Here is a 114586-nt window from a genome sequence, read left to right as displayed (position 1 = left end):
CTTGAGGCGGGCCTTGGGGCGGACCTCCTTGGGGAGGGCCTTGGGGCGGACCTCCTTGGGGCGGTCTCGGTGGTGGACCTCCTTGAGGAGGACGTGGGGGTGGCTGTCTTTCTCCTTGGCTTTGTTGTCCAAATTGATTAGGGTCTATCGGAAAATCTTCGCCTACATAGTGGGTAAATGGATTAGGATATAACTGATTATCAAAATAACTTTGAGAATTCAATGGATCGTATGGATTCATCCCTATTTCACCTCGTAATTAAACTTCCCTTTATTCATATGTAGACTGATGACCATATGTGAAAAATGGATACGCCTAATCGGATAAATTCTGAAACATCAGTTGGTACCTGGGAATAATAATCCTTACTATTTTAAAAAAACTATATTATTTTTTCGCTTTATCTATCTTGAATCTGGTATAGTGTTCTTACAGAATTTATAATGTTTTATAAACAGTAACATCCTTATCCAATACAAAAACGAGGGATTCCTATGTGGGAGTTATTATTAGAGTTTGATTATCAAACGATCCGCCATGCACTATGGGCAGGCTACTTGTTGACCTTTGTCTTCCCCTTTGCGACATTTTACTTTATCAATAAAAACCAGACACTCTTAAATGATAAATATCAAGCTTCACTTCATTCAAACCCTGGTAAATCTCTTGTTTATCCAGGTAGCGTTTTCCATTCGCAAGGCATAAGACGCTTTTTCACTTTTATTCGCCAAAAAGACTCTCCAGATGATTCCGAAGAGCCAAGCCTCCTTTTCATTGTCTAACGATTAACAATTTGAGGAGGAATATATTTTGAAGAAGAAGAATGCACTACTAATTGGAACGTTATTTTTGATGATTACTGTCCTATCTGGCTGTTCAGCCGCAACTAGCGGACCTTTCCACACCGTAATAGTCAATCCAATGAATACTTTTCTTGAGTTTAATGCGGAATTTTTAAACGGGAACTACGGGTTAAGTATCATTATGATGACAGTCATTATTCGTCTCATCCTGTTACCACTGAATATTAAGCAATATAAAACACAGCGCAATATGAAAACGAAAATGAATGGATTAAAACCAGAAATGACTGCCATTCAACAGAAATTGAAAGAGACGAAAGATCCAGCCAAGCAAAAGGAACTTCAGCAGGAAATGATGAAGCTTTATCAGAAGCATGGTGTGAACCCTTTAAATATGGGTTGCCTCCCACTTCTGATTCAAATGCCGATTTTAATGGGCGTCTACTATGCGATTCAAGGGTCTCATGAAATCGCGACCCATAACTTCCTTTGGTTCAGCCTTGGGGAGCCTAATATCGCCATGGCAGTCATTGCCGGCGTCATCTATTATTTCCAATCTGTCATTTCTATGAGGCAAATGCCAGAAGACCAGCAAAAACAAATGAAATTGATGAGCTTCATATCACCTGCGATGATATTGTTCATCTCATTCTCGGCCCCTGCTGCTTTGCCACTATATTGGTCAGTAGGCGGATTGTTTATGGTCGTTCAGACCATTGTTCTTCAACGTTTATTTAACAATGACAAAAAGAATGTCCCTGCAGTAAATGAAAGTACACTCAAAAAAAGCTAAACCAATATAAAGGACACCCCGCAGTATCGAATCTAAAAGGTCGATACTGTGGGGTGTTTTTTTAGAAACGGTAAGTTAGTAAACATAAAATTCATTGTATTTGGATATAAAGCAGTGTTTGTGAAAAAGCAACATAATGGAACGCAACCCTATAGCTTAAGACGGGTTTATTTTTTTCTTCTGTTTCCTCCTGTAAAGAAAACGCCATGTATAAAAGATAACCCATGCTACTACTATCATTATCCATAGAGCATAATTATAGGTGAGGCCTCCAATGAACGTAAATAAGATTCCTATCATAAAAGCTGGCACTATGATATAAAACCACATTCTAACTTCCTTATTTTTAAAACTTAGTTCGAATCGTTCACTGATCTTACCCACCCCTTTCGATGACCATTAATTTCATATCTACAATTGAAATACAGCGTTGGTTTACGTGAATTCCTTCATGAATTTATTTATATTTTAACATAAATACCTTTTTTTAGGATTATTGTTTTATTTGCTTTAGGTGCATTTATCGAAAAACCAACCTTCCTTTTTAATGCATAAATGAACAATATAGTATCTTGTCCAGAAATCCATTCATGACATTCGTAAAACTGTACAAATTTGTTTAAGTTGTCGCAAGAAGTGGAAGAGTAAGAATGAGAAAAATAAAAGGAGTGGTGAAGATGAGTCAAGATCAATTAAAAGAAAAAATATTGAATGTGATCAAGGAAAGCAAAATCGGTGTTCTATCAACAGTGGAAAATAACAAACCCTATTCCCGCTATATGACATTCTTCAACGAGGAATTAACCTTTTATACACCAACTAGCGTAGAGACAGAAAAAATAGATGAAATTGAAAAGAACCCACATGTTCATATTTTGTTAGGTTATGAAAATGAAGGCCTTGGAGATTCTTACATCGAAATTTCCGGTACTTCCAAAATCAATGATTCTGCAGATTTAAAGAAAAAATTATGGAATAAATCCTTTGAACAATGGTTTAAAGGACCAGAGGATCCAAACTATGTATTATTACAAATCAAGCCTGAAAATATCCGCCTAATGAACAATAATGGTGAGCCACCAGAAGAAATGGATTTATAATTTTCTAATTGGCCGATATATGCCTCAGTTGGACCATATATTGGCTGATTTGACTGATAAAGCAGCAGATTTGACCATTATATTGTTCTGTTTGACCGATAAATATCAAAACCCTCGTTCACTTAACGTGAGCGAGGGTTTCCATTTAATTATACAAGCTCGGATTGTAAATAATGAGCAATCAGATTCGCTGTATGCTTTAAAGATGAGAGATGCGTTCTCTCAAATGCGTGTGAGGCGTCAATGCCTGGTCCGATTAAGCCGTGAACCACATCGAATCCTGCACGAATTGCTGCAGAGGCATCAGAACCATAATACGGATAAATATCGACCCGATAATCGACATCATTGGCCTTTGCGAGTGAAACTAAGTGCTGACGTAATTTATAATTATACGGACCGGATGAGTCTTTAGCACATATGGATACACTGTATTCATCCGTCGTTTGACCTTCCCCGATTGCGCCCATATCGACCGCTAGGTATTCAACCGTTTTATCTGGAATATTGGAATTTCCACCATAACCGATTTCTTCATTGTTTGAAATCAAGAAATGCGTCGTATATGCCAACTCGATTTTCCCGGCTTGAATCAGTTCAATGATATGAAGCAAAATGCCAACACTTGCTTTGTCATCCAAATGCCTTGATTTCAAGAAGCCTGTTTTTGTTTCCTCTACCCTTGGTTCAAATGAAACAAAATCGCCAACAGAAATGCCAACGTCTTCAGTTTCCGCTTTTGAGTTGACTACTGCATCGATTCTGACTTCAATTGTCTCTTCATCACGTTTAGCATCCCCAGCATTTTTATACACGTGTACGGACGTTTGGTTAATCAAAATCGTCCCTGTGATGACGTCTCCACCTGCTGTATGGATTTTACAATATTCGCCTTCCACTGAATTCCATCGGAAACCACCGATCATCGTCAACTTCAGACGGCCATTCGGCTTAATTTCCTTAACCATCGCTCCCAAGGTATCCACATGGGCTGTTAGCAAACGATGACAGCTATCATCCTTCCCTTTTAACGTGGCAAGCAACGCTCCCTTATTCGTAATTTGATAAGGCACTTGTTTGCTCTCCATGAATGCTGCTGTGTACTTAATGGCCTGTTCCGTATAACCGGAAGGACTCGGAATGGAGACTAACTCTTTTATGTATGAAACGATTTCTTTTTCATTAATGTGATTCATATGGAACGCTCCCTTCTTCTTCTATATAAAATTATATCTCTTTCTGCTTTCATTGAACACACTAAAGAACCGTCTGCAGACGGTTCTTTAACAATAATCAGAAAAATCATTTTAACTGTCTTCGTTTATTGGACATTTCCTTCATATATTCCAAGAAAGCAATTCTCTTTTCATCGGGATAGGCTACGATGTCTGCAATGATTTCTTCTTCCAGCGGCTTTAATAAACGACCCACCGATTCCGTAAACAATATTTCAAGTTCCCTCTTTGTTTCATTAGGATTTCTCACTTCCATCATTATCACCCTTCCAATTACTTACTATTCATATATAACCTTTATTCACCATCTTGAAACCAAAGAATCGGCTGCCATTGGAGGCAGCCGATTTTATACATTATTTTTTAGCTGATTCTTCTGTCACACCTACATCAAACCATTGATATTCGCGGCCTGCAGTATAATCATAACCGGTCACCCGTTTATTGACTCCAGTCATTGTATATCGGAATAGAGTTGGGATAAGAGGCACTTCATCATGAATCAACTGTTGCCACTCATTATACGTATCAACACGGTATTTATCATCGAACGCTTCCTCAGAAATTCCTTTTGCCAGTAGTTCATCATTTTTGTCATTCACCCAGCGAGTATAATTGAATTGTGCTTGTCTTGACCAGAGTCCAGATGGATCTGGATCGGAAGCCACGCCCCATGCAGCTTGGTAAATATCTACCTTATCGCTGTCTTTTTTCAACATATCGTAGAAAGAGTTGAACTCATGAAGACGACCATCAAGCATTTGAACATCCAGTCCAACTTCCTGCCATTGTTGGATGTAATATTTCGTAAGTGGTTCCGCAATATCTCCTCCACTCATGGATGCAAAATTGATTTTGAACTCCTTGCCATCCGGATCTTCACGAAGACCATCGTCATTCGTATCTTTATATCCTGCTTCATCCAATAGTTTTTTCGCTTTTTCTGGATCATATTCATATGGTTTTATGTCTTTATTGTTATATTTAAACGTTGGCGTGATAACCGAGTTGGCAGGGAAACGAAGCCCTTTATACATCTTCTCGCCGACTTGTTCGTTATTGATGGAATAGGCCATCGCTTGGCGAAGTCGTTTATCTTGGAATTTCGGGTTATCCATCACGTTTTCGCCCTTTTCCTTATCATAATGCCCTAAGTTAAAACCGATGTACGAATAAGCCAAGTCTACTTTTCCTAAAATCTCGATGTTTTTCAATGCATTAGCTTGATCATAATAATCAGCCGAAACTGCTGCTACATCAACATCACCATTTTCCAAGGACTTCGCAACGACTGATGGATTGATAACTTTCAATGTAACGCTGTCCAACTTGGGAGCTCCACGGTAATAATCTTTATTCGCTTCGAATTCCACCGCTTCCCCTTGAACGATTTTCTTCACTTTGAATGGTCCGAATCCAATAGGATTCTTACGAATTTTATCGGAAGACTCCAAATCACCAATCGCAACATCTTTTAAGTATTCCTTGTGAAGCGGATATGTCCATAGTCCTGTCTTAACCGAAGGGTTCGCTTTCTTAAAGGTGAAGCTTATTTTCTTTCCGTCTACCTTGATCCCGGAAATACTGTCTGCCTTTCCTTCATGATACTCTTCCATTCCTTCAATCAATGCCATTTGTTCATCATAACGGACTCCCTTGTACTCTTTGCTTCCCATTACTAGATAAGCATATTCCAAGTCAGCCCCTGTTACAGGTTTTCCATCATGCCAATTAACATTGTCTTTGATGGTAAGTGAGACCGTTTTATTATCATCTGATATTTCATAGGTAGCTGCGCCTTCATTAGTAAATACCCAATCTTCATCCGTATCCAATAAATCTTCATCAAAGAACGTAATAACTTGATTATCCGGATCACCTTGGTAGAACACCTTATTTAAGATTCCTTCAAATGGCGTATCAGATACCAAACCATAAGTAAGGTGACCGCCTTCAATCGGCTTCCCTTTATTTGATGTAACTGACGGGAATTTCGATGCATCTACCTGCTCAACAGCTTTTCCCTTTTTCTCTTTTGTAGACGTATCATCTGAACATGCAGCAAGCAATAAAGATGAAACCGCCAATGCACTTAATACCTTGCTATATTTTTTAATCTTCATGACATTACACTCCCCTTTTTTATCCTCTTCTTTGTCTTGCGTCAGCAGCACGTTTTAGTGCTTGACCAACAAAATTTATACTCAGCATCAACACTAAAATCATGAGTGATGCGGGTATCCATATCCACCATTTGTTTTCTAAAACATCTGGGTTTCGAGCATAACTAATGAGCGTACCTAAACTCGGTGAGCTCTCTGGAAGACCGAATCCCAAAAAGGTCAAACTGGATTCTAGGCCTATATTGCCTGCAAGATTCAAAATGAAATTAACGATGATCAATGAACTGATATTGGGAAGCACTTGAAAAATGATAATTTTCCAATGCGGCGTACCCAGTGTTTGTGAAGCATGAACATAATCCAATTCACGCTCAGATAATACCTTTGAACGAATGAGCCTTGCTTTACCTGTCCATAAAAATAGCGTCATGATCAAAATGAAAACCGTGACATTAAATGTAGGTACAATCGTAACAAAAACAATGATGAACATTAACTGTGGCAGGGCAATGACAAAATCTATTACACGCATGATTACATTATCGGTAACACCGCCAAAGTAACCAGCAAGAAGCCCAAAAGTCAATCCGATTATAGCCGTGAATAAAGTAATAAATAAACTAATCGTAAATGAATTCCTAGTACCGATGATTAATTGCCCAAATACATCTCGTCCGCCATAGTCAGTTCCAAGCCAATAGTCCGAAGATGGCTCCATGTAGATAGACAGGAAATCGACTTTAGCAATCTCCTTGGCATCCATGAAGAAAGACGCACCATAAACGAAAAGCAAAACGGCTGCGAGTATAATCAAGGAGCCCATTGCCAGTTTATCTTTCTTAATTTCTTGCCATATGATTTTCATTCCCGAAGGACTCACATCTTGTACTTGAACGTTCTTTCCAGTTTCCACTTTCATTTCCATTTGACTCACCCCGCCCCTATTCTATCCGTATACGCGGATCCACCGCGCTAAGTATGATGTCAGAAAGAAGAGTGCCAAGCAAAGTGGCGAATCCCGTCATCATGACAATGGCCGTCACAACACTGAAATCCCGCAGACTGACAGAGCTAAGGAAAAGCTGGCCTAATCCTGGATAACTAAAAATGGTCTCTATTATGACAGAGCCTCCGATTAATCCAGTGATTTCATATCCTAAAAAAGCTGCAATCGGTAGAAATGAATTTCTCAAGATATGTCGTGAGTATACTTTCGATTCCGGAACACCCTTCGAGCGTGCGGTTCTTACGAAATCCTTAATTTTATTATCTATGATTTCATTTCGTAAATATTGAATGGTACTTGTCGTTGCTATTATAGCCGTACTTAAAGCTGGTAATATTACATGATTAAGCTTACTAATGAAAAATGCGAATGTTCCTTCATCCACTTTGGAATCAACGCTTCCGCCAGATGGGAACCAATTTAGACCGAAACCGAAAACAAATAGCATAATTAAAGCAAAAATGAAAATTGGTGTGCCAAAACCTAGGTAACTGTAACCGGTAATTCCCTTATCCAACCACGTATCATTATACCTACCGCTTACAATGCCGAGTGGGATAGCTAGCAGATAGGTAAAGATAAGGGTCACGAATGCAAGGAAAACCGTATTCCAAAGCCTATTCTCAATAACATCCATAACAGGTGTCTTATGTGTATACGAAATGCCAAAGTCACCATGGATAGCATTGGAAGCCCATCTAATATATTGTTGGTACCAAGGGTCATTCAAGCCCATATCTTCCCTGATTCTTTCGAGTTCGGCCGGATTAGCCCTTGGATTGAGTTCCTGACCTGACAAGGCATCACCTGGCATGGCTTTTGCCATCATGAAAACGATGATGCTCAAGAGAAAGAGCTGAGGAATCATGACTAAAAAACGCCTAAGGATAAATTTCCACATGTACAATCCACCTCCTTATTGTATTGCGACTCTATGCGTTGAAGTAATAGGCTTCAAATCATACGCCCGTCCATTTTCATCAAAGTATTGTGAATAAGATGCTTCATATTCCGTTGCCAATTCTTTCCTTAGCCGTATTTTTTGCTCACGGACTTCAGGTTCTAGATCCGGTATGGCAGCTATAAGACGTTTCGTGTAGATGTGCTGGGGATTTTCATAGATTTCCTGACTTGTCCCCTCTTCTACTATTCTACCTCGGTACATTACGCCCATCCGGTCGCACATATGCCTGATTACCCCAAGGTCATGGCCCACAAATAAATAGGTTAGATTAAACTCCTCCTGTAAATCTTGAAGGAAGTTCAATACCTGTGCTTGAACCGACACATCTAGCGCCGAAACCGGTTCATCGGCAATGATTAGTTTAGGTTTTAACGTCAATGACCTAGCGATTCCTATACGCTGACGTTGTCCACCGGAAAATTCATGCGGATATTTGTAAATCGATTCCGGGCTTAGACCGACTTTATCCAGGAAGTCCTGGACAATTTTCTTTTCTTCTCCAGGGGACAGCCTCTCAAAATTCCTTAGCGGCTCAGCGATGATATCGAGCACCCGCTTTTTAGGATTTAACGAGGAATACGGGTCCTGAAAAATCATTTGGATATCTCTTCGGAAAGGTTTGATTTCTCTTCTGCTCAACGAAGCTAAATCCCTTCCTTCGAACATGATTTTTCCTGATGTTACTTCATTCAGTTTGACCACAGCCTTACCCGTCGTGGACTTTCCACTTCCGGATTCTCCAACCAAACCGTAGGTCTCACCTTGCTGTAATTCGAATGACACACCATCGACGGCTCTTACATGATCTACCACTCTACGAAAAAAGCCGCCTCTTATCGGAAAATGCACTTTTAAATTATCTATTTTGAGTAATGTCATAAGGCAACGCATCTCCTTCAGATTGAAAATAAAAATCCTTATAACATGTGCACCTTACGAAATGATCCTGCCCTACCTCATGTAGGGTAGGTGACTCCTCATGGGCCTGTTTAGGAATCCAAGGAATTCGCTCTTGGAACCGGCAGCCATTCCTGTCCATTTTCGCAATGGATGGTACGATGCCTTCTATAACATGCAAACGTTTTTTATCGGTAAGTGCTGATGGGATGGAATTCATTAATGATCGGGTATAAGGATGAAGTGGTTTCTTGAAAATTTCTTTGACGCTTCCCGTCTCAACCACTTGTCCGGCATACATCACGACGATGCGGTCGGCAACCTCTGCCACTACGCTCAAATCATGAGTAATCAAGATGATGCCCATTTTTGTCTTACTTTGTATTTCCTTCAACAAATCCAGGATTTGAGCTTGAATCGTCACATCGAGAGCCGTCGTTGGCTCATCGGCGATGATTAAAGCAGGATTGCAAGCAATCGCAATCGATATCATGGCCCTTTGACGCATACCACCCGAAAGTTCATGGGGATATTGTTTATAGGTCCTATCCGGATAAGGGATGCCGACCTGTGTTAAAAGTTCTATCGTCCTTTTCTTTTTTTCATCAGTTGATAGATTCGTATGATAATCCAAATTTTCCTCAATCTGTTTTCCGACAGTCATCAAGGGATTCAATGCCGTCAATGGTTCTTGGAATATCATTCCTAATTCCTTACCTCTAACTTTATTCATTTGTGAATCATTAAGATCGAGTAAATTCTGGCCTTTATAGTTTATGACACCTTCAGATTTCGTTCTTTGCATATTATGTAATTGAATGATAGAGAGGGCTAGTGCACTCTTACCACAACCTGACTCACCAACCACTGCTACAATTTCATTTTCATTCACCGTAAATGAGACATCATCCACTGCTGCATGATATTTATCTTGGATTCGAAATGAGGTAGTGAGGTTCTCAACTTGCAATATTGCTTTTTTCATCCTGATCCCCCTAAACTGTTTTACCGGTAAAATAAAAATTTTCTGATAATTAAATAAAATTGTAATCAATTTTTAATATTTATTCAACATATTTCTATCAAATTATAACATTTTTTTAATTAATTATAACTTCAGGAATAATTTTTCCCTATAATTTTATTTTTATAAATTAATTTTTTTCATTTTTTATTACTATAATAACGGGATAATTATCAATAAATGAAATAGATTGATAAAATTTTATATATAAAAATAATAAATTCAGGCTATTCCTAAACAATTTAGCCTTTCATTAAGTTACGATTTCACTCAATAGTTTTCTTAATATTTTGATATTTCGGAAAATTATTATCCACAATATATTAACCCAAGAGGGCCTTATTCTTTATAAATGCCTCCAATTAAAAGTGAAACCTTTCAAACTTAATTGCGTAAGTGATGGTATAAATAATTATATGGAGGCAAACCCAATGTATTCACATACCGTAGATTCTTATATACCCTCTGTCATGCGCACATTTGCTATATCCCTAGCCATTTCCGTTATAGGAATGACTGCAGGAACCCTTATCCCCCCTTCTTTATTTCTACCTTTAGCGATTTTGGAAATCGCCATGCTAATCGGGGCATTTATCATGCGAAGAAAAAAAGCAATCGGATACACATTTCTTTATGCTTTTACATTTATATCGGGAATAACCACCTATCCCATCATCGCTCACTACCTAGCTTTAGCCGGAGCAAATGTCGTTATTTTAGCAGGCGTGACGACAACCGTCGTCTTTGGTGGATTAGCGTTATATGCAACAACAACCAAGAAGGATTTGTCATTTTTAAGTGGAATGCTTATGGCTTCCTTGCTAGCTTTAGTTGCCATTAGTATATTTAATCTATTCTCACCGTTAAGTTCCACAGCGATGCTCGTCTTTTCCTTTATTGGAATTCTTGTATTCAGTGGATATGTCCTTTATGATTTCAATCGTATGAAGCATTACGGGGTAACTGCAGAAGAAGTACCACTTATGGCCTTGAATCTGTACCTAGATTTCATCAATTTATTCATTACTATCCTTCGATTCTTTGGAATTCTATCAAGCGATGATTAATAAATGAAAAAACGGGCATTAGCTGCCCGTTTTTCAGTATTAATTATATAACCCTGGATCTGATCTTTCAGTCGTCCAAGGTAATTTCACACCAAAGGTACTCGCGATGTATTGGGTATCATCTCTTCTTTTTTTCCGTACGTCTGCCCGGTGTTTAGCCGATTCGTTTAAATTTTTCTCCATTTCAGTCTCCGGAACCAACCGTGGAACAGGTATTGGTTTACCATTGTCATCAATGGCGACAAAAGTTAAAAAGGAAATAACACATAGATTTCTTTCTCCAGTAAGTAAATCCTCGGCAACAACTTTTACGATGATTTCCATAGAGGTCCTGCCTGTAAATGTTACAAAGCTTTCAAGACAAACTGCATTTCCTTCATGAATCGGATGTAGGAAATCGACAGAATCCGTCGAAGCTGTTACAACATTACTCCTTGAATGACGCATTGCAGATATAGCGGCTACGTCATCGATATAAGCCATCAATTTTCCTCCAAACATCGTACCGATATTATTAGTATCCGGCGGGAGGACCAAGCTCGTTTTTATGACTAAAGAGTCTTGGCAATGTTTAATTTCTTCCATGGTGACTGCACTCCTTTATGTTGTCTTTCTCACTAGTTCACTTTAACGAATTTTGCGCGTTAAAGCAATAATCATGATTATAGCCCTCACTTTTTACATAAAACAACAGATGACTACCTCCTACATAGTCTCTCCTAAATGAATGCATATATAAAAAAAACTCAACCTACTAGGCTGAGTTTTTTTTATAATTTGGATTTCAACTCTTCTATTTGCAATAAATGTCGTTTTTCATGAAGCCCGATAAACGGAATCCACTGCTTCAAACTTAGATTTTTAAACATGGGGTGTGGGAACGACTTTTCATTCAAAGCACTCTCATTTGCTTTGGAGACTACCGCTTCCAATGCCTCTCGGGAAGTTGAGAGCTTCGTTTTCACTTCATCTAATGTCAGAAACTCCTCTGTTGGTATTACGAAGGATGGTGCTTCCACCTTAATGTCACGATTTAACGTATACTGTATCGGTTTATCGTCTGCGGGTTTAATCTCATCGCTAGCCAATGTATCGGCAATGCCTTTCGTAACGGCTCTCTCCATTAAAAACAAATGATCTAACACCTGAATGATGCTCCAGCGACCGTCTTCGGGGTGGGCATTTAACTGTTCATCGGATAATCCATTCACCGCTTGTAAAAGTTCTTCCCTGATTTTTTTGTTCTCTTCCACTTTCACCATCTCCCTTCTCTAACCCCTATAATTATTCCATCATAAGGGTAAATTGTAAAATATGAAGGCGTTTTCTTTATAGTAAACCCATCAAATGTTGTCTATTTTTTAAAAACCTCTATGATAGTCATAAAAGGTCTATAAATCAACTTTCAATTCATCATAGGAGTGATTAAAATGAGCGGGGGACATATCCCATTCAGTCATAAAGGACGTAGTGCAACGAATGCCACACCATCTAAGGGAAGCATTTGGATGATGCTCAAACAAATATTCAATCGTATTCCATCTCGATGGAAATTTTCAAGTATGATTATATCCATCATGATCTTCATTTCTTTGCTCGAGTTTTCCATACCTCAACTTACGCAATATACCATTGATGAGGTTATTCCAGGCAAAGAATATGGCTCATTGATTTGGGTAGGATCAGGTATCCTTGTTGCCGCCATTTTATTGGCTTTACTAAACTTCTCAAATAGCTATATCGTCTCTAAAGTGGGGCAAAAAGCAATCATGGATATACGGAATGGCTTATATGATCATATCCAAAAGTTAGATATGAAATTCTTTGATAAAAACCGAACCGGTGATTTAATGTCTCGACTTACGAATGATGTGAATCTACTTCAACAGCTCATTTCATCAAGCATGCTCCAGGTCATAACAGATACGGTTACTTTTTTTGCGGTTGCAGTTTATATGCTCTTCATCAATTGGAAGCTGACCGTGGTTCTTCTTTTTACATTTCCGATCATGTTCTATATGACACGTGTGTTTGGTAAACGGATTCGCCTCTCTTTTAGAAGCGTGCAAAGTTCTGCCGGCGAAGTCAGTAATCAATTGCAGGATTCACTCTCAGGTATGCGGCTCATACAATCCTTCACCAATGAAGAATTCGAATCGAAACGATTTGCAGACCGGAATCATGAAAATATGGTAGCGAACATCAAATCGGTTCGCTTGCGCTCCATGTTCGGCCCGCTCATAGACTTGATGAACAATCTAGGTCTTGTCGCAGTGATTGTATTTGGCGCCTGGCAAGTCATGCAAGGAGAATTTACGATTGGATTAATTGTGGCTTTTCTCGCTTATCTAAGACTTCTTCAAAGTCCCGTACGTAATTTCAGTCGGGTTATCAGTATCGTGCAGCAATCGGCTGCAGCATTTGAACGTATTACAGAAATAATGGAGACACAACCTGGTATCAAAGACAAGGAAACAACCATCGATCTTTTAGAGGTCACGAAACAAATCGAGTTTCAAGCTGTTAATTTCGCTTATGATGAAGGAGTTCCGGTACTCCGCAATTTTAATCTCACAATAGAAGCAGGAAAGGTAACGGCCCTTGTCGGCTCGTCCGGGGCTGGAAAATCAACGGTTACCAGCCTTTTGATCCGTTTCTATGATCCCCAACAAGGAACCATCAAAGTGGATGGCCATGATATTCGTGATCTCTCCCTCAAGTCTTTACGAAGTCAAATGGGGATAGTTTCCCAGGATATCATTTTATTTAATGGTTCCATTCGCGATAATATTATCTATGGTAAACTCGATGCAACGGATGAGGAAATCATTGAAGCAACTAAAGCGGCGAATGCCCATGAATTTATCAGTGACTTTCCGAAAGGCTATGACTCACAAATCGGAGAACGTGGGGTCAAGCTTTCCGGTGGCCAAAAGCAGCGCATTGCCATTGCCAGGGCCCTTTTGAAGAATCCTCAAATCATCATCCTGGATGAGGCGACAGCATCACTCGACACGGAGTCCGAACATCTAATACAGGAAGCATTATCCAACTTATTAGCAAACCGTACATCCATCGTCATTGCCCATCGATTATCAACCATACAAAAGGCAGATCAAATTGTCGTTCTTGAAAAAGGCATCATCCAGGAAAAAGGAACGCATGAACACCTATTGCTACATAATGGACGATATAGACAGCTCCATGACTTACAGTTTCCCAAGGCTACTCCTCATCAAAAATATATGGCCACTGAGCAAAAAACAATCCGCTCATAAGGCTTCAACATAAAAGGGGCATGGAAATAGTCTTCCATGCCCCTTTTTTTTGGTTCTTATTTAAAATTGTACCTATCCAATATTCGATTCGTGATAAGCTGGTAGCCTTTTTCATTCGGATGTATCTCGTCACTGAAGTACTCTGCTTTCTCTTTATTTTTGAATAAATCATTTGTAGGAATATATTTTAATCGATTATCCTTATCCACTCTTTCTTTGATGGAGGAGTTATAGCTATTAATATGATTTTCCAATTTCACATCCTCTTTATTAGGGTTATACAATCCTATCACCAGGATATCTGCTTTCTTATTTTTCTCTAAAAGTAAAGAAAGAATCTTATCTAAATGCTCGACGTACTCTTTTTTTTCATCATTTATCTTGTGATCATGTATTTTTTTCAGATTTCCACCATTACTATTAATCAAATCGTTTATTCCGATATAAACGATAAAAGTATCAGCCTTATCCAGTTTCGTGTTAATTTCTGTATCTTCAAGCTGTTTAATGACCCCGTCCGTTTCCTGACCTTTTATCCCATAATTCCAGAATTGCACTTTCTTTTCCGAATCTGCATCATTCGTTTCCTGTTTCAGGTCATCTATATACCCTTCCCCATCTTTATCTCCCTTACCATAAGTCAGTGAATCTCCAAAAGCCATGACTCTTTGATCGTTTTTTGCATCCGTTGCCTGAAACGCGTAGGCAACTATACATATAACAAGTACAATAAATAATAAGCCAACTATCTTTTTCATGTAAGATCTTTCTCCTTTTGTATTCGCTAGGAAGTATTTAATTTAATTTATACCCAAAAAGAGGACTAGCCTAACCTTCAAATCAATTGTAAGAAAAACTCGTGAAAGTGTATGATAAGAGAAATCTTTCCTAATTGCACCTTGGTGAATGGGGAATAAAGCTTAAAAAATATGGATGGGAGCAAAATGATGAATGAGGATATAGAGTTTAGGGAAGCAGTAATAGAGGATTTGCCTAAAATCGTGGATATTTACAATTCCACAATCGCTTCGAGGATGGTTACGGCAGATACAGAACCAATTACAGTAGAATCACGTTTGAAATGGTTTGATGAACATTCTATCCATAAACGTCCATTGTATATAATTACTTATGAAGGGAAAACAGCTGGATGGATGAGCTTTCAATCTTTCTATGGTAGACCTGCATATGATTCTACGGCTGAAATCAGCATTTATCTTGATGATGATTTTCGTGGAAAGGGAATCGGACAGACTTCGATTCAAAAAGCTATAGAGGTGAGTCCAAATGTAGGAGTAAAGACACTTCTTGGATTCATTTTCGCTCACAATAAACCAAGCATTAACCTTTTTTCTAAATTCGGTTTTGAAAAGTGGGCCCATTTACCAAAAGTGGCAGAACTCGATGGAGTGGAACGCGATTTGGTCATCCTTGGTAAACGTGTCACTACATGACTCATTTAGAGGCAATGGACTAGATTTGTTTTTAGAAGAACTTTATTCAATTTAATTTTTTGGAAGTGCATGATCTAAGTATTTTACAGATGTCACAGCGTTTAGCAACGAATCCAACTCTTGGCTTGCTTGAACGGCAAGTCTGCTTGTAAAACCATAATTCGTTGCTAACTTGATCATTTCTTTTCGCTTTTCTTCTATTTTATCCACTGTTATATGAGAATACTGCAATATTATCACTTCCCATTTTTTCAAGTATTTTACACTTTTCATCATAATCAAAATACTAGTTAAAATCAATCATATTCTATGATTTAAATATGTTTTTTCAAGGTATATGTGTGAAAATTTACCCATACACATACCAATTTATGTACTAATTATGTCAGTTTATAAAAAGAAGAAGCACTTGCTCTATCATGCAGCAAATGCTTCTTCTTTTCTTTTAGCTATTAATTTAATGATAGTAACATATTAGCTATGTCATACATTCTGGAGGTGACTCATTACCTGTTCTATCTATAATAATTCTATATTCATCCTCAAGAGCTTTTAATGGAGCATCATATAAATGCTTTTCATCAGAGGTTTTATATACACCATTAGATAGTAGTTCTTCTATCAATAATGCTCTCCTCTGTTCTTTTTTCTCGAAAAACTCTGCCATATAAATGGCTCCTTTCCTTAGGTTCATACTTCTGAATAAGCTTAATCTTATAGGCTTCGCTTAAGCCAAAATATATATACCTTTTTTGCAGTTTCCTTAAACATCATTTAACAAAAATAAAAACCCCTTCTAATCCAAGAAGAGGTTGACAGAGGTCCGTTCGTCTCTTCTTATCTCCCAAGCATACGCTTGTTGGAAGAAGCACAGTACCACGATGGGCCTGTTGCCGAGGTTTCTTAGGGCCAAGTCCCTCCACCTCTCTGGATAAGAATATGATATATAAATGATTTCGACATGATTTTATATCAATAACAACCAAAAGTCAATTGCATTCAATATTTTTTATACTTTTCACCTATTAAACTCTTTTAGAAAACGGGCTTTTCGGTTGCATTTTCCTTTTTATCTGTTATGATGACACTAATCACATACGAATTACCACTAGGGGAGTCTTTATAAAGACTGAGATGGAATGTTGTTCCGGACCCTTTGAACCTGACCCGGCTCATACCGGCGGAGGAAAGTGGATGATATCGTCTTCGTACGTTTGACTTTATCCATCTACCCCGTTCCGTTTTCAGGAACGGGTTTTTTATGTAATTTAATAGCAGACTGCTAGGGGAGCCATTAGGCTGAGAATCAAACCCTTTGTACCTGATCTGGGTCATACCAGCGGAGGAAAGCAGGTTGTAAAGGGATCCGTCCATTCCTAGAACAGCCGCTTTCTAATTGAAAGCGGCTGTTCTTCATTTATAAGCACTAAGCCTTCCTAAGTATGTGAATGAAATCAAGGAGGAAAAAACCATGACGAATACCCAATTAGAATCTTTCAGCGAGAGACTTCACAATCGTGCAAAAGAAATCTGGAAAAGGAATCATACACATCCCTTTGTTCAGGCAATTGGAGATGGAACGCTTTCAGAAAGTAAATTTGCCTATTACTTGAAGCAGGATTATATCTATCTTATCGAGTATTCCAAACTTTTCGCTTTAGGTGCTATCAAGGCTAACGATATGGAAACCATGGCCAAGTTTGCAGGTATTTTAAATGAGACTCTCCATGTAGAAATGAATTTGCATCGGAACTACTGCAAAGAGTTCGGAATCAGCTCGGAAGAATTAGAAAAAACCGAACCCACGCCCATTACCCTTGCCTATACAGGCTATATGCTAAATGCCGCACATCACGGGACACTGGCTGACATTGTCGCCTGTTTGCTTCCATGTGCTTGGGATTATTATGAGATTGGTCTGCTATTAAAAGAACAAAACGGAAAAGCGTTACCGACAAATCGTTATGCCCAGTGGATTGAATCGTATTCATCTCCTGAATTCGCCGAATCCCATATATGGTTAGCTAAGCTTTTAGATGAGCTGACTGAAGGTTTACCTGAAAAAGAACAAAATAAATTAGAGAAACACTTTTTAATGACCTCCCGATATGAATATTTATTTTGGGATATGGTTCACAACGAACATGATTGGCCGCTTTGAATGTTAAGTATGAGCAAATTATTACGGAAAATGACGCTGACTGGCATGTTCACGGCAATCACTACCTTAACTAGTTCGTTCGTTTTTGTCCCGGTTGGATATGCAAAGATCTTTCCTATTCAGCATGTAGTTAATGTCATCACAGCCGTTATATTGGGACCGTTTTTTGCTGTGACACAAGCCTTTTTGGTTTCCCTTATCAGAAACATGACAGGTACTGGTTCCATTTTTGCGTTTCCGGGAAGCATGATTGGTGCCCTCCTGGCCGCGGTGCTTTACCAGAAAACAAAAAAGATGGGGTTCGCCTGCTTAGGTGAAATATTGGGGACCGGCATTCTTGGTTCTTTGGCCTGTTATCCAATAGCTGTCTTATTATTGGGAAAAAAGGCGGCGCTTTTTGGTTTTGTACCAGCTTTTCTTCTTAGTTCATTAATGGGGTCACTTTTAGCCCTTCTTTTATTGAAAGGTCTCTTGAAAAATCATTATATGAGGAGGTTATTATATGAAAACAGCACTAACAATCGCGGGATCTGACTCAGGGGGTGGAGCCGGAATTCAAGCTGATTTAAAGACTTTTTCGGCACATGGGGTTTATGGCATGTCTGTTATCACAGCTGTCACGGCGCAAAACACCATGGAAGTTCGCTCAGTCCAACCTATCGATTCAGCCATGATTACCGATCAAATTGCGGCCATTTTTGAAGACATTCATGTCGATGCAGTAAAAATAGGAATGCTTGGATCTAAGGAGACCGTCGAAACCGTTGCAAATTCACTTAAGTTATTCAAGACTGCCACCGTCGTCCTTGATCCTGTCATGATATCCAAAAGCGGGCACCATCTGCTGGATGAAGGGGCCATTTCATCGTTGAGAACCGACTTACTTCCACTTGCTACACTTGTTACACCCAATATACCTGAAGCCGAAGTCCTTACCGGGTTTTCAATCCGGACGAAACAAGACTTTTATAAGGCATGTACCGCTATTCTTGAACTGGGACCGCAAGCGGTATTACTGAAAGGAGGGCATGCAGCAGGAAATCCCAACGACCTCTTATATGATGGGCAGGAATTCACTTGGTTCAAGGGCGAACGCATACATACCAAAAACACACATGGAACTGGCTGCACCCTTTCCTCTGCCATAACATCCAACCTTGCAAAAGGACTTCCTTTAGGAATGTCCATCGAACAAGCGAAAGTCTATATTTCGGAAGCTATACGAAATAGCTTTGAACTTGGTAAGGGCCACGGACCTGTTCACCATTTCTATCAATTTCACAAAGAGAACTGGAGTGATTTAACATGACAACATCCATTTCAGGTCTATTCGATCAAGTTAGAAAGAAAAAACCGCTCGTCCACCAGCTCACCAACTTTGTCACGGTCAATGATTGTGCCAATGCAACCTTAGCAATTGGCGGTTCTCCCATCATGACTTCCAGCCCAAAAGAAGTGGGCGACATGGTGAAGCTGGCACAAGCACTTGTTCTAAATTTCGGAACGATTGATGATAGGTCCTTGGAAGCGATGGAGATTGCCGGCAAAACAGCGAACGACCTTCATATACCAGTCATTATGGATCCTGTAGGCGTCGGTTCGACCCCTTATCGAACAGAGAAAGCGATGGAACTGCTCGGTAAAGTGACTGTTCAAGTCATTCGAGGTAATGCGAGTGAGATCCATCGGCTAATGGGAGGCGATATCGTAACACGTGGGGTCGATTCAGGTGAATTGTCAATCAGCAACGCAGAACTTGCCTTACTTGCTGCGAGGAAACTGAATAGCGTTGTCGTCGTAAGTGGAGCCAAAGATGCTGTCAGTGACCCGTCACGTACGTCCATCATTGATAATGGATATCCCCTTTTAACGAAAGTAACGGGGACCGGCTGCATGGCAACTGCCCTGATTGGAGCTTTCTGCGGAATCACAGAGGACCATTATTCTGCTGCTATTGCAGGAATTTCAACAATGAGCCTCTCTGGAGAACTTGCTGCAAAAACCCTTAAAGAAAATGAAGGCACCGGGACATATAGAACAAGGATAATTGATGCCATTTCAAAAATGGATAAGTCCATATGGGAAAACGAGGTGAATATTCATGAAGAAGTTGCCCTTTGATTTGAGTGTTTATTTAGTAACGGAAGAAACGTTAGATTTCGGGGACATGACCAATAAGATCGTCGAGGCAGTTGCAGGTGGAGCCACAGCCGTCCAACTTAGGGAGAAGAAAGCGTCCTCCCTCACTTTTTATCGAAAAGCTTCCCAGTTAAAACAGATTCTCAACGACCTTTCCATTCCCTTAATCATTAATGATCGGGTAGATGTAGCTCTTGCCGTAGGAGCGGATGGAATTCACGTTGGACAGGATGACCTCCCTCTTCCTATTATAAAAGCCCTTGTCCCTGAAGATATGATTATTGGGGTTTCAGTGTCGACATTGGAGGAAGCTCTTGAAGCTGAACGAAATGGCGCCGACTATATTGGTGTTGGCTCTATCTTTCCCACCAACACGAAACGAGATGCAACGATAATGACGGAAGGCGAACTGGAGAAAATATGTAGTAATGTTTCGATTCCTTCCGTAGCAATCGGGGGGATTACAGCGGACAATATCCACACACTTTCAGAAAGTGGCATATCCGGGGTGGCCGTCGTCTCTGCCATTATTCAGGCCAAGAATCCTCATGATGCAGCCAAATTCATTGCAAATGCTGTACAAAGCTTTACTAACTAATAGAAGGAGGATGCTCTTTACGAGTCATCCTCCTTCTATTATGAAAGAATTGTATTCTTCGTTTCTTTTCCAAATGCCACAGCAAGTGCACCAATCAAAATGGCAATGGTGAAGATGGTGAAGATGGTCGATATCGGCGTACCTCCTGCAACTAAATAACCGACAAGCAATGGCCCCAAAATCCCACCGACACGCCCGATTCCCGCCGCTAATCCCGTTCCGGTACCACGTATCACGGTTGGATATTGTTCGGGTGTATACGCATACAGGGCTCCCCATGCACCTAAATTGAAAAACGACAGAAACATTCCGGATACGATCAAAAGTGATAACCCTTCAGCCGAGCCAAAGAAAAACGCACTACCTGCCGTACCTATTAAATATGTAATCAATACGAATTTACGCCCCATCTTCTCTATCAACCACGCTGCAGAGAAATAACCAGGAAGCTGAGCCAACGTCATGATCAATACATATTCAAAGCTTTGAATCATGCTGAACCCCTTCATCACCATGACACTCGGTAACCATAAAAACATGCCATAATAAGAAAAGACCACGCAGAACCATAGGATCCATAATACAAGTGTCTGACGTGCAAACCCCTTTTTCCAGACATTTTTCATATTGTCCAGCACCGACGGTCTCTGTTTCTTTTCAAGCTTCGTATATTTAGGAGAATCGGGTAATTTCAAACGCAGATATAGAGCATAGAATGCGGGAATGGCACTTAATAGCAATGCGACACGCCATCCGTACGCCGGAATGATGAAATAGGAAATGAGCGCAGCCAGTAACCAGCCGACCGCCCAAAAACTTTCAAGCAGTACGACCACACGCCCCCTTTTACTCGCTTCGACGCTTTCAGATACGAGTGTTGATGCAACGGGAAGCTCTCCTCCAAGCCCCATCCCTATCAAGAAACGCAAAACCAAGAATAAGCTGAGCGTACTGACCGCTGCCGACAGACCACTCGAAATCGAAAATAATAATAAGGTAATGATAAAGACATTCTTTCTACCAACCCGGTCTGCCATCGCTCCAAAAAGTATGGCGCCAACTGCCATCCCAATAGAATTGATACTCCCAATCCAACCGACCTGTTCGCTCGTTAAATCCCAGTCCTGTTTCAATGCAACGATGATAAATGAAAGCATCCCTACATCCAGTGCATCAAACATCCAACCAAGACCAGCAACTCCCAGCAATTTACGCTGTGATATCGCTTTTGCATTGTTCTCCATATTATCCTCCTAAAATCTGATACTTCTTAATATAGTCTCCTATTTGATTCTACCTATTAATTTTAAAGTTTACCATACATTTTACACATGTCTTGACACTTTTCTTTACTCCTAAGAAAAAAACGGTGATTTCAGGCCTTTTCCACATAAAAAAAATGTCGAACACTAATGATTGAATACTCTTCTTATTTAACATATGATAAACATTGGAACATGAAAGCGTTATCATCCTAGTCATTTCGTTTTACCCAATATATTTAATATATTCAGGAGGGAAACTATGACCAATCTAGCATTAGAAGTAAGTGGAAAGCTCGACAAATTCCTTAAAGGTCCAAAGAAACTCTTCATTAATGGACAATTTGTAGAAAGTGCCTCAAAGAAGACCTTCACAACTCCCAACCCTGCCACAGGACAAAAACTCGCAGATGTATATGAAGCGGATAAAGAAGATATCGACTTAGCTGTAAAAGCAGCACGAAAAGCGTTCGATCAAGGCCCATGGTCTAAGATGAGTGCCTCTGACCGTAGCAGGCTAATGTATAAACTAGCGGACTTAATGGAAGAAAACAAAACAGAGTTAGCCCAATTAGAAACACTGGATAACGGAAAGCCGATCAGTGAGACAACGAATGCGGATATTCCCCTAGCCATTGATCATATGAGATATTTTGCTGGATGGTCTACTAAGATCGTAGGACAGACCATTCCGGTAAGCGGAAATTACTTCAATTATACGAAACATGAAGCTGTAGGTGTCGTCGGTCAAATCATCCCTTGGAATTTCCCTCTTCTCATGGCGATGTGGAAGTTAGGAGCCGCTCTTGCAACTGGCTGTACAGTCATACTGAAACCAGCTGAACAAACACCATTGTCGGCCCTTTATTTAGCCGAACTAATCGCTGAAGCAGGCTTCCCTGACGGTGTCGTCAATATCGTCCCTGGGTTCGGTGAAACAGCTGGACAAGCGCTTGTCGATCACCCCGAAGTCGATAAAATCGCCTTCACCGGGTCCACTGAAGTAGGAAAAATGATCATGCGCTCTGCCTCCTACTCCATGAAACGTGTGACACTGGAACTTGGAGGGAAATCTCCAAACATCATCCTTCCAGATGCCGACTTCTCGAAAGCCATACCTGGCGCATTAAATGGCGTCATGTTTAATCAGGGACAGGTATGCTGTGCCGGCTCCCGGGTCTATATTCAAAAGAAACACTATGATAATGTCGTAGCTGATATGACAAGCCATGCTAAAAAGATCAAACAAGGAGCAGGACTGGACCCTAACACCCAAATTGGGCCACTCGTCTCCCAAGAACAACAAAAGCGTGTCCTAAGCTATATCGAAAAAGGCAAAAATGAAGGTGCAGAAGTGCTGGTTGGAGGAAACAAGCCAGGTGAAGAAGGTTATTTTGTTTCACCAACGATATTTGCCGGTGTAGAAGAAGAAATGACCATTGCCAAAGAAGAGATTTTCGGCCCTGTAATTGCGGCCATGCCATATGAGGACTTAGATGATGTTATCAACCGGGCGAACGCAAGTGAATATGGGTTGGCTGCCGGTTTGTGGACTAGCGACCTGGCCAATGCACATTATGTAGCTGGGAAATTACGTGCAGGTACAGTTTGGGTAAATTGTTATAACGCCTTTGATGCCGCCTCTCCTTTCGGCGGGTATAAGCAATCTGGAATCGGACGGGAAATGGGCTCCTATGCTCTTGAAAACTACACAGAAGTAAAAAGCGTCTGGATTAACCTAGATAAATGATGTTTGAAAGAGAGGGCCTCCCGGGGCCCTCTCTTTCATTCGATGGTTTTCATTATTTCGATTATTCTCAATTCGTTTTGATAGTCTTTTCCTCTACCCATTTGCTAAAATCGAGATATAGAAAAGGAGGAATTTACCTATGTATGAAATAGCAATCATCGGTGCTGGGCCCGCTGGCGGAAGTGCGGCTATTTTCACCGCTAAGGCAGGAAAAAAGACGGTCATGCTCGATAGCAATGCAAGTATCACCAAAAAAGCATGGATGGAAAATCATTATGGCGTGGCCGAAATCTCCGGACCCGAATTGGTCGATATTGGAATCCAACAGGCAAAGAAATTCGGTGCTGAACATATCGAAACGAAAGTTACAAGCATAGAAAAAACCGAACAGGGATATACAATCGAAACGGATGCCGGACCTATTGAAGCTAAATACATCATCCTCGCGACTGGAATGATAACCAATCTAGCTGAAGAAGCAGGTGTTGCGACAAAGGACGGAATCGAACCGCGGACTAAAAAGGTGTATGATGTGAATTCATTAGGGAAAACATCCGTAGACGGGATTTGGGCCGCTGGAGCCGGTGCAGGCGTGAGCGTTCATACCATCGTCACGGCCGGTGACGGAGCCAGGGTTGCGATTAACCTGCTCAGTGAAATCAATGGGGAACGCTACGTAGACCATGATGTATTGAAAAAGTAAAAGGATGTATTCACTGAAGCTGAGTCCCTGCACTCGGCTTCACTTACTAGCCTATCTGGTTTATTTACCATACATATGTTTAAATAGTTTCTTTTTTCAGAAACTATCGCTACAATGATGAATGTAGATCATGGAAAGGAAGTTTTTAATGATGAGTGAATTTCAGAAGAATTTAGAAAAATATGCAGAACTGGCCGTTAAAGTCGGCGTCAATATTCAAGAGGGACAAACCCTCGTCTTGAACACGACCTTAGAAGGAGCAGAGCTGGTTCGCCTTATTGTTAAAAAGGCATATGAAAGCGGTGCTCGCAATGTCATCGTCAATTGGAACGATGATATTGTCGGCCGTACAAAATACGAAATGGCCCCTGCCGAAGTGTTCAACGAGTATCCAGAATGGCGTGCAAAAGAAACAATCGAACTTGCTGAAAATGGCGCAGCTTTTCTATCCGTCATCTCCTCTAGTCCGGATCTTTTGAAATCCGTTCAACCTGAACGGATCGCCAACTTCCAGAAAGCATCTGGCACCGCCCTGAAAAAATGGCGCCAATATATGCAGTCCGATAAAGTGAGCTGGTCCATCGTTGCAGTCCCTTCACAAGCTTGGGCTGATAAAGTATTCCCTGAAGTAGCTGAGGAAAAACGCGTCGATACACTTTGGGAAGCGATCTTCAAAGCTGTACGAGTTGATGTGCAAGAACCTGTAGAGGCGTGGAAGAAACACGATGACACCCTTCATGAAAAAGTGGATTACCTAAATGAAAAGCACTATCAAAAATTGCATTACACGGCACCAGGCACGGATTTAACCATCGAATTGCCTGAAAAACACCTTTGGTGCGGAGCTGGCAGCATCAATGAGCAAGGACACGAATTCATGGCAAACATGCCAACGGAAGAAGTGTTCACGGTCCCATTGAAAACAGGCGTAAACGGAACGGTTTCAAGCACAAAACCGCTTAGTTATGGCGGCAATATCATCAATAACTTCTCCGTGACGTTCAAGGACGGCCGGATCACAGAAGTGAAGGCTGAACAAGGCGAAGAAATACTGAAACAATTGGTTGATACGGATGAAGGCTCACACTACCTAGGAGAAGTGGCATTGGTTCCATTCAAATCGCCCATTTCCCAATCAAACGTATTATTCTTCAATACATTATTCGATGAAAATGCATCGAACCATTTAGCAATCGGAAGCTCTTATGCATTCTGTCTTGAAGGCGGAAAAAACATGAGCCCTGAAGAACTGGCGGAAAACGGCCTGAACGAAAGCCTAACCCACGTCGATTTCATGATTGGTTCGGATAAAATGGACATCGACGGCATCAAACCTGACGGCACTTCAGAACCTGTCTTCCGTAATGGGGATTGGGCGTTTTAAGTTAGAACAAAATATCTATTTCAGCCACGTGTTTCTGTATACTAGGAAGCACGTGGCTATACTTGTGCTAGTTAAAGGTAAAGGTAAAGGTTGATTTATAATGCACATAAAAGTGAGCTAGGAAATGTATTTCCTAGCTCACTGTATTTGTTGTTTGTTTTATACTAAAGTACCCATTAGTTGAACAAATAAGTTATCCCGTTATCGTACAAAAATTAGTATGCCATTTCTATGATTTTTTTGATATGTTCTTCATTTTCTTCGATATTAACTTGCTTACTCAGGTATTTATTCAGTCTCAGAATTTCTGGGACCATATCGATCAACGTTTTCATAATTTGATTCGTATTACGACCACAATTCCAATTTTCTAGAAGTGATAACTGCCAATCATTTAATTTACTTCTTTTTCCCTCAATTTTTGACCAGACACCATATGGACCATCTAAATGTTTTCCCATTTCCATATACCAACCAGAAACAACTAGCCATCGTACTCTGTCCAAATTAGAGATAGCATAATATATTTCTTCCCGCATAACTGCACGGTAAGTTTCGTGTATAAAAGCTAGTAGCTTTCCCCTCCAAAAAACAAATTCATCCGACGAGGGTTTATAAACTTCATATGATGAGTCCTTTATGGCCGTGCTAATACTATTATTGGGGTCGTAGAGAACCTTGGTTCCTTTTAACCATATAGAAGGTACAACTTCTTCAGGTGTATGATACCAGCTATCTACTTTTATAAAACAATCATAATGGGTAACTACAACAGGCGAATAAGGATTAACGTCTTCGTAAAATAATACTTCTCCCCAATTCCTTGCTCTATTATGTTTGTCCTTAATATACTCGGCTTTCTTTTCAGGAGTGACAATAATGTGTAAATCAATATCTGAGTAATTGTCAAAGTTTCCTCTAGCTAATGAACCAGCCTGGTAAATTGCTATAACATTAGCATCCGATGTTAAATCTTTTAATACACTTTCCAATAGATTATCACGATGTTTAGGTAATAATAAATCTCTTTCTGAATGTCTACTTTTAAATCCACTAACACTAACCAACTCCTTATCTTCTTTAGAGTTTTCTATATATGGAAAAATCCTTTACCGTTCACTATCAATTTAACATAAATATCCAGTTGAGTTAAAACTAATTTAATTAGCTGTAGGATAGGTGTCTTGATGCCATTTTATAATAAATTTTCCTTTTCCTCTAACATAGCCTTTAAAGGAGATCCATACATTAAGTAAGCGCACAAAAAAAAAAGCCCCTAAATCCTTTTATATCAAGAATTTAAGAGCTTTCTCAGTTAATTAATCTTGACAGAAATTAATCTAATGATATCAGTGGCCGGGGTCGAACCGGTACTCCGTGAGACACACGATTTTGAGTCGTACAACCTGCAATTTTACTAACTAAACAAACCCACTACCCTATCAAGTATCCCAGTAACATCAAGAAATACGATGATAATAACGAGTGGAATGACGAACCTCATGATAAAGAACCAGATGTTGAATGCAGTAGCTCCTAAGCGGGAGTGCTGTAATAATTCTTCCCTCAACGTGCTTTTCTTGATTTTATATGATACGAAGATCGAGATTAAAAGCACGCCAAGTGGCATTAATATATTGCTGACTAGGTAATCGGCTGAATCAAATAAGTTCTTCGAGAAAATCAAGATATCAGAAAAGGTACTATAGGATAGTGCAGAGGGAATGCCTACTGCAAAGATTAAGATCCCGATGATATAGGCATATTTTGTTCTCATTTCCTCTTTTCCTTTAACGATGGCTGCCACGATTATTTCCAACATGGAAAAGGCCGAAGTTAATGTGGCAAATAAGAATAAGGCCAAGAAGCCCAATAAGAAAACTTCTCCAAAAACGATTTGATCAAAAACAGCAGGTAATACAACAAACAACAAACCAGGTCCTTCTGCCGGTTCCAGTCCTAGGGAAAAGACGGCCGGGAATATGGCTAAGCCAGCTAATAGAGCAATTAATAAATTCATCGCAACGATGGAAATGGCCGGTTGTATTAAGCTTTCTTTTTTGGAAAGGTACGAACTATATGTTACCATCACTGACACTCCGACGCTTAAGGAGAAAAAGGCCTGCCCCATCGCAAACAGGACACTTTGAGAGTTCATGCTTGAGAAATCAGGTGCAAGAAAGAATTTCACGCCTTCCATCGCATGATCGAGTGTAAGTGAACGGATGATTAATACGATAAATAACAAGAATAAAGCAGGCATTAATATTTTGCTCACCTTTTCAATGCCATTTTGAATCCCTTTTGCTACAACTAAAACGGTAATAGCCAAAAAGATAAACTGTGCGGCGATCGCCAACATGGGATTACCAATTGTCTCGTTAAAGACAGCACCATATTCAGCGCCCTCACTGATTATTCCACCAAAGAGACCTTTGACAAAGTAAATAACAATCCATCCACCGATTACGCTATAGAATGATAATAAAAGAAAACAGGTGAACACCCCTAACTTTCCTATCCAATTCCAATTGCTATTTGGGGCTAAACTTCGATAAGCACTGATGGCTTCCTTTTGTGTACTTCTGCCAATGATGAACTCCGCCAATAATAAGGGGAAACCCATAAACAAAGAAAATAGAATAAAGAGTAGAAAGAATGCTCCTCCCCCACTCATCCCAGTCACATACGGAAGTTTCCATATGGCACCGACCCCGATAGCTGATCCTGCTGCGGATAAAATAAAACCAATCTTAGATGACCATTGCTCTGTTGATTGCATGCTAACCCTTCCAATCCATTTTTAATAAGGTTCCCTACAAAATAAAAAATAAAAGACAAAAAAGCCACGTCTCTATCTGTAACGATAGGGACGTGGCTTCACGCGGTACCACCCTAATTGAAAATAATTTCTTATTTTCCACTTGTTAAAATAACGGTTTAATCCGTTTTACACTACTTTGGCTGATGCATATGCAGTATAAAAAAGCTCCAAGAATGAAATTCACCTAAGTCTTTGTATCAGTTTCCACCAACCACTGATTCTCTATATAACAGGGAGACCGGCTTAATAAGGGTTCTTTTCGTCGCTTATTCCAATATTAATAATTATCAAAAGTATAGTATGACCTCGCCTTTAGGTCAATCCTTTTTATTTTCCCGCAATTTATTTGAGCGTTGGATATTTGGTATGTATAATAGTAAACCTTTCACCTGCATTTTTATTTTCGCTAGTGAATACAATCATACATAATTAAATATATTAAATATTTTGAGTGGTCCTCATCACTTAATGCCTCTATGGAATATCTTGGACACATTTTTTATTGTGAAATATGTTATACTATTAGTAAAGAGGGTGCATAAATTGAAAAGCAATAAGTTCAATAGTGGTGAAACAGTAACAATCCAAGAAACCGATGAATTAGTTACCATTAGCAAATGGGCATATGTGAAAAACATGAAAAGATATTCTTATACAGTAAAAGAACATCCAACGACATTTTTCTTTGAAGAAGAACTAAAGAAAGCATAAGCTTTCACTTTTTTTGTATGCAGTGATTTCCCTACTCTTCAACAGAGTAGGGATTTTTTTGTATGTTTTTGTATATGAGTAACGACAAAAAACAGACTCCCTAGGGGAGTCTGTTTATATAGGTTACGATTTAGTTTTAAAATTAAGCTTTTTGAACGTTAGCTGCTTGAGCTCCACGAGCACCTTGCTCAACGTCAAAAGTTACTTTTTGACCTTCGTCTAAAGATTTGAAACCTTCGCTTTGGATAGCTGAGAAATGTACGAATACGTCGTCTCCGTTTTCACGTTCGATAAATCCAAAACCTTTTTCTGCATTAAACCATTTAACTGTACCTTGTTCCATTTTTGTTGCCTCCTAGTGCATAACACACATTGTATTACTATTTTTGATTTTCAAGAAGAGTATAAATACCTTCTTTCATTACCAAAAACAATTCTTTATTAGAATATCATGAAAAGATATAAATAGCAACTAAACTGCTGATATTCCAAAAATATAATTCAGGATCATCCGCTATTTATGACGAAATAACTCGCTTTCCATATTTCATATTTTTTCCAATTATATGATTTGGATTTTTAATAAAGGGTATATCAGAGAATAAGATAGTTCTTATACATCCATTCATAGTAAACAACATAGGAGGTCTATAATGAAGTATTATAAAGTTTCGAATAAAGGATTCGATGGTAAGGTGATTGTTGCCAGTAGCGATTATGAAGCGCTAGGTTTTTATTTAATGGAAATTGACGATCAACTTGGTTTTGTTGATGATATAGATATAGAAGAAGTTGATGGTGAGGAGAAAGTCGAGATTTCTTGTATCGGATACCCGATTTATAAAACTCTCGAACAAATTTATCAAGAAAGTGAATTCTGGGAAGTGCCTAACATAGTCGTGGAAGTAGAATAATGTTGAAATGCCCCACTTTTTTCATGAGGGGCATTTCGTATATATTGTTGAAAATTTCAAAGCAATTGAGTCAAATAATATTTCGTTATCGCTAAGTATTCGCGAATATAGGATTTTACCAAGACGACCTTTGGTGTCTTGGCAGGGACTCCAGCCATTACCAAGCCTTCGTTTTCAGCCATTTTTATGGCTCGATATAGATGAAAATCATTGGACACAATCAATCCTACAGAAGATGGATCCGGAATCAATCCTTTTGAGAACGCAATATTTTCTTTGGTCGAGGTAGACCGGTCCTCCAAAATGATCCTTGCTTCATCAATTCCATGCTTGATTAATCCCTGTTTCATTGCTTCAGCTTCAGAAATGTCTTCTCCAGGTCCTCTTCCTCCAGAAACAATTGCTACCGTATTTCCATTCGCCTCCAAATATTCTGCAGCCTTATCAATCCGGTATTGTAAAGATAGAGATGGCACGGAACCCTTTACTCTTGCTCCGAGAACGATAAGGTATCCAGCATCTTCCGGGATTGCCTGATGACTACTTTCCACGATCTTTATATGCAGGACTCCAAAATATGCAAGTAGCATAACTACTCCCAATACACCGAACTTTTTTATCTTTTTCAACTTTCCGCTCCATTTCTTTTGGTCCATTTTCTACTTATTTCAGTCCAAATTATATGTTTTTCAATAAAATATATGTGCTAGTATGATGATTTTCTTATTCATCGGAACGTTACACTTCAGCCACCATGTCATCATAAATCAATTTGCCTATTCTACTAATTATTTGACGACTTTCTTCTTCCGTTTTCACATCTTCTGTCAGTACTGCAGCATATACCGTTTGCCCTTCCGAACGAATGATTGCACAATCATGAGCAACACCGCGGATCCCCCCCGTTTTATTTGCCACTTTCACACCTTTTCCCATTCTGGCAGGAAGTTTATCCCTTAATTGCTGATTATCCATTACGCGCAAGATTTTTTCTTGATTTTCCTGCTTTAAGAAGTCCCCGGTATGTATTGCCTTTAGACAAGTTACTGTATCTGCTGCTGATATTGTATTATCCCGGCCTTCTTTTAATGCCTTGAAATCCTGCATTCTCCGTTGCAGAATTGTCTGTTTTAAGCCAAGGTCCTTGATGCACTGATTAATTTCATCTTGTCCCAGCAAGGTCATCATCATATTGGTGGACGTATTATCAGATACAGTAATCATCAATGATAATAAATCTTCGACAGTTAAAAAAATTTTATTTGATAGCACATGTAGAACACCTGAACCACCCGTTACTTCATTTGGAGGAATCGTTACCGGCTGATTCAGGTAAATTTTCTTTTCTTCGCTCTGACGATAGCCTTCAATGATCATCGGAATCTTGATCAAACTTGCAGATTGGAAAGACTCTTCTTCATGATAGGCTATGGATTCGCCGTCACTATTTTCAATTTTATAAGCAATGCGTCCATCGAAAGAGTCTACTAAAGTCAAAATATCGTTCTCTATGGTCTGTAAAGACATGATTTCCCCTACCCCTCTAAATTTAATTGTTTTACTAATTCTACCATGTAAAAGCAATCCTATCTTCTAAATGTGCAATATTGAATTCAATGTAACAACTCGAAAGGTATAAATGGTTCCAAATCAAAAAGAGCTTCCGTGAGAAAGCTCCTTTTGTCAGCTATGATTAATGATTATTTAGCTTTAATGGGCCTACCTTTCTTTAATGGAAAACGTTTCTTTTCGGTAGTGTCCACCTGTGTAATTTCCCCATCATGGACCGTTATGATAATTGATCCATATTGCAGTTCTTCCAAGCTCGAAATGATATGTTTGATTTTTAACTCCTCTTTATTTTCCATATTAGCCTCCGTGAAATAATGTTTATAAAGAAAAACCATACTAGGAAGACCGTACAATATTATTGGTTCCTCCCATATTTTCTTCAGAAATCAATACTGGCGGTATTCTCTCCTTTACAAAAGATGAGATACCTTTTATCTGAAAATCAGACGGTAAGGTTCCTTTAGTGGACTAATCGGCAATATGAGATTTATTTGTCATTCTTCTATAGAATAAATAAAAAAACTCTTCACTCAACTAACGAAGATGACTCCAATTGTTTTTTAATTAAACTTTATTATTCTTACCTATAAACTTGGTATTATCAATATAAATCAGCTATTATTATTTGTCAATACGTTTTTTTAATTATCTGACTAGTATTTAACACTTTACCAAACTAAACTGTTTGAGATATACTATTTTAGAATAAGTTTTTCGTGAATTCTTACAATCTTTGTCCTAGAAAGGTTCGATTATAAATATGAAAAATAATAAATGGGGATTGCTGATCCTTACTACATTTGTAGTTGGTAATATGGTGGGGGGTGGCATCTTCATGCTTCCCGCCCAATTGGCACTGGTTTCAAGTCCATTAGGGGCCACGATGGCGTGGATTGTCACAGGTTTAGGGGTATTTTTAATTGCACTCGTCTTCGGTAACTTGGCTGTGAGAAAACCGGAATTGAAAGCTGGACCACAAAGTTATGCACAGTCACTATTTAAATCTCCTATAAAAGGAAGATTTGCAGGATACAGCATGGCTTGGGGGTATTGGGCTGCCAACTGGGCTGCTACAGCATCAGTCATCATATCGTTTGCCGGATATTTATCGACATTTTTCCCAGTCATGCACAGTTCGAAAGTGCTCTTTACAGCAGGATCATTCGACCTCGAACTCGGTAAAGCATTAACATTTGGAGTTTGTAGCTTGGCACTTTGGGGCATTCATTTTATTTTAGTGAGAAGTTTCAATAGCGCAGGTAAGCTAAATCTTATAGCAACGATCACTAAAGTGATTGGATTCTTATTCTTCATTATCGTTACCATTTTCATCTTCGATTCTTCTAACCTAGGAGACGGTGCGGAATTTTATAATGAAGCGGGGACGTCGTTCTCTTTAGGCTCTCAAATCAATAATGCCGCTATTTCGACACTATGGGCCTTCATTGGTATCGAGGCTGCCGTTATGCTTTCCAATCGTGCAAAATCACAAAATGATGTAAAAAAAGCAACCATCATTGGCTTGCTTATCGCAGTTGCCATTTATATCGGGATTACCCTCTTAACTATGGGTGCTTTATCTCAAGAGGAATTGAGAACATCCCAAAAACCACTGGTCGATGCTTTACAAAGCGTGGCAGGTTCTAGTGGTCCATATCTAATGGGCGCACTTGCCGTCATTTGCTTATTAGGTTCAACGATTGGTTGGGTCGTCGTCGCTTCGGAAGTTCCATATCAAGCTGCAAAATCAGATATTTTCCCAGCTTACTTTGCTAAAGCGAATAAAAATGGAACGCCGGTACGTTCCATGACGATAACCAATTTGATGACGCAACTTTTCTTGTTCTCCACTATTTCCGGCACCATCTTAGTTGCGTATCAATTTTCCATGATCGTAGCAACTCTTGCCTATTTGGTTCCCTATCTCGTATCGACTCTATATCAGTTGAAATTAGTCTTAACTGGTGAGACATACGATATCATGAAAGGTTCCAGGATTCGTGACGGGGTGATCACCACCCTGGCATTGGTATACTCCATATGGGTCATTAAGACAGGCACAGCCGACATGAGGACATTCATGTTAGGCATTTATTTATATGTTCTCGGCTTCGTTCTATACCCATTGTGGATGCGAAAGCGAGCTTAACAACTAAGGGCCCTGGCATTTGATTATGCCAGGGCTTTTTTCTATATTTCTTTTACCGTTAGTTTGGTGTTTAGTTGTATGGTTTCACCCGGTGGCAGCTCTTGTAATCCTGTTATTTCAGCTGGTATATCTAAATTGGGAGCATTCGTCAACCATGTGTATGGTTCAGGACACAAGAACCCTGCTTTATTAAAGAGTACCCAGTATTTAAAATATTGATCTGCTTGGTAGCGAACTTGCATACCTGCTTTTGTATCGGTTAGAATTGCTTCATTTATAGAATTATTTACCGCATCATGGCTAAAAATATCATCATATTTCCGCCCTTCTCCCACTAGCCTCTTTTGAATTTCGCCCATATCCATCCTAGTGAATTTCCCAGTCGGCAGTGACCTCTCATTCAACTCCCACTGTGTATTTACTGGCATATCTATCTGGCAATCCAAATAGGTGCTTTCTGGTACAAGCGGAAAATTGAATATTGTATGATACCCGGCACCCCATGGAAAAGACTCACTACCCATGTTGTGGATTTCCATTTTGATATTCATTTCCTCTTCTAGTAAGGAGTACGTCATGTTCACTTTAAAATCTCGAGGGAAGTACTTATATAAGTCAGGAAAATCCTTACTCAAGAACTCCGTAATGATAACAATCCCTTCCTCACTCACCTCTTTTTTAAGGACCTTCCATGGTTTATCATGTAAAAAACCGTGTATATGATTGTGTTTCTCCCCTTCATTTATCGGAAATGTATAGGTTGTCTCTTTATATGTAAATATCCCATCTTCAATACGATTAGGTGGAAACAGGATTGGCATACCGTATAGAATGGGTGCTTTATTGTAATCAGCTAAAGTCTTGGGGGTCCTCAATAGCTCGATTCCTTTTTTCTTGGATTTCAACGATAGAAGATTACTGCCTAAAGCCGGAATAAGGATTGCTTCAATCCTTCCATTTCCAAATTCAATTGCATTTTCATTTAAAAACTTACTATCCTTTATATAGTCTTTCATTCTCGCTCATCCTCTCAACTTCCACAAACTTACATTTATCCTACTAGTCAAAGAAGCTTTTGGCAACTAGAGGATAACATTCACCATATACTATCCTTTCATCTAATAGGATAGTGGTAAGGCAAAGAATACAAAAAGGATGTTCCCATGGAACATCCTTTTTGTTTACTTATTACTTTCACTTATTAAGGCAACAATACCTTCTTCATCATCCAATACAAGCTCGATTCCTGAATATGGGTCAATGTTTAAATACTCATCAAGCCATAAACGAAGTGCTTCAATCAAATTGATTGTAATCAACACTTGCTTTCTGCCATCAACGAACGTTTCCGCTGAGAAGCCGTAATCATCATCATACATCAACTCTACTTCAACTTCATTCGGCTCGACCTGTTTTTTACGAGCAATGTAGACACACACTGCATTGATGATGTCTTGTTCAGAAATTCTTAGCCTCTCCATGGGTTTGGATCCTCTTTTTTCTTTTTATCTTTGAAATAGACGAAAATTTTACGGATAATAGCCACGATTACAACGATTGCTATTACGTTGATTAACAGCCCAAGAATAGAACCTAACGCTCCCATATTGGCAAATAGACTACCAAAAAGTAATCCTGCAAGTCCCCCTAGCATAAGTCCTTTCATTAAACCGCCCTTGGTAAACGATTTGCCGGTCTTGGTATTAGTTTTCGCATTATTTGTTGTATCGGATTTATTCTTTTGCTTGTTTTGGAAAATGGAATTGTTATTCGTATTGTTATTCGAGTTATTATTGTTAAAGCTTCTTTTCCCAGATTTATAACCTCTTGCATCAGCAGATTGCGAGTGGTCTTGGAATACATAGGCTCCAACTGGTGAGAAAGCTAATGTGATAGTAAGTAAAGCAGCCATAATTTTTTTCATCATGTTTTTTTGCCTCCGTTTTTAGTAGTAGGAATGTTGTTTGATTAAATGTCAGCAGGTATTCAAATTAAATCCACATCACCTATCCTTAATTCATCTTAATAGTATTTACGTTATTAATCAAAATAAGTTTCACTTTTTTTTAAAAAAATGAGCAGGGTGATCATCACCCTGCTCATTTTGACACTATTACTTCACTCGAACTACACGTCCATTAAATACGCCTGCCCAATATCCGCTGCTCATGTTAGCAATAGCGACACCGGTCGAACTTTGAGAACCAATGAACTTGCCGCCTCCAATGTAAATACCAACGTGACCATCAGTTTTATACGTATTGAAGAATACTAAATCTCCAGGTTGCATCTGGCTTTTTGAAACTTGTTTTCCGGCACCAGTCAAAGCACCTGTACTCGGTGGTAGATTCACACCTGCTTGTTTGTAAGCCCAAGCAACAAATGCTGAGCAATCGAATCGGCCATTTGCAATGTCGGAAGCCGTTCTACCGCCACCGAATACATACGTTGAGTTACCAATGTATTTATAGCCTGCTGTAATGGCAGAACCTACATTAGCACTGCTTGGAGCGACTGTAGCTTTACTGTCATTCTTTGAGTTTGTTGTAGAACTATTTTTAGATGAGCTTGTTGAAGTTTCACCTTTAGTAGAGCTTGTTGAACTTGAAGAAGACTCAACGTTACTAGTAGAAGATTCCTGAACATCTTCCGCTGCACGGTTCAATTCCGCTTTTTCAGCAGCTTTGCGTTCTTCTTCCTTTTTAATGTTTTCACGAATCGTTGCTAATTTCGCTTCTAAATCCGCGTCTTCATTCTCTAAGTCCTTTTTAAGCGCTTCTGTTTCAAGCTGTTTCTTTTCAAACTTTTCCTTCATTTTTAAGCTAGCTGCTTTTTGTTCCTTAATTTGCGCTTTCATGCCTTCAAGGTCAACTTGCATATCTTTAAGGCTCTTTAATTTCTTCTCTACGGATTCTTGTTTTTCTACTAGCTCAGCTTTATCCGCTTCTTGCTGGCTAAGAATCTCTTGATCCGCTTCAACAATAGCTGCAACTGCTCCAACACGGTCAACAAGGTCACGAAAACTAGTAGAACCTAAAACCACTTCCAGATAATTAACGTCCCCGCCGCTCTCTTGGAATGAAAGAGCACGTTCTTTAAGGATTTCTTCGCGTTTAGCGATTCTTTCCTCTAAAACAGTAATTTCTTTCTTCAAAGCATCAATGTCTTTTTCCGTTTCGGTTACTTCTTTTTTTGTTTTTTTAATTTTTTTATCGTTTTCTTTCATCGCTTTAACGATTTCATTTATTCGAGTATCCATTTTTGATTGCTCATTCTGCAATTCCTGGATTACTTTTTCTGCATCTGAAATATCAGACTGAATTCCAGCACGTTCTGACTGAATATCTGAAATCGATTCAGCTTTAACCATTGGCGAGGCAAAAATGCTCCCTAAACCGAGCATTATAGTTGTATTTAATACGAGTAACTTTTTCTTCAAACTTATTTCCCCTACTTTCTTCCCTAGCAATTCTATTGACCCATTTCTTTTTATCTAAGAAAATAGCAATCAATTTTATTACAGGAATCTCTTCTCTATTTTTAAAAGCCATTATGTATATTTCTAAGATTGATGTAAGATTACATAAAATACAGATTTTTACTAAGCTACTTACCTAATACGTAGTATATCATCGGTTTTTGTCAATTACGTAATAGCAATATTACAATTACATTTCATTTTTAACATTAAACATTTATTTTCGACATTTCTTCGAGATATACAAACCATTTTTTGACAATGCCCTTCTGGTAATCGATAAATCTCAACAAGATAATCTATCCAATTGTTAGTTAGGAAGAACTACAACTTATGATAGTTACAGAATTTACCCACTTCAGAAAAAGAACACCGATGACAAAGGAAGATATCCAGTGTGTTAGAAGCGAAATAATGCATAATAAAAAACCGCACGGGCGGTTTTTTATTATGCATTATTTGAACTTTAAATTCCTGCCATATAGTCAACGAAGACTTTCAACTCTTTCGGACGAACAAAGACGATATCTCCCTTTTTCAAGGAAAGCTGATGGAATTGGTCTTTTGTAAGTTCGATTTCAAGCGGTTCATTAATGTCCTGACGAATCACCTCAATGCGGACAATTGGTCCGATTGCATGAATATGATCGATGACGGATTCAATAGAATCTACATCGGATGGTCCTTTCTCGATAATGAAATTATGTGACCTTACGTACCCTGTACTCTCTCCATCCTCGCTGTCTGGAACATGAATTTCCACATTGCCCGTTGCCAGCTTCCCTTGATGAACCTTTCCTTTGAATAGATTGACGCTGCCAAGAAAATCGTAAACAAATGGATTCTTTGGATGTTCGTATACTTCATCTGGTGTTCCAATCTGTTCTATTTTCCCCTCATTCATGATGACGACACGATCAGCGACATCCATCGCTTCTTCCTGATCATGTGTTACAAAGACACTCGTGACTTGGAATTCATCATGAAGCTTTCTTAACCATCGCCTAAGTTCTTTGCGGACTTTGGCATCCAGTGCCCCAAATGGTTCATCAAGTAAAAGAATATTCGGCTCTACGGCAAGGGCCCTGGCCAATGCGACACGCTGGCGCTGACCACCTGATAATTGAGATGGGTAACGATCTTTATATCCTTCCAACTTGACGAGTTGAAGTAACTCGGTAACTTTTTCTTCTATCGCTTTTTTGCTAGGTCTTATTTTCCTAGGGCGTACCTTTAATCCGTATGCAACATTATCGAAAATGGTCATATTTCGGAAAAGGGCATAATGCTGAAAAACAAAACCGACATTCCTATCCTTCACGTGCTTATTTGTGTAATCCTCTTCATTAAATAATATATGTCCGTTTTCCGCCTGTTCAAGACCGGCTATGATGCGCAGCAAGGATGTTTTTCCCGAACCCGAGGGACCAAGCAATGCCACGAGCTCGCCACTTTTTATTTCTAGATTGATATCTTGGAGAGCTTGGAACGATTCATAATATTTTGTGACGTTTTTGATGATGATGCTCATTTTAAATCCCCCTACCTGGATTTTGTGGATTTAATGTCCGTTTTCCATTCTATTAAACTCTTTAAAATCAATGTTATAATCGCAAAAATGGACATTAACGACGCTACGGCAAAAGCAGCTGAAAATTGATATTCATTGTATAAGATTTCAATATGAAGGGGCATCGTATTCGTCATGCCGCGTATATGGCCTGATACGACTGAAACGGCCCCAAATTCCCCGATTGTCCTCGCATTACATAAAATGATTCCATATAACAATCCCCATTTAATATTAGGCAACGTTACATACCAGAAGGTCTTGAATCCTCCCGCTCCAAGTGTCAGGGAGGCCTCTTCTTCAGAAGTTCCCTGGCTTTGCATCAGTGGAATTAATTCACGTGCAATGAATGGAAAGGTAATGAATAGGGAGGCAATGACAATGCCTGGAATGGAAAAAATCACTTTAATATCGTACGCCTGCAAAAATGAACCAAGCGCTCCATGCAGACCAAATAATAGAACAAAAATCAAACCGGCAATGACCGGCGAAACGGAAAAGGGAAGATCAATCATCGTTACTAAAAAGTTTTTCCCCTTAAAATCATATTTTGTGATTGTCCATGCCGCCACTACCCCGAATAGGGCATTCAGAGGTAATGTGATAAGGACAACGATTAACGTCAATTTAATAGCAGCTAAAGAATCTGGATGAGCAATTGCCGCGAAATAGGCATCCGCACCCTTTTCAAAGGCTTTTACAAAGATCGCAATTAGTGGAACGACTAAAAATAAAGTCAAAAATAGCAGAACAATGGAAATGAGTGTCCATTGGATATATTTTGGCTCCTTCGTCGCATTTATTGTTAAATTGACTGGTTTATTTGTTGTAACCACAGGATTATGATTGGTCAACATGCTCCCTCCTATTTCGCTGAATATCTTCTACTGGTCCACCATTGCAAGATATTAATGGTGAGCAGAATCAAAAATGTAATCACTAGCATAACCGTCGCGACAGCCGTTGCCCCTTCATAGTCATACTGTTCAAGCTTTGTCATGATGATCAGGGGGGAAATCTCTGTCTTAAAAGGCATATTGCCGGCAATGAACACAACCGATCCATACTCCCCAAGTGCCCTCGCAAAGGATAGGGCAAATCCCGTCAATATAGCAGGGACCAATTCAGGAAATATTATTTTAATAAATGTCTGCATTCGGTTAGCCCCTAGTGAAGCAGATGCTTCTTCCATCCCCTTTTCTATATTTTCAAGCACGGGTTGAACCATTCTTACAACGAAGGGAAGACCGATAAAAATGAGGGCAATGATAATCCCGATAGGTGTAAAGGCAATCTTGAATCCAAAAAACTGTCCAATCCACCCGTTCGGTGAGTATAAAGTGGTTAATGTAATGCCTGCAACTGCCGTTGGAAGGGCAAAAGGCAAATCGACCAGACCATCGATGATCCGTTTTCCTGGAAACTCATACCTTGTCAAGACCCAGGCAATTAAAACGCCAAAAACCGCATTCACAAAGGCTGCAGTTAGGGCTGTCAAAAAGCTTAATCGATAGGAAGCAACGACCCTGGGTTCAGTGATGGTCTCCCAAAAGTCCTTTAATCCCATTGAAAATGTATTCAAAAAAATCATGGATAGGGGAATTAATACGATAACGGATAAATACAGCAAAGTTAATCCCATCGTCAGCCCAAAACCAGGTATCGTTCTTTTTTTCTTCCGCTTAATTTCAGTCGCTACATTCATGGTATCTCCCCAGCTCTTTCTGCTTAATTAGTGAAGGAGAAGAGGTGAAAAAATCACATCTTCTCCTTTCACTCTTATTTTGGTTGATAGATTTCGTCAAATGTCCCACCATCATTGAAATGCGTTTTCTGGGCTTTACTCCAGCCACCGAACTTCTCGTCAACCGTTACCATATCAATGTCGGCAAACTGTTCTTTGTATTTCGCCAGAATCTTTTCATCCCTTGGACGATAGAAATTCTTGGCGGCTATTTCCTGACCTTCATCCGTATATAAGTATTCTAAATAGGCTTCCGCAACTTTCTTCGTTCCTTTTTTCTCGACCACTTTATCCACGACCGCAACTGGAGGTTCAGCTAAAATACTGATCGAGGGATTCACGATTTCATACTTATCATCACCGAATTCCTTCAGTGTTAGATACGCTTCATTTTCCCAAGCAATTAACACGTCACCGATTTCCCGTTCCACGAATGTAGTCGTCGCACCCCTGGCCCCGGAATCCAAAACTTCAACATTTTGATAAAGTTTTTTCATGAAATCCTTTACTTTGGCTTCGTTATTATTGAACTTCTTCTCAGCAAAAGCCCAAGCGGCCAAGTAATTCCACCTTGCCCCACCACTCGTCTTAGGGTTCGGGGTAATGACAGAAACATCCTTCTTAATCAAGTCATCCCAGTCTTTAATAGCTTTCGGGTTATCTTTTTTCACTAAGAACACGATGGTTGACGTGTAAGGCGTCGAATTTTCCGGTAAGCGTGTTTGCCAATCTTTTGCTAAAAGGTTACTAGCTTCATGAATGGCATCGATATCGTAGGCCAACGCAAGAGTTACGACATCCGCTTCCAATCCATCAATGACCGCTCTCGCTTGTTTACCTGATCCGCCATGCGATTGCTGAATCGTAACATCCTGACCGGATTCTTCCTTCCAATGTTTCGCGAATGATTTATTGTATTCTTGGTACAATTCACGAGTGGGATCATAGGACACATTCAATAATTCAACTGATTTTGGCTTCCCATCTTTTCCTTCAGTCTTTTCAGAGTTACAACCGGCAAGCACACCAAATGCTAAAACCAAGCTTGAAAATGCCAAGATTTTTTTCATAAGTTTTCCCCCTGTTTTTCAACTTTCTTTAAACAAAATAGGCATACTATTCCCTCTTTAAAATCAGGAGATAGTATGCCTTCAGTTTACTGATCAGCAAATATTCTGTTTTCCATTTTTATGTATCATTACCATAAAACAAAGTATCCCAAGTTGTCAACTATGTTTTTTTCTTCACTCTCCTCTTATCTAGTTCATTCAAATGATCCATCATACTGTTAAACCCTTTCCCACAGGGATTTCAGCCTCCACTATAATTTAAATTTTTCTTCATATTTTTTAAAAAATTGCGACTAATCTTTTATGCTCCAAAAATAATCTACATATGAAAAGAACCCATATCACATGAGCGAATGGGTTCTTGCTTTGATTATACTGTATGAGTTTTTTTATATAACTCGTTTTCTATAATATACCGATAACAAAGATCCGGCAGTAAATACCTTGGCTCTCCACCCATACTGAACTCATCTCTTATATATGTTGAACTGATTTCCATGGAGAGGCCTTTATCGATAAAGTGAAAAGTATTGCCATCATCATAGTTTCTCAGCAAAGGGCTCTTGGAGATGACTTTCAGCATATCTATTCCCTCTCGTGCCATGACAATGAATTTATGATTCGCAATCAACTTTTCTCTGAATTTCCAACGGAGATGCACCGGTAATTCCTGATTATCAATATCTTCAAGCAAGTCGGCACCCATGATGAAATAAACCTCATCATCCGGATACTGGGCTTTAAAGTATTCCATCGTATACCACGTATACTGTTTGCTCGTCCCAGCTCGTTCGTTTATCTCATAATCACTCACTTCGAATAGCGGGTTGTCCTTAATGGCCAAGCCTAGCATATTCCAGCGGTGTTCATTGCTTGTTTTCATCTGTTTATCAACCCGGTTATTGGCGCAAGGTAAAAAAATGACCTTATCCAGCTTGGCACGATGAGCGATGGTCGAAGCCGTCCACAAATGTACATTGGTGACAGGATCGAATGAAGATCCATAAATTCCAATCTTGCTCATTTAACCCCTCCTCCCTTAGTCCTTCCTTTTCAACACCGCTCTGACCGGACTGCCATCTCCTTTTTCCAAAGCAAGCGGTAGTGCAATCAAGTCATATAGGCCCGTCTCTACACTTTCTAGAACTAAGCCTTCCAAAATGTGAATGCCAACACTTCCTAAGGCAAGATGCGCAGGTAAGTCTTTACTATCCAGAAAATCCACAGAAGGAAGATCCAACCCTAGCAACTTCACTCCTTTGTCAGCAAGATAAGGTGCTAAATCCGGATCGATCGCTGGAATCTCCATTGGAAAGTGCCTGCGATCCTTCCATTTCCCTGTAGCAAGTATTAATCTTTCAATCCCATTCAGGTCGATGTCAACTAAAGCCTCCACTCCTATGCTTTTATCAACATCGACATGAACAACAAGTGCTGGCCCAATATATAACTCCAAATCGAGCTCGATGATTTTTTTACCTTCATTATCAAAATGAAAAGGGGCGTCAATATGTGTTCCTAAATGTGTACTCATCCTAATTTCCCCAACATTTACTGAGGAACCCATGGTTATTTCGGCATTCAAATGGTAGGAGTAGGGCGTATCTCCTGGCCAACATTGCGTGTGTTCATTCAGCACCTGAGAAATATCTATCCATTTATTCATCCGTTATCTCTCCCATCATTTTACTTACAATTTTGTTCGAAGTGTCCAAAGTTCAGGGAAGAATGGCTGTTCCACCACTTTTTTCAAATAATTTACACCAGTAGAACCCCCTGTTCCCATTCTTTGTCCAATAATCCGCTCTACCGTGCTCATATGATTAAAACGCCAAAACTGCTGCTGGCTGCCTATATCCACTAGTTTTTCAGCCAATTCATATAAATCCCAATATTGGTGCACATCTCGGTATACCGCCAACCAAGCTTGCTCGACACTTTCATTTTCCAAGTAAGGCTCTGACCAATCTCTTTTCAGTATGGATTCATCAATAGAAAGACCCCTCGCAGCTAGTGCTCCAATTGCCGCGTCATAAATACTAGGCTTATTCAAGCTAGCCATTACTGATTCATAAAGGGCAGGCTGATGGCGAAACACGGCCAAGATTCGCTTGTTTTTTTGTCCCATGGCACATTCAATCATTCGGTTTTGAAAGGATTGAAAACCGGATGAGTTACCAAGCTTATCCCTGAATTCCATGTAATCCGATGGGGTCAAGGTGGAGAGCACATTCCATGACTGAACAAGTTGCTGTTGAATTCTTGAAATCCGCGATAACATCTTGAATGAAGGCTCCAACCTTCCCTCCTTGATAAGCTCTGTAGCCGCTGTCAATTCATGAAGAATCAACTTCATCCATAATTCGCTGGTTTGGTGGATAACGATGAATAGCATTTCGTCATGATGTCCGGAAAGCAACCTCTGGCTAGCTAGTACTTGATCCAATTGCAGATAGTCCCCATAGGACATCTCTTTTTCAAAATCCGTAACCATTCCTTCTTCCAAGCGACTCTCTTCCATTGAATCCTTATCCATATAAGCGCCACTCCCCTTACGTTCTTTTTACCTTCATCATCAACATGTAAGTGACACAAAGAAAAATCAACCAAGGAATTCCAAACTGCAGAACGATTTTAAACGATTCAGTGAACCAAGTTGTTATCGTTAAAGCCAATAGTAAAATCGCTCCAAGTATCGTTAAATAAGGATAGCCGTACATTTTCACAGGTAATTGACGCCCTCCTGCTTTTTCCCAGTTTCTCCTGAAAACCAAATGAGAAATGAACACCATGAACCAAGTAAAAATGGCTCCGAACATTGAAATCCCCATCATGAACGCATAGGACGTATCCGGAAGGATGACTTTTATCCCCGCAGCCAGGAAAATGCCCAAAGTCGAGATGAGCAGTGCGCGCACAGGGACCCCTTTTCGGCTTACTTTCCTAAAGAATGCCGGTGCCTGTTTTTGTTCAGATAATGAAAAGACCATTCTTGTGGAGGCATATAACTGACTATTCATCGCCGATAATGCTGCCGTCAAAATGATGAAATTCATGATTCCCGAAGCTCCGGGAATATTTAATATCTCCATGACTTTCACGAACGGACTTACATCCACCCCCGCTTCTTGCCACGGTACGATCATTAACATAAGTCCGATTGTCAGTACATAAAAGGTGGCTAACCTGAAGACGGTTGCCTTTAGAGCCCTTGGTACAGCGACATCCGGGTCTTTCGCTTCTCCTGCCGTTACTGCAATCATTTCTGTTCCTAAAAAGCTGAAGAGCGAGATGAAGATCGCTATCCAGAGACCCCAAAACCCGAATGGCATGAATCCACCGGCATTGACATAGTTCTCCACACCGATACTGGACGCCGGTTCCGCACCAATTACTACGTTTGCTCCAAGTAAGATAAAAATGACGATGGCGCTGACTTTAATCATGGAAAATATATATTCAAAATTCCCAAAAGTATTTACACTCGTCGCATTTACATAGATGAGCAAGGCGGCAAAAATAAAAATCCATACAATCCCTGGCACATCAGGGAACCAGTATTTCATATACACCGCGATGGCGCTGACTTCGACTCCTATGGCAAGGACATTGGCTATCCAATATGAATACCGTACAAGAAAACCTGCAAGTGGACTGATGTACTTCTCGGCAATCGTTCCAAAAGATCCTGAGGTTGGGTAAGCCACTGTTATTTCGGCCAAGCATCCCATCAGTAGCAAAACAATGAACGCACCAACCGCATAGCTAATCAGTACGCTTGGGCCGGCTAATGATATGGCTAGACCGCTTCCTAAAAACAATCCGGTCCCAATGGCACAACCCATTGCAATCATTGTGATTTGATTGGTTGATAACTCTCTTTTCAATTTATTATTTTCCATTTTTTCTTTCCAGACTAGGCGATGATTCCCCGTATATTTTCATAACTCTCATATAACTTCCCTTGCATAATTTTTTTAAGTATCTGTACCGTTTCCCACACTTCCCGATAAGAGGTATAGAGGGAGACAGGCGCGAGACGGATCATGTTCGGTTCGCGGTAATCCGGGATGACACCCTCTTTTTTCAGTGCTTTACATATCCTTGCTGATTCTTGATGCTCGAGGATAATATGGCCACCTCTTTGCTGGTCATCACGAGGGCTGCCTAGTGTAAATCCGTACTCAACCAGTTCGGAATCAATCAAGTCCATCAAATATTGCGTCAAACGTAATGATTTCTTCCGAACCTGTTCGATACCCACTTCGGCAAACATTTCAAGCGAGCCGGCAAGCGGGGCCATGCTTAATATATGTGGAGTTCCAATTTGAAAAGCTCCTGCTGTCTCTGCCTTCGAGAAAGAGTGCAACATATCGAACTGCTTATCCTTTTTTGACCCGAACCAACCAGTCAACCCTGGTCTCTTTTCAAAGTGCTTTCGATTCACATACAAACCGGCGACGCTTCCCGGGCCACCATTCACATGCTTGTAATTACACCAAAATGCAAAGTCGACCTCCCACTCATCAAATTGGTGCGGAACAGCACCAACCGAATGGCAGCCATCAAATCCAATGATGATTCCTCGAGCATGTGCTTCCTTTGTTAATCGTGCCATATCCAGAATCTGCCCGCTGCGATACAAAACCGTCGGCAACACGATCAAAGCTATTTCCTCAGACATTGCAGAGATGATGTCTTCTTCCATAAGAAGTTTACCATCACGGCTCTTTACCTGCACTAAATGTGTTTCTGGATCAAGGCCGTGTAGCAATAGCTGACTTTGAAGCGCATAAATATCACTTGGAAACGTCAGCTCATCCGCCAATATCTTGTTCCTTCCCTCCATTGGTTCAAAAAAAGTTGCCACAAGCTGATGAAGGTTACTAGTCGTCGAACCAGTCAGAATCACTTCATCACTTGCTGCCCCTACCAAAGGAGCACTTAATTCTCCTAATCTCTCAGAGAAATAAAACCAAGGTTCCTCGCCTTCCGTCCAACCCTCGATTCCGTAACTCTTCCAATCTTCCAATGATTTCAATAAACTTTTCTCCGCTCGCTTCGACAATAGCCCTAATGAATTTCCATCCATATAGATTTTCCCAGGATTCAAGTAAAATTCCTCCCGATAATTGGCTAAAGCGTCACCATGGTCCAAATCCCCTGCAAATTCTTTCGTTGATTGAAAATGATATGTACTCATATTTTTCCCCTTTTCTTCCATAAAGATTTTCTTTCATTTATACATCCCTACACCCTCCCAAGCCAAACGAATCATTCTATTGGGATCTTTCTCTATATAATCCCGCTTATTAAAAATCATCGTATAATGATTGATTTCGTCATATTTGGGCCAGATTTCTCCTTCTGGCGGATTGGGGTTTCCATATTTCGCAAAATTAATCCAATGACCTTGAATTCTCTGTGACACTTTCAAGGCTGCACGCTTACCACCGAAAGCAGTCATTCGTTTCCCTAATGCCGAATCAAATGTCTGGAAGACGTATAAAATATCCATTCCATGCGTCGCACCTAGTTTACTAGCTTTTAGAGCAGGGGTTTGGTAATCAAAACGATACATCCATGTTTTATCTTGACGACTATATGCCTCAGCATACCAAACCGAAGGCATATGAAATATGGCATCACGTCCCATACCAAGTGTCGCTTCTTTTTTTGGATAGGATAGATAAGCGCTGGTAATTCTCTCCTCAGCTTCAGGATCTGTATTTTCAAACATTTTATGAATCAATTCTCTGGTTGTAGGAATTAATGGGGGATCCACTTGGTCAAACAAAGTCGCTTCATCCTTGTTTGTACCAATAAGAAGGGGAATACCTGTAGTTGCGCCCGAACGAATCATTTCCAAAGGATAATCGGGTAGAAAATCACCATCAACTACCGGACCAAAGGAGAGCGAGCCAGGGATATCTTGTGAGTTTTGCTGCAATAGAGTATATGAAGCTGCCACAATTTCATGAACAGGAAGTGTTTTTAGAGCGTCTATTTCATTCTCCCCGATACCGAGGATATCAAGAAACTTTTGGCTGAACTGTCGTGCGAAGTCTTTTCCATAAACGGAAGTTGGGGCAGAGCTTTCCACGATAGCCTGTTTAAAAAGCCCTCTTGCAGAAGGTACAGTGAGTAATGTCGTAACGGCATTCCCCCCAGCTGATTCTCCGAATACCGTAACATTGTCCGGGTCCCCTCCAAACGCTTCTATATTCTCCTTTACCCATTTCAGCGCAGCGACTTGATCCCGTAAACCTAAGTTTGATTCAAATGCCCCATCACCTTCAGTCCACTCCGTAAAATCCAAATATCCTAATGCACCTAACCGATAATTGATGCTTACTACCACGATGTCTCCATTTCCAGCTAATATATGTCCATTGTACATATCGATGGATCCCGCCCCCGTAATATAGGCTCCTCCTGGAATCCATACCATGACCGGCCGCTTCTGATTGTCCGCATTAGGAGACCATATATTCAGGAATAAACAATCCTCCTCCATTTTTTCATTGCCTGTCATTCCCAACCGGACAGCACGTTCCATCGGTTGTGGCGGAACTGCACCGTAATCGGTTGCATCCAACACTCCATTCCATTTCTCCACCGGTTCCGGGGAACGAAAACGTAATCCATCGATTGGAGCTTTTGCATACCTGACGCCTCTCCAAACACTTATACCATTTTCGACAGTTCCTTGAAGATGTCCTTTTGTCGTCGTTACAATTGAACCAATCATCCACTCACCCCTTCTAATCGTATACTTATAGTTCTTCTTTTCTCATTCCCTTATCTCCTTCCATTTTGTCGAAAAAAGTTTTCATGGATGCTACGTGAAACACAAAAAAGACCAAAATGGTCTTTTTTGTACAAGGAATAGCGCTTGTTTAAGTAAGCATACTCATGATGCTTAACAAAGATCCTCCTCTAATAGAAAGCTGCCCAACGGCAAATTTCAACTGCTGCTCATCCAGCTTGTCCAAGAGCGGCTTCAATTCAAGAATATCCCGCTCCAAATCTTCTAGGTTTGATGATATCTTTTCGATTTTTGCTAATACCTCTCCCGAATCGACAGATATACCCGACCAGATATGCAGCCGTTCCTTGATTTCGGTAAGGGGCATATTCTGTTCTTTATATCGTTCTATCATACTAAGTCGTTCGAGCGCATCCTCCGTATAATATCGATACCTAGATCCGGTTTTTTCATAGGTAAGCATTCCCAAGTTCGTGTAATAGTCAATGGTTCTCCTTGAAACATTAGCAAGTTCAGCAAGCTGGCCAATCCGATATAACTTCATCCAGACAGTCACCTTCTTTTATAATCTCCTACTACGGTAACTATACCATAATAAACCAAAAAGGTGACTTTAGGTTTAAAGCTATGAGACTACATGATCTGATTTTACATCTACCTGTTGCTTGGCAAAATATAAGGCTTCTTCCTTCGATTTAAAGAAATGCTTTTTTTCTATTTTATGATATAACCCAGTACGGATTAGCAAGTCCTTAGGTTGTTGCTGAATTCCCGAAATCACTAGTTTTCCTTTGTATTTCCTAATGCGATCAACAACGGCTAAAAGTGCGGCCTCGGCTGAGGTATCCATATAGGAAACCCTTCGCATACTCAATACCAAGACGCTCGTCTTATTATCCAGGTTTTCCAATATATTAGATTCCAGTACATCAATGGATCCAAAGAATAAAGGACCTTCCAAATTATAAACATCTATTCTTGATTTCGTACTACCACTAGGAATGATCTCCGGATAAACCTCATGACTTCTTTCTCTGATTTTTAACGAGTGGCTCATCTTGATGATAAAGGTGACAAAGGCAATGACCAATCCGATACCAACGCCCATGATGAGATCGGTTAAAACAGTGACCAGGAATGTCACCAATAATACAATCGAATCAGCCGATTTCGTCTTCAATACATGAGCAAATTCCTTCCGTTCGCTCATGTTCCAAGCAACAAACATCAGTATTGGCGCCATGCTGGCTAAAGGTATATGTGTGGCATAAGGAGATAAGACGAGCAGGACCATCAAGACCACGATGCCATGGATAATCCCTGACATTGGTGAAACAGCTCCAGTCTTGATGTTTGTAGCCGTCCTGGCAATGGCACCTGTAGCCGGGATTCCACCAAAGAATGGTGTAGCCATGTTTGCTATACCTTGACCGACTAATTCCTTATTGCTATCGTGTTTTGAACCACCCATGTTATCTGCCACGGTTGCTGATAACAGAGACTCAATTCCTCCTAATAATGCTATGGTAAGCGCCACCGGGAGAAGATTGATAATGATTTCCACCGAAACCTCTGGCACTTTAAATTCAGGAAAACCTCTTGGAATCGCTCCATATGTCGATCCAATCGTAGCCACTTTATTGGGGAAGAAATAGAAGCTGACTATTGTAGATACAAGTAACCCTAGAAGCGGTCCAGGCACTTTTGGAAGTATTTTCGGTCCAAATAGGATGACGATAAAGCATATAAGGGCTACTCCTATGCTATAAACATTAATCGTTTCCGCTTTAACCACCAGTTCTTTCATATTAGCTAAGAACGCTTCATGTTTCTCCACCTTCATCCCGAAGAAGTTAGCAATTTGCCCAGAAAAGATTATGATTGCAATCCCTGTAGTAAAACCAATAATAACCGGGCGGGGAATGAACTTCATCAGATTCCCCAATCTTAGCAACCCCATCACCACCAGCATAATGCCGGCTAGGAACCCGGCAATGAGTAGACTCTCATATCCATATTGCATAACGATTCCAAATAGCAACGGAACAAAAGCTCCAGTTGGACCGCCGATTTGATACTTTGATCCACCTAAAAGCGAAATCAGAATGCCTGCAAAGATTGTTGTATATAATCCATATATAGGTTCAACTCCTGATGCAATGGAAAAAGCTAGTCCCAGAGGGATGGCTACCACTCCCACCACTAGACCTGCCGTAAGGTCCTTTTGAAAACCTTTCATGTTATATCCTTTAAATCTATTATCCTTTATCATATAACTCACTCACATCCTCTATTTTTTTAGTCATACTATAAATGAAAACGATTATTGAAGATTGTTTTTTACGTATTTGAGGTAGCGTTTTAGTTTCGTATCTTAGAAAAAGAAATAGTGTGAGGGGAGCCTTGAATATTTCCTGTTTACTGTAACCCTATGGGGATTTGATAGATTGAAAGAAGTAACTGTCATACGTAGTCTCCTTTGCCGTGTTTTTTCATGGCTTTAACCATGTTCCAAACATTATATAGTAAAACGTTAAACTGTACATTACATACATTGTAAACATTTTTTTACATTTCATTACGTTTTCATGACAAAATGGGACCATGTTTCTACACTAGTAAATTAGGTGTCGGACATCATAACCAGTTTTAGGAAGATTGAATACGAGACCATATACCTGAACAGATTATCCATTTAAAAACCAGATGAAATGATCGATGTTTTTTGTCTTCTAATGTGGATTGTGTGTCTCCCTTTTCTAAGCTTACCTGTTGAACTTAACTGGTAAGTAACAACAGATGAAAATAAGAAGGATTTTCCAAATGTATGCCGAATATTTAACACAAACCATGGGAGATGATGACTTATAAATGAAAAATGAACTGACATTCAAACGACCTTATTTAATTCTTATCGGACTTGAAATCATCACATTACTTTTTGTATCAATAGGAGCTGCAATCACTGAAATAACAAAAATAAGCAACCCTATTGCGCCATTTATGGGCTTCATTCCGCTAGCACTCCTCTTGATTCTATATTTCACCATAAAAAAGCAATGGCGAACTTTTTATTTTCATTCACTCAGGGATTTAAGGATTCAAGAATGGGTTTTATATGCACCCTTACTCTTCTTCTTGATACTTCTTGTCGTCTTCAACAATGGAATATCTGTTCCATCCTCTTCCTATTTGCTCTTCCTAAGCATGGGCATTATCATGAATGCCTTTGTCGAGGAATCGGTATTTCGCGGCTTGATGATTAAGATTCTTCTGCCAAAGGGAGAAATCAAGGCTATCATCGTTTCAAGTTTATTCTTCGGCTTCGGACACCTTGCCCAAGCATTTCAAAATCCGTCCTTTTCTGTTTTTATACAAGTGTTCTACGCGTTACTGGTAGGTCTGGTTCTAGCCTTATTAGTCGTTCAAACACGATCAATCATCATCCCGATCATCTTTCACTTTCTTCATAACTTTTTGCAATATACCGGACAGAACGTATCGGACGTAGCCACCATACGAATGAACGATTTGATTTTGATCGCCATACTCATTATGTATATAATCGCTTTGCTTATATTTAGGAAAAAGAATATAGGGTCCCATTCTTCCGTTACACTCGATCGATAAGTTTTATCCATAAAAAAAACCCGTCCAGCAACAGGACGGGTTACACGATTATTCACACTCAGTCTACGACTGGAAGCCAGCCTTTAACATTCACCAGTTTCTCCCAAAGCGGATCTGGAATGACTAATTCCTCTTGATCCTTTTTCGAAAGGGTCGTACGGATTTCCTTTTCTTTACCAGACTTGATTTTCTCAATCCAGTATGGTTCCATAAGCAGTTCCCTGCCTAATGCAATGAATGGAACCCCTGTTTCCATGGCTTCTGCCACTTCTTCAGGTGTATGAAGGGCACCTACTCCGACCACTGGAATCCGATTGCCCACTTTTTCATAAATTTTAACGATTCTTGATTCTGTTCTATCACTCTCACGGAATGAGCCGTTCCAGAAATGGCCTACCGATACATGGATATAATCCAGGTTTTGGTTTGCAAGTCGATCGACGAATTGAAGCGTATCATCCAAAGTGATGCCGGGCTCACTGCCCTCTTCAGGCGAAATGCGATAGCCGATAACAAACGGGCTTTTCGCATGTTCTGCCACTGTTTTTTCTACTTCATTAACGATGGAAAGCGGGAAAATCATTCGTTTTCCAAGTGTTCCTCCCCATTTATCTGTGCGACGGTTAGAATGAGGTGAGAAAAATTGCTGCAATAAATACGTATTGGCACCATGTATCTCGACGCCGTCAAAGCCCGCTTCAATGGCTCTTCTCGTTGCTTCACCAAACGCTTTAATCACTTCTTGAATTTCGGCTTCCGTCATTTCACGAGGTACAGGAGCTCCTTCGCTCGAAGCAACGCTGCTTGCAGAAACAGGTTGTTTATCCGGCAATAAATCAGGTGGGCTTTGTCGACCACCATGATAGATTTGCAAAATGGCCTTGGCCCCTTTGCCTTGAATGGTTTCTGCCACTTTTCGGAGAGAAGGGATGAATGCATCGTCATCCGCACTGAATTGCCCCGGGAAGCCTTTTCCACCGGCTATTACATAAGCACATGCCGTAATGACCGTACCGACGCCTGCTGAACGTTCTCCATAATAAGCCAATTCCTCTTCCGTGACGTACCCTTGATCATCTGATGAATAATGAGTCATCGGTGCCAACATGATCCGATTTTTCACTTCAACACCAGAAGAAAATTTATATGGTTGAAAAAGTTTTTCATATAATTCTGTCATGCTTATTTTCCCCCTAAACTATTAATGGTGGTGATGGCCTTGAGGTTCTTTCAACGGATTGGTAATTTCGAACCCTTCTTCCGGCACGTAGAAATATTTGATCCAAATCCCGTCTAAGAATTCTTCACGTGAATCCAGCAATATATCGATGTCCTTATCCGTTTTGACAATTTCATCATGCTCGGTCGGAACGTCAAGCTTCATTTCATAGTGTGCATGATCTCCATGCATATGCGAGATATAGACGCGGATCATTTTTCCTTCTGCGTCTTCGCTACTCAACATATTTTTTAAAACCTTTGCCGCATTTCGGTTAATCTTGCATTGCATATTAATTCCTCCACCAAATGAAATTTCTATGTACTAAAATCCTACCCATTAATAGGTATTCTGTAACATCCATTTATACGCTTTTTCTTGAGTCATGTCTAATATAATGCTTAGTTTCGGTCAGCAGGAAAAACTATGCCTATCTGTTTCCTGGCTTCATCCATGATTTCCATCGTTAATAAAGAATTTGCAAATGAATTCTGTTTCGATTCCGTTTGCCCTTGCTGAATCAGTTCAACAAATTCCTTCGTTTCATAATACATCGGGGGCAAATCCTGTTTAACGGAAAGGCTTTCCCCTGTCCCATCACGATACGTGATGTCGACTGCTTCGGGACTGGATATCTTGTCAATGAGTATGGTGCCTAATTCTCCCTGTATTTCAGAAGGTTGATTGGACTCAGTGATCTTGGAAAATCTCACTGTGGCTTCCATCTCATCGTAGGAAAGCAAAATGGTGCCCTGGCCGTCCACTCCTGATTCTAATAATGTACCAGAGGCCTGGATTTTATTCGGTCTACCAAAAAGAACGACAAGCGGATAAATGGCGTAGATCCCCAAATCCATCAGGGAGCCGCTGGAAAATTCCGGATTGAACGCATTTAGTATCGTTCCCTCTTTATAAGCGTCGTAACGGGAGGAATATTGACAATAGCCTCCTTGGTAACGGCGGACTTTACCGATTTTACCGATGTTTTTCTCGAGGCTTTTGAAACTCGGCATCAGTGTTGATTTCATTGCTTCCATAAGAAGCACTTCATTTTGTTGTGCTGCCTGTATCATTTCCTTCACTTCTGCCACATTCGAAGCTAATGGCTTTTCACATAAAACATGTTTTTTATGCTGTAAAAATAACACCGCTTGTTGGCTATGATGAGAATTGGGACTGGCGATATAGACCGCATCAATTTCAGAGCTGCTCGCCATTTGCTCCAAGTCTGTAAATGTATGTCGGACCCCATACTTTTCCGCAAATTCCTTAGCCTTTTCTTCTGTACGTGAATAGACGGCAGCCAAAGAAAAATCTTCCACGTGTCTTGCCGCATTCAAAAAACGCTCTGTAATCCAATTGGTACCGATAATCCCAAACCGTATCATTGTTGGTTCCCCCTATAAAAAAACTGACTTTGTCCTCAATATAACGATACTATAATAAAAAATAAAGAGAAATGCTATATATTATGGGTTTTAATTGGATTTTTCAGTCTATTTTCCTTTATACTCGTTCTATGACTACTGCCATGATGTTTCTGCATACTACCTTACCGAAAGTAAACTAAAAAAGGAGATTGTGAAATCAATGACAGATCTGATGAAGAATAAAGTAGCGATCATCACAGGTGGCGGATCGGGAATAGGCCGAGGTGCAGCCCTAAAGCTTGCAGAAAATGGTGCGAATATTGTGTTTTTTGACCGTACAGTTGAAAATGCCCAAAAGGTTAAGGAAGAAGTGGAAAACCTCGGAAGTGAGGCGTTAATCATCAAAACGGATGTTTCTCAACCCGAACAGGTCGAGAAGGCTTTCCAGGCTGCCTTCGAACATTTTGGCAAAATCGATTTCGTTTTTGCCAATGCTGGCATCAACGGGGTGATTGCGCCCATTGAAGATATCAAGCCTGAAGATTGGGATCAAACACTCAGCATCAACCTGAAAGGCACCTTCCTTACCATTAAGTACGCCATTCCCTATATGAAGGAAACTGGCGGCAGTATCACCATTAACAGTTCCATTAACGGGAACCGCTTCTTCAAGAACTTCGGCTTCTCTGCATATAGTTCATCCAAAGCAGGTCAGGTCGCTTTTGGCAAGATGGCGGCACTCGAATTGGCCAAGTATAAAATTCGCGTCAATATCATCTGCCCAGGCTCCATCGATACGAACATCCACGACAATACTTATCCGGAAGATGAAAACTTGGAAAAAATCAAAATCCCGATTGAATACCCTGAAGGTTCTCAGCCACTCGCCAGGAAAGCTGGTACTATCGAACAAGCAGGTGACCTTGTTTTATTTCTTGCGTCAGACATGTCCTCCCACGTTACAGGAACCGAAGTGTATATTGACGGAGCGGAATCCCTATTATAAGAAACGAATAAATAGAGAGGCAGATACGTTGATTTTTATAACGTGCCTGCCTCTTCATTTTTGTGTGATTATAGAGTAATATCCGAAAAAAAAGATAATATATTCCCGTAGCAGTCTTTATTCTTCAACCGCTTTTCTCATGCCCCCTCTTGCAATGAATAGATAAGAAGACATTGCGATAACGTGACAACTCACCATCACAATCCCCATCGGCAGAGGTGAATCATCTCCGCCAATTCCGACTAAGGGGGCCATGAACGAACCTAGTACAAATGGGAAAAGACCTATTAAAGCTGAAGCACTTCCAGCTGTTTTCTTCTGATCCTGCATCGCTAATGCAAAACTGGTTGTTCCCACTATTCCAACGCTGGAAACGGATAGAAATAAAGCTATTAAAATTCCTGCATTCCCCACTCCTAGAATGATAGAGACGAGTAGGAATATCCCTCCAAATAATGCAAGGCATAACCCTATCTGAAGGAGTCTTTCTTCTTTTATCTTCCCAGCCAGTCTACCAGTCACCTGGGAAGCAATGATGATTCCCATCCCATTTATCGCAAAAATCACGCTGAATGTTTGCGGGGTGATATCATAGATATTTTGGAGTATAAAAGGGGAGCCTGAGATATACGCAAACATAGCAGCCGTAACAAATCCTTGAGAAAAGGCATATCCCATAAACACACGATTTTTCAATAAATCTCCGAAAGTTCGCATTGTATTGGTTACTCCCCCAACACTCCGCAAATCTTCCGAGAGCGTTTCCTTTATTCCCCAAAAAGCAGCAGCAACCATAAGAACACTTAGCGCACAAATGACGACGAAAACGCCTCGCCAAGATGTGAACTGTAGCAGCTGCCCACCGAAAACAGGTGCCAAAATCGGTGCTGCCCCGTTAACTAGCATTAACATTGAAAAGAACTTGGTCAAATCCGTACCAGAAAAAAGATCACGGACATTGGCCCGGGAAATGACAATTCCTCCTGCACCGGCAGTCCCCTGGATAAACCGTAATAATAAAAGTATTTCAATAGAAGGAGAAAAAGCGCAAAGCAGTGAAGATACGCTATAAACCGACAAGGAAATAATTAATGGTATCCGTCTTCCCTTCGCATCACTAAGAGGGCCTAAATATATCTGACCTAATGCCAAGCCTAATAAACAAGCGGTCAAGCTGAGCTGAGCCAAAGACGTAGTGCTTTTAAGATCATTTGCAAGCGTAGGCAGACCTGGCAAATACATATCAAGTGATAATGGGCCGATTGCTGCAAAGGAACCGAGCATGAGTGCCAACCATAACTTTTTAGTTGTCTTCATCTTGTTATTTTCGTAAATTGCATCTCGCAATTCCATTAAAATTACCCGTTCCCTTTCAACATGGTCAAAATCTCTGGATTCACTAGATTGCCAGGAGTGTCTCCCGTTAGGCCGGCCAGCAAATTATCCGCAGCAAGAGAAGCCATTTTCATCCTTGTTGCAATGCTTGCACTCCCGATATGAGGTAGAGTCACAACATTGGGCAGGGTCAAAAGAGGGTGATCTAGTGGAACAGGTTCATCCTCGAACACATCCAACCCGGCTGCCCAAATTTCATGGTTTACTAAAGCCTGATACAGTGCGTGTTCATCCACGATGTCACCCCTTGCCGTATTAATGAGTACGGACGTTTCTTTCATTAAAGCTAATTGCTCTGCACCGATCATGTAGCTAGTTTGGGAGGTAAGTGGCACCATGACACAGACAAAATCCGACTTCTTAAGAAGCTCTTCGAGTGAAACAAATTCGATTCCTAACTCTTTTTCCTCATCATATTTACGGCTCCGATTATAGTAAAGAAGATTCATATCAAATCCTTTTGCCCTTTTTGCCAATGCTTTTCCGATCCTACCTAATCCGATGATTCCCAACGTTGCATCGTGTACATCCTGTCCTGTCAACTGCATGGGGGACCATGATTTCCATTGACCGTTTTTGAGATAGTCCGTTGCCTCTATCAGCCTTCTAGCCGTTGCAAGCAGCAAGCCAAATGTTAAGTCTGCTGTCGTTTCCGTCAGTACCCCCGGCGTATTTGTGACCATGATTCCTTTATCTGTAGCACTTTGTAAATCAATATTGTTATAGCCCACTGCCATATTCGCAATGATTTTCAAGTTGGTTGCCTTCTCTATCAGAGATTCATCTATTTGTTCCGTCAACATACAAAAGAGACCATCCACCTCTTCTATTTCTTTTTCCAGTACCTCTCTCGGGACCGGAATCGCTTCATCCTCCCACATCGATATATCAAGCTTTTGTCTTAGGTCATTCACGATTTGTTCTGGCAATTTTCTCGTTATATACACTTTAGGCTTCATAAATAGCCCCCCTACTTACAGATTGATAGTTATGTACTTTTTACTTCTACAAATAACCATTTCGATATGGAACGCCAATATCCTTCTATTATTAATCATCTCACTAAAGAGAAAAATTTAACAGAAGTGCAATTCTATTCATCTAGTAGACGAAACCATTCACTTTCTCTTAACCTGGAACAGCCCGTTTCCTGACATCTATTTTGACTGTAAACGTAAAAAGGGCTGTTCCGACAAAAGCGGAAGCAACCCTTTCTATATTTTACTTTCTATCCGAGTACATTCAAACTTGCAACGCTAAGAAATCTTGTAGCTGGTCTTTATCCGGATAAGAGGTTTGGGTACCACGTTTTGTCACGCTTAAAGCAGAGAAACCAGTAGCCATCTTGATGGCATGAAGAACGTCTCCATTTTTGACAAAGAAGTGGGCGAAGCACCCAATGAATGAATCTCCCGCTCCTGTAGTATCAATGGCATCTACTTTGTACGCATTGATTCGTTCCACGTGTTCTTCAGTCACCCACATTACCCCACGGCTTCCCATTGTCACGATAACGTTTTTCACCCCTTGTTCGATAAGAGATAAAGCTGCCTCATGAACTTGTTGATCCGTTTCTACTGGCATCTGAGTTAGAATTTCCAATTCGGTTTCATTAGGTATGAAGAAATCACACTTGCAAACATATTCAAAGTCTAGCTCTTTTGAAGCAGGAGCAGGGTTCAATACAACAGGTATTTGATTTTCTTTACCAAAGTCTATGGCCCGATATATAGTCGGTAAAGGAATTTCCAATTGAAGAATGATTAAAGAGCATTTCTTAAGCTTATCAGCCGCTTTGTCAATATCCTCTGGTAGAAGATATTCATTTGCTCCTTTGATGATCAATATCCGGTTCCTTGATTGAGGATCGACAAAAATGGGTGCGACACCGCTTGATGTTCCCGGAACCTTGCTTGTGAATTCCGTATCGATTCCATAACGTTCCAAATTACTGATTGTATTATCTGCAAAAAGATCGTCTCCGACCTTAGTGAGCATCATGACCTTAGAGCCCATTTTAGCTGCGGCCACGGCCTGATTGGCACCTTTTCCTCCACATCCGATTTCAAAACTTGGTGCCTCGAGGGTTTCCCCTTCCTTTGGCATTTGATCAATGTATGAAATTAAATCCACCATATTGGATCCGATAACTGCTATATCCATTTCTAATTCCTCCTTATTTCTTGCCCGTTAGGACTGTAAATGATCTTTCCTCACCTGAATTCAACATGATTAAACTGCCTGTTTTTTCAGCAGCCATGAATCCTTCAGGCCTGCAGGTAGCAGGCAACACAAATGCTCCAACCTGTTGGTCTTCATTAAACAGTAACCACCGAGTAGCATAATTAAATTCATCCGTAGAGAACTTGGTGAAAAATGTAGTTCCGTTTGGTGAAGTCATTTCAAAGCTTGCTTCTTTTTGATGATCCTTCAATCCATCCATGAAGAATACAATTTCCGGGTCATACATATCCGGACGGTCTAAAACTGATATCGGTTTTTTACCTGCAAGGATCTCTTCATTGTACTCCAACCATTTTTATGTAGGATGAACATGATCGGGAATAGATTCACGTAACTCGAACGCGCCATCGGGAATGTTTTGCTTCATCACAGCATTTTTCAAATAAGCATAGTTGGTATGACACATGTATTGTAAAGGCATTTCTGCTCCCGATAAGTTTTTCACATACATGCCCATTTCGATGTGAGCTTCTCCCCTATACATCTCTACAATAGGTTTAGCGATGTAATGGTGTCCGAACCCTTTTACATATTCAGTTGACCCACCAATTTTCACAGCATTTTCTGTAATCTCTATCCAGGCACGATCCATATTGGCACATGCCATCTCACCATGTAAGAGATGATTGTCATTAGGTCCTGGACAACCATTGCTTAGCAAACCGGAATGAAAAGCAAAACATCCATATGTATCAACAATTTCATTTACTTGTTTCGGTTGAGAGAACATATTTTTCATCTTAAGATCAATTCCGTCAAAGACTAAATCCCACACGATTTGTCCTAAATAAGGCAGAACCACCATCTTCCCACGGGAGTTTCTTAGTTCTATCGCTTCCACTCCAGATGGATAACGAAACAAAGTAACAGTAAACTCAGCATTTCTATAAAATACTGTAGGGTTTTCTTTGAAGAACCCTCTTTGTAGTTCAATCGTTCCTATCATACTATTCTTCCTCCCCTTCGAACAACAGCTAACAGGGTCTCCCTTAGGAAACCCTGTTGCCCCTTGCGTTCCCTGCCTCATTTTATACGTAGGTATGTACTCATTTAAGCAATATTTTCACCTGTTTGTTCCGAAACTTTCTTCATTTTGGCATTCCTTTTCATTTCTTTGAAAAAGTGAACCCCTATATATACAAAGCATAACATCGAAACAACGAAGGCATATTGCATGGAGCCTACGCTATCGGACACCAACCCTTGAAGAGCTGGTATGACCGCTCCACCCACAATGGACATAACCAAGATGGCACCAGCTGTTTCTGTATATTTCTTATCAACAACCGCAAGCGTTTCAGCAAAAATCGTCGCCCAGCATGGTCCAAAGAGCATACTAACAATAATGGCGGCATATACAGCAGTCATATTCGGTACGAGTGCTACGTAAGCCAACAAAACTGAACCGATTACAGAATAGACAACCAAGATCTTTGATGATGAGAATCGAGCTAACAAGAAGTTTGCAATGAACTTTCCAATAAAGAATCCTATAAAACTATAAATCATAAAGTTCGAAGCTGTTCTTTCATTAATATTGGGATTTAAATGTAAGGCCAACCTAATCGTGAAAGCCCAAACCGTTGTTTGCATCCCTACATATAAGAACTGTGCGATGATCCCATTTCGAAATCTTTTATTTCCAGCCAAGTACTTCAAGGCCTTTAAACCGTTAGGAGACCGTTTAGTGGAATCTTTTATGCTTTCTTCCGGTTTGCATGTTGGAAATTTAGTGACAAGGAAGAGCACCAGCACTCCGACCAATATGAAAATCATATATTTATATGGCTCTAATGTATGCTGCAACATCTCAATTCCAAACGCCTGTGCATCGGCAGGAGACATTTTAGACATTTGAACATGAAGGCTTTCACCTTCCTGGAAAACCAGATATTTCCCGAGTAAAATCCCCAAAATGGATCCTACCGGATAAAAGGTTTGGCTAATATTCAAACGGAGTGTAGAATATTGCTTCGGACCTATCATGGAACTATAGGTGTTGGCTGCTGTTTCAAGGAAACCCAAACCGATCGCTATAGCAAAAAGTGCAAACAAGAACATCGTATAGGTCGCCAAGTGTGACGCTGGGAAGAATAGAGAACACCCAACGATATAGAAGCATAGCCCAGTTATGATGGCAATCTTATAATTCGTCTTCTTAATGACCATCGATGCTGGAATGGCTACCAAGAAATAGCCTCCGTAAAAAGCACTCTGCACTAAAGCGCTGGCGAAATCGCTTAATTCGAACACACTTTTGAATTGAGTAATCAATATATCATTCAAACTAGCCGCTACGGCCCACATGGAAAAGAGTGTGGACAACAGGATGAATTGTAGAATAGGAGTCCGATTAAGGTATCCATCCGACATTTGAATTATTTTTGTTTTTGCCATATTTTAATCTCCTTATTCAAGTAAGAACCCCTACTGATATTTTCTCGTTGTGTTCAAATGCATCAGTTCCCTAACGATGATAAAGATTGGATAGCCTAGATTAATAGCCTCCGTTCACTACTTCCCCTTGCATGATCTTCACTCCGGAACTTGCACCAATACGGGTAGCGCCAGCCAGCTCCATATTTTCTAAGTCTTTTTTATCTCGGATTCCCCCAGAAGCCTTTACACCTAAGTTCGGTCCAACCACTTTTCTCATTAATGTAACGTCTTCGACAGTGGCTCCACCCGTTGAAAATCCGGTTGATGTTTTAACGAAATCAGCACCCGCATTTACAGCCAATTGACAAGCACGAACCTTTTCTTCTTCTGTTAACAAGCATGTTTCAATGATTACTTTTAGAAGAGCTTTACCATGGGCAGCCTTAGCAACCGCTTTCATATCAGCTTCAACAGCTTCGTCGTTTCCAGATTTCAATAGCCCTATATTGATTACCATATCTACTTCTTCCGCTCCGTTTGAAATCGCGTCTTGCGTTTCAAAAACTTTAACGGCTGTAGTGGACGCCCCTAAAGGAAAGCCAATAACCGTACATACCTTTACTTCACTTCCTTTTAATTCTTTCGCTGCAAGTGATACCCATTGCGGATTCACACAGACAGATGCAAAACCATATTCCTTTGCTTCTTCTGCTAATCTAACAATTTCCTTTTCTGTTGCTTCCGGTTTCAGTAAAGTGTGATCAATTAATTTAGCTTTATTCATTTTTAATGGCCCCTCATTCTATTATTTTTTAACTATCAAATTTTTCATATTCTTTTAATTTTTCAATAAGAAAAGCGCTTTCACAACCAAATAGTACCATGAACTGGAACATATGTAAATTTTAATTTGAAATTTTGTTCAATTATTTTTTCAAACCCTTTGGATAACGAATGGTTATAGACATAAAAAAAAGATAAGGACAGCGCATAGTAGCCGCGCCAGCCATTATCCTTTTCATTACTCTATTAAAGCTTTCGCCGTGAATTGATCGGTAATTAAGGTATTAGCATATTTACCTATCAAAGCAGCCTGGATGGCTTTGATCTTGCCTTCACCCCCGGCAACTAAAATACTTCTTTCTTTCTTTTGCAATTCTTCCAAATCGATGCCCACTGTGCGGCTATTAATGACTTCATTACAGATGTTTCCCTCTTCGTCAAAAAAACGGGAACATATATCACCGACTGCTGTACGTTGGAGTTCAGCTTTTTCTCGTTCATCTAAATAACCCAGTTTGAAGAGTAAAGCATCATCCTTTACCGTACCGACTGTAAATAACGCAATATTCGCTTTTCTCCCCATATCAATAATCTGTTCTATATGCTGATCCTTCTCGACCATCTGCTTAAGTTCTGGCTTGTCAAAAATAACAGGTAAAGGTAAATACCGGGTGACCGTATAATAAGCTTCAGCGAATAGATTGGCAATTTCATCTGCATAGGTGAGACTATATGAATGACTGACGCCTCCTTTAAGCTGAACTACTTCAACACCTTTCACTCGCTTGTTATTAAGCTGTGATGCTATAGATAACATCGTGGTCCCCCATGTGATACCTATAATATCCCCGTCTTTAACAATCTTGTGTAAAAACTCGGCCGCAGTCCGTCCAATATGCTTAGTTATCTCATCATACTCATTAAGCGGAGAATATGAAACGCTTACATGTTTCAACCCATACCGCTCTTTTATTCGCCTCGATAGTTCATCCACATCTTCTAACGGATCCTTAATTTGAATTCTGACATAACCCTGGTCTTTCGCATATTGCAATAATCTTGATACCGTCGGTCGCGAAACACCAAGCCGGGTGCATATCTCTTGTTGACTATAATCCGATTCATAGTAAAGTCTTGCAGCCGCTATACTGAGCCTTTGTTTGTCTTGATCCATACATTCATGCCCTCTCTTCTTCTATCGTTCATGAAAGACTATCAACATTTTTGACCATTCTCCCTATACATAGTAAAACGATCATAGAACTATATTTAACCATATACTATAATTTGCATGGCGAGAAGGTTAATTAATGTAAAAGTATAAAAAAGGTAAATTTAGAAATCCTTATCGACTTCATAACAAAGGAAAAGAGCTATCAAATGATAAATGTCCCACTTTTCAGAATTTACTTTAATTAGGACAAATAGTAAGCTAAAGGTATAAGAAAAAATATGTGAAGATATTGATTCTTTAAAGGTGATTTAACCATTTACAAACTTAACAGCTACCTTCACATTCTTTCATTCATTTCAGGAGGATAGGGGATGTTCATGAAAAAACAGACAACACTTGAAATTTATCCAATTATAGCTCCAAGTGAACGCGCATTGAAAAGTATAAACTTTTATTTAGTGAAACAGGAAAAGTCCCTTACATTGGTCGATGCTGGCATGAATGATGATGTTTGCTGGGATGCTTTACAAAGAACATTGAAGGAACATGAGCTTACCCTTACAAATCTGACAGAAATCCTCCTGACCCACCATCACGGGGATCATGTCGGGCTCGTTAACCGCATCACTGCGCTCCATCCGATTCCAGTGTATGCTCATTCTAAATCCATTCCACGTTTGAAGCGAGACCCGGATTTTCTGAACATGAGGATCGAGTTCTATAAACAGCTTTACGTTCAAATGGGCTGTGGGGAGCTTGGAGATAAGCAGGTGGCCTATTTATTCAATGCAGTGGATAATAATAAAGATCAAAAAATCAATTGTGACATCAAGGAGATAACGAAAAACCAGTTGGTGAATTTTGATGTGATTCATTTTCCCGGTCATGCGCCAGACCAGGTCGCCTTTCTTGATAAAAAGCAGGGTCTGCTCCTTGCTGGGGACTTATTGATTGAACACATCTCCAGTAATGCCTTGGTCGAGCCAGACGAGAATGGCAACAGAATCCGCACCCTAGTAGACCACATCGATTCTTTAAACCGATGTCTAGCATTACGCGCTAATACCGTATACCCTGGTCATGGTAACATCATCTATCAACCTGGACCATTAATAGAAAAAAGGCTCCACAGCATTGAAACGAAATCACAAAAAATCTTTGCTTTAATAGAATCCGGGATAACAACAGGTAACGAACTTGCCATGACCTTTTATAAAGGCAAGTATAATAAAGAGTTCCCGCTTGTCATGTCGGAGATTATCGGTCATTTAGATTACTTAGACTACAAAGGGAAAATCAACAAACATTATCGGAATAATGTGGTCCATTTTACGGCTAGATGATTCAGCAGTCGGCCTCGACCATGGCAGGATAGTACGTTAGAACAAAACAAAAATGACCGAGAAGCAAAGGGCTTCCGGTCGTTTTTCTTGATATAAATGGCAAAGGTTAAAATACCACCCGTTAAGCGCCATATCTTTGTCCAACATTCAATTACCCCTTAGACACATACAACAATTTGCCTAGAAAATACACCTTTTTTCGCTAGACAACGATCCACAATTTCAAAGCCCGCTTCATGAATCATATCATCCATCGTGTCGATGGTTACTACAACTACTTTATCTGCAAAGCTCCGAGCATGTTTAAGGATTGAAAGTTGATCTTCCGGTGTTGCATGCGTATATAGATTATACGGCATATCTATGATGGCTACATCAAAATGTTCCGTAACCTCTGAAATCGGGCCTGTCGTTACATCACCTTCTAATCCGAAATAGGCAATATTTTCCCTCGATCCATCTGTGACTAGAGGGTTAATGTCACGGCCAACAATATCGATTCCCATGGATAATGCCTCTACCAATACCGTCCCGATTCCGCAACATGGATCAATGGCTTTTACTCCCTCTGGATGTGGTACGGCAATGTTAGCAATCGCTCTTGCGACCCGGGTACTAAGAGCGGTTGAATACTCACGGGGCTTCTTCAAATGATGCAACCAAACAGGTTCCGGTTTGACGAATTCCCCAAAGAACCAACGTCCTTCGAATGGGACAATGCCATAAATTTGATCCGGATTGCGCACATCTGCCTTACTCTTAATATGCCAACCAATTTCCCTCTCGATTGCCCGTTGTCCATCATAATCGATTTTGTCTTCTATACTCAAATCATTTATCTTAATAAATAGCACTTTAAATGTTGAATCGGTGATTGGAAGTTGTTTAACCTGTTCAACGATTTCAGTAATGCTGTCCCCTTCGAACATGATATCGACCCGTCCTTTTATAAAAGGACTCCTGCTCGGATCGATTTTAAGGTTACTTTTTAAAATATTCATTTCAGTCTCATAACCAAAGAGCGAGCGCGTTTCCATATCACATAATGAACGTTCGTCCGGGGTACACGTAAAAGTATAAATATAAGCCGGTATGCAGCTTTCTTTGTTCAAACTATTCCCATCCTTCATTACTTCAGATTATATCTTTCTATCAAACATAGCCGTAAGTGGATAGAAATGCAACTGAAAAAAATAGCAGGAATACTGAGATTTCAGTATTCCTGCTATTTTAACTTGCTTTCACAACGAATGGGCTAACTGACCATTCATTCTAACTTATACAATTGACTATGAATGAATTTTGCCCGGGCTTCTATATATTTCAAGATATATTCAGGTTCGTTCTCAAATACTTCAATATTCTCCCTTACATATCGATCTTTTGGAATATACGGCTTAATGAGGCTATGCATTTCCTGAACGATTGGTTCCATATACCTGACGTTAAATTGATTGTTCATAATCTCTTTTAAAAGGCTTTGGTAGCGTTTACGGAATGTCGTTATATCAAGGATTCTTGCAGTCAATGTATTGAAGCCTTTGATTCCAACATAGTCTTCTTCCATCACTTTTCCATTGACATCTCTTCCCCATGTCGCATCGTAATCCCAAGGAATGATTTCAAACAGCCCCGATTCCCCATTACGGTATAAAGCATAATTATGGACAAACCCATCATAATTTTGTGTGAATACGACGCCTGCCAGCCAGCGGAGGTACTTTTCTACATTCACGTATTTTACGATTTCTTTTTCGAAGTCCACTCTTGGTATCGTATTGATATTTATGATTAAGTCGTGTAAGTACTTGTCATCAAGATCTGTTCCGCATTTTCTTTCGTATCCTATTTCAAGAGATTTCTTGACTCCTTTATCCAAATCACTCATCAATGAAAAGTTTGCATCACCATCGACTGCATAAAATATGGATCCATCAGGCAAATTACTATTCCTCAAAAAATGTTCATCCACCGATTCCAGTTCTAAATAAATCCCCTCATCCTTACCATTTAGATTGAGGAAAATGAATTGGGACCTCGGCGATAAGGTTCCTATATCTGCAAAAAAATCTAAAGATAATTTATTTCTCAGTAAAGACTTATCCTTATATTCAGCATTTAGATGAACTTCTTTTGCCTTTCGATACGTACTCGGTTTATAAAAGGCTACGTTATATGACTTTTTCCGGAAACCTCGGATATGTGAGCCACGATAAACGATATCAATATCCAATTTTTTCTTTTCAATCGATAATTTTGCGGTTACCGGATCATTACTCCAAATGTCTCTACGGAGCTCGATTAAATTTACAGGAGGAATAAAAAGATGATATATAGGTAGTTTCTTATCTGTATTCATAAAAACCCTTCCCTTTCATTTTCATTTTAATTTATGAAATAAAGCCAAAAATGTCACTAAAGAGACCATTTATTCGGAAGGCTGTGTGTTTACCATAAGCACTTTACGTACAAGCAGCATACTTTAGCTAGTGAAAAGGGGGAATGAATGTATGTCAAACATGATTAAAGACATTCAAAAAGCGGTGGAGAGGGCAAATTCATTTGGATTAAATGAATTTCTATTCCAAGACCCACGGTCAAAAAACCGTTCATCTCGGAAAAAGAATAAGAAAAACAAAAAAAATAATAAAAAACGTTGTACCCGCCAATCTTCAAGAGATAGTAGAAAACGTTCTACTTGCAGCACTCAACGTCGCACTAGCCGGAACCGCTCTACTTGCAGCACTCAACGTCGCACTAGCCGGAACCGCTCTACTTGTGGCACTCAACGTCGCACTAGCCGAAATCGTTCTACTTGTGGCACTCAACGTCGCACTAGCCGAAATCGTTCTACTTGTGGCACTCAACGTCGCACTAGCCGGAACCGCTCTACTTGCGGCACTCAACGCCGTACTAGCCGGAACCGCTCTACTTGTGGTTCTCGTCGTCGCACTAGCCGGAAACGTCGCTCCACATGTAATCGCCATAGATTCCAAGGAAAAGCTGGGTTTGATTTCCATAAGAACTGGAAATGGAACTTCTGATCATCTAGGCAATATAAACAAGTGCAATTCCAGGTCATTGGTCTCTAATTGACCTTTTTGAGAGGTGATTGTGTATTTATCACCTCTTTTTCATATCTTGTTATCTATACATATGTGGACATGCAACAAGGTAGTTCGCTATCTTGCAACGATTAAATTCAACCTACCGATATCGATAAGTTTATTTATAAAGATTTAGATTTCTTGCTTCTTTTTATTTCTGTCTATAAAATTTAAAGATAAACGACAAGTCCATTAATCGCAAAGGGGGGATTTGTAATGGCAGATATAACAAAAGAAATAGTTGAAGCTATCAAGCAATATTCAACGATCATCATTCATCGTCATGTTAATCCAGATCCGGACGCCTTGGGGTCACAAAGCGGACTTCAACATGTGATAAAGCATTCCCTTCCAACTAAATTCGTTTATGCAGTAGGAGAAGAAGTAAATCGGCTACAGTTTATTAGTAGGATGGATATAATCCCCGATGATGCTTATAGAGAGGCATTAGTGATTGTGTGCGATACCGCTAATCTTTCACGTATTAGTGATTCTCGATATAAACTGGGGAAGAAGTTGATAAAGATCGACCACCATCCCGACTATGAATCCTTCGGTGTTCTTTCGTGGGTAGATTCCTCTTATAGCTCAGCCAGTGAAATGCTCGTTGACCTGTGCTTGGATTATCCCGATGACCTCAAACTGAACAAGGACGCGGCAAGATCATTTTATACCGGCATCATTGGTGATACCGGTAATTTTCAGAAAGGCACCATCTCTCCTGGGACTTTAAAAACCGCCGCGATTTTACGTTCGTATAATTTTCAGCCCGAAAGAATTCACAACCTCTTGAATATGAAAACCAAACATTCTTCCTTGCTTCAAAATGATATACTGATGAGCTATTTAAGAACCGACAAAGGAGTAGCCTACTTTGTCATGACTGAGGATATGTTAAATAAGTATGGGATTGATCGAATAGAGGCTGCGAACTTGGTTAACACCCTTGCCACATTAAGAGGAGTCAAGATTTGGGTGTTCTTCATTGAATATCCTAAGGAAATCCGGGTCAGGATCCGTTCGAGAAATATTCCGATTGATTCAGTTGCACGCAAGTTCAATGGGGGAGGACATCCCTTTGCTTCAGGGGCGACCATCGGCTCTTGGGAGGAAGTGGATGAGGTCATTCAACACCTGGACCAAGTTTGTCCATAGGTTACTTCTATGAATTACAAAAATAATGCCCGAGCCAAATGGCCCGGGCGTTATTTCTTTATTTCGTTACTTCTTCAAGCGTAGATAAATCGATCAACCCTTTAATATCAGCGCTAGGAATGTAACCAGCTTCTTTGCTTATATCTGCCATTTCCTGAATGACTTCTTCATTAATATTCGTTGTCACTTCCAAGCGCGAAAAGGCAGCGGCCACCTCTTCCTTGCTTAATTCTTTACCTGTCAAATCCTTAAGGTGTTTAATGACGATTTCTTGGCTTTCTTCCGGATTGTTCTGAATGAAATCAACCGCTTTTTTGTGAGCTTTTAAATAAGAAGCGGAAAACCCTTTTTTATCCAAGAACTTCTGACTCGCAGCCACGACGGTGTTTGGTGAATCTTTACCCCAAGCGAAATCATCCCAATTAAGTAACAGCTTCCCTTTTGCTTGGTTTTCCAAGACATATCCCCAAGGTTCCTGGGTAGCAGCGGCGTCCACTTGTTTTTGGACAAAAAGAGCTGCAGTGTCAGCAGGCGCTGACGCGAATAATTCTACTGTACCACCATTAGTAGTCGGCTTAAGGCCAACTTCTTTCAGTGCTTTTCTAAGCATCACGTCCTGCGTGCTTCCGATGACAGGTATGGCCACTTTCTTACCATCTAGATCTTTTAAATCCGAAATTTTGCTGCTTCCTGCCGAAACAAGAACGGCACCACCATTAACAGCTCCTGAGATCAAATGGTATTCCTTATTTTTCACATAAAAGTTAAGTAACGGACCAGGTCCTGTTGTACCGACATCGATGGCTTTTGTAGCCATAGCTTCCATGAATAGCCCACCATTGGCTACAGTTTTCGTTTCAATCTTAACATCCTTACCAAATTCTTCTTCAAAGTACCCCTTTTCAAGGGCGATGATTGTTGCACTGTGAGTCAAATTTGGAAAATAACCGATTTTCACGGTTTGCTTTCCTGAATCTTTCCCCTCTTCTTTACCTGAAGATTCTGAACATCCACTTACTATTCCAATGAAAAATACGGACATAATAAGGGCAAATAATGATTTTTTCAGCATCTGTCTCTCTCCTCTTAAACTATTATTTTATTAACCTATCGTTGGTTTACTCCCCACTTAACCTGAACGTTACGCTCCAAACGGGAGAAAACAACGTTATCTACAATGGTCCCAATGATTGCAATGATAATCATGACGGAAATGACAAGGTCCATTTGACCGAGCGATCTTCCCATTTCCAGCAGCTGTCCGAGCCCTCCACCTCCGCCTAGTAATTCACCTGCCATTAATGCGCGCCAAGAGAATGCCCAAGCAATACGTAGACCGGATATGATTTGTGGAACGGATGCAGGCAGGATCACGGTCCGTAAGAAATGAAACCCGGTCGAACCGTAAGTTTTAGCCACCCTCTGATACAACTGGGGAACGTTCTTGAACCCGCTTGTTGCATTAACTGTCATCGTCCAGGTCGCACCAATCGTAACGATGAAGAGAATGGAAAAATCATTCAGTCCAAACCAAATGATCGCTAACGGAAACCACACGATACTTGGTATTGACTGCAAGGCTGTTACAACAAAACCAAGCGTATCTTCAACAAGCTTATAACGCCAAATGAAATATCCTAAAATTAGACCGATAATGATAGCGATGATGAATCCAATCAAGATACGCCCCATGCTTTTACCGATGGCGTCAATGATTTGTCCACTCATTATTCCATTAATTAATGTTTCAAGCACTTGCGTGAGACTTGGAAACATGAAATCAGGAAGGCTGGAAAGTCTAGATGTGACTTCCCATATCCCCGCTATCATCGCGATGAATATGATTCGTCTTAAAGCTGTAATCATTCCCCATTTCCTCCTTCAGCACTTTTTCAATTTCCTCCTGTAAAATTGATAACACCCTTTGTTCGGTATTCAACGTTACACTGTCCGGCATTACCCCATCTTTCATAGAAGGAACGGAAATGGTTTCTTTGATTTTTCCAGGACGGGTTGCAAAGACAATGATTTTCTCAGAAAGCTGAACCGCTTCCCGGATATTATGTGTAACAAAAAAGATCGTCACTTTTGTTTTTCTCCAGATATCGAGCAATTCCTTATGTAAAACCATTCTCGTTTGCTCATCAAGTGCCGAAAATGGCTCATCCATCAATAATATATCCGGTTCCATGACAAGTGCTCTTGCGATGGCAACCCGCTGCTTCATTCCTCCTGAAAGCTGATGTGGATAGGAATCTACATAGCGGCTAAGATGAACCATTTTTAAAATATCCAATGCCTTAGCTTTTGCCTCTTCTTTAGGCATCTTCTTCAATTTCAATCCGTACGTAACATTTTCAAGTACCGTCAACCAGGGGAATAATCCTGCTTCTTGAAACACGACTACCCGTTCAGGTCCCGGCTTCGACACTTTTTTTCCTGCCACCCGGATTTCACCTGTATCCGCTTTATCAAGTCCGGCTATTAAATAGAGGAGTGTCGATTTACCACAACCTGAAGGTCCCACGATTGAAACAAAGCTTCCCTTTTCGACCTCTATATTTATGTTATCAAGTACTTTTATTCTTTCTTTCTTTTCATTCATGAAGCTTTTTTCAATTCCGTCTACTGTTAAATACACTGAAGACACCCCACTTTTTAAATCACTGAATGATGTAACATTATTCCTTAATAATGATTAATCCAATCGTTTTTGTCAACAATAAAAATGCAATAATTCTAACTTATTTGTAATTTGCTGACATGGGACTATAACTGGATATATACTACAATATTACGTATATAGTAAAAACCTGAACTTTCTTTTGACCAACAATGAAAAACCAACCTGAACATGAAAAAAGAGAGCATAAAAATATTTCAATATCATTTTTTCAACAAATAAAGAAAGAAAAGGTTTCTGAACTCGATAAACCTTTTCTTTCTTTAGGTGATAAGCTTGATTTAAAATAGTCTGCTTCCATATAATTTGTCTTTCATTTTTTGCGTCCTACGATGAAATGGCTTCTTCAGGATCACACCAAGAAAGAGGGTAATCACAATAAAGAGGAACAAAATCACAATATCCTTTGTGGCAGTGGACCAGGTGATTCCTCCGACCGCTTCACGAAGTAAACTAACGGCATACGTAAATGGCAAGAAAGGATTGATATGTTGAAAAAATGGGGGAGTCACTTGAACGGGGAAGGTCCCACCGGAACTTGAAATCTGCAGAACCATCAAGATTACACTTATTCCTTTTCCCACATTTCCAAGAACGGAGACAAACGTGTATACCACAAGCGTGAATACTGTACTAATCAAGACCGAAAACAAAATATATTCCAACTTATCCGCAACATACACATCTAGCAGTAGTATATTGCCTATGGAAACGATTAATGCCTGCATACATCCAATAATCAAGAAAATCAGGTATCGGCCTATATAAATTTTATAAGGGCTATGGACTTTCTGGGAAACATCCACACTTAGTATGGAAATTAATACGGTACCCCCTACCCAAAGAGAAAGTGCTGTGAAAAAGGGCGACATGGCCGATCCATAGTTGGGTATTGGAAAAAGAGAATGTTGCTTGAGAAGCACCGGTTCTGAAAAAAAGTCGCTTTCTTTCTCCATATCATTTCGTAAAAAACGAATGACATCCTGCATATTATAACTCTTGTCTATCTCTCTCATTTTATTAGCAAGAGTTCGAATTTTATATTCCACATCTGGAAACTTATCTTGTAAGTTGCTGATATCTTCAAATCGGGTCAATACAGTTTGATTGCTATCTTCTAATAATGCGTTAACTTCTGGTAGGGCTTGTCCCCCTTCCTGTAGGGTTACTTGTACTTTATCTAAAAGTGCATAGGTTTCATCAGCTAATTTGCCCAATTTCACTCCTGTATCATTGGAATAATCCCTTTGCAATTCGGTCAATATGCTACTGTTACTTTCACCATAATCAGTAAGTGAATCAAAGGATTGAGCATTCAATGCCTGTAATTGTTTTGACGTATTTTCACGCAACTCTTTTAGAGATTTTATTTCGGGCTGCAATAAATCCTGATCATTGAATTGATTGACCCTTTCCAATAGATTTTGCATACTCTCTAATACGTATATTTCTTTTTCGGCCCTACTTCTCCCTTGGTCAAGTAGTTGATTCACCTCATTGTTTGATAGCTCCTGGTTTTTCAAGCGGTCAGCTATTCCTATAAGTGAGTCATTATCACTCTTCACTAAAGTAAGGTCCTCTTCCAAACGCGGATTGAGGGCATCGAACGCCTGATGGACGGAATCAAGATAAATGGAAACATCGGATACCAATTGATCTTTCTGCGTTGTAATATTTCCAACCTCTTTCAACCCTTCATGAACCTTTAATATGATATCCTCAGCATGTGTCATGTGATTTTGAACCGTATTCATACTTTGTTCAAGTTCTGGTAGCTGTCCTTCTAAAAAATACACCATATTCTTCATTTTCTGTATCGTCGGCAGCTCATTCTGTAATGTGATCCCCAGTTCGTTAAAGACAGAGAGTATACTTCCACTAGCCGTTTTGACGAAGCTTTTGCTTACATTGTCCACGATGCTATTGGCCCCTGCAGCCGTCATTTTCGGAGCGATGCTATTGATTTTTTCGTTTACATAATAATCCATTTCGGCCTTAGTGGGATCCTCTGTCATGATTGTCGCAATGCGTTCTGAAAAGTTTTCCGGAATAATGATTGAAGCGTAATAATCACCCTTATTTACTTTTGAAATCGCCTCATCCTCTGTCGTGAATTGCCAGCCTAAGTCTGAATTTCCCTTCAACCCTCGAATCACTTCTTCACCAATATTAAGCGAATGACCGTTCAACTCCGCTCCTTTATCCTTATTGGAAACACCAACAAGGATCCCTCCCGTATTCGCATAAGGATCCCAGGAAGCAAGGATATTAAACCAAGCATAAATGGAGGGAATCAATATCAGAAAGATAACAATGATGCATACAAATAAATTTTTATAAATACTTTTTACGTCATCTATGAAAATTCCCCAAATCTTTAACAAGGCAGACCTCCGCACACTAATTTTCCCATAGTATGAGGGAATGAAGGTCTTTCGATACTAGTAAACATATCCATCGTTACAGATCATAAAAAAATAGCTATCAAATGACAGCTACTTTTTACTTCTCTTCTATTAAAGCAAACGTATACTTCGTCCTCGTAGAATATACTTCATTTGCTTTCAATATGGCAGAGGGGAATCCGGGAGTATTTATCATGTTTGGTGGCGCCTGTGTTTCCAAACATATGCCTAAATGCTTTTGTGATTGTACTCCCCTTATCTGAAAATCAGTTTCAAGTGAATTGCCGGAATAAACCACAACACATGGTTCATCCGTTTCCACTTGAAGCATCCTGCCGCTTTCCGGATCCCGTAAACAAATCTCATTTTGGTTGTTGGTTGTTAAAAGGAAAGGATGGTCGTAGCCTCCACCAACCAGTTCGATTTGTGGATCATTGGAATCTATACCATGCCCAACTTCCTGACTTTTCCTGAAATCAAAAACGGTATTTTCTACAGGAATCGTCTTTCCAGTTGGAATAAAAGAAGAATCAAGTTCTAGGAATCGATCGCTTTTCACCCGTAACTCATGTGAAAGAACCGTTCTTTTTAAGTTACCGCTTAAATTGAAATAGGAATGATTGGTTACATTGACTACTGTCTTCTTATCGGACATACCCCGATACGAAATAATAAGCTCATTCGCATCATTGATCGTATATATAACTTGCATGTCGAGTTCACCTGGAAATCCCTCTTCGCCATCCGGACTTTTATAGGTGAAAGTGATACGGGCTCCACTCGAGTTACTTTCATAACTAGAGTCCCATACTAGGTTGTGAAAGCCATCAATCCCACCATGAAGAGAATTCCCACCTTCATTTTTGGCTAATGTATATGCCTTTCCGTCCAGAGTGAATGCGGCATTTTTAATCCTGCCACTTGTGCGCCCTATCACGGCGCCAAAGTACTGGGAATGGTCCTTATATTCCTCAATCGTATCAAAGCCTAACACAACGTTTTCCTTCACTCCATCTTTATCGGGGACAATGATTTTTGTAATGATACAACCATACTCAATACATGTAAATTCCATCCCCGCCCCATTCTTGACAGTATAGGACTTGACCATCTTTCCATCGATTTCCCCAAAGACATCCTCGATTACTTCCATTTTCGTCCCCCCTTTCACAAACAGTTCATTTTTCTAATTATCTCGGAAAATTTTCAGCTCTTCGTTCAGTTCCTTTGTTTGTCCATACACCTTTTTGTATACGTCAAATAACCGGGCATATTTTTCAACATTAGCGGCTATTGGCTCATAGGTTTTATCCACCGAAGTGAAGACCTCCGCACATGCCTGTAAGGAACCATACCAGCCGCTTCCATAAGCGGCAAGCATTGCAGCACCCACTGCCGGCCCTTGCTCGCTTGATAATTTATCTATCGTCGCATTGAAAACATCAGCCTGCATCTGAAGCCAAGCTTCGTTCCTCGCCCCTCCACCGATGGAAATGACCGTATCGATCACCTTTCCGCTTTTCCGGAAAATGTCGATGGATTCATTCAATGAAAAAGTAATGCCTTCAAGCACGGACCTGGCAAAATCAATTCGTTTGTGAGAAGAATCCATGCCGATAAAGCTTCCGCGAATGACGGCATCTGCATAAGGTGTTCTCTCACCCAAAAGATATGGAGTGAACAAGAGGCCTTTTGAGCCGATTGGAACGTTATTAAGACCCTCCAGAACCGTATCAAACTCTTCCCCGTTGGCAAAAGTCTCCTTAAACCAGCTTAAGCTATGACCTGCAGACAGAGTTACACCCATTGTGTAAAAAGCATTTTCCTCTCCATGATTAAAGTAATGCACTTTTCCTTCAAAATCACGATCACCTTTTTCTTCATAGGAAAGGACCACACCGGAAGTACCGATGCTGCAAAGCGTTTTACCTTCGGAAAGAATTCCCGAACCAATTGCACCGCAGGCATTGTCAGCTCCTCCAGCGAATACTTTGGTCGTTTTCGCCAAACCTGTTTGGCCTGAAAAATCTGCCGTGATTTCACCGACACACTCACTTGATTCCACCAAAGGAGGACAAAGCATTTCGTCTACACCGACAAGTGCACACATTTCACCGCTCCACCGTTTTTCTGCTACATCCAAAAGAAGCGTTCCGGCAGCATCCGAGTATTCACTATGAATCTTTCCTGTCATAACATAGCGGACATAGTCTTTTGGCAGCAAGAAGACAGCTGCCTGATGATAGATTTCCGGTTCATACTGCTTAACCCAAAGCAATTTCGGAAGCGTGAATCCTTCAAGCGCCTGATTCTTTGTAATTTCCAGGAGCCTTTCTTCCCCGACACTTTCATAGATTCGATGGCATTGTTCCGTCGTTCTTGTATCATTCCAAAGAATCGCATTTCGAAGGACATCCCCCTTTTGGTCCAATAAGACAAGACCGTGCATTTGTCCGGAAAAACTAATTCCTTCGATGTCCGCTACATCCCCGTCAAATTTCTCCACTAACTCTCTAAGCGCTTCTGTCGTCTTGACCACCCATTCCATAGGGTTTTGTTCACTGAACCCAGACCGTAACTGGATAAGAGGATAAGACTTCGAAATCTCCTTACATACCTCCCCTTCTTTGTTCATCAAAAGAACCTTGACCGCACTCGTCCCCAAATCCACACCGATGACATATTTCATGCTCCACCATCCTTCATCCATTTTAGAAAAATGTGCTGGAAATCCTATATGGATTCAGCACATAAATGAAATGTTTACTTCTATATAATCAAGCCGATTTCATTTCAGATATTTTCCATCCTCCAACCATCGTCTTTCTTTTCATTTCCGGTATGAACTCTTCATTCACCTTTTATTCGGCAATTGCCTTAAGAATGTATTTGTTCAATATGGCTTTTAAGTATTCTTGTCTGCCCGATTTATTTTGGATTTCACCAAGACCAAGTGCATAGTCTTCCAACTTATGAAAATCTGTTTTTCCTTCAACAATCTCCAAGCCGATTCCAGCGGTATAGCTGCTGTAACGGTCAGCAATGAAATCTTCCAACACTTTGTCTTCAAGTAACTTTTTCGCTACCTTAGTACCAATCGCAAAGCTATCCATCCCGGCAATATGGGCGTGGAATAAGTCTTCATACTCGAAGGAACCACGTCTTACTTTCGCATCGAAATTCAGGCCGCCCGTTCCAAGTCCATCATTTTTCAGGATTTCATACATCGCCAAAGTCGTAGAATACAGGTCGGTCGGGAATTCATCCGTATCCCATCCAAGTAGCGAATCCCCTTGGTTCGCATCGACGGAACCAAGCATGCCGTGAGTACGGGCAACATGCAATTCATGTTCGAATGTATGTCCTGCCAGTATTGCATGGTTCGCTTCGATATTGAATTTGAAATGATCCTTCAAGCCATACGTCTGTAAAAAGGCAAGACCCGTCGCAACATCAAAGTCATATTGGTGCTTTGTCGGTTCCTTTGGTTTTGGCTCAATCAAGAACTGCGCATCAAAACCAATCTCTTTGGAGTAATCCAAGGCCATATGGAAGAAACGGGCCAAATTATCCAATTCTAACTTCATATTCGTGTTAAGCAGCGTATCGTAGCCTTCACGTCCGCCCCAGAATACATAGTTTTCCGAACCTAATTCCTTTCCTACTTCCAATCCCTTTTTCACTTTCGCTGCCGCATAGGCAAATACATCCGCATTCGGTGAAGTGGCTGCACCGTGAACCCAGCGGGGATTAGAGAACATATTCGCCGTATTCCAAAGTAATTTAGTCTTGCTAGTCTTCAAGTATTCCTTGATCATGGCCACAATTTCATCCATGTTCTTATTTGTCTCCCTCAATGTGTCTCCTTCAGGGGCGACATCGACATCATGGAAACAGAAGAATGGGACATTCATTTTATCGAAAAATTCAAAGGAAGCTTCCACACGTGCCTTGGCAAGGTCCATTCCCGTAAATTTATTATATGGGCGAAGCATTGTTGGTTGTCCAAATGGATCTGTACCATCTGCAGTGAATGTATGCCAGTATGAAACAGCAAAACGCAAAAACTCTTCCATTGTCTTTCCGTTAATCATTTCTTTAGGATTATAATATTTAAAGGCAAAAGGGTTTGAAGATTCTGAACCTTCGTATTTTACTTGATTAATAGTTTCGAAATAACTCATATCAGTATTTCCTCCTCAGATAAAATAAATTTGAAATCGCTTTCATTACTTATAAAAATAATCATACCAGCAACAACTTAGTTTGTCTAATGGATATACTAAGTTTTTTCCATTTTTTTTGTTATAATAAAACTTACCAAAAATTCATTATTATTATTAGGGGGTAGAAAGATGACCTGGAATCAACAACTAATGAAAGTGAATAACAAGCAGGCCATTTTAGAAACTATCCTGGAACGTGCACCGATATCTCGGGCGGACATTTCGCAGCATCTCGGACTTACGAAAGGGACTGTATCTTCACTCGTCAATGAACTGTTGGAAGCTAACCTTTGTATTGAGTCAGGTCCTGGAGTGTCCAGCGGTGGAAGACGCCCAGTAATCTTATTGTTTCAAGAGAAAGCCGGTTACTCAATTGGGATTGATTTGGGAGTAAATTATATATTAGGTATCCTTACTGATCTCAATGGTGACATTGTAAGTGAAATTAGTAGAAATACGAATAACGCAAACTACCAAGAAACTTTTGAGCGCATGAAAGAAATGATTCATTCTTTAATAAAAGCTGCCCCCGAAAGCCATTACGGAGTGGTCGGAATCGGTATTGGCATTCCTGGAATCGTTGACAACAATGGGGAAATTCTTCTTGCCCCGAATTTAGGTTGGAAGAATGTTAATCTAAAGAAAGACATGGAAGAAGAGTTTGGTCTACCTGTGATAGTAGAGAATGAAGCTAATGCGGGGGCCTATGGAGAGAAGAAATTCGGGGCCGGCAAAGACCATGAACATCTCGTTTACGTAAGCGCAGGTATGGGCATCGGGGTAGGCATCATCCTGAAAAACGAACTGTACCGCGGAGCGAATGGTTTTTCCGGAGAAATGGGCCACATGATCATTGACGTCCATGGAAAGCCCTGCAAGTGCGGAAGCAAGGGTTGCTGGGAATTATACGCATCCGAAAAAGCATTGGTTGATCGGGCATCTGAAATCATCCATCCAGAAGGGATCACGCTCGAATCATTAATTGAACAGGCAAGTCATAATGAAGAAATCAGTGAGCTTTTCAAAGAAATTGGACATTATCTCGGAATTGGCATCAGTAATATTTCCAATACGTTTAACCCACAACAGATTATCATTGGAAATCGTCTGGCCATGGCAAAGGAATGGCTGAGGGAACCCATTGTCAAGGTTGTCGAAAATCATGCACTCAAGTTCAATCAAGATGAATTACATATCAGCTTTTCCGTTTTGTCTTCCTATTCCCCTTCATTAGGGGTTTCTGCTCATGTGATTGAAAATTTCCTAAAAACCAATTTGAACCAAAAATATCAATAAGTTATATGAAACAAAAAAAAGTGATTTCTCCACTAGGAAAAACCACTTTTTTGTTTCATTCTTGTTCAATCACGCGAATCAATTCTCTTAAATAATCGGGAAGATCAGGAGGACGTCTGCTCGATACCAGGTTGCCGTCCACCACAACAGGCTCATCCAGCCAAATCGCTCCAGCGTTCTCCATATCATCTTTAATGCCGGGTGTACTGGTCACATTCTTACCTTTCAATATCCCTGCTGAAATCAAGACCCAGCCTGCATGACAAATTTGGCCGATGGGCTTCTTGCTTTCTTCCATCCTTCGAATCAGCGAAATCACCTCAGGGAACCGACGGATCTTATCAGGTGCCCACCCTCCTGGAACAAGGATGGCATCATAGTCATCAGCTTTAACGCTGCCATAATCAACATCCGAATCAGCAGGTACACCATACTTTCCAACATACGTTTCTTTTGCCTTTTCACCGGCAAGCTGGACAATAGCCCCTTCTTCTCTTAAACGTAAGATGGGATACCAAAGCTCCAAATCCTCGAAATCATGATGCACAAGGCTGATGATTTTCTTTCCCTTTAAGCGCATAATTCCCTCTCCTCCTTTATAAGTTCATTTGTTACCTATATTGAATCCTTCCCTTTTCTACTATCTTGTACACTTTTAAATCATTTATCTACGTATGTATACATAATCGACATATGTTCCGATGTATCCATCCTCACGGCTTCCTTAACATGTTTTCCATATGAAAATTGTTAGATCCTATAACAAAACCCGGCCCCATAAAATTAGGAACCGAGCCTTATATTAGATATTTTCCTTTTGATGATGATTACCCTATTCTTTTGTTTGTTCAACATATCTTATTTCTAAATGCCTACTTTTTTTCTCAGCTAATTTTGGATTTTTCCATTAATGACCACACTTTTCCCATTTGTAGGTTGCTTCACCATCTTTCCATCTTTGATGTGTACAGTGTAAGTATTGTTGACGTTAGCATCTAACTTTGCTAGATCTGCTGTTCTTGCTATGATATTTTTGACACTTTCCTTTCTCAAATTATTCTTAATTTGCTTTTTCCAATGTTCCCGCTTGTTAGCTCGATTTTCTTTTTCAACCATGAGGATTCCACCCTTCTTATTTGATTTATTCTTCTTTCTAATATCAGAGTATTAAATTCTTAATCATTCTGTTACCCATAGGCTTATCCTTATTATTTTTTGTTTTGATTTTTTTGGTTTGTCATCGCATGGTCACAACTAAAGCGGAAAAATCAAGGTAGCCTTTAATAAACAAGACCACTTTTAGGCAAAATAAAAAACGGTGGAAACATTGTTTCTACAATGCTTCCACCGTTCTGACGACCTGTAAGGGTTTGAACAAATGCAGAAAATAAGATAATGAAGCCAAAACCCCTCCTATGGCATATGTAAAGCTAAACACAATTGCCTTCTTATTTATTCTCCATTTATTCTATAAAAGATATGTATACTTACACCTATGATAAAAACCAGGATAAAAAATAGCCATTTGGTATAATACCAGCCCTTTACTCGATCAATCATTTCTAAAAAAGTAAACATAAGAGTAACCACGCCCAAGGATACGCTTATTGTAAGCCATATGTTCTTAAATGGGCTAGAAAGTAATTCGTTTGGTAAAGAAAAATAAATTCCTAAAAAGAACAATAATTGCGGAGGTTGCTTTCGTTTATATGTTTCCGTTCGTAATTCCATAATAAGACCCCTTTTGCATAGATGTACCTTTCATGAACTCAATGGACCCGAAGATTGATTGATTAATTCGGTTACTCTCTAGAACAAAAAAAGACTTCCACTTTATTATATTAAGCGAAAGTCTTTTTAAAGGATTAATCTTCTCCGATTATTTTCACTTCGGTTTCAAGTTCTACATCAAATTTGCGTTTAACGGTATTTTGAACGTATTGTATGAGTTCCAAGTAATCGGTCGCTGTAGCGGATCCTACATTCACAATGAATCCAGCGTGTTTAGTGGAAACCTGAGCTCCTCCAATTTGCTTACCTTGTAACCCGCTATCTTGAATTAGTTTACCGGCAAAATGACCAGGCGGCCGTTTGAAGACACTTCCGCAAGACGGGAACTCAAGTGGTTGTTTAGATTCCCTCTGGAAGGTTAGTTCATCCATTTTACTTTTGATGTCTTCATATTCACCTTTCTGTAATAAGAAAGTAGCTTCTAGGACGAGTAATTTTTCTTTTGAGAAGCGGCTAGATCGATAACCCAATTCTAGCTCATCCTTATGTAAGGTCTTTAATTCTCCCGTATGCGTAATAACGAGAGCATCTTTGAGAACATCAGCTATTTCTCCACCGTATGCTCCTGCATTCATATAGAGAGCTCCACCAACCGATCCAGGTATCCCACAAGCAAATTCCAACCCTGTAAGATGATTTTCTAAGGCATATCGGGAAGCTTGAATAATAGCTGCTCCACTTTGAACGGTCAGTTGCTCACCGTTTGTATGCATACTTGCTAGATGAATAAGGGTCATTACAATACCCCGGATGCCTCCATCTTTAATAATCATATTCGAACCGTTACCTACGATTGTTAGCGGTATATGATGGTTGTCTGCATAGGCATAAATGGCTTGGACCTCTTGATAACTTTTAGGTGTGACGAAGTAGTCCGCCCTACCGCCTGTTTTAGTAAACGTATAGTTATGTAGCGGTTCATTTATTTTCACATTACTTGGATGTACAATCTTCTGAAGGTCTGAAAACGTTTGTGTACTCATTTATATAAACTCCCATTTAAATTTTTTAGAAAAAAAGAACCGAATGCTTCAGTTCCTCTTTGTAAAACTAATATGTTAGATGTTTAATTATATTCTTGGTATGTAGGGAAAACAATGATTAAGTTTTAGTTTTGCCCTGCTAATAACAAAAAAACAGAAAAACATTGAAGAAATAACTATGTAACTATTATATAAATTTTCAATTTTTATTAACTTATTAAATTATAAGAATGTTTTATTCACTTCAGATTTAAGTAATTGCTTTTTAATCGTCCTTAAGCATTCGCTAGGTCTATCTATATACATATCATGCGTCGTATCCTCTAGGAAAAAGCTTTTCACTTTAGGATTATGAATACGTGCTACAGCTTTTCTTCTAATTTCATTAGCTTCAACTGGTAGCGTACTAATTAAAAGGCTTGTGTTAACATCAGTTTTGTTAAGATTTTTAAAGCCTGGATGACGATAAAAAGTTTCGGCGTAGCCTTTAACATCCTTTATTCCCATCTTCAACTTTATCTTGCCATCTTTAGATACCATCTTATTGATAGAAAACTGTTCTATTTTTGAGTTCCATCTTCTGTAATCTTGTTTTTCAGAATATAAAAATTCGTCCCAGTCATTAAATTGATATGTTTCTAGATAACTTTCGGCATTCATATTTACATCCTCTAAAGGAGTGTTAAAATCTAACTCTTCAGATAAATATCCACCATCAAGTAGAATCATTTGTGAAATAAAACTTTTTGAAGCAAAATTACTCTGATAGTTTAAAAATAAATCGCATCCTATTGAATGTGCGATTACATACAATTTTTGATTATTAAATATTGATTTCAGAAAAAAATTTGTCCATTTATTAAAGTTTTCAATTGTATACTCTCTTAACGGAGTTGTTTGACCATGAGCTGGTAAGTCTACTGCAACTACGTAAAAGTAATTCGATAATTGCTCTGCTAATTCTATCCAAGATTCACTTGTACTACCAAGGCCATGGAACATCACTAGGTTTGGTTTATCTTTTTCTCCCCAAATTCGATATTGCATATTACCATACTTATTTGAATTTAATTTTTTTATAATCATACACTCTTCCGCTCCCCTTCTCCAAATGTATGAATTTCCAATGATGGTTTACCCAAAGAAACCATTTCCCAATTGTTAAAACATAAAAAACTAGTTTATATAGAGAAATTAGAAATGTGTGAAGATCAAGACAAAGACTTTGATTTAGTGGTATGTACTGAAACTGGAACACCAAGCAATAAAAACAACATTCGTCGTTCATTAAAGCAATAATAAAAAAAGCACAACTACCTAAGATTCCATGATATGCGTCATACACATGCCACCTTATTATTATTGCAAGGTGTAAAACCTAAAATAGTTTCAGAACGACTTGGACACGCTGATGTAAGAATTACACTAGATACATACAGTCTACTACCAAGTATGCAAAAAGACACAGCAATTAAATTCGGTAAAACGTTTTAACGAAGCATTAGATATAAAAAAGAGTCGATTCAATCATTCCATAGGTAAATACCTAAAAATACAAGAAAAAAGCCACTAAGACCATATCCAATTAAATATGGATAAATCTTAGTGGCATTTAAATTCTTGGATTAGACGTGAAGCCATTTCATATTACACTAGTTACAAAAGACAAAAATAAATAAAAAAACAGTAATTGACCAAATCTTGACCGCCAGATAGTTTTTATACTTTTTTAATCCCATAAAACTCCTTAAACACAACAAAAAAACGGCAAAAACATTGTCTCTACAATGCTTCCACCGTTCTGATGACCTGTGAGGGATTCGAACCCACGACCCCTTCCCTGTCAAGGAAGTGCTCTCCCACTGAGCTAACAAGTCGTATGTAAAATGGGCTTGCTCTATTACTTAAGTACATAATTTATTATAAGTTTTTTTCATCAAAAGTCAACGAATTATTTTGAAAAAGTTTTTCTTTCTCTTTTATCGAACCAAAAAATATAAATAAAGAACAAACGTTCGTTTATTTCTTGCATAACAAACAAACGTTCGCATATAATATAAACAAGAAAAAATGGAATGGAGGTCAACGGAATGAACTATATCATTCAAAAGCATATGGACGAAGAAATTCCTATGGAAATCATTTACCTTTCGGAAAGCGGGAAGATCACACAGCGAAGAATTGAAGTACTTGAATTATACCCTGGTTATATTCGTGCCTTTTGTTTCCTGCGGCGGACAAAACGAACATTTAAAATGGATAATATTCTTTCTGCCCGCCTTATTAAGTCCAGGTACGGGAAGTCAGGTTAATTTTAACTCCTGACTCGCTTCAGGTTCAAGATTATCCGATTAGCTCCTCTTCTTCCTGGATATCCTTTTCTTGTTCCGTTAAAGACTCTTCATCATCTCTTAGACGGTGAGCCAATCTTGATGCGGCACTTGCGGCTATGCTTGCAACAATATCATCAAGGAAGGTATGCACCACTCCCTCTTGCTTCTTATCTAATTCATGAATGACACCGATTTTATTTTTATCCAAATGACCAAAAGTTGTGACGGCGATGCTACCGTAACCCAGTACCGCACCAAATGCAATCGTTTCATCCACACCAAACAGGCCTTCATCAGATTCAACAATGGACTGTAACGGTTCCGATAGCTTCTTTTGTTCTGCCAGTTTATCCAGTTCAACACCGACTAATATAGCATGCTGAATTTCTCTTTTTAGAAGCACCCGCTCGACACTTTTAATGCATTCCTCCAATTTCAAATCAGCCTTGTATGGGAATTGCAATTCATAGACAATATCCGCAATAGCTTCCACACTGACACCCCGGTCTATTAATGTTTGCTTAGCCGCTCTTGTAACCTCTCTGCTATGGACGCGTGCATCTGCCATTTTATCTGCCTCCCCTTTTACTATTTTTATATCTTTACATTATACCACCTTATATTTTTAATATTTAGAAAATAAAACAAAAATTTACTTTTCCCTATCCTTCATAGGGGAAAAAGGATCGTGGCTATGCTAAAATAACTAAGTAAGTTAATTTTCAATATTGAGGTGCGGGAAATGAGTTTACGCAAAGGCACGATAAAAGAATATAAGTTTAGAAGTGAAGCATTATCTGAGGAATTAGAGCTACTTGTATATTTACCGGCTAATTTTTCACCACTTTATAAATATACGCTTGTCATTGCTCAAGATGGTCGCGATTACTTCCAAATGGGCAGAATTGGTCGTGTAACGGATGAACTATTAGGAAACGAAGAAATTGAGAATGTTATCATCGTTGGTATCCCTTATAAAGATCGGTTTGACCGCAGAAGGAAATATCATCCTGATGGAGAACAACACGACGCCTACATACGTTTCCTAGCCCACGAACTTGTTCCGTTTTTAGATGAGGAATTTCCAACCTATCAAATGGGACATGGCCGGGCATTGATAGGGGATTCGCTTGGCGGTACTGTTTCTTTACTGACCGCACTTAAATACCCTCATACATTTGGGAAGTGCATCATGCAGTCTCCACTTGCCAATGAAGTTGTTATGGATGCCGTCCGTACTTTTGAGGAGCCTCATCTACTTGAACTTTATCATGTGATTGGAACCGAAGAGACCGACGTTCCCACAACAGACGGGAATCGGGAAAACTTCATAGAGCCCAATCGTGAATTGCATAATTTACTTAATCAAAAAGGGTTTACTTGTTTCTATGAGGAATTTAAAGGGAATCATACTTGGAAGTTTTGGCAGGCAGATTTAAAAAGAGCCCTTTTAGAAATGTTCTAAGGTATTTCAATAGGCTATAAGGACAAGATCCTCAACCTAAATATTCTAAAGATTAAATCATAATTCTAGGAGGTCACAATATGAAATATGGTGTTGCAATTTTCCCTTCAAAAAAACTTCAAGATTTAGCTAACTCCTACCGAAAACGGTATGATACGAAGTACGCTTTTATTCCGCCACATCTAACACTTAAACAACCGTTTGAAGCGACTGAAACGGAAATTACCGCAATTGCAGAACGATTAGAAGACATTGCACGGAAGTTCCAGCCTTTCACCTTGAATGTGACGAAAGCGAAATCTTTCCAACCCGTCAGTAACACCATTTATTTTAAGGTAGAGATGTCCAAGGAACTTGAAGGGTTACATGAAGTCCTTCATGATGAAAGGTTTTTGAAAACTGACTCGGAACAAGCTTTTATTCCACATATAACGATTGCTCAAGATTTATCTGATAATGAACATTCTGATGTCTTAGGCCAATTGAGCATGCTGGATGTAAGCCATGAAGAGGAAGTCAAAAGGATTCATTTATTATATCAACTGGAAGATGGTACGTGGACCGTATATGAAACATTTCGTTTAGGAGCTGAGTAATTTCGTGTTTGTAAAAATTGTCGAGAACGATCAAGAACGTGAGTATGCTTATACCATTAGAAAAAAAGTTTTTGTAGAAGAACAACATGTCCCACTTGAAGAAGAGATTGATCAATATGAAGAAGATTCCATTCATTTCGTTTTATATAACGATGAAGACCACCCTGTCGGTGCAGGTAGATTTCGGATCATAAATGGCATTGGTAAGGTTCAACGCATTTGCGTACTTCCAAAGGCCCGCAAGACCGGGGCAGGTGCCATGGTCATGAATGCCATTGAACAATATGCAGGTTCACAAAACATCACTCAACTGAAGCTAGATGCTCAATTGCATGCCATCCCCTTTTACTCAAAGTTAGGTTATGAGATCATTTCCGAGGAATTTATGGATGCTGGCATTGCACATAAGACAATGATAAAAAAGATTTCATAATAAGAAACGCTGTTCCCTTAGTTTTTGCCAAGGGAACAGCGTTTTTTTTTCACCTATTCATTTATTATAAAAAAAAAGTTCCGTGCTATGTCAATCTCTGCAAATGAACATAGTCTATATATAGAAAGTAAGAAGGAGGGAAAATTTCATGAGTAATGAATTTAACTTGGAGGAATCTCAAAAAAGGCTAATGGAATTACTTGTTTCACGGACTATGAGGAAACATGGTTTTAAAAAAGATAAGGTCGATTTGACAGAAAAAGAGAGAAACAACCTTAAAGAGACCGTTCGCTATTTACAAGAACAGTCTCAAATTCTCATTAATCAAGATAAAAAAATCACCGAACATGATGTCAACCCAGTCACGAATTCCTATCAAACTAAGTATAAAGATTCCAAAGAACAATAATTTCATTGTTCTTCATCTAAAAACCTTACTTGTCGATAAGATAGGACAAATAAAACAGGACTTAGCAGCTCTTACAATTCATCCCTAACATATTAGCTTCGTAAAAAGTTACTTTCACAAAACTTAAAATTTTCCTTACTCACAAAAAAATAAACGATTGAAATGATTTATTCGTCCAACCAGATTTATCATCTAAGCATATTTTAATAGGGAGTATATATCCTAAGGAGGAAAAATGACATGAACCAAAATGTATATCGTAGCAATTGTAATACACACGAAGGCTCTGACAGATCATGGTCAGCCCTAGATTCTAATTCCAACCATCCATTAACTGGATTTTGCAATAATGAAGACACACAGGCCGACCAAGAGGCACAACAGGATAATTCACAAATCCAGCTTTCTGAAGAACTCATTTACATTAAAGATTCTTGTAATGTAAATGTCACTTCTACAGATGTTAAAGCTGCACTTTCTTTACAAGCGGCCCTCCAAGCTGCAATCGCAGTAATTGTCAGCATTTCCATTGCAGATGCCGATAACGCTGATCGGATTACCCAAGAGTTAATCCAATCTTCTAATGTAAAACAAATTACTCGCCAAAAAACAATTGTAGAAAACAGCCGTGATATTGATGTGACAACAACTGATGCTCAAATCGCTCTTAACATTCAACTTTTACTACAATTGCTACTAGCCCTAATTGTTGAAATCGACATTCTTTAAAAGAAAACACAAAAAGGACACTCTTCGTGTCCTTTTGTATTTTTATGTGAAATTCAAGCCATTTCGTTTACATATCCACCCTTACCTGTCATTTCCACCTGGATTTCTTCGTGAGCCTTCATTATTAAATGATTCTTATACCTACCTGTTCCTGAAGACACATCCTGGTTCATGTTCGTGAATTGGTCAAATTTTTCGGACCTTTTCGTTTCGTCTTCTAGTACTTGATCAAAACGAATTAGCTGAATGGGTGTCGTTCCATCAACGATTCTTGGTTTCCTCTCCGCTTCAATTGTCCGGTTAGCGTACTGAATATATTCGAATTGTGTTATTGGCGCTATGTATCCCATTTATTAACCCTCCTCACGTTAAAAGATTCTCTTGCTTTCACTTACCCCGTCCAGAATAATTTGAAACATTTATTTGATATTCTTTTTTTCTATTTCTCTGGTAAAATGGAGATTGCCGATATTTTTAATAGATTTGAGGTATCCATTTATATGAAACAAGCTAAATCAGGAAATGAAATCGTACATCTACTTACTGTTTCGGCTAGTGAGCTGCAGACACTTTTTGAAAAAGGAAAACGTGATCAGCTTTCTTGTGTCATATGTGATAAACCCGTGAAATTATTCATTGGAATTCATGAAACACCTTATTTTTATCACAGTGACCCTTCACGAACTGCTTGTGAAATGCCAAGTTTTACACAAAAAAATGAAACGAAACCTTTAGAATACATGGAACAAAACGGATTCAAGATACCTAAATCACGAACGATTACAGAAACAAAGCCAGTCATCGAACCATTTCTAAAAAGTAGGACCATTACAGGTAATCCTCCCTTTTTAAAGAAAACATCCATCAGCACTGAACAAAAGGACCCCTACTTTCAGGAACTATTTTCTAGTGGGGTCATACTGGATGATGAACAGTTAAAGGCGGCAAAAACGATTGAAGGACCCGTTCTTGTTTTATCCGGGGCAGGAAGCGGTAAGACTAGAGTGTTGACGGTACGGACTGCCTATATGATAACTGTCGAAAAAATTAATCCTAAAAGCATTATGCTTGTAACCTTTACAGCCAAATCTGCCAAGGAAATGCAAAAACGCCTAATAAGCTATCCTTATATGACCCCTTCCCTCGTCTCTCAAATTGTTAGTGGTACTTTCCACAGCATCTTTTATAAAATCCTGATCTTTCATGAACCCGCAAAATGGCAAAGGGAATTCTTGTTAAAGTGGAATTGGGAAAAAGAAAAAATATTGAAACAAGCCGGTCGGGAATTGGAGCTTGATGAAAAGGAATTTGCCTATGATCAGGCACTTCAGCAGATCGGACTTTGGAAAAACTCCTTGATTTTTCCTGATGATGTCAAACCGAATGATGATTGGGAGAAATCCTGCCTATTCTTATATAAAAAATATGAAGCCTATAAAGAACAAACAAGCAAATACGATTTCGATGACATGCTAGTGGGTTGTTATGTTTTTTTAAAAAGCCATCCTGAATTGTTACTAAAATATCAGCAACGGTTCCGCTATTTTTTAGTGGACGAGTTCCAGGATATTAATAAAGTTCAATATGAGTTGATAAAACTCCTTTCAGCGGAAACAAAAAATGTTTGTGCCGTTGGCGATGACGACCAAGCCATCTATTCATTCCGTGGAAGTGATCCAAAATACATTCTGAATTTCAACCACGATTTCCCTGGTTCCCAAATCGTGAAGTTGACCGAAAATTACCGTTCTTCCCATGAAATTGTTGCTACGGCAAACAAATTGATAAAACGAAATCAGCATAGGATGGATAAAACGATGCGGGCCCAGCATAATCAGGGAAATCCAGCTGTTTTATTCTATCCGCATGATGAAGAGCTCGAAGCAACAATGATCGTAACCGACATTCAAGAAAAGATTTCCAAAGGTGCCAACCCTGGTGATTTTGCCATCCTTTATAGAACGCATACGATGTCGCGTGCCATTTTTGAAAGGTTAGCTTCCTCTAATCTGCCCTTCGTGATTGAAAAGGATGCCGATTCCTTTTATCAACGGCGGGTCATCCAGGGCATGCTTGCTTTCATGCGGTTAAGCCTCCACCCTCAGGATAGCAAGGCGGCTTCTGACGTCCTTTCTTCCTTATTTTTAAGGCAGGGAGTTTTACAGGAATTAAAAGCCCAAACCATTCTGCAAGATTGTGATTTCATTGACGCATTTGCCTTTGTGAAAACAGGACATGCCTTTCAAGAACGAAAGTTAAAAGCGATACCTGCGCAAATCCGCTCAATTAAAACCATGTCTCCACTTGTAGCCATAGAAATCATCGAGAAGGACTTGGGCTATCAGGAGTATGTAAAAAAACGGGGAAATGAAGCAAATCTTGAAAAGGGTTCGGATGATATTCGTGATTTGAAGGTGGCCGCAAATCGGTTTCCAACCGTCGCTGCCTTCCTGGACCATGTCGATCATATGACTGCCATGGTTCAGGAAGTAAAACAACTGTCCAAGCACTTTAAAGATGCCATACAGCTTACGACGATTCACCGTTCTAAGGGACTGGAATATCAGTCCGTTTATGTCCTGGCCGCTGTTGATGGCAGCATCCCTCATGATTTTGCCTTGGATTCATACCGCAAGGGTGAACTTGGCCCACTTGAAGAGGAAAGGAGATTACTTTATGTGGCCGCGACCCGGGCCAAAAAGAATCTTTATCTCTCTATACCGCAAACGAGACGTGGACGGACCGCCCATCCGTCACGGTTCTTGAATTTTTAGAGATGCCCAAGAAAACAGGAGCCTGCATTTTACTTTAGGCTCCTGTTTTTCTTGCTATTTTTTATTTATCATATTGGAAATTGTCCCGAAATCCAGTTTGTTTCCCTCTGCAACGATAGAATGTACGATTTTGTCTTCCGTTTCCTTATTGACTGGTTTATTAGCGATTTGAGAAACCCGTTTAATTACATTCCTTACAGTCGCTTCATCTTTAAAATTGGCACCCTGTAGTGAGTTTGCCAATTCCATTACATCTTTCATGTTTACTCCCGTTTTTCCTTCTATGTTTTTAAACAAATTATTATCCATGCATAAGCCCCTCCTTTTCTGTATCTATCTTATGGGTTAATCAGGGATTTGTGCACGGACCAAAAAAAAGAAAGGCTTAAGCCTTTCCCTTTTTTACTTCTAACAGAAAGAAGCACCTACGATAACTAAAAGGATAAATAATACAACGATCAAGACGAACGTGGAGCCATAACCGCCGCCACTGTATCCGCCCCCGCCATATCCATAGCCTTCATTACAACCGCCACATCCGTAGCCACCATAACCAAACATACACTATCACCTCGCTATCATATTGAGCTCACTGATAATATATGTAGGGTGGGACAATATGTATAGGCCATGCCCTAATCGTCATGCCTATTTATTATCAATGGTTTATCCTTTCGGCCTGAAGACCAAAGCCCCGATAAATCCAAAGATGATTGCTGCTGATATCCCCGAACTTGTGATTTCAAACATGCCTGTAAGGACGCCCACAATTCCATGCTTTTCAGCTTCTAACATCGCCCCGTTCACAAGGGAATTCCCAAAGGAAACAATAGGAATGGTCGCTCCAGCACCTGCAAAGTCTACAAGTGGTTCATACAATTCAAACCCGCCCAATACGGCTCCTATGACTACAAATAAGCTTAAAGTATGTGCTGGTGTCAGCTTAGCCACATCGAATAAGAGCTGACCGATGACACAAATTAAGCCACCGATGACAAAGGCCCAAAAAAACATTGCTAACATCTATATCTCTCCTTTTTTCAAGCATTCGTCCCATACTCAATGGCCACCGCATGAGCAATGCATGGAATGGTTTCTTTTTGCTGAACAGTCAACGGTGATAATAATGCCCCTGTCGCAACCATCAGAATTCGTTTATATTTCCCCTGACTCATCTCATTTAACAAATGCCCATATAACACTACGGCGGAGCATCCAGCACCACTGCCGCCTGCTAAAACAGGCTGATCCTCTTTAAATACTATCAGTCCGCAATCCTTGAATTTTTCCTGGTTGATCCTACATCCTTTTGCCGCCAACAAATCCAAGGCCGTCGACCTTCCTATCTTTCCTAAGTCTCCGGTGACGATTAAATCGTAATCATCAGGAGTTAGCCCCGTATCCTCAAGATGAGATAAAATAGTATCTACTGCAGCTGGAGCCATGGCTCCACCCATATTGAAAGGATCCTTTAACCCCATATCAATGACCTTCCCAATGGTGGCGGAAACGATATGAGGGTATGCCTCCTGCCTTGTACCACTTGGAGTCACCAAGGCCACTCCAGCACCCGTAATCGTCCATTGAGCAGTAGGAGGTTTTTGTCCCCCATACTCCGTCGGATAACGGAATTGCTTCTCGACAGCGGCATTATGGCTCGAAGCACCCGTCAGAATATAGTCTGCTCCGCCATAATTTGTGATGAAAGCAGCCAGTGCAAGCCCCTCCATAGAGGTAGAGCAGGCACCAAACAGACCAAAGTACGGTATCCCATTGCTTCTGGCAGCTAAGCTGGTGGGGGTAAGTTGGTTAATTAAATCGCCTGCCAAGAGAAATTGTACATCTTCCTTTTTTATTTTCCCTTTTTCCAATGCAATTTCCATTGCTTTTTCCAACAGATGACGATGAGCTTTCTCATACGAATCCTGCTCCATCCATAAATCGCTATACAGGATATCAAAGTCACCGGGAATGTCGCCGTTCGCTTCAAAAGGTCCGCCTGTTACCCCCGTACCCAAGATGATAGGTTTATTAGCGAACGTCCACGTTTGCTTACCCTTTAACATTGGTCATCCTCCTATCGTCTGTAAAATCGTTTTGATTAAAGCCACGACAAAAGCGGAAAATACACCAAATAGAATGACGGATCCTGCCAATTTAAACATATTGGCTCCAACGCCGAGGACAAATCCCTCAGTACGGTGCTCAATGGCTGCTGAGATGACGGCGTTTCCAAAACCTGTAACAGGTACGGCACTTCCAGCTCCTGCAAACTGTCCGATTCGGTCGTAAAATCCGAAGCCCGTCATTAAAAGGGCAAGAAACACCATAGTTGCAGTAGTAGGACTTCCCACTGTCTGTTCCGTAAAATTAAAGAAGTAGATATAGAAATAAGAAATGGCTTGTCCCACTGCACAGAAAATGCCGCCTACAAAAAAAGCTTTTAGACAATTTGTAAAGACAGGTCTTTTTATTTCATGCTTTTCTTGAAGTTGTTGATATTCATCCTGTTGAGGGGTCGTCTTTTCCTTGCCGCTCATAATCTTTGACCTCACCTTCTTAAATTAGTTCTTTATGAAGCTCCACTATTTCCTTGAACTTCTTTTTCGCCTTTTTTTCTGGTACATCTTTTTCTTTAAGCAGTTCGTTCAATCTTACTGATTCGAGAAAGATTTTATAATCGCTGGAAATGATGAATGTATACTTTGGATACTTATCTTCCAATTTTTTTGTTACGTTTTTATCGATTTTCTTCATATGAAAGCGCTGTAGATGCTTAACTTTATAAGCTACGATGATTTTCTTTCCATTTTTCACCACAATCACATCGTAAATGGCATCTTCTGAACTCACCATCTCCTTGACTTTTGAAATGACACCTCTCTCATCTTCTTGGTCTTCCCCATGGATGATGTCCATCGGTTCAGGATTCGTCCGCTTAATTAAAGCTAATCCTTCAGTTTTCCCATCTTCTTTACTACTGCAGCCTGTTAATAACAACAAAGCGGTTAAAAAAGCCATGCAGCTTACATGTATAATTCTTCGTTTTCTGAACATAGAATCACATCCTAATTTAACGGTCTACTATTATCTTCTTGTTTTATCCTATTTTTATGAATGGTAGGATTAGGAAATAAAAAAACCTTTCCAGATTGGAAAGGTTTCTTTACTTAATAAGCTCTATTATTTTTAATTTTGTTACTTTTATTGCAGCCACAGTCTTTCTTAATTTTAATCGGCTGGTCTTTCTTAATTGGTTTAACAGCATACTGCCATGGGTTCTGTTTGTTATTCATATGTGACCCTCCTTTACCATCTATACCTTACTATATGATAAAAAAGACAAGTTGTACTCCGTCAAATATCCATAATTTTACTGATTATTACCTCGATTATGGACCCAACAGCCGCTACGGCAAGGATTAGGATCAGCACTTCCCCAATGAATACATGTTCTAGATATAGAACGACCAAAAAAAGACTCGACCAAACACCCACACACCAAAAACAACTTAGCAATTGTCCTACCCAGCCACGCAGTCCTTTTTCTTGTGGAACTAAATAGATTTCCGAGATTCCTTCTTCATTCTTTTCTTCTATTTCTTTATAAAAAGGCCGGCGTAAAGGCTCGGTTATTTTATCAAAAACGATTAATCGGGTCAGCCTGAATGAAGCTAAACCTAAGAGAAGTACGATTGTAAACTCAGACTGCGAGAGAAACATGTGTATTCTGCTCCTTCACTAATTGGAATCTTCGATAATTTTAACATTTAGGATATCCGGCAACCTGACAAAGCGAATATGGTTTCCCCTTTTGATTTTTACTGATTCCCCCCTCATTCCCATCACTTGAAACCTGACCGTTTCACCATGTATGACTGCCTCGCAAACAGGCTTTGGATACCCTTTAATATGGGAAAGACGCGTAATGATTTCACTTGTCGAAACTTTTTCCACCTTTTTTTTCTTTTTTATTTTTTTCTTCTCCTGTGCAGGAAGCTCGGGAGGTTCTTCGAAATGTTCTTCGGAATGTTCTACGGGGGCTTGTTCTGGTGAATATTGATTCGTGAGTTTTTTTATTTCGCTTATTTCCGATTCTATTTCTTTCATCGCATCGTATACACCAAATTCATGTTTAATTTTTTCAATCTTCTCCGTCTTTTCTGTCGGTTCGACCTTTTGGTTATCTTCCATCAACTCAGTTTTTTTTGATTCCGCATTTTTTCTTTTTTTCGTACGGTAATCACTTTGCATATTCCCTCTTTGTGCCTTCACTTCCACCTGGTCAACATATAATAGAGGTTTTGATTTTTTATCATTTATATTATCTGACATGCAAATCCTCCTTAATACTTCAGGATATCCACGGACTGAAGCTGCTCTATATGATATTTGACGACCTTTTTACCAAATTTATGCCTGATAAACAGATTGGTTTCTTGTTTATGCTCCAACTTCCCGAAAAGAGTCTGGCCATCAATGATGAATTTACAAACCGGTTTTGGAGCAAAGGCAGGCAGACGCCCCAATAACTCAACCTTTTCCTTTGTACTGTAAAAGCTGCTTCCACTTTTGCAGATATGGTTTAAATCCTCGACTGGAGTGGTTTGTTTGGTTTGTATCCCATCGGTATAAGAAAGACGCAGTTTTTTAACGTCCATAATTCCTCTCCCCTTTCAATCATTTAACCAATCGATTCCACAGAGGTTTCTGCCACTATTTCAATATCCGCTCTATGTATCATTTATATGAAATACGTTTTTTTTTATGCTTGTGCTATATCGTTCTTAAAAAATAGGATAATGATTTGCCATTGGATAATAAGGGATGAAATGGAGATAACTAAACGAATATTGATAGGTAAAGGAGTATATGCAGATGAGAAAAAACGGAAAAATATCTACCGTGCAATTATCTTTGATCATCATGACGGCAGTCGGTTTAAAAAATCATGTAACGATCCTTCCTCATTTATTACCGGCCGCTAAGAGGGATGGCTGGATTACTGTTCTCATTTCCTTTTTCCTCATCTTGGGTTGGTGTGTGCTTTTGTACTATATTCATAAAGCCACTGCCCATGAGAACATTTCCAAATGGGTCGAAATGAACGTGGGCAAGATTCCCGGGAAGGTCTTCTCCATCTCTCTAAGCTCTCTATTCGTCATATTGGCGGCAGTCTCATTAAAAGAGATGGTGGTATGGACAAAAGTATCCTACTTGCCGATTACCCCGCCAATTATTGAGATCATCCTATTCACGGGATTATGCTTTTTTCTAGCAAATACAAACATACAGACAATCGCCATCGTCAATACCTTCGTTTTAACAGCAGTCATTGTGTTCGGATTATTTGTAGCGTTCACGAACATTCAATTTAAAGATTATTCGCTATTAAGACCTGTTCTTGAACATGGGTGGAAGCCTGTTTTTTCCGGCATTATCTATCCTTTATCCGGTCTTATAGAAATGATCGTCCTTTTGTTTATGCAACAAAAAATTCATGGTCCGTTAAGATTCAAGGTTTTTGCCTTCAATGCTCTGATACTTACATTACTCATACTAGGACCTCTCATTGGATCAATTACTGAGTTTGGACCGAAGGAAGCTGCCAGGCAAAAATACCCCGCATTCGAGCAATGGGGGTTAGTCACCTTAGGGCGCTTCATTGAGCATGTTGACTTCCTGTCCATTTATCAATGGTTAACAGGTGCTTTTGTAAGGGTTTCCTTTTTACTGTTTCTGGCGCTTGAAGTACTTTCCATTAAAAAGAAACGGAATAAAACGATTCTACTTCTCATTTTTTCCCTGATATTAATCATTTCCAATTTATATAGGATCAGTGATATCAATCTATACTTCATCATTAAAACCTTTGTCATGCCTGGAACTTTCTATTATTTTTTTACGGTATCCATTCTACTGAGCCTGTTCATTTTTTTCAAAAACCGAAGAAAAAGGAGGACCACATCAGATGTTCAACAAAAAGAAGAAGCAACCGTCCAATCCGACTAACCAAGTCTCGGTTACCCACGAACCACTTCGTACAGATGAAGAATACTTGAAAGAGGTTTTCCGTAATTCTGAGGATGTTTTTTTTCAATCTACTTTCTATCGCGACGATGTACCTTTAAAAGTCACATTGATTGGTTGTGAGGGGCTAATTGATAATGAATTATTGAATAACCTCGTATTCGAGAGATTAACTCTTTTTTTTAAGAAATTCCCAAAGGGGAAAATTACCGTTGAGGACTTAAAGTCTTGCCTTCACCTCCCTCAACTAACGGAGCTAAATACGAAGGAACAGTTATTCGCCGACATTTACTCGGGAAAATTAATCATCCATGTCTTAGGTACCAACCGATTATTATCTTCAAATATTTCCAATCGGCCACAACGCAGTCCCGAGGAAACTTCGGCAGAAGTCACCATTAAAGGACCACGAGATAATTTCATTGAAGACTTATCCATCAATGTTGCTTTGATACGAAAGCGGATGCGGACCAATTCCTTAAGTGTGAAGCACTTTGAAGTCGGTAGACGTACGCGGACCAAAATAGCCCTTTTATACATGGAGGATATTTCAGACCCCGATATGGTCAATCAGCTTTCCAAGAATATCGAATCTCTTGATGTAGATGGAATCTATAGTGGCAATCAATTTATGGAATTGATAGAAGAAAAACCCGCTATCCTTTTTCCGAGGCATCACTATTCAGGGAAGCCTGATTTTGCGGTACAGTGCCTGTTAAAAGGGAGAATATTATTGCTCATTGATGGGGTTGCGTACACCATGATCACCCCTATTAACCTTTTCATTATTTTAAAGACCTCGGAAGATAACGAATATACGTCGACCTACGCTTCCTTTGAAAGGGGACTGCGTATCTTCGGAATCTTTATCGCTGCGCTTTTACCAGGATTTTGGGTTGCCCTAACTACGTTCCATCAAGACCAGCTTCCCTTGATCCTTCTTGCCACTGTCGTTGAATCCAGGCGGGGATTGCCGCTTCCCACAGCCTTGGAGGCTTTAATCATGGTCATTGTGTTTGAGATATTCAAAGAGGCCGGTATGCGCCTCCCAAGTTCGATTGGACCGACTTTAAGTGTGTTGGGCGCCTTGATTATCGGGGACGCAGCCATACGTTCTGGTCTAACCAGCCCGGCCATGCTGGTCGTGATTGCAGGCTCAGCCGTAGCCACCTTCACGCTTGTTAACCAATCCATTATAGGAGTCATCAGTTTGATCCGTCTTATCTCGATTGCTTCGGCGTCCTTTTTAGGGCTGTTCGCGTTTTTCCTACTCGCTCTATTTTTATGTGCTTACGTGAGTAATATACGGATTTTGGGGGTGCCATACCTGGAAGTGACCGCTAACTTGAGCCCAGCCAATATCTTTAAAACTCTTTTAAGGGTCCCCCCCTCTCTAGACAAAAGAAGGCCAACCATCATTGCTCCTAAAGATTCTACAGGGAAAGGCGATGATGAAAAAAAATGAAGTACAAGTTCATCCCAGTTCTAGTGCTTTTCCTCTTTCTATCTGGGTGTTGGGATTCCAATGAGCCCGAGCGGCTCGTTTATGCACATGGAATGGGAATCGATTATAAAGATGGCAAAGTCATCGTTCACCTTCAAATCATCAACTTGCAAGGGTTGGCTAAAACTGAGGCCGGGGGCGACCCGACCTCCCAGAATGCAAGTGATGTTGGAACCGGAACCGGGAATACACTGGAAGAAGCCATTTTCGATTTATATCATACATCAGATCGCCGCATTTATTGGGGTCATCTATCTTTTGTCATTTTTTCTGATGAAGCCATTAATGCAGGAGGTTTCAATAAGACAGTGGATTTCATTGACCGTTATCGTGAAACTCGGTATCGCATTTACTTCTATATGACGAAGGGATCCATTAAAGAAGCTATGCTGGTTTCCCCCATTGAAAATATTTCTCTGGCTTTTTCTAAATTAAGTGACCCCGTGGGGAACTATAAGCAAAGCTCTTTTATCCCCCCCATCGATTTGAGGGAACTTATCATTGATTTGGACGAACCCGCCTATTTTGTCTCCATTCCCCGATTGAAGGTGACAGAACAATGGAGCGGCCAGAAAGAAAAAAAGAAAGATTTACTGTTGGATAGCATTGCTGTCATTTCAGAGAATAAGATTAAAACCATTTTTCCTACACGTGCGATGAAAGGCGCAAGATTGGTAAATAAGAACTTTGTCCGTGATAGTGTTAAACTTTACCCAGGAACAAGGCAGGATACTTCTGTTATCGTTTATGAAAAAAAGGTTAAAATGATACCTGTTATAGAGAAAGATGGAAAGGTACGCTTTCATATAAAAATGAAACTTAAATCGAGTATTGAAACGATGAAAGTGGATTCCACCCCTCAAGAGTATGAAAGAGAACTAAAACGCATTCTCAAAAAGGAAATCAGAGAAACCTATAAATTCGCAAAAGGCAAGAAAGTCGATCTATTCAGGCTTTCCGAAACCCTCTATCGAAAAGACATTAAAAAGTGGAAGGAAATTCAAAAGAATGGAGAAATTCCGTTAGAGGATGACACGATTAAATCCATCCAAATCGAAGTGAAACTTCAAAATACCGGAAAGGATAAATTGACACCAATCTTTGAGCACCAAGAAGATAAGGGGCATAAAGATTAATAAATGTTATCCATGTTGCAAATAAAAGCAAATAAAAAACCAGAATTCCTTAAAAGGCATTCTGGTTAATGGGGGGTCAATAGATGTAATCATCTGTTTGACCGCCCTTTTTCGTCATCCAATCACATGATACCCTGAATCCACATGAATATTTTCACCAGTGATTCCGCGTGACATATCACTGAATAAGAAAACTGCAGTGTCTCCGACTTCCTCGGGCGTTGTTGTACGGCGGAGCGGTGCTTCTTCCTCAATCTTCTTCAAAATCGTATTGAAGTCACGTACACCTTTGGCTGATAGCGTACGAATCGGGCCAGCGGATATCGCATTGACGCGAATGTTATCCTTGCCTAGATCACTGGATAAGTAACGTACATTCGCTTCAAGCGATGCTTTAGCCACACCCATGACATTATAGTTCGGCATGACCCTCTCACCGCCAAGGTAGGTCATTGTGACAATGCTTCCTCCTTCTGGCATGATTTCCTTCGCCGCTTTAGCTACAGCAGTTAATGAGAATGAACTAATGTTGTGAGCAAGCAAGAACCCTTCACGGCTTGTATTGACGAAATCACCATCAAGTTCTTCCTTATTGGCAAACGCCACACAATGTGCCACACCATGAATAACGCCTACTTTTTCTTTAATGTCTGCAAAGCATTTCTCAATATCTTCGTCCTTCGTTACATCGCATTGCAGGATGATGGCGGGTTCCCCTTCCAAAGTGGAAGACAACTCCTTGACACTTTTCTCTGTACGTTCTTTCCCATATGTAAAAATAAGCTTGGCCCCTGCTTTATGTAAGGAACGGGCAACTCCCCAAGCAATACTTCTTTTATTGGCAACACCCATAATGACAAACGTTTTTCCTTCTAATGAAAAAGTCATGCTTATGTGACCTCCTAGTTTGATACAAGTTATTAGTACCTGATACTAATTTTAGTATACCAAATATCAGGATAGAAAAATACCGTTTTCTCATTTTAGAAGGAAGTAAGCGAAAGTCTTTCTCCTTCGCTTACAATAAATAGCCCATCAATAATGTGGCTAACCCGAAATAAATGAGAATACTGATTATATCGTTGATGGTTGTAATGAAAGGACCCGACGCCACGGCTGGGTCGATTTTCATTTTGTGCATAAACAGCGGAACCAATGATCCCGCTAGTGTCGCAACAATCAATGTGATGAAAATGGAAATTCCCACCAATAGCCCTAACATGAAATCGTGCTTCCAGAAGAAAACAATGGCCGTAATTACGATCCCACATGTCAATCCTGTAATGAAGCCGGTCCCTGCTTCCCGGATTATCAGTTTCCATTTACTTTCCTCTTCCAAGTCACCGGTCGCAATTCCTCTTATGGCTACCGCAAGAGCTTGTGTCCCTGTATTCCCCGCCATCCCCCCAATCAAAGGGATAAACACGGCTAGTATCGCTTTCTGGCTCAGTGTCTCTTCAAAACGCCCAATAAGGCTAGCAGTCAATAACCCGAGAAATAGAAGGATAACCAACCATGGCAACCGTTTTTTCGCAGCTGAAAAAGCACTCTTATCAACATGGTCAAGATCGGATACACCCGCTAATTTAGAGTAATCATCCGATGCTTCTTCGTCCATGACATCAATAATATCATCTACCGTAATGATTCCCAATAAACGGTTTTGGAAATCGACAACCGGTACGGCGAGAAAATTATAGTCCCTTATTTTACGGGCCACCTCTTCTTGATCCTCGGAAACAGGGACGGAAACCACCCTTTCATCCATCAAATCACCAATAAGGGCACTTTCATCTGCAATGATTAAAGTCCGGAGTGACAAAACACCCAGTAACTTTTTATCTTGATCCGTCACAAACACATAATAAATTGTCTCCGCTTGCGGTGCTTCCCTTTTTAATATCTGCATGGCAGAACGCGCCGTTTCACTAGCCTCGATAGCAATGAATTCAGTCGTCATGATGCTTCCGGCAGTCGACTCTTCATAATGAAGAAGTTCTTGAATCTCACTGGCTGCATCGTTATCCATAATCGTCAAATAACTGACGGCTTGTTCATCGTTTATCTCATTCAAAACGTCAGCCGCATCATCTGCGTACATATGGGATAGCATATCGGCTGCATAGGAAGGATTCATTTCAGCTAGCAGGTTTTCATATTCTTCTTCATCTATTTCAATGTTCTCAAAAAGATCCGCCATTTCTTCCGGTGATAAAAAACGATACACAATAGGGCGGTACTCATCCTTTAAGCCCGTATAAAATTGGGCCTGATCATATGGATGCATATCAAGGAACTCTGTACGGAATTGATCTATGTCTTCTTTTTCTAGAGCTTTAACCAACAGCTCTTTATTCTGTTTATTGGTTTCTCTATCCTGCATTTCTTCCATGGATACACCTCCTCTAACATATTTTTTTATTTTGTACTTAATATATTATTTTTTGAAATAATACTATACTAATACCATAAATATTAATAAAACAAACAAAGGACGTGAAATATGAAGATTGATATCATCGGGGACATTCACGGTTGCTTCACTGAGTTCAAGAAATTGACGATGCAAATGGGTTATAGCTGGGATAGCGGAATACCAATCCACCCCCATGGAAGAATTCTAGGATTCGTAGGTGATTTGACTGACCGTGGTCCTGAGTCTCTCCATGTCATTGAAGTCGTCTATGAATTGGTGATCATGAAAAAGATTGCTCTTTATGCACCAGGGAATCACTGTAATAAACTGTATCGGTATTTTTCAGGAAACAAGGTGCAGATATCCCACGGACTTGAGACGACTGTAGCTGAGTATCAAGCTTTGAGTAGCCGGGAACAGAAGAAAGTCCGTAAACAATTCATGGAGTTATATGAACAATCCCCACTTTATCAATTAATCGATGAAGGCCGTTTAATTATTGCCCATGCAGGCATTCGTAACGACCTTATCGGTCAATATGGGAGTAAGGTGAAAACCTTTGTCCTCTATGGAGATATCAATGGAGCCAAGCATCCAGACGGCTCACCGGTCAGAAGGGACTGGGCCCAATCCTACAAAGGAAATGCATGGATTGTATACGGTCATACACCCGTCCTTGAAGCAAGATGCGTCAATCATACATACAACATAGATACTGGTTGTGTCTTTGGTGGTAAGCTTACTGCTCTTCGGTACCCGGAATTGGAATTACAAAGCGTTCCCTCTTCATTATCTTTTATAGCCGAGAAGTTCAGGACTTCTTTTGACTAACCAAAAAAACTCGCCGGTTTGGGTGAGTTTTTATTGGTTTCATTCTCTTATTCGCAAAATACCGTTTCACTCGTTTTCCCTTCTAACAGAACCGCCATATCCAGTGGTAACCCTTCCTGGAAATTCATCGTCTTTTTAGTAAAGGGATGTAGAAATTTCAATTCATAACAATGGAGAGCCTGACGATCAATCCTATCTCGGTGTCCCCCATACAGATCATCCCCTGCAAGCGGGTGTCCGATATATGCCATATGCACCCTGATTTGATGGGTCCTGCCAGTTAAAAGTTCCAGATTAAGGACCGTGTAATCTTTAGTTCGGGCTCGTACGTCAAAAAGAGTGCAAGCATAACGACCGTCATCCCGCACTTCACGTTCAATTATACTTGTCGATTTCCGACCGATTGGCACCTCTACTTTTCCTGAACAACCAACTTGTCCTTCAGCCACAGCTTGATAGCGTCGTTTCACTTGACCCAATTTTTGCTGTTCACTTAAAAGATGATGAATATGTCTATGCTTGGCAACCAAGACCAATCCCGATGTGTCGCGATCAAGCCTTGTCACGATATGGATCGTCGCCTGTATATTCATCTTCTTATAATATCCTGCCAACGCATTGGCCAGACTGCCATTCGGATGTTCACGTGAGGGAATGGTGTTCATCGAATGAGGCTTAACTACGACTAATACAAAATCGTCTTCATAACGGATCTGAAGGGGAATATCTTCAGGCAAAAGCCCTTCACTACCTTGTTCAGGTGGAAAAATGACCGTGATGCTATCACCCATTTTTATTCGTTCCCTCACTGTCACCTCAAGACCATTGACCAGGATGTACCCGCCTTTAAATTTAATATCCGTTAACGCCCGCTTTGAGATATCGTATTTACTGAGGAACTCTCGTAATAAAGAACCAGAATCCTCTTCAGAAACCGACCAAGATAAAGAAAATTTTTGATTATACATGTCGTAATATAAGCTCCTTAATTGGCAATGAATGAATCATGAACCCTTTTCCAGAAAGGAAACGGACGAAATCTTGCGAAACGGATCTTTTCATCCGCTACACGACATTGAATGGACTTTACATCTTCTTGAAGGAGAGTTAAATGGTCAATCGTAATTTGGAAATTGACGTCATTGACAGGCCGGAACATACAAGTATGATGTCCAGGCAGCAAAAGTGGCGAGCCAACCGTCCTAAATACCCGATTATTAATCGACGCCAATTCCGTAATCTGGATGGCATCAATCGAAGGATGGACAATTGCCCCCCCAAGAGCTTTATTATAAGCGGTGCTTCCTGAAGGGGTAGCAATGCATAGTCCATCCCCACGGAATGTTTCAAAGTGCTGTCCGCGTATTTCCACATCCATGACTAACGTGCCTTCAACACTTTTGACTGTTGATTCATTCAAGGACAAAAATCTCGCTTCCCGCCCTCCATGCTGATAGCGAACAATCGTTTCCAGCAGTGGATATTCGACAACTTGAAAAGGAGTTTTTGCTAAAGCTATCACTAATTTCTCAATTTCATCTGGGGTCCAATCCGCATAAAATCCAAGGTGTCCGGTATGCACACCGACAAAGGCGGTCTTATCGAGCCGGTTCTTATAACGGTGAAAAGCATATAACAGTGTACCGTCACCGCCGACTGAAATGACAATATCCGGCTGGTCTTCATCATATTCCAATTGAAAGTCTTGGAGATACGTTCTCATCCTTTGCATTAACGTATTGGATTTTGCATCTCCCTTTGAAGTAATCGCAAATTTCATACAATACCACCTAACTCTTATTGATTTCTTCATTCTTTACCCTTAAAGAATTCATGAATCCTTTTTTCTTGAAAAAAGACGCTGTGCCTCCTGAATTTCAGTTCGGATTTGCGACATTTCTGCATCAAGCAGGAACGCAGCCTCAGCAGCACGTTTCAATCTTAATTGTATATCTTCGGGGAAAGCCCCTTTATATTTATAATTTAATGAGTGTTCAATCGTCGCCCAAAAGTTCATCGCCAAGGTCCTGATTTGAATCTCGGCTAATATATTTTTCTCGCCATGAATGGTCTGGACGGGATACCGAATTACAACATGATATGAACGGTAACCACTTGCTTTTTTATGAGAGATGTAATTTCTCTCCTCAACAATCTCGAAATCATTGCGGTTCCTCAAGAGATCAACAACCTGTGCAATATCATCGACGAACTGACACATCATCCGAAGGCCTGCGATATCCTGTATCTCAGCCCCCAACTGATCGATGGGTATGTCCTTCTGACTTGCTTTATCCAAAATGCTGTCGATTGGCTTCACCCTGCCCGTTACGAATTCTATTGGAGAATGAATGTTTTCTCTTTCAAACTGTTTCCTTAAACCCTTTAATTTAACCTTTAATTCTTCAACGGCCTGTATATAAGGCGCTAAAAAATCGTCCCAACTCTCCATTGCCACACCACCCACTTCTTTCGAAACGCCTGTTCAACTCTGGTATGGGCAGGACGATTCGAATCTTCTTATAAGATCCTCCAAGCAGTCCTGACAACTGCTTCTCCCCAGGAGTATTTATTTAATATGTATAATTTTTTTGTAGTCATAAACTGAATCAATCTATCGTGCTCAATGTTTATATTTTATCATATTCGGCAATTGATTCCTAAATAATCGAGTACGATAATGAAAAATTATTGAATTCGATTTGACAGTCGAAATGGTTCTTATATGATTAATATAAAATAATTGCTAAAGAGGGATAATCCATGAATCAACATATCGAGATTGAATTTAAAAATCTGTTGAATGAAATAGAATTCAACCAACTGATGGATCACTTTCAAATTGCCCCATCCACCTTCCATACTCAGCAAAATCATTATTTCGATACAGCTAATTTCAGTTTAAAAAGTCAAAACTCTGCCCTCCGAATTCGAGAAAAAAATGGGCAGCACGAATTAACTTTAAAACAACCGGCTAGCGAGGGCCTATTGGAAACCAATCAGACTATTTCAATGGAAATGGCCCACGCCTTTTTAAAAGAGGGAACCTTCCCTAAAGGACCTGTCCGCGATCTAATCATGGAAAGCGATTTGCATCCAGAAGATTTCACCTGTTTCGGCACGTTAAAAACGGACCGTTCGGAATTCCCGTTTCAAGGTGGTTTGCTTGTTTTAGATCATAGCTCATATATGGGCCAAGAAGATTATGAGCTCGAATATGAAGTTACCCATTTAGAAGACGGACAAAAAAAGTTTCTAAAACTACTGGAATCGCTTCAAATTCCGGTACGAGAAACCGAAAATAAAGTAAAGAGATTCTATCGGGCAAAATTCAGTGAGTAATTCCGCCCAAATCATATATGGAGGTGGAACAACGTGAAAATTCAAGACTTTAGGACATTAATGGATTTGCAAGCCATACAGCAATTCTCGACTGGCAATATCACCAATACAACTTCATCGCGGTCCATGTTCCAAGAGATGCTGACAGGACTCATGTCGAGCGATACTCTTGAAAATACGTCGCAATCATTGGGATCCCTTCTGTCCACCGTCGAAACCAAGGCACAGTCCATTCTTCAATCCAACGCTTTAACTTCACTCAATCCGTCGGTAACCGCTATCAGTACCAAACCGACAAGCGAAACTGTCACGAGTTTTGATGATATGATCAGCGAGGCTGCTAGCTTATATAACCTTCCGGAAAAACTGATTAAATCCGTGATTAAACAGGAATCTAACTTCAACCCTTCCGCCACAAGCTATGCTGGTGCAGCAGGACTCATGCAGTTAATGCCCGCTACCGCAAGAAGCCTCGGAGTGGATGATATAACCGATCCCAAGCAAAACATCATGGGCGGCAGTAAATACCTAAGCCAAATGCTCTCCCGGTATAACGGAGACATTGAAATGGCTTTGGCCGCTTATAATGCCGGACCTGGTAATGTCGATAAATATAACGGCATTCCACCTTTTTCAGAAACGCAGAATTATGTTCAAAAAGTGTTTAAGAGCTATATGAGCTAAACCCCAAGCCGACCCCCGAATCAAGTGGGTCGGCTTTTTTTTGTGAGCTCAGAATCCTTCTCATTCCCTCCATACGAAACCTTCTTTTTGTTCCTCTTTTATAATTGTGTAATAATACAGTTGTGAAGTAATATTCAAGCTAGAAATTTGTTATATGAGTAAGCGATTGTTAAAATATGATTAAATATCAAACATCTTTCTTTTAAAGGAGTAATCAACATGACGAAAGAGAACCCTACACCATATGAATCAATTGGAGAAGGGCAATTACACAGGTTAATTGATATATTTTACTCCAACGTTAGTCAACATCCGGAACTGCAACCGATTTTTCCTGACGACTTATCGGAAACGGTCCGTAAACAAAAACAGTTCATGACTCAATATTTAGGTGGGCCCTCCCTTTACACTGAGGAACACGGTCACCCTATGTTGCGGGCTCGACATATACCCTTTGAAATTACACCTGATCGTGCAAAAGCATGGCTTTCCTGCATGTATCACGCTATGGACGAAATCGGTCTTGAAGGTGAAATTCGCGAATTTTTCTATCATCGCCTCCATTTGACCGCCCAACATATGATCAATACATCCGGTATAGACGGGAAAGGAGAAGACAGTTGAGTGCACATAAACCAGTTTTCAATATTTCCGATTGGATAAAAACACAACATTGTTATGATATAGGAAAAAAACCAATAGAAATTTATGTATTTGTCGATCCGCTTTGCCCCGAATGCTGGGGGCTTGAACCAATTATAAGGAAATTGCAGGTAGAATATGGCCAATTGTTCAGCTTACGCCATGTTTTAAGCGGAAAACTAAATTCCCTTAATATGGGCAATCCAAAAAGTTATGAAAACATTGCCCAGGTTTGGGAAAAGACAGCCAGCCGTTCTGGAATGTCATGTGATGGCAGTTTATGGACCGAGAATCCCATTTCTTCACCCTATGCTCCTTCCATTGCCATTAAAGCAGCAGAACTCCAGGGTAGGAAACTGGCCATTCGTTTCTTGAGACAGCTCCAAGAATATGTATTCATCGGAAAACGAGATATTTCGGACATTAAGGTCTTAACCGAATGTGCCAGAACCGTAGGGTTAGATGTCGAAGAATTCCTTCAGGATATTAATTCTTCAAGTGCAGCCAAAGGATTCCAGTGTGACTTGAAGATCACAAGCGAAATGGAAGTCACCGAAATACCTTCCCTCGTCTTCTTCAATCAAAACATTGAAGAAGAGGGTATAAAAGTTTCTGGCGTTTATGCCTATGAGGTGTATGTTCGGATTTTAAGGGACATATTAAATGGTCTTCCTGAACCAGCTGAGCCACCTTCTCTCGAAGAATTTATGAGTTGCTTTAAATTAGTCGCCACCAAAGAAATTGAAACAGTCTACAATATGAGTAAGAATAACGTCGAGCTAGAAATGAAAAAACTCGTGTTGAAACAAGTGGCAGAAAAAATCCCTGCTAAGTACGGTACATTTTGGAGGTATATAGAGAAGTAATCGAATGCATCATAAAAAACCCGGCAAATTGGGGAATTTGCCGGGTTTTTCTTCATTCTATTTATACGAACAAAGGGGATGGGAGAAATTTCACGATCAAACAAAGGGGTATAAGTTTGGTGTGATTCACTTCATATAGTAATATAACAGATAATCCACCTTTATTTCAACCACTTTGTTCATATGTTCACAATATGTTCATATTTATCCCAGTGACAGTCTTTCATTAATTTTTTGCTCTTTCAAAATTGAACAGCTTTCTACTTTCACTTTACTAAAAAACCCGGAAAATTGGGGAATTTTCCGGGTTTTTTATATATTTATACGAACAAAGGGGATGGAGAAATCTTCACGATCAAACAAAGGGGTATAAGTTTGGTGTGATTACTTCATGTAAGTAATATAACAGAAAAGTGAACTACATTTCAACCAATTGTTCATATGTTCACAATATGTTCATATTTATCTCTGTGACAGTCTTTCATTACTTTTTTGTTTTTTCTAAAATGAAGAATTTTCTACATTCACTTTACTAAAAAACCCGAAAAATTGGGGAATTTTCCGGGTTTTTTATATATTTATACGAACAAAGGGGATGGAGAAATCTTCACGATCAAACAAAGGGGTATAAGTTTGGATGTGATTTACTTCATGTAAGTAATATAACAGAAAGGTGAACTACATTTCAACACTTTGTGTCTTATTTCACAGATTGTTCACAAGTTAAATTTTTCATGTTCTTTAATCGGTAACTCCTCTTAACAAAACCGACCATAGCCACCTTATCTAAGAGTTACTTACTTACTTAAAAACCCGGCAAATCAAGAAATTTGCCGGGTTTTATATCTATACGAATAAGGGGATGGGAGAAATTTTACAGATCAACAAAGGGGTATAAGTTGGAGTGAAAACTTCTATTTCTGTACTATATCAGAATGAACCTTAAAAGCGCAAGTAGTTTGTGCGTTATTTCACATTATCGCCATATTCTTTGAATAAACGTTACTTTTAAATCATATGATTTAAAGAGTTTACCGACATTTTCTACTGGAGGTGCCTGTAATGAAGAATACTATTTTAGTTATCCTCCTTATCGGTTCACTATTCTTCCAACTCCTTGGCATCATGCAGCTCATTCCTTTGTATTTAACCTCCCCTATCCTATTTTTCGTCTTTTTTATTATCCTTCATAGCATGAATCAGAGAAATCGATTTAAGGGATTATAGAAGTTTGCATATAATAGCCAACCAAACTTTATAACAGTTGGTTGGCTATTTTTCCATTTATTTAGTTAAAAGAGCTTCTAATTCATTTAACTTTTCTTCAAATACATTCAGCGCTTCTTGAACAGGTTCAGCTTTCGTCATATCAACGCCCGCCTTTTTTAATACTTCAATCGGGTAATCTGAGCTCCCTGATTTCAGGAATTCCAAATATCTTTCTACAGCTGGTTCTCCTTCTGTAAGGATCTGCTTGCTTAATGCAGTCGCTGCACTAATGCCTGTCGCATATTGATAAACGTAATAATTATAGTAAAAGTGTGGAATACGAGCCCATTCCAGCCCTATTTCTTCATCAATCACTACATTTTCTCCAAAATATTTCTTGTTCAATTCATAGTATTCCTTCGTCAACATTTCAGCGGTTAGCGCTTCGCCATTTTGTGCCTTCATATGAATTGTATGCTCAAATTCAGCAAACATCGTTTGACGGAAAAGCGTTCCACGGAAACCTTCTAGATAGTGATTTAACAAATAGATCCGTTTCTTTTCATCATCAATCGTATTCAACAAATAATCATTCAACAGATTTTCGTTACAGGTGGAGGCAACCTCCGCTACAAAAATGGAATAGTTTCCATACGGATACGGCTGATGTTTACGTGTATAGTAACTATGAACCGAATGACCAAATTCATGCACGAGAGTGAATAAGTTATTCACGTTATCTTGCCAATTCATCAATATATAAGGATTTGTTCCATAAGTACCTGAGGAATAGGCCCCGCTTCTTTTTCCTACATTCTCTTGCACATCCACCCAACGATTATCAAATCCTTCTTTTAAAACATTCAGATAATCTTCTCCAAGTGGAGCAAGTCCTTTAAGTACATATTCCTTAGCCTCTTCATACGTCACTTCCATTTTCACTTCTTTTACGAGTGGCGCGAATAGATCATACATATGAAGTTCGTCTAAATCGAGAACCTTTTTTCGTAACTCGAGATACCGGTGAAGTAAAGGTAGATTATCATTGACCGTTTTAACGAGGTTATCATACACACTCTCCGGGATATTGTTATTGCTTAATGCCGCCTGACGCGCAGATTCGTATTTGCGTACAGTTGCATTGAAATTATGGTTCTTCACTTCACCGGACAAGGTGGTAGCAAATGTATTGCGAAACTCTCCATACTTGCTGTAGACACCTTTAAAGGCTTCTTGGCGCACACGACGATCTTCACTCTCGAGGAATCGAATGTATCTTCCATGAGTGATCTCAACTTCATTGCCCTCTTCATCTTTGATAATGGGAAATTTCAAATCAGCATTATTCAACATGCTGAATACGTTACCGGAATTATCAAGCACTTCGGATGCCTGTGCTAGTAGTGACTCTTGCTCAGCATTTAAAATATGTGGTCTTTGAAGGTTAATTTCTTCAAGTGAATGTTTGTATAATTTCAGTTCGTCTTTTTCCTCCAAAAATTCTTGGACTCTGTTTTCATCAACGCTTAGCAGTTCAGGAACAACATATGAAAAGGCAGCAGCAGCTTGGGCGTATAGAGCCTTTGCCCTGTCTTCCATGCCTTGATAAAAAGGATTTGTCGTGTCCTGATCATTGCGCATATGAGAATAAGCATACACTTTCCCCATCTTTTCGAATACTTCATCTTGGAATTGAAGAGCAGCAAACAATTTCTCAGCACTTTCACCCAAGGTCCCTTTAAAGGCTTCCGCTTTTAAGAGATTCTCCTTTACATCTTTGAAGGCATCTTCCCAGTCTTCTTCAGTCGCGAATATATCCTCCAGTCTCCATGTATCCTCAGCTGGAATCTCACTTCTTGAAGGCAATGTATTTACTTTAGTATCCTGTGTCATAATTATTCCTCTCCATTCTAAAAAACTTACCCATGGTTACCTTTAGTTTACCCGGGCTCCAACGACTTATTTACTACTTCTAACTCTTGCATTCTAAATGTCTAAACATTTCTTCTCTTACTATTTCTCCAAAAACCATCATAATCCTGCCTTCATTCCTATTCTAAAAGGAATATGGTGGTCATATCTCATTATAATGGATATATGCCTTTTCTATCATCAACTTGCTCTTTTGATAGAAAATACTTTCGAGTGTTATACTTTCATCACTGGTGGTTGGAACTGTAAACTGACGGATAACCGTATAGGTGCCTGCTTGTTCTTCTTTTATATAACCCATTTCTTCCATGAACCGAATATACTTTTTAACTGGGTCTTCCGCATCTTTCCCCTTAAGAAGAGGTAAGGTTCGCAGTTTGATGTCCCCCGTGATGATCCGCTTCTTAAAATGCTTGAGCACTTCATTCATCACCATTTTTTCCCCAAGTTTTTTCGTTTGAAACACATCCATGTACAGCCATGCTTGCCACTCAATGGCAGGAGTTTCAATTTGGAACATCCCTTGAATCGGGATTCCGATTTCTATGGGAATCGTTGAAGGAGAAAGGTGATGTGTATAAAGTTCATAAAAGAAAGGATCACTTCTCTTGGCGGTTTTTACCCGATGAAGTCCCCAACTCTTTCGCTTTCTCCTCCAATGTAATAAAAAAGGGAATTCCATACAAATTCGAGGTGACATATGATTCGGCGATAAAAGGTTTAAAGGGGCCGATGTTAATTCTGCAAAGACCGTTCTTTTGGAAAAAGGGGTGATGTTCTTTAAGGCAGCTAGTTGATCGGTTTCCGGACAATACAACCACAGAAACGGATGCTCAAAGGTCCCATTGACAAACAGCCACTGGAAGGCCGATAAACTGAATTCATTTTTACTATTTCTTTGCAAACGTTTGGCGCCCAAAATCCAGATAGGAATGATACCCTTACTCAAGTAAGCCGTTGTTCGCTCATTAAATTCGGACTCGGAAATGAAGGCACACTGAAATTCTATCGCATAGTGCTTTTCATCGACCGTAACCAATATATCCGTCCTTTTCTTAATCTCGGGAATGTAGGCTTCTAACTTCGCTTGAAAGTTATGCGACACAAACCAGTCATACAATGATCTTTTTCCCGTTAAATGATAAGAGGATTCAGGTTCTGATGAGGCTTGACACGAAGAGTTATTCTTGTGGGCAAAATGGGGGACTTTTATCGTTCCTGCTTTGATAATCATTTCCGTTTTACAGCAGGGACAGAAATAACGTGTAGAATCTTTCAAGGTTGTCAACAGGTTTCCGGTCAGTCTTTCAGGGAGAGTGATCCAAGTTCCATCCTCCTTCATTGCGCTAAGCATATTCCTCCTCCCTTCCTAGTATATTTCATTCTCTCCTGAACCCTTGAATTCCTTCTAAAACAAAAAAAATGCCGTGATGGCATAATAGAATTCACCATTAAAGAAGTGGTGACAATAACCTACATGTCGACTCCAGTACTTTCAGCCCTAAATGACGGGTAGAGAATACTTCGTATCGTATTTCCTCCGATACCTGTAAGTCCTTCAAAAAGTCCTCTACCAGCGTCTGTGTACTCTCTGTATGGTAAAGGAAGGCATTGACCTCGAAATTCAAATGAAAGCTCCTCATGTCAATATTCGAGCTGCCAATGGAAGCCAGTTCGCTGTCCACAATGACAATCTTACTGTGCATGAAACCCTTATCATATTGAAAAATCCTGACTCCCGCTGCCAAGAGTTCCGAGAAATAGGTTCTCGATGCATGGAATACGATCCGTTTATCTGGATTCTTCGGCACCAACAGTCTCACATCCAGCCCACTCAATCCCGCCACCTTCAATGCCTGAAAAATATCATCATCGGGGATGAAATAGGGGGATGCAATCCAGATGGACTTCTCCGCTGATGTAATCATGGTGAAAAAAGATCTTTAATGACCGTTCTTCCATTATCAGGACCACCTGCTATCATTTGCACACCCCCTAGGTCACGCTGGAGTGACTGACTTGTACATAAATAGTCATCCGTTAAAAAGCTCCGATTCGTACTGTAGTACCAATCTTGTAAAAAAATGAGCTGTAGCGTTCGAACTGATTCACCTTCTACCAAAAGATGAGTATCGCGCCAGAAGCCGTAATGCTTGTTTAGTCCCAAATATTCATCTCCTATATTTAGACCGCCAATAAAACCAATAGAACCATCAATAATGATTAATTTTCGATGATTCCGAAAATTAAAGGTACTATTTAAGAAAGGGAGCTTAATAGGACCGAAGGGAACAATTTCTACGCCTCCAAGTTTCAATTCATCAATATAGGAGCGGGTTAAACCCCAACACCCCACCGCATCATATAAAAAACGAACTTGCACTCCTTCTTTTACCTTTTGAATTAAAACGTCCTTCAAAGCACCACCGACATCATCATCTCTAACAATATAATACTCCAAATGAATATGATGCTTAGCATTCTTCAGTTCCTTCAGGATATTGGAGTAGGTCTCTTTCCCAT

120 protein-coding genes, 1 tRNA gene, 3 pseudogenes, 3 riboswitches and 1 other annotated feature (2 of these 128 running past the window's edge) are annotated in these 114586 nt (G+C 39.9%); of the genes and pseudogenes, 42 read left to right on the top strand and 82 right to left on the bottom strand.

Annotated elements, in window-relative coordinates; genetic code table 11:
• The 4 genes from ACQKL5_RS06580 to ACQKL5_RS06565 form a co-directional block, all read left to right on the top strand.
• On the top strand, positions 1 to 141 hold the 3' portion of the coding sequence (locus ACQKL5_RS06580) for a hypothetical protein (protein ID WP_427607353.1). Its footprint begins 93 nt before the window's first position; 141 of the gene's 234 nt are visible here — the last part of the coding sequence; the start codon falls outside the window, past its left edge; the stop codon is at positions 139 to 141.
• A gap of 354 nt (positions 142 to 495) precedes the next feature.
• The gene (locus ACQKL5_RS06575; protein ID WP_427607352.1) at positions 496 to 783 is read left to right on the top strand and encodes a hypothetical protein; all 288 of its coding nucleotides are present in this window, start codon (positions 496 to 498) and stop codon (positions 781 to 783) included.
• A gap of 28 nt (positions 784 to 811) precedes the next feature.
• On the top strand, positions 812 to 1597 hold the full coding sequence (gene yidC, locus ACQKL5_RS06570) for a membrane protein insertase YidC (protein WP_427607351.1): 786 nt from the start codon (positions 812 to 814) through the stop codon (positions 1595 to 1597).
• A gap of 677 nt (positions 1598 to 2274) precedes the next feature.
• Positions 2275 to 2697 (top strand): pyridoxamine 5'-phosphate oxidase family protein, encoded by a 423-nt coding sequence (locus tag ACQKL5_RS06565; protein ID WP_427607350.1) that lies wholly within the window; start codon positions 2275 to 2277, stop codon positions 2695 to 2697.
• A 149-nt stretch (positions 2698 to 2846) separates the two neighbouring features.
• On the opposite strand, the gene ACQKL5_RS06560 is transcribed toward ACQKL5_RS06565, so the two are convergent.
• The 7 genes from ACQKL5_RS06560 to ACQKL5_RS06530 all read right to left on the bottom strand — a co-directional run bounded on the left by ACQKL5_RS06560 (position 2847) and on the right by ACQKL5_RS06530 (position 9907).
• Positions 2847 to 3893, bottom strand: coding sequence for a M42 family metallopeptidase (locus tag ACQKL5_RS06560; protein WP_427607349.1), 1047 nt, complete (start codon positions 3891 to 3893; stop codon positions 2847 to 2849).
• Positions 3894 to 3999: 106 nt separating this feature from the next.
• On the bottom strand, positions 4000 to 4188 hold the full coding sequence (locus ACQKL5_RS06555) for a hypothetical protein (RefSeq protein WP_427607348.1): 189 nt from the start codon (positions 4186 to 4188) through the stop codon (positions 4000 to 4002).
• A gap of 100 nt (positions 4189 to 4288) precedes the next feature.
• Positions 4289 to 6055, bottom strand: a complete 1767-nt coding sequence (gene opp4A, locus ACQKL5_RS06550; RefSeq protein ID WP_427607346.1) for an oligopeptide ABC transporter substrate-binding protein — start codon at positions 6053 to 6055, stop codon at positions 4289 to 4291.
• A gap of 19 nt (positions 6056 to 6074) precedes the next feature.
• Complete coding sequence (locus tag ACQKL5_RS06545) at positions 6075 to 6974, bottom strand: ABC transporter permease (RefSeq protein ID WP_427607542.1); 900 nt, start codon at positions 6972 to 6974, stop codon at positions 6075 to 6077.
• Between the two features lie 22 nt (positions 6975 to 6996).
• Positions 6997 to 7962 carry an oligopeptide ABC transporter permease gene (gene opp4B, locus ACQKL5_RS06540; RefSeq protein ID WP_427607345.1) on the bottom strand — a complete coding sequence of 322 codons (966 nt, stop codon included), beginning with the start codon at positions 7960 to 7962 and terminating at the stop codon, positions 6997 to 6999.
• Between the two features lie 15 nt (positions 7963 to 7977).
• The gene (locus ACQKL5_RS06535; RefSeq protein ID WP_427607344.1) at positions 7978 to 8904 is read right to left on the bottom strand and encodes an ABC transporter ATP-binding protein; all 927 of its coding nucleotides are present in this window, start codon (positions 8902 to 8904) and stop codon (positions 7978 to 7980) included.
• On the bottom strand, positions 8882 to 9907 hold the full coding sequence (locus ACQKL5_RS06530; protein ID WP_427607342.1) for an ABC transporter ATP-binding protein: 1026 nt from the start codon (positions 9905 to 9907) through the stop codon (positions 8882 to 8884). Before ACQKL5_RS06530 ends, ACQKL5_RS06535 begins: the two co-directional genes overlap by 23 nt.
• Positions 9908 to 10377: 470 nt before the next feature.
• Here ACQKL5_RS06530 and ACQKL5_RS06525 point away from each other — a divergent pair, with 470 nt between their 5' ends.
• Complete coding sequence (locus ACQKL5_RS06525) at positions 10378 to 11013, top strand: Bax inhibitor-1/YccA family protein (RefSeq protein ID WP_427607341.1); 636 nt, start codon at positions 10378 to 10380, stop codon at positions 11011 to 11013.
• A gap of 39 nt (positions 11014 to 11052) precedes the next feature.
• On the opposite strand, the gene ACQKL5_RS06520 is transcribed toward ACQKL5_RS06525, so the two are convergent.
• On the bottom strand, positions 11053 to 11598 hold the full coding sequence (locus tag ACQKL5_RS06520) for an acyl-CoA thioesterase (protein ID WP_427607340.1): 546 nt from the start codon (positions 11596 to 11598) through the stop codon (positions 11053 to 11055).
• 185 nt (positions 11599 to 11783) lie between these two features.
• A complete protein-coding gene (locus ACQKL5_RS06515) occupies positions 11784 to 12266 on the bottom strand; it encodes a DinB family protein (protein WP_427607339.1) in 483 nt (160 codons plus the stop codon).
• Positions 12267 to 12443: 177 nt separating this feature from the next.
• Here ACQKL5_RS06515 and ACQKL5_RS06510 point away from each other — a divergent pair, with 177 nt between their 5' ends.
• Entirely contained in the window at positions 12444 to 14291 is a 1848-nt protein-coding gene (locus ACQKL5_RS06510) for an ABC transporter ATP-binding protein (protein WP_427607338.1), read from the top strand.
• Between the two features lie 56 nt (positions 14292 to 14347).
• On the opposite strand, the gene ACQKL5_RS06505 is transcribed toward ACQKL5_RS06510, so the two are convergent.
• The gene (locus ACQKL5_RS06505; protein WP_427607337.1) at positions 14348 to 15049 is read right to left on the bottom strand and encodes a GDSL-type esterase/lipase family protein; all 702 of its coding nucleotides are present in this window, start codon (positions 15047 to 15049) and stop codon (positions 14348 to 14350) included.
• Between the two features lie 189 nt (positions 15050 to 15238).
• On the opposite strand from ACQKL5_RS06505, the gene ACQKL5_RS06500 reads away from it, so the two are divergent.
• On the top strand, positions 15239 to 15745 hold the full coding sequence (locus ACQKL5_RS06500) for an N-acetyltransferase family protein (RefSeq protein ID WP_427607540.1): 507 nt from the start codon (positions 15239 to 15241) through the stop codon (positions 15743 to 15745).
• Positions 15746 to 15796: 51 nt separating this feature from the next.
• Here the strand turns inward: ACQKL5_RS06500 and ACQKL5_RS06495 are convergent, their stop codons facing one another.
• A complete protein-coding gene (locus ACQKL5_RS06495) occupies positions 15797 to 15976 on the bottom strand; it encodes an aspartyl-phosphate phosphatase Spo0E family protein (RefSeq protein WP_427607336.1) in 180 nt (59 codons plus the stop codon).
• Between the two features lie 247 nt (positions 15977 to 16223).
• Positions 16224 to 16412 (bottom strand): Fur-regulated basic protein FbpA, encoded by a 189-nt coding sequence (locus tag ACQKL5_RS06490; protein WP_427607335.1) that lies wholly within the window; start codon positions 16410 to 16412, stop codon positions 16224 to 16226.
• A gap of 167 nt (positions 16413 to 16579) precedes the next feature.
• Positions 16580 to 16683: riboswitch (SAM riboswitch) on the bottom strand.
• Positions 16684 to 16845: 162 nt separating this feature from the next.
• A riboswitch (TPP riboswitch) is annotated at positions 16846 to 16951 on the top strand.
• A 68-nt stretch (positions 16952 to 17019) separates the two neighbouring features.
• A riboswitch (TPP riboswitch) is annotated at positions 17020 to 17110 on the top strand.
• 106 nt (positions 17111 to 17216) lie between these two features.
• Between ACQKL5_RS06490 and tenA the strand changes: the two genes are divergently transcribed.
• The 5 genes from tenA to thiE are packed head-to-tail and all read left to right on the top strand — an operon-like array spanning position 17217 to position 20643.
• Positions 17217 to 17906: a thiaminase II gene (tenA, locus tag ACQKL5_RS06485; RefSeq protein ID WP_427607334.1), complete on the top strand. Its 690-nt coding sequence runs from the start codon at positions 17217 to 17219 to the stop codon at positions 17904 to 17906.
• A 9-nt stretch (positions 17907 to 17915) separates the two neighbouring features.
• On the top strand, positions 17916 to 18440 hold the full coding sequence (thiW, locus tag ACQKL5_RS06480; protein WP_427607333.1) for an energy coupling factor transporter S component ThiW: 525 nt from the start codon (positions 17916 to 17918) through the stop codon (positions 18438 to 18440).
• Entirely contained in the window at positions 18409 to 19215 is an 807-nt protein-coding gene (thiD, locus tag ACQKL5_RS06475) for a bifunctional hydroxymethylpyrimidine kinase/phosphomethylpyrimidine kinase (RefSeq protein WP_427607332.1), read from the top strand. The genes thiW and thiD overlap by 32 nt, the downstream gene beginning before the upstream one ends.
• Positions 19212 to 20027 (top strand): hydroxyethylthiazole kinase, encoded by an 816-nt coding sequence (gene thiM / locus ACQKL5_RS06470; RefSeq protein ID WP_427607331.1) that lies wholly within the window; start codon positions 19212 to 19214, stop codon positions 20025 to 20027. The genes thiD and thiM overlap by 4 nt, the downstream gene beginning before the upstream one ends.
• Positions 20008 to 20643 carry a thiamine phosphate synthase gene (thiE, locus tag ACQKL5_RS06465; protein ID WP_427607330.1) on the top strand — a complete coding sequence of 212 codons (636 nt, stop codon included), beginning with the start codon at positions 20008 to 20010 and terminating at the stop codon, positions 20641 to 20643. Before thiM ends, thiE begins: the two co-directional genes overlap by 20 nt.
• Positions 20644 to 20681: 38 nt before the next feature.
• On the opposite strand, the gene ACQKL5_RS06460 is transcribed toward thiE, so the two are convergent.
• Positions 20682 to 21887, bottom strand: coding sequence for an MFS transporter (locus ACQKL5_RS06460; protein ID WP_427607329.1), 1206 nt, complete (start codon positions 21885 to 21887; stop codon positions 20682 to 20684).
• 280 nt (positions 21888 to 22167) lie between these two features.
• On the opposite strand from ACQKL5_RS06460, the gene ACQKL5_RS06455 reads away from it, so the two are divergent.
• The 3 genes from ACQKL5_RS06455 (at position 22168) to ACQKL5_RS06445 (ending at position 25742) form a co-directional block, all read left to right on the top strand.
• Positions 22168 to 23655 (top strand): aldehyde dehydrogenase family protein, encoded by a 1488-nt coding sequence (locus tag ACQKL5_RS06455; protein ID WP_427607328.1) that lies wholly within the window; start codon positions 22168 to 22170, stop codon positions 23653 to 23655.
• 139 nt (positions 23656 to 23794) lie between these two features.
• On the top strand, positions 23795 to 24358 hold the full coding sequence (locus tag ACQKL5_RS06450) for an FAD-dependent oxidoreductase (protein WP_427607327.1): 564 nt from the start codon (positions 23795 to 23797) through the stop codon (positions 24356 to 24358).
• Positions 24359 to 24509: 151 nt separating this feature from the next.
• Positions 24510 to 25742 carry an aminopeptidase gene (locus tag ACQKL5_RS06445; RefSeq protein WP_427607325.1) on the top strand — a complete coding sequence of 411 codons (1233 nt, stop codon included), beginning with the start codon at positions 24510 to 24512 and terminating at the stop codon, positions 25740 to 25742.
• A gap of 215 nt (positions 25743 to 25957) precedes the next feature.
• Here the strand turns inward: ACQKL5_RS06445 and ACQKL5_RS06440 are convergent, their stop codons facing one another.
• Both ACQKL5_RS06440 and ACQKL5_RS06435 read right to left on the bottom strand, forming a co-directional pair.
• Positions 25958 to 26809: an aminoglycoside 6-adenylyltransferase gene (locus tag ACQKL5_RS06440; RefSeq protein WP_427607323.1), complete on the bottom strand. Its 852-nt coding sequence runs from the start codon at positions 26807 to 26809 to the stop codon at positions 25958 to 25960.
• 350 nt (positions 26810 to 27159) lie between these two features.
• Positions 27160 to 28524: a sodium-dependent transporter gene (locus ACQKL5_RS06435; protein WP_427607321.1), complete on the bottom strand. Its 1365-nt coding sequence runs from the start codon at positions 28522 to 28524 to the stop codon at positions 27160 to 27162.
• 83 nt (positions 28525 to 28607) lie between these two features.
• Positions 28608 to 28838 (bottom strand) — a binding site (T-box leader).
• Between the two features lie 271 nt (positions 28839 to 29109).
• Here ACQKL5_RS06435 and ACQKL5_RS06430 point away from each other — a divergent pair.
• Positions 29110 to 29277: a hypothetical protein gene (locus tag ACQKL5_RS06430; protein WP_402968812.1), complete on the top strand. Its 168-nt coding sequence runs from the start codon at positions 29110 to 29112 to the stop codon at positions 29275 to 29277.
• Between the two features lie 142 nt (positions 29278 to 29419).
• Here ACQKL5_RS06430 and cspC read toward each other — a convergent pair whose 3' ends face one another.
• The gene (gene cspC, locus ACQKL5_RS06425; protein WP_010331195.1) at positions 29420 to 29620 is read right to left on the bottom strand and encodes a cold shock protein CspC; all 201 of its coding nucleotides are present in this window, start codon (positions 29618 to 29620) and stop codon (positions 29420 to 29422) included.
• A 310-nt stretch (positions 29621 to 29930) separates the two neighbouring features.
• On the opposite strand from cspC, the gene ACQKL5_RS06420 reads away from it, so the two are divergent.
• A complete protein-coding gene (locus ACQKL5_RS06420; protein ID WP_427607319.1) occupies positions 29931 to 30191 on the top strand; it encodes a hypothetical protein in 261 nt (86 codons plus the stop codon).
• Between the two features lie 56 nt (positions 30192 to 30247).
• On the opposite strand, the gene ACQKL5_RS06415 is transcribed toward ACQKL5_RS06420, so the two are convergent.
• From ACQKL5_RS06415 to ACQKL5_RS06405, 3 genes are all read right to left on the bottom strand, one after another.
• Positions 30248 to 30847, bottom strand: a complete 600-nt coding sequence (locus tag ACQKL5_RS06415) for a YdcF family protein (protein ID WP_427607318.1) — start codon at positions 30845 to 30847, stop codon at positions 30248 to 30250.
• 82 nt (positions 30848 to 30929) lie between these two features.
• Positions 30930 to 31718 carry a serine hydrolase gene (locus ACQKL5_RS06410; RefSeq protein WP_427607316.1) on the bottom strand — a complete coding sequence of 263 codons (789 nt, stop codon included), beginning with the start codon at positions 31716 to 31718 and terminating at the stop codon, positions 30930 to 30932.
• A gap of 173 nt (positions 31719 to 31891) precedes the next feature.
• Positions 31892 to 32059: a DUF2292 domain-containing protein gene (locus ACQKL5_RS06405; protein WP_427607314.1), complete on the bottom strand. Its 168-nt coding sequence runs from the start codon at positions 32057 to 32059 to the stop codon at positions 31892 to 31894.
• Positions 32060 to 32523: 464 nt separating this feature from the next.
• Between ACQKL5_RS06405 and ACQKL5_RS06400 the strand changes: the two genes are divergently transcribed.
• A complete protein-coding gene (locus ACQKL5_RS06400) occupies positions 32524 to 33912 on the top strand; it encodes an amino acid permease (RefSeq protein ID WP_427607312.1) in 1389 nt (462 codons plus the stop codon).
• A 41-nt stretch (positions 33913 to 33953) separates the two neighbouring features.
• Here ACQKL5_RS06400 and ACQKL5_RS06395 read toward each other — a convergent pair whose 3' ends face one another.
• From ACQKL5_RS06395 to ACQKL5_RS06320, 16 genes are all read right to left on the bottom strand, one after another.
• The gene (locus tag ACQKL5_RS06395) at positions 33954 to 34928 is read right to left on the bottom strand and encodes an aldose 1-epimerase (protein ID WP_427607310.1); all 975 of its coding nucleotides are present in this window, start codon (positions 34926 to 34928) and stop codon (positions 33954 to 33956) included.
• A 165-nt stretch (positions 34929 to 35093) separates the two neighbouring features.
• Positions 35094 to 35393, bottom strand: coding sequence for a YxcD family protein (locus ACQKL5_RS06390; protein ID WP_402964636.1), 300 nt, complete (start codon positions 35391 to 35393; stop codon positions 35094 to 35096).
• Positions 35381 to 35836 (bottom strand): hypothetical protein, encoded by a 456-nt coding sequence (locus tag ACQKL5_RS06385; protein WP_427607539.1) that lies wholly within the window; start codon positions 35834 to 35836, stop codon positions 35381 to 35383. The genes ACQKL5_RS06390 and ACQKL5_RS06385 overlap by 13 nt, the downstream gene beginning before the upstream one ends.
• A 189-nt stretch (positions 35837 to 36025) precedes the next feature.
• Positions 36026 to 37351, bottom strand: a complete 1326-nt coding sequence (locus ACQKL5_RS06380) for a PcsB-like coiled-coil domain-containing protein (protein ID WP_427607308.1) — start codon at positions 37349 to 37351, stop codon at positions 36026 to 36028.
• A 505-nt stretch (positions 37352 to 37856) separates the two neighbouring features.
• Positions 37857 to 38921 (bottom strand): sulfate/molybdate ABC transporter ATP-binding protein, encoded by a 1065-nt coding sequence (locus ACQKL5_RS06375; protein WP_427607306.1) that lies wholly within the window; start codon positions 38919 to 38921, stop codon positions 37857 to 37859.
• 11 nt (positions 38922 to 38932) lie between these two features.
• The gene (gene cysW / locus ACQKL5_RS06370) at positions 38933 to 39817 is read right to left on the bottom strand and encodes a sulfate ABC transporter permease subunit CysW (RefSeq protein ID WP_427607305.1); all 885 of its coding nucleotides are present in this window, start codon (positions 39815 to 39817) and stop codon (positions 38933 to 38935) included.
• A gap of 8 nt (positions 39818 to 39825) precedes the next feature.
• The gene (cysT, locus tag ACQKL5_RS06365) at positions 39826 to 40665 is read right to left on the bottom strand and encodes a sulfate ABC transporter permease subunit CysT (protein WP_427607303.1); all 840 of its coding nucleotides are present in this window, start codon (positions 40663 to 40665) and stop codon (positions 39826 to 39828) included.
• Positions 40666 to 40739: 74 nt separating this feature from the next.
• A complete protein-coding gene (locus ACQKL5_RS06360; RefSeq protein WP_427607302.1) occupies positions 40740 to 41774 on the bottom strand; it encodes a sulfate ABC transporter substrate-binding protein in 1035 nt (344 codons plus the stop codon).
• Positions 41775 to 42144: 370 nt separating this feature from the next.
• Positions 42145 to 42798: a nicotinate (nicotinamide) nucleotide adenylyltransferase gene (gene nadD / locus ACQKL5_RS06355; protein WP_427607301.1), complete on the bottom strand. Its 654-nt coding sequence runs from the start codon at positions 42796 to 42798 to the stop codon at positions 42145 to 42147.
• Positions 42799 to 42813: 15 nt separating this feature from the next.
• Positions 42814 to 43440: an arylformamidase gene (kynB, locus tag ACQKL5_RS06350; RefSeq protein WP_427607299.1), complete on the bottom strand. Its 627-nt coding sequence runs from the start codon at positions 43438 to 43440 to the stop codon at positions 42814 to 42816.
• 24 nt (positions 43441 to 43464) lie between these two features.
• Positions 43465 to 44310, bottom strand: coding sequence for a tryptophan 2,3-dioxygenase (gene kynA / locus ACQKL5_RS06345; RefSeq protein WP_427607297.1), 846 nt, complete (start codon positions 44308 to 44310; stop codon positions 43465 to 43467).
• Positions 44311 to 44326: 16 nt separating this feature from the next.
• Entirely contained in the window at positions 44327 to 45676 is a 1350-nt protein-coding gene (locus ACQKL5_RS06340) for an amino acid permease (protein ID WP_427607295.1), read from the bottom strand.
• Positions 45677 to 45690: 14 nt separating this feature from the next.
• Positions 45691 to 46977, bottom strand: a complete 1287-nt coding sequence (gene kynU, locus ACQKL5_RS06335; protein WP_427607293.1) for a kynureninase — start codon at positions 46975 to 46977, stop codon at positions 45691 to 45693.
• A gap of 33 nt (positions 46978 to 47010) precedes the next feature.
• Positions 47011 to 48525, bottom strand: a complete 1515-nt coding sequence (locus tag ACQKL5_RS06330) for a carboxylesterase/lipase family protein (protein ID WP_427607291.1) — start codon at positions 48523 to 48525, stop codon at positions 47011 to 47013.
• A gap of 148 nt (positions 48526 to 48673) precedes the next feature.
• Positions 48674 to 49087 (bottom strand): MerR family transcriptional regulator, encoded by a 414-nt coding sequence (locus ACQKL5_RS06325; RefSeq protein WP_427607289.1) that lies wholly within the window; start codon positions 49085 to 49087, stop codon positions 48674 to 48676.
• A gap of 81 nt (positions 49088 to 49168) precedes the next feature.
• Entirely contained in the window at positions 49169 to 50815 is a 1647-nt protein-coding gene (locus ACQKL5_RS06320) for a SulP family inorganic anion transporter (RefSeq protein WP_427607287.1), read from the bottom strand.
• A 599-nt stretch (positions 50816 to 51414) separates the two neighbouring features.
• Between ACQKL5_RS06320 and ACQKL5_RS06315 the strand changes: the two genes are divergently transcribed.
• Positions 51415 to 52173, top strand: coding sequence for a CPBP family intramembrane glutamic endopeptidase (locus tag ACQKL5_RS06315; protein ID WP_427607286.1), 759 nt, complete (start codon positions 51415 to 51417; stop codon positions 52171 to 52173).
• Between the two features lie 58 nt (positions 52174 to 52231).
• On the opposite strand, the gene ACQKL5_RS06310 is transcribed toward ACQKL5_RS06315, so the two are convergent.
• The 3 genes from ACQKL5_RS06310 to ACQKL5_RS06300 form a co-directional block, all read right to left on the bottom strand.
• On the bottom strand, positions 52232 to 53353 hold the full coding sequence (locus ACQKL5_RS06310) for an NADH-dependent flavin oxidoreductase (RefSeq protein ID WP_427607285.1): 1122 nt from the start codon (positions 53351 to 53353) through the stop codon (positions 52232 to 52234).
• Positions 53354 to 53374: 21 nt separating this feature from the next.
• The gene (locus tag ACQKL5_RS06305; protein WP_427607283.1) at positions 53375 to 53683 is read right to left on the bottom strand and encodes an iron-sulfur cluster assembly accessory protein; all 309 of its coding nucleotides are present in this window, start codon (positions 53681 to 53683) and stop codon (positions 53375 to 53377) included.
• A 110-nt stretch (positions 53684 to 53793) separates the two neighbouring features.
• The gene (locus ACQKL5_RS06300; RefSeq protein WP_427607281.1) at positions 53794 to 54780 is read right to left on the bottom strand and encodes a Gfo/Idh/MocA family protein; all 987 of its coding nucleotides are present in this window, start codon (positions 54778 to 54780) and stop codon (positions 53794 to 53796) included.
• A gap of 202 nt (positions 54781 to 54982) precedes the next feature.
• Here ACQKL5_RS06300 and ACQKL5_RS06295 point away from each other — a divergent pair, with 202 nt between their 5' ends.
• Positions 54983 to 55768: an SDR family oxidoreductase gene (locus ACQKL5_RS06295; RefSeq protein ID WP_427607279.1), complete on the top strand. Its 786-nt coding sequence runs from the start codon at positions 54983 to 54985 to the stop codon at positions 55766 to 55768.
• Between the two features lie 117 nt (positions 55769 to 55885).
• Here ACQKL5_RS06295 and ACQKL5_RS06290 read toward each other — a convergent pair whose 3' ends face one another.
• The 8 genes from ACQKL5_RS06290 to ACQKL5_RS06255 all read right to left on the bottom strand — a co-directional run bounded on the left by ACQKL5_RS06290 (position 55886) and on the right by ACQKL5_RS06255 (position 63743).
• Entirely contained in the window at positions 55886 to 57121 is a 1236-nt protein-coding gene (locus tag ACQKL5_RS06290; RefSeq protein WP_427607277.1) for a multidrug effflux MFS transporter, read from the bottom strand.
• A gap of 5 nt (positions 57122 to 57126) precedes the next feature.
• Positions 57127 to 58122, bottom strand: a complete 996-nt coding sequence (locus tag ACQKL5_RS06285; protein WP_427607276.1) for a 2-hydroxyacid dehydrogenase — start codon at positions 58120 to 58122, stop codon at positions 57127 to 57129.
• Between the two features lie 283 nt (positions 58123 to 58405).
• Positions 58406 to 59326 carry a ribokinase gene (rbsK, locus tag ACQKL5_RS06280; protein WP_427607275.1) on the bottom strand — a complete coding sequence of 307 codons (921 nt, stop codon included), beginning with the start codon at positions 59324 to 59326 and terminating at the stop codon, positions 58406 to 58408.
• A gap of 13 nt (positions 59327 to 59339) precedes the next feature.
• On the bottom strand, positions 59340 to 59696 hold the full coding sequence (locus ACQKL5_RS06275) for a DUF4432 family protein (protein ID WP_427607273.1): 357 nt from the start codon (positions 59694 to 59696) through the stop codon (positions 59340 to 59342).
• 6 nt (positions 59697 to 59702) lie between these two features.
• Positions 59703 to 60353 (bottom strand): hypothetical protein, encoded by a 651-nt coding sequence (locus tag ACQKL5_RS06270; RefSeq protein ID WP_427607271.1) that lies wholly within the window; start codon positions 60351 to 60353, stop codon positions 59703 to 59705.
• A 104-nt stretch (positions 60354 to 60457) separates the two neighbouring features.
• Entirely contained in the window at positions 60458 to 61804 is a 1347-nt protein-coding gene (fucP, locus tag ACQKL5_RS06265; protein WP_427607270.1) for an L-fucose:H+ symporter permease, read from the bottom strand.
• 100 nt (positions 61805 to 61904) lie between these two features.
• Positions 61905 to 62570: a deoxyribose-phosphate aldolase gene (gene deoC / locus ACQKL5_RS06260; RefSeq protein ID WP_427607269.1), complete on the bottom strand. Its 666-nt coding sequence runs from the start codon at positions 62568 to 62570 to the stop codon at positions 61905 to 61907.
• A 237-nt stretch (positions 62571 to 62807) separates the two neighbouring features.
• The gene (locus ACQKL5_RS06255) at positions 62808 to 63743 is read right to left on the bottom strand and encodes a sugar-binding transcriptional regulator (protein ID WP_427607268.1); all 936 of its coding nucleotides are present in this window, start codon (positions 63741 to 63743) and stop codon (positions 62808 to 62810) included.
• Positions 63744 to 64114: 371 nt separating this feature from the next.
• On the opposite strand from ACQKL5_RS06255, the gene ACQKL5_RS06250 reads away from it, so the two are divergent.
• Complete coding sequence (locus ACQKL5_RS06250; RefSeq protein ID WP_427607267.1) at positions 64115 to 65086, top strand: MBL fold metallo-hydrolase; 972 nt, start codon at positions 64115 to 64117, stop codon at positions 65084 to 65086.
• 158 nt (positions 65087 to 65244) lie between these two features.
• On the opposite strand, the gene ACQKL5_RS06245 is transcribed toward ACQKL5_RS06250, so the two are convergent.
• On the bottom strand, positions 65245 to 66216 hold the full coding sequence (locus tag ACQKL5_RS06245; protein WP_427607266.1) for a TRM11 family SAM-dependent methyltransferase: 972 nt from the start codon (positions 66214 to 66216) through the stop codon (positions 65245 to 65247).
• A 137-nt stretch (positions 66217 to 66353) separates the two neighbouring features.
• Positions 66354 to 67445 carry a CotH kinase family protein gene (locus ACQKL5_RS06240; protein ID WP_427607265.1) on the bottom strand — a complete coding sequence of 364 codons (1092 nt, stop codon included), beginning with the start codon at positions 67443 to 67445 and terminating at the stop codon, positions 66354 to 66356.
• A 151-nt stretch (positions 67446 to 67596) separates the two neighbouring features.
• Here ACQKL5_RS06240 and ACQKL5_RS06235 point away from each other — a divergent pair.
• Positions 67597 to 67674: pseudogene (locus ACQKL5_RS06235) on the top strand (CotG/ExsB N-terminal domain-containing protein); the annotation flags it as partial.
• Positions 67675 to 67758: 84 nt separating this feature from the next.
• Here the strand turns inward: ACQKL5_RS06235 and ACQKL5_RS06230 are convergent.
• Entirely contained in the window at positions 67759 to 68106 is a 348-nt protein-coding gene (locus tag ACQKL5_RS06230) for a hypothetical protein (RefSeq protein WP_427607547.1), read from the bottom strand.
• A 303-nt stretch (positions 68107 to 68409) separates the two neighbouring features.
• Between ACQKL5_RS06230 and ACQKL5_RS06225 the strand changes: the two genes are divergently transcribed.
• Positions 68410 to 69348: a DHH family phosphoesterase gene (locus tag ACQKL5_RS06225; RefSeq protein WP_427607264.1), complete on the top strand. Its 939-nt coding sequence runs from the start codon at positions 68410 to 68412 to the stop codon at positions 69346 to 69348.
• Between the two features lie 58 nt (positions 69349 to 69406).
• Here ACQKL5_RS06225 and ACQKL5_RS06220 read toward each other — a convergent pair whose 3' ends face one another.
• The 3 genes from ACQKL5_RS06220 to ACQKL5_RS06210 are packed head-to-tail and all read right to left on the bottom strand — an operon-like array spanning position 69407 to position 71989.
• Complete coding sequence (locus tag ACQKL5_RS06220) at positions 69407 to 70420, bottom strand: aliphatic sulfonate ABC transporter substrate-binding protein (RefSeq protein WP_427607262.1); 1014 nt, start codon at positions 70418 to 70420, stop codon at positions 69407 to 69409.
• Between the two features lie 35 nt (positions 70421 to 70455).
• Positions 70456 to 71214: an ABC transporter permease gene (locus tag ACQKL5_RS06215; RefSeq protein WP_427607261.1), complete on the bottom strand. Its 759-nt coding sequence runs from the start codon at positions 71212 to 71214 to the stop codon at positions 70456 to 70458.
• Entirely contained in the window at positions 71147 to 71989 is an 843-nt protein-coding gene (locus ACQKL5_RS06210) for an ABC transporter ATP-binding protein (RefSeq protein ID WP_427607259.1), read from the bottom strand. The genes ACQKL5_RS06215 and ACQKL5_RS06210 overlap by 68 nt, the downstream gene beginning before the upstream one ends.
• Before the next feature lie 194 nt (positions 71990 to 72183).
• On the opposite strand from ACQKL5_RS06210, the gene ACQKL5_RS06205 reads away from it, so the two are divergent.
• Positions 72184 to 72321 (top strand): hypothetical protein, encoded by a 138-nt coding sequence (locus ACQKL5_RS06205; protein WP_427607257.1) that lies wholly within the window; start codon positions 72184 to 72186, stop codon positions 72319 to 72321.
• Here the strand turns inward: ACQKL5_RS06205 and ACQKL5_RS06200 are convergent.
• The 4 genes from ACQKL5_RS06200 to xylA all read right to left on the bottom strand — a co-directional run bounded on the left by ACQKL5_RS06200 (position 72313) and on the right by xylA (position 78620).
• The gene (locus ACQKL5_RS06200) at positions 72313 to 74415 is read right to left on the bottom strand and encodes a YhgE/Pip family protein (RefSeq protein WP_427607255.1); all 2103 of its coding nucleotides are present in this window, start codon (positions 74413 to 74415) and stop codon (positions 72313 to 72315) included. The two genes, ACQKL5_RS06205 and ACQKL5_RS06200, sit on opposite strands and share 9 nt — an antisense overlap.
• 118 nt (positions 74416 to 74533) lie before the next feature.
• Positions 74534 to 75589: an aldose epimerase family protein gene (locus tag ACQKL5_RS06195; protein WP_427607253.1), complete on the bottom strand. Its 1056-nt coding sequence runs from the start codon at positions 75587 to 75589 to the stop codon at positions 74534 to 74536.
• A gap of 33 nt (positions 75590 to 75622) precedes the next feature.
• On the bottom strand, positions 75623 to 77125 hold the full coding sequence (xylB, locus tag ACQKL5_RS06190; protein WP_427607251.1) for a xylulokinase: 1503 nt from the start codon (positions 77123 to 77125) through the stop codon (positions 75623 to 75625).
• Positions 77126 to 77297: 172 nt separating this feature from the next.
• The gene (gene xylA / locus ACQKL5_RS06185; protein ID WP_427607249.1) at positions 77298 to 78620 is read right to left on the bottom strand and encodes a xylose isomerase; all 1323 of its coding nucleotides are present in this window, start codon (positions 78618 to 78620) and stop codon (positions 77298 to 77300) included.
• 171 nt (positions 78621 to 78791) lie between these two features.
• Between xylA and ACQKL5_RS06180 the strand changes: the two genes are divergently transcribed.
• Entirely contained in the window at positions 78792 to 79958 is a 1167-nt protein-coding gene (locus ACQKL5_RS06180) for an ROK family protein (protein ID WP_427607247.1), read from the top strand.
• 55 nt (positions 79959 to 80013) lie between these two features.
• Here the strand turns inward: ACQKL5_RS06180 and ACQKL5_RS06175 are convergent, their stop codons facing one another.
• The 5 genes from ACQKL5_RS06175 to ACQKL5_RS06155 all read right to left on the bottom strand — a co-directional run bounded on the left by ACQKL5_RS06175 (position 80014) and on the right by ACQKL5_RS06155 (position 83818).
• The gene (locus ACQKL5_RS06175) at positions 80014 to 80538 is read right to left on the bottom strand and encodes a type 1 glutamine amidotransferase domain-containing protein (RefSeq protein WP_427607245.1); all 525 of its coding nucleotides are present in this window, start codon (positions 80536 to 80538) and stop codon (positions 80014 to 80016) included.
• Positions 80539 to 80846: 308 nt separating this feature from the next.
• Positions 80847 to 81074 (bottom strand): hypothetical protein, encoded by a 228-nt coding sequence (locus tag ACQKL5_RS06170; RefSeq protein WP_427607244.1) that lies wholly within the window; start codon positions 81072 to 81074, stop codon positions 80847 to 80849.
• A gap of 336 nt (positions 81075 to 81410) precedes the next feature.
• A complete protein-coding gene (locus ACQKL5_RS06165; protein ID WP_427607242.1) occupies positions 81411 to 81689 on the bottom strand; it encodes a hypothetical protein in 279 nt (92 codons plus the stop codon).
• A gap of 134 nt (positions 81690 to 81823) precedes the next feature.
• Entirely contained in the window at positions 81824 to 82732 is a 909-nt protein-coding gene (murB, locus tag ACQKL5_RS06160) for a UDP-N-acetylmuramate dehydrogenase (protein ID WP_427607240.1), read from the bottom strand.
• A gap of 222 nt (positions 82733 to 82954) precedes the next feature.
• Positions 82955 to 83818, bottom strand: a complete 864-nt coding sequence (locus ACQKL5_RS06155) for an alpha/beta fold hydrolase (protein ID WP_427607238.1) — start codon at positions 83816 to 83818, stop codon at positions 82955 to 82957.
• Positions 83819 to 84055: 237 nt separating this feature from the next.
• Between ACQKL5_RS06155 and ACQKL5_RS06150 the strand changes: the two are divergent.
• Positions 84056 to 84226 (top strand): annotated as a pseudogene (locus ACQKL5_RS06150) (tyrosine-type recombinase/integrase); the annotation flags it as partial.
• A 311-nt stretch (positions 84227 to 84537) separates the two neighbouring features.
• On the opposite strand, the gene ACQKL5_RS06145 reads toward ACQKL5_RS06150, so the two are convergent.
• A tRNA-Val gene (locus tag ACQKL5_RS06145) sits at positions 84538 to 84609 on the bottom strand.
• A gap of 213 nt (positions 84610 to 84822) precedes the next feature.
• On the opposite strand from ACQKL5_RS06145, the gene ACQKL5_RS06140 reads away from it, so the two are divergent.
• Positions 84823 to 85044 (top strand): hypothetical protein, encoded by a 222-nt coding sequence (locus ACQKL5_RS06140; RefSeq protein ID WP_427607237.1) that lies wholly within the window; start codon positions 84823 to 84825, stop codon positions 85042 to 85044.
• Between the two features lie 31 nt (positions 85045 to 85075).
• Here the strand turns inward: ACQKL5_RS06140 and ACQKL5_RS06135 are convergent, their stop codons facing one another.
• A complete protein-coding gene (locus ACQKL5_RS06135) occupies positions 85076 to 85633 on the bottom strand; it encodes a phosphatidylglycerophosphatase A family protein (RefSeq protein WP_427607235.1) in 558 nt (185 codons plus the stop codon).
• Between the two features lie 174 nt (positions 85634 to 85807).
• On the opposite strand from ACQKL5_RS06135, the gene ACQKL5_RS06130 reads away from it, so the two are divergent.
• From ACQKL5_RS06130 to ACQKL5_RS06110, 5 genes are all read left to right on the top strand, one after another.
• Complete coding sequence (locus ACQKL5_RS06130) at positions 85808 to 86530, top strand: alpha/beta hydrolase (protein WP_427607233.1); 723 nt, start codon at positions 85808 to 85810, stop codon at positions 86528 to 86530.
• 80 nt (positions 86531 to 86610) lie between these two features.
• Entirely contained in the window at positions 86611 to 87126 is a 516-nt protein-coding gene (locus ACQKL5_RS06125; protein ID WP_427607231.1) for a YjcG family protein, read from the top strand.
• 4 nt (positions 87127 to 87130) lie between these two features.
• Complete coding sequence (locus ACQKL5_RS06120) at positions 87131 to 87559, top strand: GNAT family N-acetyltransferase (RefSeq protein WP_427607229.1); 429 nt, start codon at positions 87131 to 87133, stop codon at positions 87557 to 87559.
• A 148-nt stretch (positions 87560 to 87707) separates the two neighbouring features.
• Complete coding sequence (locus tag ACQKL5_RS06115; RefSeq protein WP_427607227.1) at positions 87708 to 87968, top strand: hypothetical protein; 261 nt, start codon at positions 87708 to 87710, stop codon at positions 87966 to 87968.
• Between the two features lie 240 nt (positions 87969 to 88208).
• Positions 88209 to 88697 (top strand): spore coat protein, encoded by a 489-nt coding sequence (locus ACQKL5_RS06110; RefSeq protein WP_427607225.1) that lies wholly within the window; start codon positions 88209 to 88211, stop codon positions 88695 to 88697.
• Positions 88698 to 88750: 53 nt separating this feature from the next.
• Here the strand turns inward: ACQKL5_RS06110 and ACQKL5_RS06105 are convergent, their stop codons facing one another.
• On the bottom strand, positions 88751 to 89047 hold the full coding sequence (locus tag ACQKL5_RS06105) for a hypothetical protein (protein WP_427607223.1): 297 nt from the start codon (positions 89045 to 89047) through the stop codon (positions 88751 to 88753).
• A 150-nt stretch (positions 89048 to 89197) separates the two neighbouring features.
• On the opposite strand from ACQKL5_RS06105, the gene ACQKL5_RS06100 reads away from it, so the two are divergent.
• The gene (locus ACQKL5_RS06100) at positions 89198 to 91471 is read left to right on the top strand and encodes an ATP-dependent helicase (protein ID WP_427607221.1); all 2274 of its coding nucleotides are present in this window, start codon (positions 89198 to 89200) and stop codon (positions 91469 to 91471) included.
• A 54-nt stretch (positions 91472 to 91525) separates the two neighbouring features.
• Here the strand turns inward: ACQKL5_RS06100 and ACQKL5_RS06095 are convergent, their stop codons facing one another.
• The 10 genes from ACQKL5_RS06095 to ACQKL5_RS06050 form a co-directional block, all read right to left on the bottom strand.
• Entirely contained in the window at positions 91526 to 91780 is a 255-nt protein-coding gene (locus tag ACQKL5_RS06095) for a stage VI sporulation protein F (protein WP_427607219.1), read from the bottom strand.
• Positions 91781 to 91879: 99 nt separating this feature from the next.
• A complete protein-coding gene (locus ACQKL5_RS06090; RefSeq protein WP_402964436.1) occupies positions 91880 to 92032 on the bottom strand; it encodes a YjcZ family sporulation protein in 153 nt (50 codons plus the stop codon).
• Between the two features lie 105 nt (positions 92033 to 92137).
• On the bottom strand, positions 92138 to 92494 hold the full coding sequence (gene spoVAE, locus ACQKL5_RS06085; RefSeq protein ID WP_427607217.1) for a stage V sporulation protein AE: 357 nt from the start codon (positions 92492 to 92494) through the stop codon (positions 92138 to 92140).
• A gap of 17 nt (positions 92495 to 92511) precedes the next feature.
• Positions 92512 to 93537 carry a stage V sporulation protein AD gene (spoVAD, locus tag ACQKL5_RS06080; protein WP_427607215.1) on the bottom strand — a complete coding sequence of 342 codons (1026 nt, stop codon included), beginning with the start codon at positions 93535 to 93537 and terminating at the stop codon, positions 92512 to 92514.
• Positions 93538 to 93540: 3 nt separating this feature from the next.
• Positions 93541 to 94011: a stage V sporulation protein AC gene (spoVAC, locus tag ACQKL5_RS06075; RefSeq protein WP_427607213.1), complete on the bottom strand. Its 471-nt coding sequence runs from the start codon at positions 94009 to 94011 to the stop codon at positions 93541 to 93543.
• A 19-nt stretch (positions 94012 to 94030) separates the two neighbouring features.
• Positions 94031 to 94528 (bottom strand): YhcN/YlaJ family sporulation lipoprotein, encoded by a 498-nt coding sequence (locus ACQKL5_RS06070; RefSeq protein ID WP_427607211.1) that lies wholly within the window; start codon positions 94526 to 94528, stop codon positions 94031 to 94033.
• A 113-nt stretch (positions 94529 to 94641) separates the two neighbouring features.
• Positions 94642 to 94767 carry a hypothetical protein gene (locus ACQKL5_RS06065; RefSeq protein ID WP_427607209.1) on the bottom strand — a complete coding sequence of 42 codons (126 nt, stop codon included), beginning with the start codon at positions 94765 to 94767 and terminating at the stop codon, positions 94642 to 94644.
• A 61-nt stretch (positions 94768 to 94828) separates the two neighbouring features.
• On the bottom strand, positions 94829 to 95194 hold the full coding sequence (locus ACQKL5_RS06060; RefSeq protein WP_427607208.1) for a DUF1360 domain-containing protein: 366 nt from the start codon (positions 95192 to 95194) through the stop codon (positions 94829 to 94831).
• Positions 95195 to 95212: 18 nt separating this feature from the next.
• Entirely contained in the window at positions 95213 to 95806 is a 594-nt protein-coding gene (locus tag ACQKL5_RS06055) for a hypothetical protein (RefSeq protein WP_427607206.1), read from the bottom strand.
• A gap of 11 nt (positions 95807 to 95817) precedes the next feature.
• Positions 95818 to 96132, bottom strand: a complete 315-nt coding sequence (locus ACQKL5_RS06050; RefSeq protein ID WP_427607204.1) for a hypothetical protein — start codon at positions 96130 to 96132, stop codon at positions 95818 to 95820.
• A 217-nt stretch (positions 96133 to 96349) separates the two neighbouring features.
• Between ACQKL5_RS06050 and ACQKL5_RS06045 the strand changes: the two genes are divergently transcribed.
• The 3 genes from ACQKL5_RS06045 to ACQKL5_RS06035 are packed head-to-tail and all read left to right on the top strand — an operon-like array spanning position 96350 to position 100141.
• Positions 96350 to 97483, top strand: a complete 1134-nt coding sequence (locus tag ACQKL5_RS06045; protein ID WP_427607202.1) for a GerAB/ArcD/ProY family transporter — start codon at positions 96350 to 96352, stop codon at positions 97481 to 97483.
• Positions 97443 to 98966, top strand: coding sequence for a spore germination protein (locus tag ACQKL5_RS06040; RefSeq protein WP_427607200.1), 1524 nt, complete (start codon positions 97443 to 97445; stop codon positions 98964 to 98966). Before ACQKL5_RS06045 ends, ACQKL5_RS06040 begins: the two co-directional genes overlap by 41 nt.
• Positions 98963 to 100141, top strand: coding sequence for a Ger(x)C family spore germination protein (locus ACQKL5_RS06035; RefSeq protein ID WP_427607198.1), 1179 nt, complete (start codon positions 98963 to 98965; stop codon positions 100139 to 100141). The genes ACQKL5_RS06040 and ACQKL5_RS06035 overlap by 4 nt, the downstream gene beginning before the upstream one ends.
• Before the next feature lie 114 nt (positions 100142 to 100255).
• On the opposite strand, the gene fabI is transcribed toward ACQKL5_RS06035, so the two are convergent.
• Both fabI and mgtE read right to left on the bottom strand, forming a co-directional pair.
• Positions 100256 to 101029, bottom strand: a complete 774-nt coding sequence (gene fabI, locus ACQKL5_RS06030; RefSeq protein WP_427607196.1) for an enoyl-ACP reductase FabI — start codon at positions 101027 to 101029, stop codon at positions 100256 to 100258.
• A gap of 130 nt (positions 101030 to 101159) precedes the next feature.
• Positions 101160 to 102533, bottom strand: a complete 1374-nt coding sequence (gene mgtE / locus ACQKL5_RS06025; RefSeq protein WP_427607194.1) for a magnesium transporter — start codon at positions 102531 to 102533, stop codon at positions 101160 to 101162.
• 111 nt (positions 102534 to 102644) lie between these two features.
• Between mgtE and prpE the strand changes: the two genes are divergently transcribed.
• A complete protein-coding gene (gene prpE / locus ACQKL5_RS06020) occupies positions 102645 to 103388 on the top strand; it encodes a bis(5'-nucleosyl)-tetraphosphatase PrpE (protein WP_427607192.1) in 744 nt (247 codons plus the stop codon).
• Between the two features lie 47 nt (positions 103389 to 103435).
• Here the strand turns inward: prpE and ACQKL5_RS06015 are convergent, their stop codons facing one another.
• Genes ACQKL5_RS06015 through ACQKL5_RS06005 form a run of 3 tightly spaced genes read right to left on the bottom strand, consistent with a single transcriptional unit; the run spans position 103436 to position 105840 of the window.
• Entirely contained in the window at positions 103436 to 104356 is a 921-nt protein-coding gene (locus ACQKL5_RS06015) for an RluA family pseudouridine synthase (protein ID WP_427607190.1), read from the bottom strand.
• 17 nt (positions 104357 to 104373) lie between these two features.
• Positions 104374 to 105168, bottom strand: a complete 795-nt coding sequence (locus ACQKL5_RS06010; RefSeq protein WP_427607188.1) for an NAD kinase — start codon at positions 105166 to 105168, stop codon at positions 104374 to 104376.
• Positions 105169 to 105219: 51 nt separating this feature from the next.
• Entirely contained in the window at positions 105220 to 105840 is a 621-nt protein-coding gene (locus tag ACQKL5_RS06005) for a GTP pyrophosphokinase (RefSeq protein WP_427607187.1), read from the bottom strand.
• Positions 105841 to 106151: 311 nt separating this feature from the next.
• Here ACQKL5_RS06005 and ACQKL5_RS06000 point away from each other — a divergent pair, with 311 nt between their 5' ends.
• From ACQKL5_RS06000 to ACQKL5_RS05980, 5 genes are all read left to right on the top strand, one after another.
• Complete coding sequence (locus tag ACQKL5_RS06000) at positions 106152 to 106730, top strand: CYTH domain-containing protein (RefSeq protein ID WP_427607185.1); 579 nt, start codon at positions 106152 to 106154, stop codon at positions 106728 to 106730.
• A 33-nt stretch (positions 106731 to 106763) separates the two neighbouring features.
• Positions 106764 to 107414, top strand: coding sequence for a lytic transglycosylase domain-containing protein (locus tag ACQKL5_RS05995; RefSeq protein ID WP_427607183.1), 651 nt, complete (start codon positions 106764 to 106766; stop codon positions 107412 to 107414).
• Positions 107415 to 107633: 219 nt separating this feature from the next.
• Positions 107634 to 108038, top strand: a complete 405-nt coding sequence (locus tag ACQKL5_RS05990) for a globin (protein ID WP_427607181.1) — start codon at positions 107634 to 107636, stop codon at positions 108036 to 108038.
• A gap of 23 nt (positions 108039 to 108061) precedes the next feature.
• Positions 108062 to 108922 carry a ClpXP adapter SpxH family protein gene (locus ACQKL5_RS05985; RefSeq protein ID WP_427607537.1) on the top strand — a complete coding sequence of 287 codons (861 nt, stop codon included), beginning with the start codon at positions 108062 to 108064 and terminating at the stop codon, positions 108920 to 108922.
• 1062 nt (positions 108923 to 109984) lie between these two features.
• Entirely contained in the window at positions 109985 to 110149 is a 165-nt protein-coding gene (locus ACQKL5_RS05980) for a hypothetical protein (RefSeq protein ID WP_427607179.1), read from the top strand.
• A 57-nt stretch (positions 110150 to 110206) separates the two neighbouring features.
• Here ACQKL5_RS05980 and pepF read toward each other — a convergent pair whose 3' ends face one another.
• From pepF to cls, 3 genes and pseudogenes are all read right to left on the bottom strand, one after another.
• Complete coding sequence (pepF, locus tag ACQKL5_RS05975; RefSeq protein ID WP_427607177.1) at positions 110207 to 112024, bottom strand: oligoendopeptidase F; 1818 nt, start codon at positions 112022 to 112024, stop codon at positions 110207 to 110209.
• A gap of 181 nt (positions 112025 to 112205) precedes the next feature.
• On the bottom strand, positions 112206 to 113417 hold the full coding sequence (locus tag ACQKL5_RS05970) for a competence protein CoiA (RefSeq protein WP_427607176.1): 1212 nt from the start codon (positions 113415 to 113417) through the stop codon (positions 112206 to 112208).
• Positions 113418 to 113514: 97 nt separating this feature from the next.
• A pseudogene (gene cls / locus ACQKL5_RS05965) lies at positions 113515 to 114586 on the bottom strand (cardiolipin synthase); it runs 433 nt beyond the window's last position.

The sequence above is a fragment of the Peribacillus sp. NPDC097675 genome (genome assembly GCF_050277655.1).
GTDB lineage: Bacteria > Bacillota > Bacilli > Bacillales > DSM-1321 > Peribacillus.
Note: the sequence above shows the minus strand (reverse complement) of the source record. Positions and strands in the feature narration are given on the sequence as shown.

Excerpts from the sequence above, each read along its gene's own strand:
- ACQKL5_RS06575 (WP_427607352.1), top strand. The coding sequence starts at position 496 with ATGTGGGAGTTATTATTAGAGTTTGATTATCAAACGATCCGCCATGCA.
- ACQKL5_RS06565 (WP_427607350.1), top strand. The coding sequence starts at position 2,275 with ATGAGTCAAGATCAATTAAAAGAAAAAATATTGAATGTGATCAAGGAA.
- ACQKL5_RS06560 (WP_427607349.1), bottom strand. The coding sequence starts at position 3,893 with ATGAATCACATTAATGAAAAAGAAATCGTTTCATACATAAAAGAGTTA.
- ACQKL5_RS06555 (WP_427607348.1), bottom strand. The coding sequence starts at position 4,188 with ATGGAAGTGAGAAATCCTAATGAAACAAAGAGGGAACTTGAAATATTG.
- opp4A (WP_427607346.1), bottom strand. The coding sequence starts at position 6,055 with ATGAAGATTAAAAAATATAGCAAGGTATTAAGTGCATTGGCGGTTTCA.
- ACQKL5_RS06545 (WP_427607542.1), bottom strand. The coding sequence starts at position 6,974 with ATGAAAGTGGAAACTGGAAAGAACGTTCAAGTACAAGATGTGAGTCCT.
- opp4B (WP_427607345.1), bottom strand. The coding sequence starts at position 7,962 with ATGTGGAAATTTATCCTTAGGCGTTTTTTAGTCATGATTCCTCAGCTC.
- ACQKL5_RS06535 (WP_427607344.1), bottom strand. The coding sequence starts at position 8,904 with ATGACATTACTCAAAATAGATAATTTAAAAGTGCATTTTCCGATAAGA.
- ACQKL5_RS06530 (WP_427607342.1), bottom strand. The coding sequence starts at position 9,907 with ATGAAAAAAGCAATATTGCAAGTTGAGAACCTCACTACCTCATTTCGA.
- ACQKL5_RS06525 (WP_427607341.1), top strand. The coding sequence starts at position 10,378 with ATGTATTCACATACCGTAGATTCTTATATACCCTCTGTCATGCGCACA.
- ACQKL5_RS06520 (WP_427607340.1), bottom strand. The coding sequence starts at position 11,598 with ATGGAAGAAATTAAACATTGCCAAGACTCTTTAGTCATAAAAACGAGC.
- ACQKL5_RS06510 (WP_427607338.1), top strand. The coding sequence starts at position 12,444 with ATGAGCGGGGGACATATCCCATTCAGTCATAAAGGACGTAGTGCAACG.
- ACQKL5_RS06505 (WP_427607337.1), bottom strand. The coding sequence starts at position 15,049 with ATGAAAAAGATAGTTGGCTTATTATTTATTGTACTTGTTATATGTATA.
- ACQKL5_RS06500 (WP_427607540.1), top strand. The coding sequence starts at position 15,239 with ATGAATGAGGATATAGAGTTTAGGGAAGCAGTAATAGAGGATTTGCCT.
- ACQKL5_RS06490 (WP_427607335.1), bottom strand. The coding sequence starts at position 16,412 with ATGGCAGAGTTTTTCGAGAAAAAAGAACAGAGGAGAGCATTATTGATA.
- tenA (WP_427607334.1), top strand. The coding sequence starts at position 17,217 with ATGACGAATACCCAATTAGAATCTTTCAGCGAGAGACTTCACAATCGT.
- thiW (WP_427607333.1), top strand. The coding sequence starts at position 17,916 with ATGAGCAAATTATTACGGAAAATGACGCTGACTGGCATGTTCACGGCA.
- thiD (WP_427607332.1), top strand. The coding sequence starts at position 18,409 with ATGAAAACAGCACTAACAATCGCGGGATCTGACTCAGGGGGTGGAGCC.
- thiM (WP_427607331.1), top strand. The coding sequence starts at position 19,212 with ATGACAACATCCATTTCAGGTCTATTCGATCAAGTTAGAAAGAAAAAA.
- thiE (WP_427607330.1), top strand. The coding sequence starts at position 20,008 with ATGAAGAAGTTGCCCTTTGATTTGAGTGTTTATTTAGTAACGGAAGAA.
- ACQKL5_RS06460 (WP_427607329.1), bottom strand. The coding sequence starts at position 21,887 with ATGGAGAACAATGCAAAAGCGATATCACAGCGTAAATTGCTGGGAGTT.
- ACQKL5_RS06455 (WP_427607328.1), top strand. The coding sequence starts at position 22,168 with ATGACCAATCTAGCATTAGAAGTAAGTGGAAAGCTCGACAAATTCCTT.
- ACQKL5_RS06450 (WP_427607327.1), top strand. The coding sequence starts at position 23,795 with ATGTATGAAATAGCAATCATCGGTGCTGGGCCCGCTGGCGGAAGTGCG.
- ACQKL5_RS06445 (WP_427607325.1), top strand. The coding sequence starts at position 24,510 with ATGAGTGAATTTCAGAAGAATTTAGAAAAATATGCAGAACTGGCCGTT.
- ACQKL5_RS06435 (WP_427607321.1), bottom strand. The coding sequence starts at position 28,524 with ATGCAATCAACAGAGCAATGGTCATCTAAGATTGGTTTTATTTTATCC.
- cspC (WP_010331195.1), bottom strand. The coding sequence starts at position 29,620 with ATGGAACAAGGTACAGTTAAATGGTTTAATGCAGAAAAAGGTTTTGGA.
- ACQKL5_RS06420 (WP_427607319.1), top strand. The coding sequence starts at position 29,931 with ATGAAGTATTATAAAGTTTCGAATAAAGGATTCGATGGTAAGGTGATT.
- ACQKL5_RS06415 (WP_427607318.1), bottom strand. The coding sequence starts at position 30,847 with ATGGACCAAAAGAAATGGAGCGGAAAGTTGAAAAAGATAAAAAAGTTC.
- ACQKL5_RS06410 (WP_427607316.1), bottom strand. The coding sequence starts at position 31,718 with ATGTCTTTACAGACCATAGAGAACGATATTTTGACTTTAGTAGACTCT.
- ACQKL5_RS06405 (WP_427607314.1), bottom strand. The coding sequence starts at position 32,059 with ATGGAAAATAAAGAGGAGTTAAAAATCAAACATATCATTTCGAGCTTG.
- ACQKL5_RS06400 (WP_427607312.1), top strand. The coding sequence starts at position 32,524 with ATGAAAAATAATAAATGGGGATTGCTGATCCTTACTACATTTGTAGTT.
- ACQKL5_RS06395 (WP_427607310.1), bottom strand. The coding sequence starts at position 34,928 with ATGAAAGACTATATAAAGGATAGTAAGTTTTTAAATGAAAATGCAATT.
- ACQKL5_RS06390 (WP_402964636.1), bottom strand. The coding sequence starts at position 35,393 with ATGGAGAGGCTAAGAATTTCTGAACAAGACATCATCAATGCAGTGTGT.
- ACQKL5_RS06385 (WP_427607539.1), bottom strand. The coding sequence starts at position 35,836 with ATGAAAAAAATTATGGCTGCTTTACTTACTATCACATTAGCTTTCTCA.
- ACQKL5_RS06375 (WP_427607306.1), bottom strand. The coding sequence starts at position 38,921 with ATGAGCATCATCATCAAAAACGTCACAAAATATTATGAATCGTTCCAA.
- cysW (WP_427607305.1), bottom strand. The coding sequence starts at position 39,817 with ATGTTGACCAATCATAATCCTGTGGTTACAACAAATAAACCAGTCAAT.
- cysT (WP_427607303.1), bottom strand. The coding sequence starts at position 40,665 with ATGAATGTAGCGACTGAAATTAAGCGGAAGAAAAAAAGAACGATACCT.
- ACQKL5_RS06360 (WP_427607302.1), bottom strand. The coding sequence starts at position 41,774 with ATGAAAAAAATCTTGGCATTTTCAAGCTTGGTTTTAGCATTTGGTGTG.
- nadD (WP_427607301.1), bottom strand. The coding sequence starts at position 42,798 with ATGAGCAAGATTGGAATTTATGGATCTTCATTCGATCCTGTCACCAAT.
- kynB (WP_427607299.1), bottom strand. The coding sequence starts at position 43,440 with ATGAATAAATGGATAGATATTTCTCAGGTGCTGAATGAACACACGCAA.
- kynA (WP_427607297.1), bottom strand. The coding sequence starts at position 44,310 with ATGGATAAGGATTCAATGGAAGAGAGTCGCTTGGAAGAAGGAATGGTT.
- ACQKL5_RS06340 (WP_427607295.1), bottom strand. The coding sequence starts at position 45,676 with ATGGAAAATAATAAATTGAAAAGAGAGTTATCAACCAATCAAATCACA.
- kynU (WP_427607293.1), bottom strand. The coding sequence starts at position 46,977 with ATGAGTACATATCATTTTCAATCAACGAAAGAATTTGCAGGGGATTTG.
- ACQKL5_RS06330 (WP_427607291.1), bottom strand. The coding sequence starts at position 48,525 with ATGATTGGTTCAATTGTAACGACGACAAAAGGACATCTTCAAGGAACT.
- ACQKL5_RS06325 (WP_427607289.1), bottom strand. The coding sequence starts at position 49,087 with ATGAAGTTATATCGGATTGGCCAGCTTGCTGAACTTGCTAATGTTTCA.
- ACQKL5_RS06320 (WP_427607287.1), bottom strand. The coding sequence starts at position 50,815 with ATGATAAAGGATAATAGATTTAAAGGATATAACATGAAAGGTTTTCAA.
- ACQKL5_RS06315 (WP_427607286.1), top strand. The coding sequence starts at position 51,415 with ATGAAAAATGAACTGACATTCAAACGACCTTATTTAATTCTTATCGGA.
- ACQKL5_RS06310 (WP_427607285.1), bottom strand. The coding sequence starts at position 53,353 with ATGACAGAATTATATGAAAAACTTTTTCAACCATATAAATTTTCTTCT.
- ACQKL5_RS06305 (WP_427607283.1), bottom strand. The coding sequence starts at position 53,683 with ATGCAATGCAAGATTAACCGAAATGCGGCAAAGGTTTTAAAAAATATG.
- ACQKL5_RS06300 (WP_427607281.1), bottom strand. The coding sequence starts at position 54,780 with ATGATACGGTTTGGGATTATCGGTACCAATTGGATTACAGAGCGTTTT.
- ACQKL5_RS06295 (WP_427607279.1), top strand. The coding sequence starts at position 54,983 with ATGACAGATCTGATGAAGAATAAAGTAGCGATCATCACAGGTGGCGGA.
- ACQKL5_RS06290 (WP_427607277.1), bottom strand. The coding sequence starts at position 57,121 with ATGGAATTGCGAGATGCAATTTACGAAAATAACAAGATGAAGACAACT.
- ACQKL5_RS06285 (WP_427607276.1), bottom strand. The coding sequence starts at position 58,122 with ATGAAGCCTAAAGTGTATATAACGAGAAAATTGCCAGAACAAATCGTG.
- rbsK (WP_427607275.1), bottom strand. The coding sequence starts at position 59,326 with ATGGATATAGCAGTTATCGGATCCAATATGGTGGATTTAATTTCATAC.
- ACQKL5_RS06270 (WP_427607271.1), bottom strand. The coding sequence starts at position 60,353 with ATGATAGGAACGATTGAACTACAAAGAGGGTTCTTCAAAGAAAACCCT.
- fucP (WP_427607270.1), bottom strand. The coding sequence starts at position 61,804 with ATGGCAAAAACAAAAATAATTCAAATGTCGGATGGATACCTTAATCGG.
- deoC (WP_427607269.1), bottom strand. The coding sequence starts at position 62,570 with ATGAATAAAGCTAAATTAATTGATCACACTTTACTGAAACCGGAAGCA.
- ACQKL5_RS06255 (WP_427607268.1), bottom strand. The coding sequence starts at position 63,743 with ATGGATCAAGACAAACAAAGGCTCAGTATAGCGGCTGCAAGACTTTAC.
- ACQKL5_RS06250 (WP_427607267.1), top strand. The coding sequence starts at position 64,115 with ATGTTCATGAAAAAACAGACAACACTTGAAATTTATCCAATTATAGCT.
- ACQKL5_RS06245 (WP_427607266.1), bottom strand. The coding sequence starts at position 66,216 with ATGAAGGATGGGAATAGTTTGAACAAAGAAAGCTGCATACCGGCTTAT.
- ACQKL5_RS06240 (WP_427607265.1), bottom strand. The coding sequence starts at position 67,445 with ATGAATACAGATAAGAAACTACCTATATATCATCTTTTTATTCCTCCT.
- ACQKL5_RS06230 (WP_427607547.1), bottom strand. The coding sequence starts at position 68,106 with ATGGAAATCAAACCCAGCTTTTCCTTGGAATCTATGGCGATTACATGT.
- ACQKL5_RS06225 (WP_427607264.1), top strand. The coding sequence starts at position 68,410 with ATGGCAGATATAACAAAAGAAATAGTTGAAGCTATCAAGCAATATTCA.
- ACQKL5_RS06220 (WP_427607262.1), bottom strand. The coding sequence starts at position 70,420 with ATGCTGAAAAAATCATTATTTGCCCTTATTATGTCCGTATTTTTCATT.
- ACQKL5_RS06215 (WP_427607261.1), bottom strand. The coding sequence starts at position 71,214 with ATGATTACAGCTTTAAGACGAATCATATTCATCGCGATGATAGCGGGG.
- ACQKL5_RS06205 (WP_427607257.1), top strand. The coding sequence starts at position 72,184 with ATGAAAAACCAACCTGAACATGAAAAAAGAGAGCATAAAAATATTTCA.
- ACQKL5_RS06195 (WP_427607253.1), bottom strand. The coding sequence starts at position 75,589 with ATGGAAGTAATCGAGGATGTCTTTGGGGAAATCGATGGAAAGATGGTC.
- xylB (WP_427607251.1), bottom strand. The coding sequence starts at position 77,125 with ATGAAATATGTCATCGGTGTGGATTTGGGGACGAGTGCGGTCAAGGTT.
- xylA (WP_427607249.1), bottom strand. The coding sequence starts at position 78,620 with ATGAGTTATTTCGAAACTATTAATCAAGTAAAATACGAAGGTTCAGAA.
- ACQKL5_RS06180 (WP_427607247.1), top strand. The coding sequence starts at position 78,792 with ATGACCTGGAATCAACAACTAATGAAAGTGAATAACAAGCAGGCCATT.
- ACQKL5_RS06175 (WP_427607245.1), bottom strand. The coding sequence starts at position 80,538 with ATGCGCTTAAAGGGAAAGAAAATCATCAGCCTTGTGCATCATGATTTC.
- ACQKL5_RS06170 (WP_427607244.1), bottom strand. The coding sequence starts at position 81,074 with ATGGTTGAAAAAGAAAATCGAGCTAACAAGCGGGAACATTGGAAAAAG.
- ACQKL5_RS06165 (WP_427607242.1), bottom strand. The coding sequence starts at position 81,689 with ATGGAATTACGAACGGAAACATATAAACGAAAGCAACCTCCGCAATTA.
- murB (WP_427607240.1), bottom strand. The coding sequence starts at position 82,732 with ATGAGTACACAAACGTTTTCAGACCTTCAGAAGATTGTACATCCAAGT.
- ACQKL5_RS06155 (WP_427607238.1), bottom strand. The coding sequence starts at position 83,818 with ATGATTATAAAAAAATTAAATTCAAATAAGTATGGTAATATGCAATAT.
- ACQKL5_RS06140 (WP_427607237.1), top strand. The coding sequence starts at position 84,823 with ATGAACTATATCATTCAAAAGCATATGGACGAAGAAATTCCTATGGAA.
- ACQKL5_RS06135 (WP_427607235.1), bottom strand. The coding sequence starts at position 85,633 with ATGGCAGATGCACGCGTCCATAGCAGAGAGGTTACAAGAGCGGCTAAG.
- ACQKL5_RS06130 (WP_427607233.1), top strand. The coding sequence starts at position 85,808 with ATGAGTTTACGCAAAGGCACGATAAAAGAATATAAGTTTAGAAGTGAA.
- ACQKL5_RS06125 (WP_427607231.1), top strand. The coding sequence starts at position 86,611 with ATGAAATATGGTGTTGCAATTTTCCCTTCAAAAAAACTTCAAGATTTA.
- ACQKL5_RS06115 (WP_427607227.1), top strand. The coding sequence starts at position 87,708 with ATGAGTAATGAATTTAACTTGGAGGAATCTCAAAAAAGGCTAATGGAA.
- ACQKL5_RS06110 (WP_427607225.1), top strand. The coding sequence starts at position 88,209 with ATGAACCAAAATGTATATCGTAGCAATTGTAATACACACGAAGGCTCT.
- ACQKL5_RS06105 (WP_427607223.1), bottom strand. The coding sequence starts at position 89,047 with ATGGGATACATAGCGCCAATAACACAATTCGAATATATTCAGTACGCT.
- ACQKL5_RS06100 (WP_427607221.1), top strand. The coding sequence starts at position 89,198 with ATGAAACAAGCTAAATCAGGAAATGAAATCGTACATCTACTTACTGTT.
- ACQKL5_RS06095 (WP_427607219.1), bottom strand. The coding sequence starts at position 91,780 with ATGGATAATAATTTGTTTAAAAACATAGAAGGAAAAACGGGAGTAAAC.
- ACQKL5_RS06090 (WP_402964436.1), bottom strand. The coding sequence starts at position 92,032 with ATGTTTGGTTATGGTGGCTACGGATGTGGCGGTTGTAATGAAGGCTAT.
- spoVAE (WP_427607217.1), bottom strand. The coding sequence starts at position 92,494 with ATGTTAGCAATGTTTTTTTGGGCCTTTGTCATCGGTGGCTTAATTTGT.
- spoVAD (WP_427607215.1), bottom strand. The coding sequence starts at position 93,537 with ATGTTAAAGGGTAAGCAAACGTGGACGTTCGCTAATAAACCTATCATC.
- spoVAC (WP_427607213.1), bottom strand. The coding sequence starts at position 94,011 with ATGAGCGGCAAGGAAAAGACGACCCCTCAACAGGATGAATATCAACAA.
- ACQKL5_RS06070 (WP_427607211.1), bottom strand. The coding sequence starts at position 94,528 with ATGTTCAGAAAACGAAGAATTATACATGTAAGCTGCATGGCTTTTTTA.
- ACQKL5_RS06065 (WP_427607209.1), bottom strand. The coding sequence starts at position 94,767 with ATGAATAACAAACAGAACCCATGGCAGTATGCTGTTAAACCAATTAAG.
- ACQKL5_RS06060 (WP_427607208.1), bottom strand. The coding sequence starts at position 95,194 with ATGTTTCTCTCGCAGTCTGAGTTTACAATCGTACTTCTCTTAGGTTTA.
- ACQKL5_RS06055 (WP_427607206.1), bottom strand. The coding sequence starts at position 95,806 with ATGTCAGATAATATAAATGATAAAAAATCAAAACCTCTATTATATGTT.
- ACQKL5_RS06050 (WP_427607204.1), bottom strand. The coding sequence starts at position 96,132 with ATGGACGTTAAAAAACTGCGTCTTTCTTATACCGATGGGATACAAACC.
- ACQKL5_RS06045 (WP_427607202.1), top strand. The coding sequence starts at position 96,350 with ATGAGAAAAAACGGAAAAATATCTACCGTGCAATTATCTTTGATCATC.
- ACQKL5_RS06040 (WP_427607200.1), top strand. The coding sequence starts at position 97,443 with ATGTTCAACAAAAAGAAGAAGCAACCGTCCAATCCGACTAACCAAGTC.
- ACQKL5_RS06035 (WP_427607198.1), top strand. The coding sequence starts at position 98,963 with ATGAAGTACAAGTTCATCCCAGTTCTAGTGCTTTTCCTCTTTCTATCT.
- fabI (WP_427607196.1), bottom strand. The coding sequence starts at position 101,029 with ATGACTTTTTCATTAGAAGGAAAAACGTTTGTCATTATGGGTGTTGCC.
- mgtE (WP_427607194.1), bottom strand. The coding sequence starts at position 102,533 with ATGGAAGAAATGCAGGATAGAGAAACCAATAAACAGAATAAAGAGCTG.
- prpE (WP_427607192.1), top strand. The coding sequence starts at position 102,645 with ATGAAGATTGATATCATCGGGGACATTCACGGTTGCTTCACTGAGTTC.
- ACQKL5_RS06015 (WP_427607190.1), bottom strand. The coding sequence starts at position 104,356 with ATGTATAATCAAAAATTTTCTTTATCTTGGTCGGTTTCTGAAGAGGAT.
- ACQKL5_RS06010 (WP_427607188.1), bottom strand. The coding sequence starts at position 105,168 with ATGAAATTTGCGATTACTTCAAAGGGAGATGCAAAATCCAATACGTTA.
- ACQKL5_RS06005 (WP_427607187.1), bottom strand. The coding sequence starts at position 105,840 with ATGGAGAGTTGGGACGATTTTTTAGCGCCTTATATACAGGCCGTTGAA.
- ACQKL5_RS06000 (WP_427607185.1), top strand. The coding sequence starts at position 106,152 with ATGAATCAACATATCGAGATTGAATTTAAAAATCTGTTGAATGAAATA.
- ACQKL5_RS05990 (WP_427607181.1), top strand. The coding sequence starts at position 107,634 with ATGACGAAAGAGAACCCTACACCATATGAATCAATTGGAGAAGGGCAA.
- ACQKL5_RS05980 (WP_427607179.1), top strand. The coding sequence starts at position 109,985 with ATGAAGAATACTATTTTAGTTATCCTCCTTATCGGTTCACTATTCTTC.
- pepF (WP_427607177.1), bottom strand. The coding sequence starts at position 112,024 with ATGACACAGGATACTAAAGTAAATACATTGCCTTCAAGAAGTGAGATT.
- ACQKL5_RS05970 (WP_427607176.1), bottom strand. The coding sequence starts at position 113,417 with ATGCTTAGCGCAATGAAGGAGGATGGAACTTGGATCACTCTCCCTGAA.